The sequence below is a fragment of the Microbacterium sp. IO18 genome, from assembly GCF_049099505.1.
Classification (GTDB): domain Bacteria; phylum Actinomycetota; class Actinomycetes; order Actinomycetales; family Microbacteriaceae; genus Microbacterium; species Microbacterium aurugineum.
The window spans coordinates 1,758,716-1,874,058 of sequence record NZ_JBMJAF010000001.1 but is presented as its reverse complement, the minus strand read 5'-3'; the positions used below and the strand labels follow the sequence as shown (position 1 = coordinate 1,874,058).

General features: G+C 68.8%; 97 protein-coding genes (2 of these 97 running past the window's edge). 76 read left to right on the top strand and 21 right to left on the bottom strand.

The window, feature by feature from the left end:
• From ACLF6J_RS09025 to ACLF6J_RS09015, 3 genes are all read left to right on the top strand, one after another.
• On the top strand, nt 1–4,976 hold the 3' portion of the coding sequence (locus ACLF6J_RS09025) for an endo-alpha-N-acetylgalactosaminidase family protein (RefSeq protein WP_134352833.1). 205 nt of this gene lie to the left of the window's left edge; the window shows 4,976 of its 5,181 coding nt (coding positions 206–5,181); the start codon falls outside the window, past its left edge; the stop codon is at nt 4,974–4,976.
• Between the two features lie 204 nt (nt 4,977–5,180).
• Nucleotides 5,181–5,414, top strand: coding sequence for a FitA-like ribbon-helix-helix domain-containing protein (locus ACLF6J_RS09020; RefSeq protein ID WP_134352834.1), 234 nt, complete (start codon nt 5,181–5,183; stop codon nt 5,412–5,414).
• Entirely contained in the window at nt 5,411–5,809 is a 399-nt protein-coding gene (locus ACLF6J_RS09015) for a type II toxin-antitoxin system VapC family toxin (RefSeq protein ID WP_134352835.1), read from the top strand. Before ACLF6J_RS09020 ends, ACLF6J_RS09015 begins: the two co-directional genes overlap by 4 nt.
• 5 nt (nt 5,810–5,814) lie before the next feature.
• Here the strand turns inward: ACLF6J_RS09015 and ACLF6J_RS09010 are convergent, their stop codons facing one another.
• The 5 genes from ACLF6J_RS09010 to ACLF6J_RS08990 all read right to left on the bottom strand — a co-directional run bounded on the left by ACLF6J_RS09010 (nt 5,815) and on the right by ACLF6J_RS08990 (nt 10,444).
• Nucleotides 5,815–6,735 carry a carbohydrate ABC transporter permease gene (locus ACLF6J_RS09010; protein ID WP_047522959.1) on the bottom strand — a complete coding sequence of 307 codons (921 nt, stop codon included), beginning with the start codon at nt 6,733–6,735 and terminating at the stop codon, nt 5,815–5,817.
• Nucleotides 6,732–7,709, bottom strand: coding sequence for a carbohydrate ABC transporter permease (locus ACLF6J_RS09005; RefSeq protein WP_134352836.1), 978 nt, complete (start codon nt 7,707–7,709; stop codon nt 6,732–6,734). Before ACLF6J_RS09005 ends, ACLF6J_RS09010 begins: the two co-directional genes overlap by 4 nt.
• A 90-nt stretch (nt 7,710–7,799) precedes the next feature.
• Entirely contained in the window at nt 7,800–9,113 is a 1,314-nt protein-coding gene (locus tag ACLF6J_RS09000; RefSeq protein ID WP_134352837.1) for an ABC transporter substrate-binding protein, read from the bottom strand.
• Nucleotides 9,114–9,307: 194 nt separating this feature from the next.
• Nucleotides 9,308–10,129: an MOSC domain-containing protein gene (locus ACLF6J_RS08995; RefSeq protein WP_134352838.1), complete on the bottom strand. Its 822-nt coding sequence runs from the start codon at nt 10,127–10,129 to the stop codon at nt 9,308–9,310.
• Nucleotides 10,130–10,258: 129 nt separating this feature from the next.
• Nucleotides 10,259–10,444 (bottom strand): DUF3073 domain-containing protein, encoded by a 186-nt coding sequence (locus ACLF6J_RS08990; protein ID WP_029259537.1) that lies wholly within the window; start codon nt 10,442–10,444, stop codon nt 10,259–10,261.
• Nucleotides 10,445–10,594: 150 nt separating this feature from the next.
• Here ACLF6J_RS08990 and ACLF6J_RS08985 point away from each other — a divergent pair, with 150 nt between their 5' ends.
• On the top strand, nt 10,595–11,137 hold the full coding sequence (locus ACLF6J_RS08985; RefSeq protein WP_047522961.1) for a universal stress protein: 543 nt from the start codon (nt 10,595–10,597) through the stop codon (nt 11,135–11,137).
• A gap of 107 nt (nt 11,138–11,244) precedes the next feature.
• Here the strand turns inward: ACLF6J_RS08985 and ACLF6J_RS08980 are convergent, their stop codons facing one another.
• Together ACLF6J_RS08980 and ACLF6J_RS08975 are read right to left on the bottom strand one after the other, a co-directional pair.
• Nucleotides 11,245–11,871, bottom strand: a complete 627-nt coding sequence (locus ACLF6J_RS08980) for a PadR family transcriptional regulator (RefSeq protein WP_047522962.1) — start codon at nt 11,869–11,871, stop codon at nt 11,245–11,247.
• The gene (locus ACLF6J_RS08975) at nt 11,868–12,707 is read right to left on the bottom strand and encodes a DUF4097 family beta strand repeat-containing protein (RefSeq protein ID WP_134352839.1); all 840 of its coding nucleotides are present in this window, start codon (nt 12,705–12,707) and stop codon (nt 11,868–11,870) included. Before ACLF6J_RS08975 ends, ACLF6J_RS08980 begins: the two co-directional genes overlap by 4 nt.
• A 146-nt stretch (nt 12,708–12,853) precedes the next feature.
• On the opposite strand from ACLF6J_RS08975, the gene ACLF6J_RS08970 reads away from it, so the two are divergent.
• The 10 genes from ACLF6J_RS08970 to ACLF6J_RS08925 all read left to right on the top strand — a co-directional run bounded on the left by ACLF6J_RS08970 (nt 12,854) and on the right by ACLF6J_RS08925 (nt 21,188).
• Complete coding sequence (locus ACLF6J_RS08970; RefSeq protein ID WP_047522964.1) at nt 12,854–13,516, top strand: GntR family transcriptional regulator; 663 nt, start codon at nt 12,854–12,856, stop codon at nt 13,514–13,516.
• Nucleotides 13,517–13,582: 66 nt separating this feature from the next.
• On the top strand, nt 13,583–14,380 hold the full coding sequence (locus ACLF6J_RS08965; protein ID WP_244093578.1) for an MBL fold metallo-hydrolase: 798 nt from the start codon (nt 13,583–13,585) through the stop codon (nt 14,378–14,380).
• 27 nt (nt 14,381–14,407) lie between these two features.
• A complete protein-coding gene (locus ACLF6J_RS08960) occupies nt 14,408–15,193 on the top strand; it encodes an NAD-dependent epimerase/dehydratase family protein (RefSeq protein WP_134352840.1) in 786 nt (261 codons plus the stop codon).
• Nucleotides 15,190–16,179: a phosphoglycerate dehydrogenase gene (locus tag ACLF6J_RS08955; RefSeq protein WP_134352841.1), complete on the top strand. Its 990-nt coding sequence runs from the start codon at nt 15,190–15,192 to the stop codon at nt 16,177–16,179. The genes ACLF6J_RS08960 and ACLF6J_RS08955 overlap by 4 nt, the downstream gene beginning before the upstream one ends.
• Nucleotides 16,176–16,982: a hydroxypyruvate isomerase family protein gene (locus ACLF6J_RS08950; protein WP_134352842.1), complete on the top strand. Its 807-nt coding sequence runs from the start codon at nt 16,176–16,178 to the stop codon at nt 16,980–16,982. The genes ACLF6J_RS08955 and ACLF6J_RS08950 overlap by 4 nt, the downstream gene beginning before the upstream one ends.
• A complete protein-coding gene (locus tag ACLF6J_RS08945; protein ID WP_134352843.1) occupies nt 16,979–17,647 on the top strand; it encodes a hypothetical protein in 669 nt (222 codons plus the stop codon). The genes ACLF6J_RS08950 and ACLF6J_RS08945 overlap by 4 nt, the downstream gene beginning before the upstream one ends.
• The gene (gene otnK / locus ACLF6J_RS08940) at nt 17,644–18,870 is read left to right on the top strand and encodes a 3-oxo-tetronate kinase (protein WP_134352844.1); all 1,227 of its coding nucleotides are present in this window, start codon (nt 17,644–17,646) and stop codon (nt 18,868–18,870) included. Before ACLF6J_RS08945 ends, otnK begins: the two co-directional genes overlap by 4 nt.
• On the top strand, nt 18,867–19,505 hold the full coding sequence (locus tag ACLF6J_RS08935) for a class II aldolase/adducin family protein (protein ID WP_134352845.1): 639 nt from the start codon (nt 18,867–18,869) through the stop codon (nt 19,503–19,505). The genes otnK and ACLF6J_RS08935 overlap by 4 nt, the downstream gene beginning before the upstream one ends.
• The gene (locus ACLF6J_RS08930) at nt 19,502–20,179 is read left to right on the top strand and encodes a substrate-binding domain-containing protein (RefSeq protein WP_134352846.1); all 678 of its coding nucleotides are present in this window, start codon (nt 19,502–19,504) and stop codon (nt 20,177–20,179) included. Before ACLF6J_RS08935 ends, ACLF6J_RS08930 begins: the two co-directional genes overlap by 4 nt.
• A gap of 22 nt (nt 20,180–20,201) precedes the next feature.
• Nucleotides 20,202–21,188, top strand: a complete 987-nt coding sequence (locus ACLF6J_RS08925; protein WP_134352847.1) for a nucleoside hydrolase — start codon at nt 20,202–20,204, stop codon at nt 21,186–21,188.
• A gap of 14 nt (nt 21,189–21,202) precedes the next feature.
• On the opposite strand, the gene ACLF6J_RS08920 is transcribed toward ACLF6J_RS08925, so the two are convergent.
• Nucleotides 21,203–21,616, bottom strand: coding sequence for a hypothetical protein (locus tag ACLF6J_RS08920; protein WP_134352848.1), 414 nt, complete (start codon nt 21,614–21,616; stop codon nt 21,203–21,205).
• 171 nt (nt 21,617–21,787) lie between these two features.
• On the opposite strand from ACLF6J_RS08920, the gene ACLF6J_RS08915 reads away from it, so the two are divergent.
• The 6 genes from ACLF6J_RS08915 to ACLF6J_RS08890 all read left to right on the top strand — a co-directional run bounded on the left by ACLF6J_RS08915 (nt 21,788) and on the right by ACLF6J_RS08890 (nt 26,716).
• Nucleotides 21,788–23,104 (top strand): MFS transporter, encoded by a 1,317-nt coding sequence (locus ACLF6J_RS08915; protein WP_244093582.1) that lies wholly within the window; start codon nt 21,788–21,790, stop codon nt 23,102–23,104.
• A 7-nt stretch (nt 23,105–23,111) separates the two neighbouring features.
• Nucleotides 23,112–23,402 carry a hypothetical protein gene (locus tag ACLF6J_RS08910; protein WP_131492104.1) on the top strand — a complete coding sequence of 97 codons (291 nt, stop codon included), beginning with the start codon at nt 23,112–23,114 and terminating at the stop codon, nt 23,400–23,402.
• Between the two features lie 21 nt (nt 23,403–23,423).
• Nucleotides 23,424–24,383: a nucleoside hydrolase gene (locus ACLF6J_RS08905; protein WP_052193561.1), complete on the top strand. Its 960-nt coding sequence runs from the start codon at nt 23,424–23,426 to the stop codon at nt 24,381–24,383.
• A gap of 125 nt (nt 24,384–24,508) precedes the next feature.
• Complete coding sequence (locus ACLF6J_RS08900) at nt 24,509–25,306, top strand: MerR family transcriptional regulator (RefSeq protein ID WP_134352849.1); 798 nt, start codon at nt 24,509–24,511, stop codon at nt 25,304–25,306.
• A gap of 193 nt (nt 25,307–25,499) precedes the next feature.
• Nucleotides 25,500–25,871: a hypothetical protein gene (locus ACLF6J_RS08895; RefSeq protein WP_208526506.1), complete on the top strand. Its 372-nt coding sequence runs from the start codon at nt 25,500–25,502 to the stop codon at nt 25,869–25,871.
• 5 nt (nt 25,872–25,876) lie between these two features.
• Entirely contained in the window at nt 25,877–26,716 is an 840-nt protein-coding gene (locus ACLF6J_RS08890; RefSeq protein WP_047522975.1) for a nitroreductase family protein, read from the top strand.
• Here ACLF6J_RS08890 and ACLF6J_RS08885 read toward each other — a convergent pair.
• Entirely contained in the window at nt 26,685–28,211 is a 1,527-nt protein-coding gene (locus ACLF6J_RS08885) for an FAD-dependent oxidoreductase (RefSeq protein ID WP_134352850.1), read from the bottom strand. The genes ACLF6J_RS08890 and ACLF6J_RS08885 overlap by 32 nt on opposite strands.
• Nucleotides 28,212–28,297: 86 nt before the next feature.
• Between ACLF6J_RS08885 and ACLF6J_RS08880 the strand changes: the two genes are divergently transcribed.
• The 9 genes from ACLF6J_RS08880 to ACLF6J_RS08840 all read left to right on the top strand — a co-directional run bounded on the left by ACLF6J_RS08880 (nt 28,298) and on the right by ACLF6J_RS08840 (nt 38,820).
• Nucleotides 28,298–28,672: a fluoride efflux transporter FluC gene (locus ACLF6J_RS08880; protein WP_134352851.1), complete on the top strand. Its 375-nt coding sequence runs from the start codon at nt 28,298–28,300 to the stop codon at nt 28,670–28,672.
• Entirely contained in the window at nt 28,669–29,028 is a 360-nt protein-coding gene (locus tag ACLF6J_RS08875) for a fluoride efflux transporter FluC (RefSeq protein ID WP_134352852.1), read from the top strand. The genes ACLF6J_RS08880 and ACLF6J_RS08875 overlap by 4 nt, the downstream gene beginning before the upstream one ends.
• Nucleotides 29,029–29,459: 431 nt before the next feature.
• Nucleotides 29,460–30,728 (top strand): ABC transporter substrate-binding protein, encoded by a 1,269-nt coding sequence (locus ACLF6J_RS08870; RefSeq protein WP_134352853.1) that lies wholly within the window; start codon nt 29,460–29,462, stop codon nt 30,726–30,728.
• Nucleotides 30,729–30,732: 4 nt separating this feature from the next.
• Entirely contained in the window at nt 30,733–31,692 is a 960-nt protein-coding gene (locus ACLF6J_RS08865) for a carbohydrate ABC transporter permease (RefSeq protein WP_134352854.1), read from the top strand.
• Entirely contained in the window at nt 31,685–32,578 is an 894-nt protein-coding gene (locus ACLF6J_RS08860; RefSeq protein WP_194239336.1) for a carbohydrate ABC transporter permease, read from the top strand. Before ACLF6J_RS08865 ends, ACLF6J_RS08860 begins: the two co-directional genes overlap by 8 nt.
• Nucleotides 32,579–32,581: 3 nt before the next feature.
• Nucleotides 32,582–33,640, top strand: coding sequence for a LacI family DNA-binding transcriptional regulator (locus ACLF6J_RS08855; RefSeq protein ID WP_134352855.1), 1,059 nt, complete (start codon nt 32,582–32,584; stop codon nt 33,638–33,640).
• Between the two features lie 41 nt (nt 33,641–33,681).
• On the top strand, nt 33,682–34,863 hold the full coding sequence (locus ACLF6J_RS08850; RefSeq protein ID WP_208526508.1) for a Gfo/Idh/MocA family protein: 1,182 nt from the start codon (nt 33,682–33,684) through the stop codon (nt 34,861–34,863).
• A gap of 143 nt (nt 34,864–35,006) precedes the next feature.
• Nucleotides 35,007–35,594 carry a TetR/AcrR family transcriptional regulator gene (locus ACLF6J_RS08845; RefSeq protein ID WP_134352856.1) on the top strand — a complete coding sequence of 196 codons (588 nt, stop codon included), beginning with the start codon at nt 35,007–35,009 and terminating at the stop codon, nt 35,592–35,594.
• 16 nt (nt 35,595–35,610) lie between these two features.
• The gene (locus ACLF6J_RS08840) at nt 35,611–38,820 is read left to right on the top strand and encodes an efflux RND transporter permease subunit (RefSeq protein ID WP_134352857.1); all 3,210 of its coding nucleotides are present in this window, start codon (nt 35,611–35,613) and stop codon (nt 38,818–38,820) included.
• 162 nt (nt 38,821–38,982) lie between these two features.
• On the opposite strand, the gene ACLF6J_RS08835 is transcribed toward ACLF6J_RS08840, so the two are convergent.
• Nucleotides 38,983–39,879: an aldose 1-epimerase family protein gene (locus ACLF6J_RS08835; RefSeq protein ID WP_134352858.1), complete on the bottom strand. Its 897-nt coding sequence runs from the start codon at nt 39,877–39,879 to the stop codon at nt 38,983–38,985.
• Nucleotides 39,880–40,161: 282 nt separating this feature from the next.
• Between ACLF6J_RS08835 and ACLF6J_RS08830 the strand changes: the two genes are divergently transcribed.
• Nucleotides 40,162–42,354 carry a DEAD/DEAH box helicase gene (locus ACLF6J_RS08830; protein WP_134352859.1) on the top strand — a complete coding sequence of 731 codons (2,193 nt, stop codon included), beginning with the start codon at nt 40,162–40,164 and terminating at the stop codon, nt 42,352–42,354.
• Nucleotides 42,355–42,492: 138 nt separating this feature from the next.
• Here the strand turns inward: ACLF6J_RS08830 and ACLF6J_RS08825 are convergent, their stop codons facing one another.
• Genes ACLF6J_RS08825 through ACLF6J_RS08815 form a run of 3 tightly spaced genes read right to left on the bottom strand, consistent with a single transcriptional unit; the run spans nt 42,493 to nt 44,374 of the window.
• A complete protein-coding gene (locus tag ACLF6J_RS08825) occupies nt 42,493–43,032 on the bottom strand; it encodes a YaeQ family protein (RefSeq protein ID WP_047522390.1) in 540 nt (179 codons plus the stop codon).
• Nucleotides 43,033–43,091: 59 nt separating this feature from the next.
• Nucleotides 43,092–43,277: a hypothetical protein gene (locus tag ACLF6J_RS08820; RefSeq protein WP_244093583.1), complete on the bottom strand. Its 186-nt coding sequence runs from the start codon at nt 43,275–43,277 to the stop codon at nt 43,092–43,094.
• 50 nt (nt 43,278–43,327) lie between these two features.
• Nucleotides 43,328–44,374, bottom strand: coding sequence for an Rv2578c family radical SAM protein (locus ACLF6J_RS08815; RefSeq protein WP_134352861.1), 1,047 nt, complete (start codon nt 44,372–44,374; stop codon nt 43,328–43,330).
• Between the two features lie 74 nt (nt 44,375–44,448).
• Here ACLF6J_RS08815 and ACLF6J_RS08810 point away from each other — a divergent pair, with 74 nt between their 5' ends.
• The 11 genes from ACLF6J_RS08810 to ACLF6J_RS08760 all read left to right on the top strand — a co-directional run bounded on the left by ACLF6J_RS08810 (nt 44,449) and on the right by ACLF6J_RS08760 (nt 56,352).
• A complete protein-coding gene (locus ACLF6J_RS08810) occupies nt 44,449–45,378 on the top strand; it encodes a M15 family metallopeptidase (protein ID WP_134352862.1) in 930 nt (309 codons plus the stop codon).
• Between the two features lie 152 nt (nt 45,379–45,530).
• Nucleotides 45,531–46,694 (top strand): acyl-CoA dehydrogenase family protein, encoded by a 1,164-nt coding sequence (locus ACLF6J_RS08805; protein WP_047522398.1) that lies wholly within the window; start codon nt 45,531–45,533, stop codon nt 46,692–46,694.
• A 343-nt stretch (nt 46,695–47,037) separates the two neighbouring features.
• On the top strand, nt 47,038–47,853 hold the full coding sequence (locus tag ACLF6J_RS08800; protein WP_047522400.1) for a GntR family transcriptional regulator: 816 nt from the start codon (nt 47,038–47,040) through the stop codon (nt 47,851–47,853).
• Nucleotides 47,854–47,891: 38 nt separating this feature from the next.
• The gene (locus ACLF6J_RS08795; protein ID WP_134352864.1) at nt 47,892–48,911 is read left to right on the top strand and encodes an NAD(P)-dependent oxidoreductase; all 1,020 of its coding nucleotides are present in this window, start codon (nt 47,892–47,894) and stop codon (nt 48,909–48,911) included.
• Nucleotides 48,908–50,503 carry an FGGY family carbohydrate kinase gene (locus ACLF6J_RS08790; protein WP_166804691.1) on the top strand — a complete coding sequence of 532 codons (1,596 nt, stop codon included), beginning with the start codon at nt 48,908–48,910 and terminating at the stop codon, nt 50,501–50,503. The genes ACLF6J_RS08795 and ACLF6J_RS08790 overlap by 4 nt, the downstream gene beginning before the upstream one ends.
• Before the next feature lie 21 nt (nt 50,504–50,524).
• Nucleotides 50,525–51,415, top strand: coding sequence for a 3-hydroxy-5-phosphonooxypentane-2,4-dione thiolase (gene lsrF / locus ACLF6J_RS08785; protein WP_134352866.1), 891 nt, complete (start codon nt 50,525–50,527; stop codon nt 51,413–51,415).
• Nucleotides 51,412–51,786 carry a cupin domain-containing protein gene (locus ACLF6J_RS08780; RefSeq protein WP_131494031.1) on the top strand — a complete coding sequence of 125 codons (375 nt, stop codon included), beginning with the start codon at nt 51,412–51,414 and terminating at the stop codon, nt 51,784–51,786. Before lsrF ends, ACLF6J_RS08780 begins: the two co-directional genes overlap by 4 nt.
• A gap of 41 nt (nt 51,787–51,827) precedes the next feature.
• On the top strand, nt 51,828–53,153 hold the full coding sequence (locus ACLF6J_RS08775; RefSeq protein WP_134352867.1) for an ABC transporter substrate-binding protein: 1,326 nt from the start codon (nt 51,828–51,830) through the stop codon (nt 53,151–53,153).
• Nucleotides 53,154–53,182: 29 nt separating this feature from the next.
• Entirely contained in the window at nt 53,183–54,088 is a 906-nt protein-coding gene (locus ACLF6J_RS08770) for a carbohydrate ABC transporter permease (RefSeq protein ID WP_131494034.1), read from the top strand.
• Between the two features lie 2 nt (nt 54,089–54,090).
• The gene (locus tag ACLF6J_RS08765) at nt 54,091–55,029 is read left to right on the top strand and encodes a carbohydrate ABC transporter permease (protein WP_134352868.1); all 939 of its coding nucleotides are present in this window, start codon (nt 54,091–54,093) and stop codon (nt 55,027–55,029) included.
• 174 nt (nt 55,030–55,203) lie between these two features.
• Complete coding sequence (locus ACLF6J_RS08760; protein ID WP_134352869.1) at nt 55,204–56,352, top strand: serine hydrolase domain-containing protein; 1,149 nt, start codon at nt 55,204–55,206, stop codon at nt 56,350–56,352.
• A gap of 42 nt (nt 56,353–56,394) precedes the next feature.
• Here ACLF6J_RS08760 and ACLF6J_RS08755 read toward each other — a convergent pair whose 3' ends face one another.
• From ACLF6J_RS08755 to ACLF6J_RS08740, 4 genes are all read right to left on the bottom strand, one after another.
• Nucleotides 56,395–57,213, bottom strand: coding sequence for a siderophore-interacting protein (locus ACLF6J_RS08755; RefSeq protein ID WP_134352870.1), 819 nt, complete (start codon nt 57,211–57,213; stop codon nt 56,395–56,397).
• Nucleotides 57,214–57,222: 9 nt separating this feature from the next.
• The gene (locus ACLF6J_RS08750) at nt 57,223–58,008 is read right to left on the bottom strand and encodes an energy-coupling factor transporter transmembrane component T (protein WP_134353943.1); all 786 of its coding nucleotides are present in this window, start codon (nt 58,006–58,008) and stop codon (nt 57,223–57,225) included.
• Between the two features lie 74 nt (nt 58,009–58,082).
• Complete coding sequence (locus tag ACLF6J_RS08745) at nt 58,083–59,777, bottom strand: ABC transporter ATP-binding protein (RefSeq protein WP_134352871.1); 1,695 nt, start codon at nt 59,775–59,777, stop codon at nt 58,083–58,085.
• A 101-nt stretch (nt 59,778–59,878) separates the two neighbouring features.
• Nucleotides 59,879–60,424 (bottom strand): ECF transporter S component, encoded by a 546-nt coding sequence (locus tag ACLF6J_RS08740; RefSeq protein WP_047522418.1) that lies wholly within the window; start codon nt 60,422–60,424, stop codon nt 59,879–59,881.
• Nucleotides 60,425–60,670: 246 nt separating this feature from the next.
• On the opposite strand from ACLF6J_RS08740, the gene ACLF6J_RS08735 reads away from it, so the two are divergent.
• The 9 genes from ACLF6J_RS08735 (at nt 60,671) to ACLF6J_RS08695 (ending at nt 70,699) form a co-directional block, all read left to right on the top strand.
• Nucleotides 60,671–60,970, top strand: a complete 300-nt coding sequence (locus ACLF6J_RS08735; RefSeq protein WP_166804692.1) for a helix-turn-helix domain-containing protein — start codon at nt 60,671–60,673, stop codon at nt 60,968–60,970.
• A 42-nt stretch (nt 60,971–61,012) separates the two neighbouring features.
• Nucleotides 61,013–61,339: a hypothetical protein gene (locus ACLF6J_RS08730; protein WP_134352873.1), complete on the top strand. Its 327-nt coding sequence runs from the start codon at nt 61,013–61,015 to the stop codon at nt 61,337–61,339.
• A 68-nt stretch (nt 61,340–61,407) separates the two neighbouring features.
• Nucleotides 61,408–62,028, top strand: coding sequence for a hypothetical protein (locus tag ACLF6J_RS08725; RefSeq protein WP_134352874.1), 621 nt, complete (start codon nt 61,408–61,410; stop codon nt 62,026–62,028).
• A 70-nt stretch (nt 62,029–62,098) separates the two neighbouring features.
• Complete coding sequence (locus tag ACLF6J_RS08720) at nt 62,099–63,136, top strand: peptidoglycan-binding protein (protein ID WP_134352875.1); 1,038 nt, start codon at nt 62,099–62,101, stop codon at nt 63,134–63,136.
• Nucleotides 63,126–63,743, top strand: a complete 618-nt coding sequence (locus tag ACLF6J_RS08715; protein WP_166804693.1) for an ATP-binding cassette domain-containing protein — start codon at nt 63,126–63,128, stop codon at nt 63,741–63,743. The genes ACLF6J_RS08720 and ACLF6J_RS08715 overlap by 11 nt, the downstream gene beginning before the upstream one ends.
• Nucleotides 63,743–64,816, top strand: coding sequence for a hypothetical protein (locus tag ACLF6J_RS08710; protein ID WP_134352876.1), 1,074 nt, complete (start codon nt 63,743–63,745; stop codon nt 64,814–64,816). The genes ACLF6J_RS08715 and ACLF6J_RS08710 overlap by 1 nt, the downstream gene beginning before the upstream one ends.
• Nucleotides 64,817–65,123: 307 nt before the next feature.
• Nucleotides 65,124–68,306 carry a S8 family peptidase gene (locus tag ACLF6J_RS08705; RefSeq protein WP_166804694.1) on the top strand — a complete coding sequence of 1,061 codons (3,183 nt, stop codon included), beginning with the start codon at nt 65,124–65,126 and terminating at the stop codon, nt 68,304–68,306.
• 162 nt (nt 68,307–68,468) lie between these two features.
• Entirely contained in the window at nt 68,469–69,086 is a 618-nt protein-coding gene (locus tag ACLF6J_RS08700; protein ID WP_166804695.1) for a TetR/AcrR family transcriptional regulator, read from the top strand.
• A complete protein-coding gene (locus ACLF6J_RS08695) occupies nt 69,083–70,699 on the top strand; it encodes an acyl-CoA dehydrogenase family protein (RefSeq protein ID WP_134352879.1) in 1,617 nt (538 codons plus the stop codon). The genes ACLF6J_RS08700 and ACLF6J_RS08695 overlap by 4 nt, the downstream gene beginning before the upstream one ends.
• Before the next feature lie 16 nt (nt 70,700–70,715).
• Here the strand turns inward: ACLF6J_RS08695 and ACLF6J_RS08690 are convergent, their stop codons facing one another.
• Nucleotides 70,716–71,633: a pirin family protein gene (locus tag ACLF6J_RS08690; protein WP_134352880.1), complete on the bottom strand. Its 918-nt coding sequence runs from the start codon at nt 71,631–71,633 to the stop codon at nt 70,716–70,718.
• Complete coding sequence (locus tag ACLF6J_RS08685) at nt 71,630–71,974, bottom strand: GNAT family N-acetyltransferase (RefSeq protein WP_134352881.1); 345 nt, start codon at nt 71,972–71,974, stop codon at nt 71,630–71,632. The genes ACLF6J_RS08690 and ACLF6J_RS08685 overlap by 4 nt, the downstream gene beginning before the upstream one ends.
• 86 nt (nt 71,975–72,060) lie before the next feature.
• On the opposite strand from ACLF6J_RS08685, the gene recQ reads away from it, so the two are divergent.
• Nucleotides 72,061–74,103 (top strand): DNA helicase RecQ, encoded by a 2,043-nt coding sequence (recQ, locus tag ACLF6J_RS08680; RefSeq protein WP_134352882.1) that lies wholly within the window; start codon nt 72,061–72,063, stop codon nt 74,101–74,103.
• Between the two features lie 18 nt (nt 74,104–74,121).
• Here recQ and ACLF6J_RS08675 read toward each other — a convergent pair whose 3' ends face one another.
• Complete coding sequence (locus ACLF6J_RS08675) at nt 74,122–75,399, bottom strand: TetR/AcrR family transcriptional regulator (RefSeq protein ID WP_134352883.1); 1,278 nt, start codon at nt 75,397–75,399, stop codon at nt 74,122–74,124.
• A 135-nt stretch (nt 75,400–75,534) separates the two neighbouring features.
• Here ACLF6J_RS08675 and ACLF6J_RS08670 point away from each other — a divergent pair, with 135 nt between their 5' ends.
• The 4 genes from ACLF6J_RS08670 to ACLF6J_RS08655 all read left to right on the top strand — a co-directional run bounded on the left by ACLF6J_RS08670 (nt 75,535) and on the right by ACLF6J_RS08655 (nt 82,346).
• Nucleotides 75,535–76,833, top strand: a complete 1,299-nt coding sequence (locus ACLF6J_RS08670) for an MFS transporter (RefSeq protein ID WP_134352884.1) — start codon at nt 75,535–75,537, stop codon at nt 76,831–76,833.
• A gap of 2 nt (nt 76,834–76,835) precedes the next feature.
• The gene (locus ACLF6J_RS08665) at nt 76,836–78,593 is read left to right on the top strand and encodes a glycoside hydrolase family 3 protein (protein WP_134352885.1); all 1,758 of its coding nucleotides are present in this window, start codon (nt 76,836–76,838) and stop codon (nt 78,591–78,593) included.
• Nucleotides 78,594–78,789: 196 nt separating this feature from the next.
• Nucleotides 78,790–80,853, top strand: coding sequence for an acyl-CoA dehydrogenase (locus ACLF6J_RS08660; protein WP_134352886.1), 2,064 nt, complete (start codon nt 78,790–78,792; stop codon nt 80,851–80,853).
• A 923-nt stretch (nt 80,854–81,776) separates the two neighbouring features.
• On the top strand, nt 81,777–82,346 hold the full coding sequence (locus ACLF6J_RS08655; RefSeq protein ID WP_134352887.1) for a DNA-3-methyladenine glycosylase I: 570 nt from the start codon (nt 81,777–81,779) through the stop codon (nt 82,344–82,346).
• A gap of 18 nt (nt 82,347–82,364) precedes the next feature.
• On the opposite strand, the gene ACLF6J_RS08650 is transcribed toward ACLF6J_RS08655, so the two are convergent.
• Entirely contained in the window at nt 82,365–83,111 is a 747-nt protein-coding gene (locus ACLF6J_RS08650) for a GntR family transcriptional regulator (protein WP_244093585.1), read from the bottom strand.
• A gap of 205 nt (nt 83,112–83,316) precedes the next feature.
• On the opposite strand from ACLF6J_RS08650, the gene ACLF6J_RS08645 reads away from it, so the two are divergent.
• The 21 genes from ACLF6J_RS08645 to ACLF6J_RS08545 form a co-directional block, all read left to right on the top strand.
• Nucleotides 83,317–86,124 (top strand): metallophosphoesterase family protein, encoded by a 2,808-nt coding sequence (locus tag ACLF6J_RS08645; protein WP_134352889.1) that lies wholly within the window; start codon nt 83,317–83,319, stop codon nt 86,122–86,124.
• Between the two features lie 202 nt (nt 86,125–86,326).
• Nucleotides 86,327–92,383 (top strand): Ig-like domain-containing protein, encoded by a 6,057-nt coding sequence (locus ACLF6J_RS08640; protein WP_244093587.1) that lies wholly within the window; start codon nt 86,327–86,329, stop codon nt 92,381–92,383.
• A gap of 36 nt (nt 92,384–92,419) precedes the next feature.
• Nucleotides 92,420–93,391: an AAA family ATPase gene (locus ACLF6J_RS08635; protein WP_047522445.1), complete on the top strand. Its 972-nt coding sequence runs from the start codon at nt 92,420–92,422 to the stop codon at nt 93,389–93,391.
• Nucleotides 93,391–94,653: a DUF58 domain-containing protein gene (locus tag ACLF6J_RS08630; RefSeq protein ID WP_134352891.1), complete on the top strand. Its 1,263-nt coding sequence runs from the start codon at nt 93,391–93,393 to the stop codon at nt 94,651–94,653. Before ACLF6J_RS08635 ends, ACLF6J_RS08630 begins: the two co-directional genes overlap by 1 nt.
• On the top strand, nt 94,650–97,046 hold the full coding sequence (locus ACLF6J_RS08625; protein ID WP_134352892.1) for a transglutaminase-like domain-containing protein: 2,397 nt from the start codon (nt 94,650–94,652) through the stop codon (nt 97,044–97,046). The genes ACLF6J_RS08630 and ACLF6J_RS08625 overlap by 4 nt, the downstream gene beginning before the upstream one ends.
• Complete coding sequence (locus ACLF6J_RS08620) at nt 97,043–98,338, top strand: RDD family protein (RefSeq protein ID WP_134352893.1); 1,296 nt, start codon at nt 97,043–97,045, stop codon at nt 98,336–98,338. The genes ACLF6J_RS08625 and ACLF6J_RS08620 overlap by 4 nt, the downstream gene beginning before the upstream one ends.
• Nucleotides 98,335–99,153 (top strand): PP2C family protein-serine/threonine phosphatase, encoded by an 819-nt coding sequence (locus ACLF6J_RS08615; protein ID WP_047522454.1) that lies wholly within the window; start codon nt 98,335–98,337, stop codon nt 99,151–99,153. Before ACLF6J_RS08620 ends, ACLF6J_RS08615 begins: the two co-directional genes overlap by 4 nt.
• Nucleotides 99,153–101,093 (top strand): FHA domain-containing protein, encoded by a 1,941-nt coding sequence (locus ACLF6J_RS08610; protein ID WP_421076855.1) that lies wholly within the window; start codon nt 99,153–99,155, stop codon nt 101,091–101,093. The genes ACLF6J_RS08615 and ACLF6J_RS08610 overlap by 1 nt, the downstream gene beginning before the upstream one ends.
• Nucleotides 101,090–102,718 (top strand): serine/threonine-protein kinase, encoded by a 1,629-nt coding sequence (locus ACLF6J_RS08605; RefSeq protein ID WP_134352895.1) that lies wholly within the window; start codon nt 101,090–101,092, stop codon nt 102,716–102,718. The genes ACLF6J_RS08610 and ACLF6J_RS08605 overlap by 4 nt, the downstream gene beginning before the upstream one ends.
• Before the next feature lie 14 nt (nt 102,719–102,732).
• Nucleotides 102,733–103,443, top strand: coding sequence for a hypothetical protein (locus tag ACLF6J_RS08600; RefSeq protein ID WP_231555032.1), 711 nt, complete (start codon nt 102,733–102,735; stop codon nt 103,441–103,443).
• Nucleotides 103,440–104,774, top strand: coding sequence for an RDD family protein (locus tag ACLF6J_RS08595; protein ID WP_134352896.1), 1,335 nt, complete (start codon nt 103,440–103,442; stop codon nt 104,772–104,774). Before ACLF6J_RS08600 ends, ACLF6J_RS08595 begins: the two co-directional genes overlap by 4 nt.
• Before the next feature lie 43 nt (nt 104,775–104,817).
• A complete protein-coding gene (locus ACLF6J_RS08590; RefSeq protein WP_134352897.1) occupies nt 104,818–109,317 on the top strand; it encodes an FtsK/SpoIIIE domain-containing protein in 4,500 nt (1,499 codons plus the stop codon).
• 120 nt (nt 109,318–109,437) lie between these two features.
• A complete protein-coding gene (locus ACLF6J_RS08585; RefSeq protein ID WP_028501988.1) occupies nt 109,438–109,725 on the top strand; it encodes a WXG100 family type VII secretion target in 288 nt (95 codons plus the stop codon).
• A gap of 74 nt (nt 109,726–109,799) precedes the next feature.
• Nucleotides 109,800–110,135, top strand: a complete 336-nt coding sequence (locus ACLF6J_RS08580) for a hypothetical protein (protein WP_046746675.1) — start codon at nt 109,800–109,802, stop codon at nt 110,133–110,135.
• Complete coding sequence (locus ACLF6J_RS08575; RefSeq protein ID WP_134352898.1) at nt 110,132–111,379, top strand: hypothetical protein; 1,248 nt, start codon at nt 110,132–110,134, stop codon at nt 111,377–111,379. Before ACLF6J_RS08580 ends, ACLF6J_RS08575 begins: the two co-directional genes overlap by 4 nt.
• A 19-nt stretch (nt 111,380–111,398) precedes the next feature.
• Entirely contained in the window at nt 111,399–111,902 is a 504-nt protein-coding gene (locus tag ACLF6J_RS08570; RefSeq protein WP_047524667.1) for a hypothetical protein, read from the top strand.
• Nucleotides 111,902–112,480, top strand: a complete 579-nt coding sequence (locus ACLF6J_RS08565) for a hypothetical protein (RefSeq protein WP_047524668.1) — start codon at nt 111,902–111,904, stop codon at nt 112,478–112,480. Before ACLF6J_RS08570 ends, ACLF6J_RS08565 begins: the two co-directional genes overlap by 1 nt.
• Nucleotides 112,468–113,037, top strand: coding sequence for a hypothetical protein (locus ACLF6J_RS08560; protein ID WP_047524669.1), 570 nt, complete (start codon nt 112,468–112,470; stop codon nt 113,035–113,037). Before ACLF6J_RS08565 ends, ACLF6J_RS08560 begins: the two co-directional genes overlap by 13 nt.
• 352 nt (nt 113,038–113,389) lie before the next feature.
• Entirely contained in the window at nt 113,390–113,752 is a 363-nt protein-coding gene (locus tag ACLF6J_RS08555) for a hypothetical protein (protein WP_047524671.1), read from the top strand.
• A gap of 36 nt (nt 113,753–113,788) precedes the next feature.
• Complete coding sequence (locus tag ACLF6J_RS08550; protein WP_047524672.1) at nt 113,789–114,187, top strand: hypothetical protein; 399 nt, start codon at nt 113,789–113,791, stop codon at nt 114,185–114,187.
• A gap of 9 nt (nt 114,188–114,196) precedes the next feature.
• A protein-coding gene (locus tag ACLF6J_RS08545) for a putative T7SS-secreted protein (RefSeq protein WP_134352900.1) crosses the window boundary here: on the top strand, nt 114,197–115,343 show its 5' portion. 170 nt of this gene lie beyond the right edge of the window; the window shows 1,147 of its 1,317 coding nt (coding positions 1–1,147); the start codon lies at nt 114,197–114,199; its stop codon lies off the right edge, out of view.

The following is a 115,343-nucleotide window of genomic DNA, read 5'->3' as shown; positions in this document are numbered from 1 at the left end:
CTCTCGGCGCCTTCGACGGCGATTTCGCGACGCAGTGGACCTCGCGCTACACCGCGAACGCGCCGTTCCCGCACTGGATCGTCATCGATCTGCAGCGCTCCCTCTCGGTGAAGGCCCTCGACTACTCGGTCAAGCGGGGCCAGGCCGTGGCTGCGAAGATGGTCGAGGTCTACGTGACGGACGATCCCGATGTCGCCCGCAACTCGCCGGCCGACGGCGGATGGGGTGCGGCCGCGGGCACGGCGGTGCTGCACGCTCCGGCCGCGGACGACGAGAAGCAGCGCATCACGCTGGACGCCGCCAAGGACGGCCGCTACGTGGCCCTGCTCGTGATCGACGCGCAGGGAACCACCGGCGGCGGGGCCGGCGAGATCGAGGTGCTCTCCGACGAGGAGCTGCCCCCGATCGTCACCGAGCCGGAGGAGCCGGACACGGATGAGACCGTCGAGATCGCCGCCGGCGGCACCACGGCGGTCGTCTCGACCGAGTTCCCTCGCATCACGCAGTATCGCGTGGGGAGTGAGAGCATCGCCGGCCAGCGCACCTCGGCCAAGACCTGGTCGGTGAACGGCACGACCTACGCGTCGGAGACCACGTCGACGCCGTCGGCCACCGGGATCGACTATGTGTCGACACTGACGGGCATCGACGTCACCGTGCGCAGCAGCATCCGCGTCGCGGAGGACGGAACCGTCGGCTTCGAGGTCACCGCGGTCGAGGGGACGGCAGCCGTGACCACTCTGGGGCTTCCGGACAACGCCTTCCTCTCCGCGACAGCCGCGGATGCCGGGTCGGTGCTCGATCGCACGGTGATCAGCCCGGACAGCACCAAGAACGCCGACGAGCACATCGCGGTGAGCGCTTCGACGGCGACCGGCCAGAAGGGGGCGGCCTTCGCCTTCCTCGGCAACGGCGCGCTCATCGGCAGCGTGATCACCAACGCGACGACCCAGGCCTCCGGCGGCACGGCGTCGTGGAACACGCGCCTGACCACACGCATCACCGAGGCGGCGGGGCGCACGGCCGAGATCGGTTCCAGCGCCTGGCTGATCCACCCGACCACGGCGGTGGACAACCGGGTGACCACCTACGCCCTTCCGAAGGTCACGATCCTCCTCGCGGCGGACCGCAACGGCGACGCGAAGGTCGACTGGCAGGACGGCGCGATCCGCTACCGCGAGGTCGACACCCCTCGTCTCGGCGCCGATCGGGTCGCCGAGCGCGTGGTCAGTCGCATCCCCTTCAATTTCGCCTCCAGTGCGACGAACTACTTCGACCTGGTCCTCGACAACACCAAGCGCATCGCGAACCAGACCGACGGTCTCGGCCAGTGGGTGCTCAACAAGGGCTACGGCAGTGAAGGCCATGACTCGGCGAACACCGACTACGGCGGAAACTACAACGAGCGGGCGGGCGGCCTCTCCGACCTGAACACCCTCGTCGACGAGGGCGCGAAGCTCAACGCCGACATGAGCGTGCACGTCAACGCCACCGAGATCTATCCGCAGGCGAACGCCTTCGACTCCGCGATCCTCGACGGTGCCGCCCCGTACAAGCCGGGCTGGAACTGGCTCGACCAGTCGTACTACATCAACCAGCAGACCGACCTCGGTACCGGACGGGTGCTCGACCGCTTCCAGCAGCTGCGGGACGAGGTTCCCGGTCTCAGCGGCGTCTACATCGACGTGTACTACTCGAACGGGTGGGTCGCCGAAGAGCTCGCAGACGAGCTCAACAGCATGGACCTCGAGGTCGCCACCGAGTGGGGTGACAAGTTCGTCGACAGCACGGTCTGGTCGCACTGGCCGAACGACCTCAGCTACGGCGGGGTGACGAACAAGGGCATCAACTCCACGATGGTGCGCTTCATCCAGAACGGACAGGCCGACGTCTGGAACGACGATGCGCTCCTCGGACAGCAGCGACTCGTCGACGCCGAGGGCTGGGTCGGCAACCGCAACTGGGACGGCTTCGTCGACAACATCTGGACCCAGAGCCTGCCGACCAAGTTCCTCCAGCACTTCGACCTGCTCACGTACGAGGCAGGTGCCGAGGCGACGCTGACCGACGACGTCGCCGTCCGCATCGACGGCAGTACCCGGGTCATCACGATGGACGGCGCCACGGTGCTGCGGGGTGACTCCTACCTGCTCCCCTGGCAGTCGCTGACCTCCAACGAGGAGGCCGGTTCCCCGGTCGACGCCGACAAGATGTACTTCTATTCGGCGTCCGGAGGCGAGGAGACGTTCGGGCTCACCGAGGCGTTCCGCGGCAACACCGCCTTCGACGTGTTCGAGCTGGGAGACCAGGGGCGCGTCAAGGTCGGCACCGTGAATGCGGCAGGCGGCGAGCTCACGCTCAGCGGAGACGAAGGCACGGCCTACGTCGTGGTGCCGCAGGGTGGTGCCCTGCGCGCGGCGGTCGAGTACCACGACGCCGGTCTCGACGACCCGGGGTTCAACTCCGGTTCGCTCGACGTCTGGAATCCCCAGGGCGATGTGTCGATCGAGCGCACCGACCTCGGCAGCGCGAAGAACGAGTCCCGGGGTGACAACGTCGCCGTGCTCGGTGCGGCCGCCTCGTCGATCTCGCAGACCGTGACCGGGCTCACCCCCGGACAGCGGTACGCGTTCTCGGCGCAGGTGCAGATCGATCCGACTGCGACCCGCGACGTGAGCGTCTCGGTCGACACCGGTTCCGGTGCTGTGACCCGCACCTGGAACCTCTCTCCGACGTACAACTACATGCGCGCCGACTCCAAGGCGGGTCAGTACTACCAGCGTGGGTCGACGTCGTTCCTGGCCCCGGCGTCCGGTGAGGTCACCGTGTCCGTCGGTGCCGTCGCGGGTGACGCGAAGGTCCGGATCGACAACGCCCGCGTCTCGCGCGACACGACCGCACCGTTCGCGGCCGGCACGGTGTACTCGAACGACTTCGAGGGCAACGAGGCCGGGTGGGGCCCGTTCGTGAAGGGGAACGCCAACGGCATCGACGACCCGCGCACGAGCATCTCGCGCCGACACGATCCGTACACGAGCAGCGAGTGGCGCAACACCGCCAAGCCGTTCGACGCGGGCGCGCTCGCGGGGCTCGCGGTGGATACGACGCTGACCGGCGACCACTCGCTCATGTCGCACTCCGAGAACAGCGGGGTCGTCTATCGCACCGATCCGACACTCGTTCCGCTGCAGGCGGGGCACTCGTACCGGATCGGATTCGACTACCAGGTCGGCGCGAGCGGCGCATACCGCTGGCTCACCGGCACGGATGCGGTGGCGGGCGGCACGGTCACCTCGACCACGCTCAGTCGCACCGGGATCGCGCAGGCGTTGGAGACGGCGGAGTTCTCGCAGGATGTGATCGTCGGATGCGGCGACTACACCTGGGTCGGACTCGAACGCGTCGGGGGACCGGACGTGGACTTCGTGCTGGACGACTTCACGGTCACAGACCTCGGCCCGACGACCGGCGGCACCCCGTGTGCGACGGTGTCTGCGGAGGCGGGCGTCCTGAGCCCCGGCGCGCAGACCGCGTTCACGACCACCTTCACCAACAGCGAGTCCCTCGTCGTCGAGAACATCGGCGTGCAGCTCGAGGTGCCGGAGGGGTACGCGGTCGAGGTCGCCGACGACTCGTCGAACCTGTTCGAGAAGGTCGAGCCCGGGGACAGCGTGGACACCACGTGGCTGGTCACCGCGCCGGCGGAGGCCGCGGGCACGACGGTCGGCATCGGGATCGCGGCGACGTATCTCGCGGACTGCGATGTGCGCACGGTCGTGACGACGCAGGAGGTGTCGGTGTCCTCACGGGCTCGCATCCCCAACGCGCAGATCTCCGTGACGGCGAGCTCCGAGGAGACGTCCGGGGAGAACGGTGCGGCCGTGAACATGCTCGACGGGAACGCGGGCACGTTCTGGCACAGTCGGTGGAGTTCGGCGGCGACGTCGTACCCGCACGTGCTGACCTTCGACCTGGGCGCCGCCGAGCAGGTCGACGGCATCTCGTACCTGCGCCGCGGCGCCAACCAGAACGGTCCGATCAAGGGCTACGAGGTCGCGGTGTCGACCGACGGACAGACGTACACGCCCGTCGTCTCGGGCGAGTGGCAGAACGTCGCCGAGTGGCAGGACGTGGACTTCGCGGAGACCACGGCGCGCTACATCCGTGTGACCGCCACGTCGTCCATCTCGGGCACGCAGTTCGCGGCCGTCGCCGAGATGGCCGTGTACGGTTCGCCGACCCCGCAGAGCGGTCATGCTCCCGCGACGCGGCCGGACGACGATCTGAGCGGCTGCAACCCGGTGATCGACCCGAAGCTCGGTCTCGACGCCGACTCGGTGCGGGCGGGAGAGACGGTGGGCATCGCGCTCACGGGCTTCGCTCCGGAGTCCACCGTGTCGGTCTGGCTCGACGACGCCCGGCTGACCGGTGCCACGGTCGATGCGGAGGGCGCGCTGACGACGCGACTGCTGATCCCGACGAACGCCTCGGTGGGCACGCACCGGGTGATCGTGCAGGATGCGGCCGGCGCGGAGCTCGCCAGCGCTCCGTTGAAGGTCAAGAAGGCGAAGCCGGGGAAGAAGGCGACCATCGCCGCAGCCATCGGATCGGTCGTCGCCGGCGCCAGCCTGACCGTGCAGTTGAGCGGATTCGATCCCGACGCGCTGGTGCAGCTGTGGCTGCATTCCGAGCCGGTCCGCATCGGTGAGGTGACGATCTCGGCCGACGGTGATGCCGTCGCCACCGTCACGATCCCCGCGGCGACGCCGGCCGGCGCGCATGCGCTCGTCGCGACGGATGCGCAGGGCGTCGAGCTGGCGCGGGGTGACCTCGCGGTGACCGCGGCGGCCGGGAGCGGCGGTGACCTCGCCTCCACCGGTGCGGAGGGGGCGATCTGGGCGGGCGCGGCGTTCGCGGCCCTCGCGGCGATCGGCCTGGGTCTGGCCCTGTGGCTGCGGAGACGCCGCCACAGCTGACCGCCCCGCACACAGACGACCGGCCCGGAGGAATCCCTCCGGGCCGGTCGTCTGTGTGTACGAAGAAGCGTCCTGCACACCGGCGGACGATATCGGGTTTTGCCGATTCCCCGGCCGCCGCCCTCTGGCGCCGCGCGGCGAGCGCACCCTGGGGATCAGGCTGGTCCCCTCGCCGAACGAGAGGACCGCATGCATACTGTAAGCATGCCCAACGTGCTGATCCGTGACCTCGACCCGACCATCCACTCGGTCCTCGCTGCACGCGCGGAGTCACGCGGGCAATCACTGCAGCAGTACCTGACTTCTGAGCTGGCGCTCATCGCGTCCCGCCCCACTGTGCCGGAACTCCTGGCCGCTCTCGCGGAGCGACCCGTCTCGCAGAGAATCGCGCCGGAGGCGATCGTCGCGGCGATCCGGGAGGGGCGAGCAGATCGATGATCGTGGTCGATGCCTCCGTCGTGGTCGACCTCCTCTGCAACGTCGGTTCGAGCTCTGCGCTTCACCGACGCCTTACCGAGGAAGCGCTGCTCGCGCCCGATCTGCTGCCTGTCGAGGTCGCGTCCGCGCTGCGCGGATTGAACCGCGGAGGCGTACTCACCGATGCCGCGCTCGAGGCTGCGGCCGTCGACCTCACGCGGCTCCGCGTCGAGCTGCACCCCACGCTGCCGCTCATCCCGCACGTGCTGGCGCTGCGCCGGAACGTGACGGCCTATGACGCGGCCTATGTCGCGCTCGCGAGCGTGTTCGGGTGCACGCTGCTCACGCATGACCGGAGGCTGGCGCGCGCAGCCTCCGGTCACTGCACCGTCGAGGTGCCTGTCACGTCCGACTGACCGGATCAGCCCTTCACGGCGCCGGCGGCGAGCCCGGAACGCCAGTACTTCTGCAGGGCGAAGAACAGCAGCACGAGCGGGATGACACCGAGCAGGGCGCCGAGCATGACGGCCCCCTTGTCGGGGGCGAAGTAGCTCACCATGCCGTACAGGCCGAGCGTCACGGGCTTCAGATCCTGGCTGGAGATCATCATCAGTGGCAGCAGGAAGTTGTTCCACGTGGCCACGAAGATGAACAGGAAGATCGTCACCATCGCGGGCCCCAGCAGGCGCATCACGATCGTGAAGAAGATGCGGGCCTCTCCGGCGCCGTCGATGCGGGCGGCCTCCAGCAGTTCGGTCGGCACCGACGACTGCGCGTAGACCATGCCGAGGAAGACACCGAACGGCGACACCGCCGAGGGGATGATGATCGCCCAGACGGTGTTGGTCAGTCCGAGGGCCTGGAACTCGATGTACAGCGGCACGGTCAGCAGCGCGACCGGCAGCAGGAGCCCGGCCATGATGACCCCGACGGCGAGGCGTTTGCCGGGGAACGCGAACTTCGCGATCGCGTATCCGGCCATCACGGCGAACAGTGTGCCGATGACGCCGGCGCTCACGGAGTACAGCATCGAGTTGCCGACCCAGCGCCAGAACAGGCCCTGGGTCCAGTCCATCAGGCTGCTGTAGTTGGCGGCGAGGTTGCCGTCGGCGAACCAGAAGCCGAAGGTCGAGGTGAGGTCGGTGTTGTTCTTCGTCGACGCGACGATGAGCCAGTACACCGGGACGAGGAAGTACAGCGTCGCGACGACGAGGGCGGTGATGCCGAATGCGCGTGCGACGGGGGTGGGAGCGATCGACGGCGGTGGTGCATCCGCGTCGCGCGGCCGGCGGGGGCGTCGTCGTGATGACGTCGCGGTGGTGAGGAGGCGCGTGGTGGTCATGCGTCGCCCTTCCGGCGCTGGAGCAGCGCGTACACGATCGCGAGCACACCCGCGATCAGAGCCATGAGCAGGGAGTAGGCGGAGGCCGGACCGCTGCCGGACGGCGAGATCTCGCCCATCATCGTGTTGTAGGTGAGCATCATCGGTGTGAAGTCCTTGCCCATCCACGAGTTCGCGGCCTGCAGCACGACCGGCTCGTTGAACAGCTGGATGGTGCCGATGATCGACAGCAGCACGGCGAGGAGGGCGGCCCCGCGCACGAGCGGCACCTTGATGCGCATCGAGATCTGAAAGCCGGAGGCCCCGTCGAGACGAGCCGCTTCGTAGAGGTCGCGCGGAACGGCCTGCAGCGCCGACAGGAAGATCAGCATGTTGTAGCCCGTATAGGTCCAGGTCGTCATGTTCGCCATCGAGAACAGGATCGTGCCCGGTGCCGTGAAGTCGGTGCCCTCCGGGAGGAAGGGCAGGAAGGGCGAGACCTCGGGTGTGTAGAGGTAGAGCCACATCATGGCGGCGATGATGCCGGGAACCGCGTAGGGGAGGAAGAACGAGAGCCGGAAGAGCGTGGGGCGGCGCACGATGAAGGAGTCCAGCAGCAGGGCGAGACCGAGTGCCAGCAGGATCATCACGGGGATCTGCAGGGCGGCGTAGAGGACCACACGCCCCATCCCCGTCCAGAAGGCGCCGTTGGTCGCCGCGGTGACGAAGTTCTCGAGGCCGACGAACGTGTCGACGAGTTCGCCGCCGCCGTAGAGGCCGCCTCCTGCCGGCACCTGTGCGAAGAACGACGACCGGATCGACACGATGATCGGCACCAGGAAGACCAGCACGAAGAGCACGGCGAACGGCGTCATGAACAGCCATCCCGTGAGACCCTCGCGTCGGGTCCCGAACCGCCGTCGGCGGGTGGGGTCCGCGGGGATGCGCGGCGCCGGTGCCGAAGTCGCGCCTCGTGTTTCGGTCACTGTGACCATGGTGTCGCCTCTCGACCTCAAGACGACGGCGGAGTGCACGATTGCGCGTGCACTCCGCCGTCGATCATCCGATGATGCCTTCTCGCCGACTCACTCCGCGACCGGGAGTCCGAGATCCCTCAGCGAGGCCACGGCGGTGTCCTGCGCAGTGGTGAAGATGTCGGCGACCGTCGCCGTGCCGGCGACCGCGGCCGCGGCGGTCTCGTTCATCTTCGACAGCGTCGAGAAGCCCGGGGCGTACGGGAAGTCGGGGTTCAGGTTCTCGGTCGCCGTGCCGAGCTCGGCGAGCACATCCTGACCGCCGAACTGACGGAGCATCTTCTCGGGGGTCTCCACGTCGCCCTTGGCGGCGACGACGAGACCCTGGGAGGCGAGGTCGTCGACCTGCGTGTTGAACCAGGCGTTGAACTCCATGGCCTCGGCGGGGTGCTCGCATCCCTTCATCACGGAGACGCCGGAGCCGCCGTCGGGGCCGCTCATCGCGCCGGCGCCGAAGTCGGGGAGCTGAGCCACACGCCACTGTCCTTCGGCCGGGGTGCCGTCGAGCGAGTCGAGGAGGAACCCGGCCTCCCATGCGGCTCCGACATGGCCGATGAGGCTGCCGTCGTTGAGCGCGGCGGTGAAGCCTTCGCCCCAGCGCTCGGTCGCGAGCGTCTGCTTGCTGTCGAGCAGTCCCTGCCAGAATGCGGCCACACGCTCGGAGCCGTCGCCCTCGGCGTCGACCTTCCACTCGTCGCCGGCGGTGGTGAACCAGGTGTCCCCGGCCGCGGCCGACTGGGCGGAGAGCCAGTTCTGCGCCTCGTCGGGCGTGAAGGCGGTGACGTACTTGCCGGCGGCCGTCGCCGTGGCGGAGTCGGCGGTGAGATCGTCCAGCGTCTTCGGGGCGTCGAGGCCCAGCGCCGTGAACTCGGCCTCGTTGTAGAAGTACACGAGGGGGCCGGTGTCCTGCGGGAGGCCCACGATCGCGTCGCCGACCTTCATGCCGCTGAAGGCCCCGGCCGAGAAGTCGTCTTCGTACTTCTTGGCCTCGTCCGCGACGTCCTGCAGCAGTCCCTTGACGAACAGCTGCGGCACCTCGGAGTACCCGGTCTGCGCGAGGCAGGGACCGTTGCCGGCCTTCACGTCGGTCTCGAGCTTGAGGATCATGTCGCTCGACTTGCCGTCGAACTTCGTCGCCTTCACCTGGATGTCGGGGTGATCGGCGTTCCAGCGCTCGACGATCTTCGAGGTGGGGGTCATCCCTTCGCCATCAGGGAGGCGGTGCAGGTACTCGATGGTGACGGGGTCGCCGCCGGCGCTGCTGTCACCGGAATCGCCGGATGAGCACGCGGCGAGGCCGAAGGCCGACACCGCACCCACCGCGACGATCGCGGCGGTGCGGGTGAAGCGAGGGGTGATTGCCATGCTGTTCTCCTCTTCGAGGTCAGGTTCATGCGGACCGCCCTGGGCCGGGGCTGACGCCGGAGCGTCGTCGATCACAAGCACATCAAATCAGAAAATGTTTGCGCTCACAAGCCTGGGATAACGAGAACTCGGCGCAAGATGGCCTCGCCAAAGGGAGCGCTGACATCACGACGGCATGCGCTCGCGGATCCTGCTCACCCCGCGCGGACCTCGTCGCCGACGCGGATCACGCCGCCCGCGTGAGGCCTGCCGTGATCCGACGGTGTCCAGCCGGGGAGAAGCAGGCGTCCGAGGGTCGGCTCCGGCTGCGCGAAGGAGCCCGTGAGGGTCGTGAGCACCGTGGCATCCCGCACGCCGGTGTCCGGGTTCGCATGGGTCGCGAGGCACCGCACGATGGGCCCGGCCGCCTGGAAGACGACGCCGCCGACGCGGACCTCCCCCGTCCAGTCGAGCTCGCTCCAGGGTGCACTGTCGTCGATCACCACGTTGGAACGGAAGCGTCGGTCGTCGACGCTCATCCCGAGGGCTTCACCCAGTGCGTGCACGCTGCCCCGGCCATGCACCGAGACGTAGCCGCGCGGACGATCCTGAAAGCGCGAGGTCTCCCCATCGCCGACGAGCACGAGCGGGAGTCGACCTGGTCGCCGGAGGCGACGGCCTTCGGGGCTCGCCAGGACGAACTCGGTCAGGGCTGCGGTCAGCTCACGCCGACCATCGTCGTCGAGTCCTGCTTCGACGAGCACGGTGCCGGAGTGTTCGATCCGCACGCACCGTGTCTCGTCGTCGTATCCGGTGCGCAGGGCGGCGAGAGCGGGGAAGTCCTGGAGTGCGAGTCCCTTGGATTTGGGCCAGTAGTCCAGGCCGTCCCGGTCTTCCGGCACGGCTGCATCCGCGAACCGGAACGCCAGAACGCGGTCTCCGGCGATCCGGCCGTCGGCTTGCACGGTCAGGGCGTCGCGGCGCTCGGGGGTGAGCCCCTTGATCGGGTGACGGTAGAGGGCGACGACGCGGGCCATGAGGAGATCTTCTCAGGTGCCGACACCCGCGCATGACGGACAGCCCTCCGTCGCCGAGGATCACCTCGCAGGCGGCGGGCATGACGAAACACCCGCATGGCCTGCGGGTGTTCGAAACAGATCAGGCGGTCAGGCCTTCTCTAGTTCGTCCTCGTCTTCGTCGGCATAGTCATCCGCCCACTTGTCGACATATGCGTCTTCGTCGGTCGGGTGACCCAGCTCGCGCTCGAGAGCGGAGTAGTTCACCGACGGACTGTACGCCTTGAGTTCGCGGGCGATCTTGGTGTGTTTCGCCTTCTGACGGCCACGGCCCATGCGCGAGACCCCCTCACGAGTTAAGCGGCGGGATTCGAGGCCCGCGGCATTTTTCACGACACCGGCCTGAAGCCGGTAAGAGTAGCATTCAGAATAGCACGCGGGTAAGACGCTCTGGCCTAAGCCAGACCGGTGAAGGGAACGATCTTCATGACCGACGACACCTCCACTCCGTCCGATGAGGCCGCACAGAACGCGGCATTGCAGAAAGCCGTCATCGTCGGCATGCAACCGGGCCAGGACCGACACGTGATCGATGAGGCCGTGAGATACGCGCGTCTGCTGAGCGCGCCGCTCGTCGTCGCGCACGTCGATGTCACGCGTTTCGTGACCTACGAGGACCCGGACGGGTACGTGCACTCGGCGCCGATCGACATCAACTTCGATGCGGGTGCCGCGGAGTTCGAGGCGGTCGAGGCCGAGGCTGCGAGGTTGCTCGCGGGCGCGGACATCACCTGGACCGCCCGCCAGCTCGTCGGGGATCCGGCCCTGGCGATCAAGCAACTCGCCAACAAGCTGGATGCGCAGCTGATCGTCGTCGGTACGCGCAAGCGCGGCATCGGCGAATCGATCAGGGAGTTCTTCACCGGCTCTGTCGCAGCGCGCCTCGCCCACCGGCAGCATCGCTCGATCCTGGTCGTGCCCCTCGGCGAGACGGTGCCCGATGACCAGAAGGAGATCTGGCCGGAGTGACGCGGCGACACCCCTCCTGACCGTCGACGCCCCCTCGCATTCCCGGGAATGCGAGGGGGCGTCGACGATCAGAGGGGGTGTCGAGCATCGGTGGGGGCGATGCGGGGTCAGGATCCGCGGACGCTGAGGGCTGCCGTCACGTTGCGGGCGGCCTCGTCGAGCGCCGTCTCGAGCTCGGTGACGACGGATGACGACAGGGTGCCGCCCTTGGCGAGGTGGGTACGCAGATCGGTCCGCACCCGGGCGCGGAAAGCGTTGACCACGGCATCCGCTCGGTGCATCTCCTCTCGACTGAGGAGTCGGGAGTCGTCGCTCTCCGTGCGCGGCCGGCTCTTCGCGGCCGAGCGTTCACCCTTCTCGGCAGCGGCGAGGTCGGCGCGGAGGCTCTTCATCGCGTCCTGGACGCTCTGGCGGACTTCACTGGCGATCAGGCGCACGGAGTCCGTGATCCCGGCCTCGATCCCGGCGAGGTCGCCCTCCCGTGAGGCGAGCTCCGCGCGGCCGGCTTCGGTGATCGAGTAGATCGTGGTGCGGCCGTCGACGGTCTTCGTGACCAGGCCCTCCTCCTCGAGCTTCGCCAGTCGCGGGTAGATGGTCCCGGCGCTGGGCGTGTAGGTGCCGCCGGTGCGGTCGGTGAGCGACTGGATGATGCCGTAGCCGTGCTGCGGCGCCTCGGCGAGGAGCGACAGCAGGTACAGGCGGAGGTCGCCGTGCGAGAAGACGGCCGGGGTCATGCTTCCCACTCCTCGTCGTCGGTGATGGAGGCCGGGGTGCGGCGGAGGACGGTGACGCCACCGGAGACGGAGTTCGCGCGCAGGTCGACAAAGCGCCCGGCGAGCTCCCCGGTGGTGCCGGTGTAGTTGCTGGGGCCCGAGGTGCTGCGCTCGATCCCGTCGATGAGCAGCCGACCGCTCAGGGACCGGATGACGTAGTTCGCGGCGAGTGACTCGTCGAGGCGCACCGTGGTGCCGCCGGAGACCGAGTTGACGTTGATGGTGTTCACGTCGCCGGCCGCATCCACGAGCGTCGAGCCTGAGACGATGTCGACCGTCGCCTTGCGCATGGCCCCGGTGACGGCGACATCGCCGGAGACGCTGTTGGCGCTGATCGAACCGGTGAGTCCGCGCACCTGCACGTCGCCGGAGACGGAGTTGACCGTGAGGTCGCCGATCAGGGTGTCGACGATGATGTCGCCGGACACGGTGTTCAGGCGTGCGTCGTTGCGGATGCCCGAGACCAGGGCGCCGGCGCTGACCACGCCGAGGGTCAGGGCGATCGAGCGGGGGACCGCCACGCTCACCTCGGCGCGGGGGCCACCGGAGCCGAAGTTGCGGAACACCTCGAGGAAGTTGTCCCAGCCCAACTGCGGGTGGTCGATCTCGACCTCGCCGTCGTGGGACTCGATACGGAGGTCTTTGGTGGTGACACCGTGCACCTCGATGCGGATGCCGGGTTCGTCGTGGGCGATGACATCCACCTGTCCGCCGACCAGGCCCACCTTGAGGCGGGTGACGGACTCGATGTCGATGACGCGTTCCTCGCCCGGGGCGATGAGCCACTTCTCGGTCATGTGCTTCTCCTGTGTGAGTGTTCGAGATATATCGTGTGTTGCCACAGTAACACGATATATCTCGACATTGTCAACCCCGCGCGTCCGTCGGAGGGTCGATGGGCCGAGCGGTAGTCTTCGACGGAAGGACTTCGAGGGGAGAAGATGTGGCCGGGCGATCGACGAAGCAGCCCATCGCCGACCGAATGTACGAGGTGCTGCTGCACCAGTTCATGTCGGGGGAGCGGGCGGCGGGGCAGAGCCTGAACATCGGTGCCCTGTCACGCGAGCTGGATGTCAGTCAGACGCCCCTGCGTGAGGCCCTGGCGCGGCTGGAGCACACCGGACTCGTCCAGCGCGAGGCGCTGCGGGGCTACCGCGTGGCCCCGGTCATGACGCGGGAAGAGGTGGAGCAGCTCGGCGAGGCCCGCGTGCTGCTGGAGCCCCGTCTTGCCTACGAAGCCGCGCAGCGGACGACCCCGGAATTCCTGGAGGGTCTGCGCGAGGCGGTGGAGGACTTCCGGCGCTCGGCCGAGGTCGCCGACACCGAGACCGAAGGCTTCGACCTCTATTGGCGCAGCGATGCGCGCTTCCACATGATGATCGCCGCGCAGTCCGGCAACGCCTTCCTGGAGCTGTCCTATGCGGCACTCGGTGGGCAGATCCAGCGGTTCCGCCTGTTCTCGAAGTTCGGGCGCACGGGAGCGGTGAGTGCGGCGCCGGAGCACGATGCGGTCTACCAGGCGATCGTGGCCGGTGATGCCGAGGGCGCGGCCGACGCGATGCGCCACCACATCATCGGTGCCACCGAGCGGCTTCTGAACGCCTGAACGGCGAGCGGTTCCGCGAAGGAGGCGACCTGTCGCTCTTGGAGGGATTGCGCTATACTATTTTTTGTGAGCGCGCAGAGTGAGGGCACCATGTCGACGTCGACGACCGGATCAGCCGGACCGTCCGGATACGTCGCACGTCCGCTCGTCGAGGGCTTCCCCGGTAAGTCGAGTTCGCACGGCGCCTTCGGATGGAGCAGCCTGTGGCTGCTCGATGACGGCGTGCGTCGCGTGCTGGTCGATGCCGGACAGCCCGCGTACATCCCCCTCATCCATGCCGGCCTCGAGCGATACGGCCTGACCACGGACGACGTGACCGACGTGCTGCTGACGCACATGCACTGGGATCACGTCTCGAACTTCCCGATGTTCGCCAACGCCACGACCTGGGTGGGGGAGCGCGAGCTGCGCTGGGCGGCCGAGCAGCCGTCCGGGACCCCCTTCCTTCCCGACCTCCACGTGCAGGAGCTTCTTCGCCGCACGGATCGGGTCGGACGCATGGCGGCGGGCCAGGAAGTGCTCCCCGGCATCCATGCCGTCGACAGCGCAGGGCATACCCCGCACCACCTCGCGTTCTATCTCGAGCGTGCGGACGAGAAGCGCGTCTTCGCCGGGGATGCGGTCAAGAATCTGTACGAACTCGCCTCGGGGCGGGTCGACTCGACGCTCGACGCCGATGCCAGCGCGGCCACGATCGTGGCGATGCGCTCACTGCTGACCGACACCGGAGCCGGCCTCGTACCCGGACACGACGTCGAACTGCGATGGGAGGACGGCGAGGCACACCGCCGACGCCCCTCGGGAGCCGCGATCGGCTTCTTCGCCGACGCCTCCACGGGTGAAGAGGACCGCAGCATCGGCTGACCGCCGAGCGCGCACGAGAGGACGATGATGACGACAGTGCTGTACACCGGCGGGACCGGGCGCATGGGACGGGTGATCCGCGAGGGGCTCGCCTCCCGCTACGACCGCGTCGTGCTGTTCGCGCGGACCGACACCGATGAGTCGCTCTTCCCCGGTGAGGAGGTCGTGATCGGTGATCTCGGCGACCTCGACGCGCTCACGGCGGCGGCGGAGGGCGTGGACGTGATCGTGCATCTCGGCGGGATCGCGGACGAAGCGTCGTTCGAGGAGATCCGCCGCGTGAACATCGACGGCACCTACCACGTCTACGAAGCGGCGCGACGGGCCGGTGTGCGTCGTGTCGTCTACGCCAGCTCCAACCACGTCGTCGGTTTCCATCCCGCGGAGGAGGTGCTGGACGAGAGCGCATCGCTGCGTCCGGACACCTTCTACGGGGTCTCGAAGGCGTTCGGTGAGGCCCTCGCCAGCCTCTACCACGACAAGTGGGGGGTCGAGTCGGTGCTCGTCCGCATCGGCACCTTCCGTCCGGAGCCCGAGGACAGGCGTCAGCTCGCGCTCTGGCTCAGCTGGCGCGACGGGGTCGAGCTCTTCCGCTGTGCGATCGAGAGCGCCCCCGTGGGCTGCACGGTCGTCTACGGCTGCTCGGCCAACACCGGCCGCTGGTGGAACGGTGACGCGGGATGGACCGCGATCGGCTACGTGCCCCGTGACGATGCCGCCGACCACACCGACGGCGTGGACTTCGCCGCTCCGGCACCCACTCTGCACGGCGGTGCTTTCGCCGCCCCCGACTACGAAGGAGGGATCTGGTGACATCGCCCGATTCCCAGGATGTGCTGATCACCACCGCGTTCCTCGAACCCGGCGACGAGGTCGACCGGATGCTGCGCGGCGCAGGACTCACGACTCGGCATGAGCCGGAGCTCGAACGCCTCTCCGCCGAGGAACGGGCACGGGCGCTCTCGGGCGTCCGCGCGATCATCGCCGGCACTCGCCCGCTGGGCGAGGAGGAGTTCGCGCAGGCCCCCGCGCTGCGCATGATCGTGCGCACGGGCGTCGGCTACGACAGCGTCGACGTGGGGGCGGCGACGGCACGCCGAGTTCCTGTGTGCGTCACCCCCGGCGCCAACCGTCAGGCGGTCGCGGAGCACGTCTTTGCCCTGGCCCTCGCCTGTGCCCGGCGCATCCCCGAGAACATCAGCAACCTCGCCGCGGGCACCTGGCAGCAGCTCACCGGACGGGAGCTGCGGGGAGCGACTCTCGGAATCCTCGGGCTGGGCTCGATCGGCAAGGCGGTCGCGACGATCGCCGCGGGCTTCGGGATGAACGTCGTCGCGTACGATCCGTACTTCGACGAGGGCTTCGCCGCGGCCAATGGCATCCGTCGGCTCGAACTCGAGGATCTGCTCAAAGAAGCCGACTTCGTCACGCTGCACCTGTTCCTCGACGAGACGACCCGGAACCTCCTCGACGCCTCTCGCCTGGCCCTGATGAAGTCCGACGCGGTCCTCATCAACACCGCGCGCGGAGGCATCATCGACGAGGACGCCCTGGTCGCCGCCGTCCGCGACGGGCTCATCGGCGCCGCCGCTCTCGACGTCTTCGCGGACGAGCCGCTGCGGGCATCGAGCCCACTCCTGCACACCCCCGGCATCCTCGCCACGACGCACGTCGCGGGCGCGACCCGCGAGGCCCGTGGCGAGTCCGGCCGCATGGCCGCGCGCAACGTGATCGCGACTCTCCGCGGTCAGGCTCCCGAGTTCGTGGTGAACCCCGACTACGACGCGGTGACCGCATGATCGTCGAAACCTCTTCGGGGCCGGTGCGCCTCGCCGCCAACCTCAAGTGGATGTTCACCGAGGTCCCCTTCGCCGAGCGGTTCGACGCGGCCGCCGAAGCGGGCTTCACCGCGGTGGAGTTCGCCTCGCCCTACGAGCTCGCGCCCGCAGAAGTGCGTCGGCTGCTCGACGATGCGGGTCTCGCGCAGATCCTCATCAACACGCCCGCCGGACCCGCGGGGACGCCTACGGCCTCGGGCGCGGCCTTCGTGCCCGGTGCCGAGCAGGAGTTCCGCGAGGGGGTGCTGCGGGCGTTGGAGTACGCGACGGTTCTCGGTGCGAGGGTGGTCCACGCCATGGCCGGCATCAGGCCGTCCGGAGCCGACGCCGACACGGCCTTCGCGACCTATGTGTCGAACATCTCCTGGGCGGCCGAGCAGGCACGTGGCACGGGGGTCCGGCTGGCACTGGAAGCGATCAACAAGCGTGATCAGCCCGGCTACGGCCTCGCCTCGATGGAGACCGCGGCGGCGGTGGCGCAGGTGGTGGATCCCGACATCGTCGGCGTGCTCTTCGACGTCTACCACGCGCAGGTCGACCGCGGGAACGTCATCGAGCGTTTCGAGCAGCTCCGGCCGATGGTCGCGCATGTGCAGATCGCCGACAACCCCGGTCGCGGCGAACCCGGAACCGGCGAGATCGCCTACGAGCGCGTGCTCGCCCGGATGGCGCAGAGCGGATACCCCGGGTGGATCGGCTGCGAGTACGCTCCCGTCGCGGGCACCCGCGACGGGCTCACCTGGATCGAGAGGACCCTCCGGTGACCGACCCGAGAATCGCGCTCATCAGCGCGACACCCCTGGCGATCGCCCCGGCGGCCGCCGCCCTCACCGCCGCCCTTCCCACGGCGACGGTGTGGAACCTGCTCGATGATCGTCTCCTGGCCGATGCGCAGACCGAGGGCGGCATCACCGCACCGCTGGCTGCGCGCATGGACAGCCTCATCGAGCTCGCTCTGGCCGGGGGAGCGGATGGCGTGCTGCTCACGTGCTCCCAGTTCGGAGAGCGTGCCGACCGGCGGGAGAGCGACGCCGACGGTGTCACCGTGCTCTCGGCCGACGGTCCCCTCTTCGCCGAAGCCGTCGCCGCCGCCCCCGAACGGGTTCTGCTCGTCGCCTCGTTGGCTTCGGCCGCGAGCGACAGCGGAGCGCGTCTGGAGCAGGCGTTCGCGGCTGCCGGGTCGGCGGCGCGCGTGCACCCGCTGGTGATCCCGGACGCGGCCGCGCCCCTCTCCGCGCCGGAGCTCGTCGATACACTGGCTGCAGGGATCGCCGGCGTCGACGAGCCCTACGACCTGGTGGTTCTCGCCCAGTACTCGCTCGCGGGGGCCGCGTCGTCCCTCGCGGATCGCTTCGGTGTCACGGTCCTGGACGGGCCGGCCGCAGCCGCGCGACGGTTGACCGCGGCACTCCGGGAGGATCGAGGATGATCGGCGTCATCGCCGATGACATGACGGGGGCGACGGATGTCGCGGCGGCCCTGCGCCGGGCGGGACTGCGCACGCTCCTCGTTCTCGGCACCGAGCTCGACGAGCACGCTGGTCCCGCCGACGGCATCGTCATCGGACTGAAGACCCGGTCCCTTCCCGTCGAGGAGGCCGTCGCCCAGAGTCTCGCCGCGCTCACGGTGCTACGGCGTCAGGGAGCGGATCGCATCTACGTCAAGTACTGCTCGACGTTCGACTCCACGGACGAGGGCAACATCGGTCCGATCACGGAGGCGATCGCCGACGCCCTTCGCGCGGATCTCGTGGTGACGACGCCGGCCGCACCCCTGCACGGTCGCACCGTCTACCGCGGCCACCTCTTCGTCGGCGACGTGCTGTTGGCAGAGACGCACATGCGCGACCACCCGGTGACTCCGATGCGCGACTCCTCGGTGCCGCGGCTCCTCGCGGCGCAGTGCACGGCACCGGTCGGGCTCCTGCCCCTCGACGTGGTGCAGCGGGATGCCGACTCCGTGCGCGAGGTCATGCGACGGTCGCGTGCGGAGGGGATCCGTCACCTCGTCGCCGACGCCGTGACCGATGCCGACCTCGCCGTCCTCGCCGACGCCGTCGACGGGGAGGTCCTCGTGGCCGGATCCGCCGGGCTCGTCGGAGCGATGGCTCTGCGGGAGACGGCGGGCGGCACGACGGCGCCCACGCCCCCATCGGGTCGCACCGCGATCATCGCGGGCAGCTGCTCCCGACGCACGCTCGAGCAGATCGACCGCTTCGTCGGTTCGGGCGGCCCCGCTCATCGCGTCGTGGCCGAGCCCGGCGACACCGCCGAGGAGCTGGCTGCGCGCGCGGTGGAGTGGTGGGAGCACCTGCCCTCCGACGCGGATGCCCTCCTCTACTCCTCCACCCCGGCAGCGGAGCGCCGCCAGGATGTGCCGGGTGCCGGCGAGCTCTACGAAAGGGCGGCGGGCCTCATCGCCTCGCAGCTGTCGGATCGAGGTGTGAAGCGTCTGCTCGTCGCCGGAGGGGAGACCTCCGGCGAGGTCGTCCGGGCCCTCGGCACGACCGTCGCGGTGGTGGGGGAGGAAGTCGCACCGGGCGCCCCCTGGATCCACGACGAGGAGCGCGACGTGCATCTGGTCCTCAAGTCCGGGAACTTCGGCGAGGAGGACCTCTTCGTCGAGGTCGCGGCACAGGGGCGCACGGCATGAGCGCCGATGCCCGCCGCGCGATCGAACGCGTCGCCCACTCGATCCACCGCCGCGGCCTCACGCATGGCCGCACCGGGAACCTCGCCGTGCGCGACGGGGACCGCGTGCTGCTCACGCCGACCGGGGTCAGCCTGGCCGACGTCGACGCGGACCGGCTGTCGGTGGTCGCCCTCGACGGATCGCACCTCGACGGTCCGAAGCCGACGAAGGAAGCCTTCCTCCATGTCGCGCTGCTGCGTGTGCGGCCGGAGGCGAATGCGGTGGTGCACACGCACTCGGTCCATGCCGCCGCGGTGTCGTGCCTGTCCGACGTCGATCCCGAGAATCCGATCCCGCCCCTGACCGCGTACTACGGCATGCGCGTGGGGAAACTGCGGATGCTGCCCTACTTCGCTCCGGGAGACCCGGCAGCGACCGGCGCCGTCGAGGAGGCCGCGCGGTTGACCCATGCCCTGCTCCTGCGCAACCACGGCCCCGTCGTCGCCGGGGCCGATCTGGACACCGCGCTCGACGCGGTGGAGGAGCTCGAGCACACCGCGCAGCTGTTCCTCCTCACGCGCGGCCTCGCCACGTCGCCCCTCACCTCGGCGCAGCTGCACGCGTTCGCCACGCCCTCCGGAAGGACCTCCTCGTGATCACCCTGTACAGCGGGCTCGTCGTCAAGAGCCCCCTCGTCGAGCACGTCATCCCCGCGTTCGAGCGCGAGACCGGCACGCACATCGAGGCGACGTTCGAGCCCACCACCGTGCTCCTGGAGCGCATCTCCGCGGGGGCACGGCCGGATCTGGTGCTCGGCGTCTCGTCCTCCGTCACCGATCTCGCGGCGCAGGGTCTGGTGGACCCCGAGGTCGTCGCCGAGATCGCGGTCTCCGCCGTCGGTTTCGCCCGACCGGACGACGCGGCAGGACCGGCCGACGACTCGGCGACGACGTTCCTCGACTATCTGCTCGCCGCCCGTGCCGTCGCTTACACGCTCAGCGGGGCGAGCGGTGTGCATTTCATGAAGATGCTTCGCGAGCGCGGCCTCCTCGAACGCATCGATGAGCGCGCGGTGCGATGCGAGAGCGGACTCACGGCTGAGGCGCTGCTCGACGGACGTGCCGACGTCGCGATCCAGCAGGTGAGCGAGCTGCGCTCGGTCCCCGGTGCGCATGTCGTCGAACCGATTCCCCACGAACTGCAGTCCTACGGGCGGTTCGCCGTCGGTGCCCGTCCCGGCGCCGGCGACGACGCGTCCCGATTCGTCACCCTCTTGACCGAGAAGCCGGCACAGGACGCATTCGCCGCGTTCGGGCTGTCGCGTCCCTGAAACCCGAACGAGGAGAGCACCCATGAGAAGAGTCATCGTCGACACCGACACCGGGGTGGATGACGCCCTGGCGCTGATGCTTCTGGCCGCCGATCCGGAGGTCGAGATCCTGGCGGTGGTCAGCGTCTTCGGCAACACCACCGGAGAGCGGGCCGCCGACAACGCACGGTACGTTCTGGACACCTGCGGACGCACCGACGTTCCGGTCTACCGCGGGGCGGACGAGCCGCTGGTGCAGGAGCTGCGGATGAACCCGGGCATCCACGGCGAGGACGGCTTCGGCAACACGGGACTCCGGCCCGCCGAGTCGGTCGACCCCGAGCCGGTCGGTGTCTCCGTCGTGCTCGACCTCGTCGACCGATATGACGGCGAGATCGACTATCTCGCGCTCGGTCCGCAGACGAACCTCGCCGCTGCTGTCGAGGCCCGGCCCGACCTGCTGCAGCGACTTCGCTCGACCACCATCGTCGGGACGCTCGGCCCGGCGCTGTACCACGACACCGCGCCGTGGGAGGATCGTCGGTTCCGGGTCTCGCGTGACCCCAACGTGTCGTTCGACATCGACGCCGCGCGTGTCGTCGCAGCCCACGAGGGCGACGTCACCTGGTGCGGGCCGTACGTCACCCGTCAGGCCCTCGTCCCTGAGGACTTCTTCCTCGACATCGCCTCGTCGACCGGCTTCGCGCCCGCGCAGCTGATCACCGCGATCAGTCGTGACTATGCCGGCTTCTACTCGCGTTCCTACCCGCAGCCGGAGGGGCGCCGGGTCATGGGCATCAACGACAGCATGGCGGTGGCGAGCCTGCTGTATCCGGAACTCGTGACCGGGGCGGTCATGCGGCCGCTCGAGACCTTCCGCGACCCCGAGACCGGAGACCGCTACCTCGCCGGCGTGCATCCGGTGAAGGACGAGACGCGACCGATCCACCGCGTCGTCTTCGACATGGATTTCGACGGCGTGCTGGAGCGGATCGGCGAGGTGCTGCGGCGTCCGCTGCCCTGGCGCTGACCTCCGCGAACGGCTCAGTCGTAGGTGCGCGCGCGAACCCACGGCATCGGCAGCAGATCGGCGGCGGTCACCCACACCGGGTGGCCGCCGCCGTCCGCGAGCGTGCGGATGCCCGGTGCGATCGCGGGCACGACTTCCCGGCAGACGCCGCAGGGGTTGAGGATCACGGTCGTGCCGTCGTCGCGCAGGCCGACCGAGACGATGGCTTCGATCTCCTGCTCACCTCCGATCCGGGCGTTGGCGAGGGCGGTGCTCTCCGCGCAGACGCTCTCTCGTGGGGTGCGCAGGCTGAGGCCGAGGTAGATGGCACCGGAGGCTCCGCGCGCGGCGGCGGCGACGCGGTGGAGGTTCGCATCGTGCGCACGGATGATCAGGTCGGATGCGGCGGCGAGGAGCCGTCGGTCGTCGTCGTTGAGCGAGGAATTCACGATGAACTCTTTCCGTCACGAAGGGGGCTACTGCTATACTATAGTCGTACTCGGATCTGCTTCCCGAAGATGAGCACTCCTCGCCGTTGGGTGAGAACTGTGTCATGACCAGGGGATATCCGCATTCAAGGGTCGATCAACTCCCTCTCGGGGGCAGAGCAAAGGAGCTCCATGAGCACTGAAGAAGTAGTGGCCACCGCACCGCAGCAGCTGAGGGGCAAGGCGAGCCGCACCGAGCGCAAGAACCTCCGTGCCTTGAGCTGGGGGCACGCGCTCGAATGGTACGACTGGGCGATCTTCGGACTGCTGTCGGTCTACCTCGGCGCGGCGTTCTTCCCCTCCGACAGTCCACTCGCCTCGACCTTGAACGCACTCGCCGTCTTCGCGGTCGGGTTCGTCGCACGTCCGCTCGGCGGGGTCGTCTTCGGCTTCGTGGCCGACCGCTTCGGGCGCAGGAAGATCATGATCTTCGCCGTCGGCGCGGTCGCGCTGGGCAGCTTCATCATCGGCGTGCTCCCCGACTACCAGACCATCGGAGCCCTCGCGCCGATCGTCGTCGTGATCGCGCGCCTCCTCCAGGGACTCTCCGCCGGTGTGGAGGCGCCGCTCGGCACGGCGTACGCGCTCGAGCTGGTTCCGAACCGCCCCGGTTACGTCGCCGGCTTCTTCGCGTTCTTCAACAACCTGGGCAACCTGCTCGCACCCACGTCGATCTTCCTGATCAGCCTGCTGCTGGGCCCCGAAGCCCTCGCCGCGTACGGCTGGCGCATCCCGTTCATCGTGGGTGGTCTGTTCGGTCTGATCGTGCTGTGGCTGCGTCGGACGCTGCCCGAGACCCTCGACACCGCGGCGATCCGCACGGTGGGTGCGGTCCCCACCAAGGACAACTCGGTGTGGCGCGACGTCCGCAAGTACTGGCTGAGCGTGCTCGCGACCGTCTTCATCGTCGGTGCGATCCAGGCGTACAACTACACGTGGATCGCCGGACTCCCGAACCTCGCCAACGGCACGTTCGGGGAAGACCCCACCGCCGTGTTCGCCATCACCACGGGCATGGGTGTCTTCCTGACGGTCGGAGCCTTCGCGCTGAGCCGCATCCTCGATCGGTTCCCGATGTCCAAGTGGTTCGTCGTGGCGCGTCTCGCGGCCATCCCGACGATCTTCCTGGCGTTGCTGTACTCGCAGCCCGGGGTCGGCACGCTCGCCGGCGTGATGTTCGGTGGGGCGATCGTGCTGCTCCTGAACATGACCATCTTCGTCGTCGTGTCCAACTCCCTGCTGCCGCAGCATATCCGCGGCACCGGGCTCGGTCTCGGCTACGGCCTGGGAGTGGCCATCTTCGGTGGCACCGCCTCGTACCTGCTCCTCTGGCTGCAGAGCCAGGGCATGATGTGGATCTTCCCGATCTACATCGCGGCCCTCTGCGCGATCAGCGTGGTGCTCTACGTCCTCGCGAAGCGCCGCAACGGCCTCTTCGTGGGCAAGTGACCTCCTGATGGATCTGTGGCGCGAGATCGTCGGCTGGGCCGGCAGCGCTCTCTTGATCGTCTCGCTCTTGCAGCCGACGATCTCGCGCCTGCGCTGGTTGAACCTCGGAGCCTCTTCGCTGCTGATGGGGTACAACCTGATGCTCGGCAGTGCGCCCATGGTCGCCCTCAACATCACGCTGATCGCGATCAACTGCTGGTACCTCTTCGTCTACACGCGTTCCGCCCGCGCCGCACGGCTGAGGGCGGCGACCGTGGACGGGCTCAGTGAAGCGTCCGATCGGCAGACCAGCCGCTAGGACATGAAAGAAAGCATGGATATGGAACGACTGATCATTGACACCGACCCCGGGATCGACGACGCGGGGGCGCTGTTCTGGGCACTCTCCTCCGACGCCTTCCAGATCGAGGCGCTGACCACGGTGTTCGGCAACGTCGATGTCGACACGGCGACGGCCAACGCCCGCAAGATCGCCGCCGTCGCCGGTCGTTCCGACCTGCCGATCTGGAAGGGTGCCAGCCGGCCACTGGTCGGCGAACCCCACTTCGCGGAGCACATCCACCGTCCTGGCGGGGTGGGCTTCTGGGAGTACCCGGACCCGGACCCCCAGGCCGAGGTCGAGCCGGACGCCGTCCGCCGGATGATCGACACGGTCATGTCGGCTCCGGGCGAGGTGACGATCATGGCCCTCGCGCCCCTGACGAACGTGGCTCTGGCCATCACGCTGGAGCCGGAGTTCGCGCGCTCGGTGCGTCGCATCATCTACATGGGCGGCGCGGCACTCACGTGGGGCAACGTCACGCCCGTCGCGAGCGCGAACATCTTCAACGATCCCGAAGCCGCGGAGATCGTCATCCAGTCCGGGGCACCCCTCACGCAGGTCGGCCTGGACGTGTCCCGGAGCTTCGCCCTCACGCCGGACCACGTCCGCACGCTGTGGGAATCGCGCTCGCCGATGGGTCTGGCGCTGTGCGAGATGATCGGATACCCGGATCGTCAGGACGATCCCGACGAGATGCCCGAGTGGAAGACGGAGGGCATGCACCTCAACGACGTGCCCTGCGTCGCCTATGCCCTCAACCCCGACTGGTTCACGGTGCGCAACCTCCGTGTGGACGTCGAGCTGAACGGGACGCACACCCGCGGACAGACCGTCGTGCAGATGATCGATCGCTGGCAGGGGGTGCCGAACGTCGACGTGCTGTTCGACATCGATGCGCAGGCGGTCGCCGACGCGCTCACGGCCTCGCTCACCGCGTTCGGAACCGCCACCGACTGACGTCTTCGCCCTGAACGGCCCCACCCTCGGAATCGGGGGTGGGGCCGTTCGTGTGTTTTGGGGTCTTGACCTTGACGCGGCGTCAACTTCTAGAGTCGAGTCATCGAACGGAAGGAGGCGTAGGCATGGACACGGACGACTGGTCGATCCAGGAGATCGCGCGGCTGGCCGGCACAACGAGTCGCACGCTGCGGCACTACGACCACATCGGTCTGCTGCCGCCGACGCGCATCGCGCACAACGGCTACCGGCACTATGACGCGCAGGCGCTCGTGCGACTCCAGCGCATCCTCCTGTTGCGGGAGCTCGGACTCGGGCTGCCGCAGATCGCGGAGGTCCTCGGAGCATCCACCGACCGGATGCCCTCGCAGACCGAAGCCGCCGCACTGGAAACCCATCTCGCGCTGCTGCGCGAGGAGCAGACCCGGCTGGCGCGACAGATCGCGTCGGTCGAATCCACCATCACGGCATTGAGAGGAGGTGAACGACTCATGGCAGAGAACATGTTCGACGGTTTTGACCACACGCAGTACAAGGGCGAGGTCGAGGAGCGCTGGGGCAAGAAGGCCTACGCCGACAGCGACCGCTGGTGGCGCGGGATGACGGATGCCGAACGCGCCGACTGGCAGCAGCGCGTGTCCGACCTCGGGCGCGACTGGATCGCCGCCGCGGAGAGCGGTATCGATCCGGCATCCTCCGAGGCTCAGGAGATCGCGCGGCGCCACGTCGAGTGGCTCACGGGCATCCCCGGCACACCCGCCGCCGTCCCCGGAGGCGACGTCAAGGCGTACGTGATCGGGCTCGGCGAGATGTACGTCGCGGATCCGCGTTTCGGCGCGAACTACGCGACCTCATCCGGCGGAACGCACGGTGCGGAATTCGTCCGCGACACGCTGCGCATCTACGCGGAGGGCAACCTCTAGCCCAGATCCTCCTTCCGGTCGCGATATGTCACCCCGAATCACCGTTTCGGCTGCCATATCGCGACCGGAACGGGCGACCGGAACGGGGAGGGGCGTACCGAACGGGCGACCGGAACGGCGCGGGGGCGTACCGAACGGGCGGGCGGGATGCAAGGGGGCGCTCGCGGGGTGGTCCCGGGCGTAGGGTCGGGGCATGGCTCACGGATCCCGGCGCAGGAACCCCGCGCCGATGTTCGTCGCCGCGGCCGCGGTCTATGCCGCGAACTGCATGCTCGGCGCGTCGGTCGCGGCGCGGATCGTCGACACCCGGAACTTCCGGTGGCTGCATCACCTGCTCTACATCGCCACGTGCACGTCCTTCGGTGCCGCGGTCGTCTCGGGATCCGCAGGCCGGTCCCGCCAGGGCCGTCGTGCCGCACTCGCGGTGCTCCCGGCCGCCGTCCCCCTCGCCGCGATCCCCTACCTCGGCACGCACACCCGGCGGCATCCGCTGGTCGCGCTCACCGCCGCCCCCTTCATCGTCGCGGGGCTGGTGCTCTCGCGATCCGCCGCCGACCGGAAGTGACACGCATGGAACTGCTCGACGCCATCCGCCGCCGCAAGACCACGAACGGGGCTTTCCTGCCCGACCCCGTCTCCGAGGAGCATCAGCGCATCCTCCTGGAAGCCGCTGGGCGCGCGCCGTCGCAGCTGAACAGTCAGCCCTGGCGGTTCGTCGTGATCGAGAGCCGCGACACCATCGAGCAGATCGCACGCATCTCGGGCGAGAGCATGACCGAGGCGATGTCGAACGGCACGTTCTTCGAGCGCTACAAGCCGTACTTCCGCTTCAGCGAGGCCGAGATGGAGGAGAAGCGCAGCGGCATGCTCTTCGACAAGCTGCCCGCCGCACTGCGCCCCTTCACGAGTCAGGTCTTCACGAAGCGCGGGCAGACCCTCATGAACACCTTCGGGGTTCCGAAGACCCTCGGTGCCGAGAACCGCAAGCTGGTGGCCGGATCACCGCTCCTGCTCGGGGTCATGCTCGACCGGAGCGAGTACCGGCCGGGGCAGCTCTCGTCGTTCTACTCCGTGTTCAGCATGGGAGCCGCGATGGAGAACGTCTGGCTCACCACGGTCGAGCTCGGGATGGGGATCCAGTTCATCTCGTTCCCGATGGAGGTGCCTGGTCGCTGGGACGAGATCGTGCAGCTGCTTCGTGTGCCCGACGACCTGGAGCTCATGGCCGTCTACCGACTCGGCTACCTGCCACCGGAACAGCGTCGTCCCGCGATCGACTGGTCGAGCAGTCAGCGCAAGCTCGTCTCGCAGTACGTGTTCCGCGAGAACGGCGAGACACCGCAGGAGGGATGGGATGGCGCGCCGCCCCGGGGCGAGATCATTCCCGGTCCTCGCCCGACAGAGGCGTGAGATCGCGCAGCGCCGGTCCCTCGATCCGGGTGCCGTCGACGCGGAAGCGTGAGGCGTGCAGGGGACAGTCCCACGAGCACTCGGCGTCGTTCCACGTGAGCACTCCGCCCAGATGAGGGCACACCGCGCTCACTGCGCGGGTGACGCCGTCGACCGTCGATACCGCGACCGGCCGACCCGCGCGGTTCGCCACCGCGCCCTGGCCTTCGGCGGGCCGCGGGACGGGGGTGGGGTGGCGTTCCGCCTCCGTCCACCCGGACGCGAGGGCCGCAGCCACCTTCCCGCCTTCCTTCGCACCGCGCCCCAGATCGGCGGGGACCGTGAGCCGTGTGCCGATCGTGGTCATCCAGGCCGCGCGCTCGCGGCGAGGGGTGCCGAGGATCTCGGCTGTGAGGCGCAGCGCAGCGGCCGGACCGTTCGAGAGGCCCCATTTGCCGTAGCCGGTCGCGAAGCGGATGCGACCGAGACCGCGTGGCATCGCCCCCACGAACGGGATGAGGTCGTGCGACTCGTAGTCCTGCGCCGACCATCGATGCGTCTCCTCGGCGCCGGGGAAGTGCAATCGGGTCCAGGCGATGAGGTCGTCCACCGCTGCGGCCTCGCCACCTCCGCGACCGACCGGATGACCGTTGCCGCCGACGACGAGCTGGGCTTCTCCGCCCGGACCGTCCTCTGCCCTCACCGGACGGATCGAGCGGGTGGGGCCGTCGACCGAGAGGAAGGTGCCGTCCGGGAGGCCGCCCGGCACGCGGAAGGCGACGCAGTACGACCGCAGCCCTCTTGTCTTGGCGAAGTACAGGCCGCGGTCCGTGATCGGTGTGCCGGTCGCGAGCACGATGTGGTCGCCGAAGAGCGGTCCGTCCACGGTGTCGACCCGGCCGGCGAAGGCGCGTGTCCCCGTCGCCCGGACTCCGGTGTGCACCGTGCCGCCCGACGCGAGCAGCTCGGTGACGAGGGCCTGGGCCACCGCGACCGGATCGATCGTCACCTGATCGTCGAGCGCGACCGCCGCGGCCATCGGGAACGTCGTCTTCGGTCGGGTCGTCGCCATCAGCAGCCTCGTCGGCAGCCCGGCTTCCCGCGCGGCGGTGTGCTGGTCCCGGACGATCCCCGCCCCGGCCGGACCCTGCGCGTAGGAATGATCGGTGCGGCGGGTGTAGGTCACGCCGGCCATGTCGGCGAACGCGGTCAGCCACTCCATCCCCGCGCGATTGGCGTCGACGTAGGCCCGCACGAGAGAGGCCGGATGGTGCCGTCGGAGCGCTTCCAGGTGCGCGCCGTGGAGGATCGAGAGCTTGCCCGTGTTCGCACCCGTCGCGAGCTCCGCGATCCCGCCCGCATCGATCACCGCGACGTCGAGTCCGGCGCGGGTGAGCATCACGGCGGTAGAGAGTCCGGTGATGCCCGCCCCGACGACGACCACGTCGTGATGCGCGCCCGCCTCGAAGGGGGAGCCCACGGGCAGGTTCTTCTCGAGCTTCCACAGTGGTCTCATTCCGACAGTCAACGTTGCGAGGAGCGAGGGAGCCACGCCCTTGACATCGACTCGGCGCGCTGGCACGCGCGACTAAGGTGGCGAGCATGACCTTCCGCCGCATCCTGCTCGTCGCCGTGGGCGGTATGGTCGGCACGGCGGCGAGGCTGGGACTCGGACTGATGGTGCCCGACGCGGGTGGCTTTCCGGTGGCCGTGCTGCTCGCCAACGTCCTCGGAGCCGTGCTGATCGGAGTGCTGGCCGCGCGCCTCCCCTCCTCCACGGACCTCCGTCTGGCTCTCGGCACCGGAGCGCTCGGCGGATTCACGACGTACAGCGCGTTCATGACGGGCACGGTGGAGCTGTGGGCGGACGCACCGGTGCTCGCGGCCGCGTACGCCATCGGCAGCCTGGTGCTCGGCCTGGCCGGAGCGGCGCTCGGTCTGCGCTTCGGCAGACCCCGCCACGGAGCACCCGCGTGACCCCGCTGCTCTTCCTCGGTGCCGCGCTCGCCGGCGGAGTCGGTGCGGTGCTGCGCTATCTCGTCGACCTCGGTGTCGCGCGGCTCGCCGGCCGCCGCTTCCCGTGGGGCATCCTCCTCGTGAACGTATCCGGCTCCTTCGCTCTCGGGGTGGTCACCGCGGCTCTCCCTGACGCGGCGTTCGTGCTCGGCGCCGGACTGCTGGGCGGATACACGACGTTCAGCACCGCGATGCTCGACACGGTCGCACTGTGGCGAGACGGCGAGCGCGGGTCCGCGGTGTTCAACGCGGTCGGGATGCTCCTGCTCGGCGTCCTCGCCGCCGCCCTCGGCCTGGCACTCGGCACCGCCCTCTGACCCCCCCGGACCGCCCCGGCCCCGTCTCGCGGTCCCATCCCCCCGCTGTCCCGTCCCCCCGCGGTCCCGTCCCCGTCGTGCGGTCCCGTCCTCGTCGTGCAGTCCCGTCCTCGTCGTGCGGTCCGTCGCGAAGGTCGACACCCCCTCTGCTCGCCGAGGCCCCCTCTGGATCGCACCAATCAGCGGGGGCGTCGGCGGTGAACGGGGGTCTCGGCGGAGACGGACGGGAGAGACGGACGGACGAGAGAGACGGGGACGGGAGAGACGGACGGACGAGAGAGACGGGGACGGGGACGGGACGGGACGGGACGGGACAGGGTGAAGCGGGGGTTGCGGGGGTGGGAAGGGGCGGGGTACTCTCCTTGCTAATCGATTAACGCTAAACGATTAACACCCGTTCCTGCACTCGTGCACTGTCGAAGGAGACACCGATGCCCCGTACGACCCGCCGCGCTCTGGGCGCCCTCGCCGCGTCTGCGGCCGCCGTCCTCGCCCTCAGCGCCTGCTCCTCTGCGACCGCGGGGGAGAGCTCCGACGGTGACGTCACCCTCAGCTACGCCATCTGGGACGAGAACCAGAAGCCCGCGATGGAGGACATCGCCGCGGCGTTCACGAAGGAGCACCCGAACGTCACGATCGACATCCAGGTCACCCCCTACAAGGAGTACTTCACCAAGCTGCAGACCGCCGCGACGGGTGGCTCGGCAGCCGACGTCTTCTGGATGAACGGCCCGAACTTCCAGCTCTACGCCTCGAACGGCCAGCTCGCCCCTCTCGACGACGGCGGGATCGACGCCGCGGACTACCCCGAGGGCCTGATCGACCTGTACACCTACGACGGCAAGCTCTACGGCGCCCCGAAGGACTTCGACACCGTCGCCCTCTGGTACAACAAGGCGCTGTTCGACGCTGCCGGGGTGGAGTACCCCTCGGCGGGGTGGACGTGGGATGACTTCACCGCGGCCGCCGCGAAGCTCACCGATCCCGCGAAGGGGCAGTTCGGCGTCGCGGCGAGCCAGTACGGCCAGGAGAACTTCTACAACTCGATCGCCCAGGCCGGTGGAGAGGTCATCTCCGCCGACGGCACGAAGAGCGGATACGGATCGCCCGAAGCACTCGCCGGCATCGAGCTGTGGACCGACCTGATCGCCGCCGGCTCTTCGCCCACGGCACAGCAGATGACCGACACGAACCCCGAGGACTTCTTCCTCTCCGGCAAGGTCGCCATGTTCCAGAACGGGTCGTGGGCGGCCATCGCCTACGCGGACAACGCCGACATCGGCGGTGACGTCGACGTGGCACCGCTGCCCGCCGGCGCCGAAGGCAACCAGAGCGTGATCCACGGTGTCGGAAACGTCGCCAACGCGAAGAGCGCCCACCTCGCCGAGGCCAAGATGTTCGCCGAGTTCGCCTCCGGTGAGCAGGCCGCGAAGATCCAGGCCGAGACCGGCACCGTGATCCCGGCGTTCGACGGCACGCAGCAGGCGTGGGTCGACGCGCTTCCCCAGTACGACCTGCAGGTCTACATCGACGCGCTCGAGAACGCCGTCCCGTACCCGGTGTCCAAGAACACCTCCGCCTGGACGAGCATCGAGAGCGAGGTGCTCTCCCAGGTGTGGTCGGGTGCGGTGACCCCGAAGGACGGCCTCCAGGATCTCGCCGCCCAGATGCAGGCGGCACTGGACGCCGAGCAGGACTGATCGTATGACCGTCCTCGCGCCGCGCGCGGTCGAGACGGCGGAGCGGATGCCGGAGCCGCAGGGCTCCGGCGTCCGTCGCCGCCGTCGGAGTCCCGGAGCTTCGCCCTGGTGGGCGCTGGTCTTCCTCGGGCCGACCGCACTGGGCATCGCCGTGTTCTACCTGTGGCCGACCGTCCGGACCCTCATCATCTCGTTCACGAAGTCGGGGCCGTTCGGCGGGTCCGAGTGGGTGGGCATCGAGAACTACACGCGTCTGTTCCAGGATCCCGAGCTCATCGGGGCCCTCCGCAACACCGCGGTCTACACGGTCATCGCGCTCATCGGCATCCCTCTCGCGGTCGGGATCGCCGCCCTGCTGAACACCGCCGGGCTCAAGGGCCGCAGCGCCTACCGCACGCTGTACTTCATCCCCGTCGTCACGATGCCGGCCGCCATCGCGCTGGTCTGGCGCATGATCTACAACGGCGACTACGGGGTGCTCAACGCCGCTCTGGGGGCCGTCGGCATCGAGGGGCGCAGCTGGCTCACCGACCCGAACACCGCGTTGATCGCGATCGCCGTCGTCGGGATCTGGGCGGGGCTGGGCACCAACATCGTGATCTTCCTCGCCGGTCTCCAGGGCATCCCCGACACGATCCTGGAGGCGGCCGACCTCGACGGCGCGGGTCCTGTGCGCAAGTTCTTCTCGATCACGATCCCGCTGCTGTCGCCGTCGATCTTCTTCGTCAGCGTGATCAGCGTGATCGGGGCGCTGCAGGTGTTCGACCTGATCTACATGATGCTCGGACGCAGCAACCCCGCGATGCCGAACACCCGCACCGTCGTCTATCTCTTCTACGAAGCGGGCTTCCTCGACAACGACCGCGGCTATGCGGCCGCCGTCGCCTTCCTCCTGCTCGTGATCATCCTGATCCTCACGATCGTGCAGTTCCGTCTGCAGAAGAAGTGGGTGCACTATGAGTGACGTCTCGCTCGACACGCGCGCCGTGGTCGGCGCTCCCGCCGGCCGCTCGGGCACGCGCGCCGGGAAGCCGAGGAATCGTGGCCTCTGGATCGTGCACCTCGTGCTCCTCCTCGGCGCCGTGCTGATGGTCTTCCCGTTCGTCTGGCAGCTGCTGACCTCGTTCAAGACGCTGTCGGACTCCGTGCAGGTGCCGCCGTCGTTCCTGCCGCGTGAATGGGTGTTCACGAACTTCGCCGAGGTCTTCGACTCGATGCCGTTCGGGCAGATGTTCCTGAACTCCGTGCTCCTCACGGTCGGGCGCACGGTCGGACAGGTGGTGCTGTGCACGATGGCGGGCTACGCGTTCGCACGCATCCCGTTCCCCGGCCGCAACGCCCTGTTCGTGGTGTTCCTCTCGGTGCTGATGGTGCCGTCGCAGCTCTACCTGCTGCCGCAGTACGAGATCATCCAGTCGCTGGGGTGGCTCAACACCCTGCAGGCGCTCATCGTGCCCGGCATCTTCAGCGCGTTCGGCACCTTCCTGATGCGGCAGTTCTTCATGTCGATGCCTGCCGAGCTCGAGGAGGCCGCGCGCATCGACGGCGCGAATCCGTGGCAGACCTTCTGGCGGATCATGGTTCCGCTCGCGAAGCCTGGCATCATCGCACTTGTGGTGTTCACCGTGCTGTGGTCCTGGAACGATCTGCTCTGGCCGTTGATCGTGACGACCGACCCCGCGAAGATGCCGCTGTCGGTCGGGCTCTCGCAGCTGGTCGGCATCCACGGCACGGACTACCCAGTGCTGATGGCGGGTGCGCTGCTGGCGACGCTCCCGATGCTGGTGACCTTCATGATCCTGCAGCGGCAGTTCATCCAGGGCATCGCGTTCAGCGGATCGAAGGGCTGAGTCATGGCGAAGAGCGAGCACCAGGTGCCTCGGCGCCCGACCCTGCGCATGGTGGCCGAACGGGCCGGGGTGTCGACCGCGACCGTGTCGTATGTGTTCTCCGGACGGGCGGGGGCGGCCTCGGGGGCCGGTGTCGCCGAGGCCACGGCCGCGCGGGTGCTGGCCGCGGCCGACGAGCTCAACTACCGGCCGAACAGCGCGGCGCGGGCGATCCGCACGGGACGCAGCGGCATGGTGCAGCTCTCGTTGCACATGCTCAGCGACCCGTGGTCCCTGGCGGTGGCCGACGCGGTGAACGCCGAGGCGAACAAGCACGGACTCACCACGCTGATCCTCGCCGACGGCGACTGGCATGCCGCGCTCGACCGTGTCGAGAGCGACGTGGCCTATCTGGACGGCGTGGGACTCGACGAGTCGGCGCGGCAGAACCTCGCCGACCTCGTCCGGCGCGGGCAGCGTCTGGTGGTGTTCTCCGAGCACCTCGAACCCGAGGGATTCGACGTGATCCGCTCCGACGCGATCCCGGGATGCGAGATCGCGATGGATCATCTGCTGGAGCGGCACACCGCGATCGGATGCATCGCCGCGGAGGGAGCGGTGCGCCTCGCCGGTGAGCAGATCACGCGCTACACGCCCTACGTCGAGAAGCTGGCGGCCGCCGGCATCGAGCCGGAGCCGAACTGGACCGTGACGTACGCCGATACCCAGGCGAGCGCGTTCACGGCGGCGGTCGAGTTGCTCTCGGGCGAGAACCGGCCGCGGGCGGTGTACGCCACGACCGACTTCGCCGCGATCGCCACGATCAACGCCGCGCACATGCTCGGTCTGCGGGTGCCACACGACGTCGCGGTGGTGGGCGTCGGCAACACCCCGGACGCCCGCCTGATCGCGCCCACCCTGACGACCGTCGGCCCGACCGACTTCTACGAGAGGCAGGCGCGCATCATCGTCGACCGTGCCCTCGAGACCGAACCCACCCCCGGGCGCCTGCACGACTTCGCATGGACGCTCTTCCCCGGCGGATCCACTGACCTCGACGCCCCCGCACCGCGGGCCCGTTGACCTCGGCATCCCGCACAGACTCATCACACAGAAGGACCATCGTGGATCTCCAGATCGGCATCATCGGCTTCGGCGCGCGCTCGACCCTCCAGGAAGAGGTGCATCGCCCCGGGCACGGATCACGCATCAGCGCCGTGTGCGACCTCGCCCCGCGCGCTCGCGAGGACGCCCGCGCCCTCGTCCCGGACGCGTTCATCACCGATTCGCTCGATGAGCTGCTGGCCTCGGGCGTCGACGCCGTCATGGTGCTCACCCCCGACGACACGCACGCCGCCCTCAGCATCCGGGCACTCGAAGCCGGAGTGCCGGTGTTCTGCGAGAAGCCCCTCGCGATCGACCTCGCCGACGCCGACCGGATGCTCGAGACCGCGCGCCGCACCGGCACCGGGCTCTATATCGGCCACAACATGCGGCACATGCCCGTGATCACCCTCATGCGCGGACTCATCCAGACCGGGCGCATCGGACAGGTCAAGGCCGTGTGGGTGCGGCACTTCGTCGGCCACGGCGGCGACTTCTACTTCAAGGACTGGCACGCCGACCGCCGCCGCACCACGGGACTGCTGCTGCAGAAGGGCGCGCACGACATCGACATCATCCACTGGCTCGCCGGCGCGTACACCGAGAGGGTCTCCGCGATGGGGGCGCTGAGCGTGTACGGCGAGATCACCGACCGGCGTGACCGGACGGGGGAGCGGATGCCGGACTGGTTCAGCATGGACAACTGGCCGCCGACCGCGCTCACCGGCCTGCACCCGGTGGTCGACGTCGAGGACATCTCGATGGTGAACATGCAGCTGGAGGGCGGGATCTTCGCGTCGTACCAGCAGTGCCACTTCACGCCCGACTACTGGCGCAACTACACCGTGATCGGCACCGAGGGGCGCATCGAGAACTTCGGCGATGTCGCAGGCAGCGAGGTCAAGCTGTGGAATCGGAGGCATGCGGGCGCGGCCGACGCCGACGAGACCTTCATCGTTCCCGAGGTCCCGGACGCGGGGCACGACGGCGCCGATGCGCTGCTCGTCGCCGAGTTCCTGCGGTTCGTGCGGCACGGTGGTCTGACGGCGACGTCACCGATCGCGGCGCGCGAGGCCGTGGCGGCCGGTATCCTCGCCACCGCGTCGCTGCGGGGCGACGGCTCCGCGATCGAGATCCCCCCGCTGGATCCCGACCTCGTCGCCTACTTCGAGCGGGGTCAGGTCGAGGCCGCGCTGGTATGAGCGCAGCGTCCCTCGCTGCGGGATCAGAAAGGGGCCGGAACACGCGACGCCCGGTCCGTTTTTGATCCCGTACGGCCCGCTCCCAGCGCACTCACATCCGGAAAATGTACAAAAGTACATGTACGGATGTCCAAGGGGGCGGGATGAAGCATGGTGCGCGTCGGCGACGTGACCCTGAGGCGCGCCGTCGGGAGATCGTGACCGCCGCGGCGGAACTGATCGTCGAGGTGGGCGCAGAGGCCGTCACGCACCGTATGGTGGCCGCCCGCGCCGGCGTGCCCCTCGGTGCGACGACTCAGTACTTCGACACCCTCGACGACCTCCGTGCTGCGGCCTTCCGCGCGCTTGCCGAAGAGGTTGACGCGCGCCTCGACGGTGTCCGTCAGACGCTCACCGAGCGCGGCGTCTCGCCGCACACGATCGCCACCCTGATCGCCGACAGCATGGAGGACGCGCACGCCGTCCAGGCCGACCGCGCGGTGGTGACCGCTGCCGTGCACGATCCACGGCTGCGCGAACTCGCTCGTCACCTCTCCGACCGGCTCGTGGAACTCCTCGAACCGACCTATGGTGAAGACCGGGCCCGTGCCGCGATGATCTTCATCGACGGCGTCATGTGGAACATGCAGATCCGCGACGACCGCCTGGCACAGTCCTTCATCGAGACCGCACTGGCGCGGATCCTCGGAGATTCCGTCTCCACTCCGACCGCAACGACAGCCACACCCTGACACCGAGGAAAACGCCTTGTCGAAACTCGCCATCCTGAGCCTCAAGAACCGTGCGCTCATCGCCCTCATCACCATCGTCGCGGCGGTGTTCGGCGGGCTCGCGCTCACGAACCTCAAGCAGGAGCTCATCCCTTCGCTCGAGCTGCCGGCGCTCGTCGTCATGACGACCTACCCCGGGGCCTCGCCCGAGGTGGTCGAGAATGACGTGTCGACGCCGGTCGAGTCGGCGATCCAGGGTGTCCCCGGGCTCGAGTCGACCACCGCGACCAGCACCACGAACGCCTCGATCGTCCAGGCGATGTTCGCCTACGGCACGAACCTCGCCACAGCCGAGCAGAAGATCCAGCAGGCGATCAACCGGATCTCGTCGCAACTGCCCGAAGACGTCAGCCCGCAGGTGCTGTCGGTGTCGATCGATGACTTCCCCGTGATCCAGGTCGCCGTGACCGGGTTCGAGGATGCCGACAACGCCCAGGCCGAGCTCGAATCCGTCGCGATCCCCGACCTCGAGGACGTCGACGGGGTCAACGCCGCGGAGATCGTCGGTGGCGTCGGACAGCGCATCAGCATCACCCCCGACACGGCGAAGCTCGCCGCCGCGGGTCAGAGCACACAGGCCATCAGCTCGGCGCTGCAGCAGAACGGCACCCTGTTCCCGGGCGGGGACATCACCGCCGACGGGCAGACGCTCACGGTGCAGACCGGAGCCAAGATCACCTCGGTCGACGAGATCGCGGCGCTGCCGCTGGTGGGCACCGATCTCACCATCGGCGACGTGGCCAGCGTCGTGCAGGAGTCCGACCCCGTCACCTCGATCTCGCGGGTCGACGGCAAGGATGCGCTGTCGATCTCGATCACGAAGCTGCCCGCCGCCAACACCGTCGAGGTGTCCAACGGCGTGATCGCGGCCCTCGACGAGATCGGCAAGGCCTTCCCCGATGCCGAGTTCACCGTGATCTTCGACCAGGCGCCGTTCATCGTGCAGTCGATCGAGACGCTCGCGACGGAGGGTCTGCTCGGCCTCGTCTTCGCCGTGATCGTCATCCTGGTCTTCCTGCTCTCGATCCGCTCGACCCTCGTGACGGCGATATCGATCCCGACCAGCGTGCTCATCACGTTCATCGGGTTGCAGGCGTTCGGCTACTCGCTGAACGTGCTGACGCTCGGCGCGCTCACGATCGCGATCGGTCGAGTGGTGGACGACTCCATCGTGGTGATCGAGAACATCAAACGTCACTACGTGGGCGATGCCGACAAGGGTGATGCGATCCGTCTCGCCGTGCGCGAGGTCGCGATGGCGATCACCGCCTCGACGATCACGACCGTCGCGGTGTTCCTGCCGATCGTCTTCGTCGGCGACATGGTCGGCGAGCTGTTCCGACCGTTCGCGATGACGGTGACGATCGCGATGGTCGCCTCGCTCCTGGTCGCGCTCACCATCGTGCCCGTGCTCGCCTACTGGTTCCTGAAGCCCGGCAAGCCGCTGCTCGACGAGCATGGAACGCCGATCGACCCCGAGCACCCCGATGCTCCGCCGACGCAGCTCCAGCGCGTGTACCGGCCGATCCTCGCCTGGACGCTGAAGCACTCGGGTGTCACGGTCATCCTGGCTGTCGTGGTGCTCGGCGCCACGCTCGCCGCGGCACCGCTGATGAAGGTCAACTTCCTCGGAGACTCCGGGCAGAACACCATGACCATCACGCAGGACCTCGGTCCGTCGGCGAGCCTGCAGGCGAAGTCGGATGCGGCCGTCGCGGTCGAGGATGCCCTGCTCGACATCGACGGCATCGAGCACGTGCAGGCCTCGATCGGCACCAGCGGCTCGGCGCTCAGCGATGCCTTCTCGGGCGGAGCGGGTGTCACGTACTCGGTGCTGACCGACTCCGACGCAGACCAGGAGAAGCTCCGCGCCGATGTGCAGGACGCGATCGACGGACTCGGTGACGAGGTCGGCGATGTGGCCGTGTCCGCCTCCGCGGGATTCGGCTCGAGCGACATCGAGATCACGGTCAGCGCACCGAACTCCGATGACCTGCAGACCGCGACCACGGCACTCGTCGACGAGCTCGACGGCCGGGACGGAGTCGGTCAGGTCACCGACAACCTCGCCGCCTCGCTGCCGTACATCGCCGTCGTGGTCGATCGCGAAGCGGCCGCCCAGCGCGGGCTCTCCGAGGTCGCGGTCGGCTCGATCGTGTCGAACACCATGCGTCCGCAGCAGGCCGGTTCCGTCGAGATCGACGACACCGCGCTGACCGTCTACATCGTCACGCCCGAGCCGCCGACCACGGTCGAGGCGCTCAAGGAGCTGGCGATCCCGACGCCGCTCGGCGTGGTGCAGCTGCAGGACATCGCGACCGTCGAGCAGCGCAACGGCCCGACGTCGATCACGACCGAGCAGGGGCGTCGCACCTCGACGATCACGGTGCCGCCGGCATCCGACAACCTCGCCACCGCCACACAGTCGGTGAACGAGGCGCTCGCCGCGGTCGACCTGCCCGACGGTGCCTCCGCCGAGGTCGGTGGCGTGGCGTCGCAGCAGGCGGACTCGTTCTCGCAGCTGGGCCTCGCGATGCTCGCGGCGATCCTGATCGTCTACGTGGTGATGGTCGCGACCTTCAAGTCGCTGCGTCAGCCGCTGCTGCTGCTCGTCTCGGTGCCGTTCGCGGCGACCGGCGCGATCCTGCTGCAGATCGTCACGGGAGTGCCGCTCGGTGTCGCCTCGCTGATCGGTGTGCTGATGCTGATCGGCATCGTGGTGACGAATGCGATCGTGCTCGTCGACCTGGTGAACCAGTATCGGGAGAAGGGGCTGTCGACCGTCGAGGCGGTCAAGGCCGGCGGGGAGAAGCGTCTGCGTCCGATCCTCATGACCGCGCTCGCGACGATCCTCGCCCTCACCCCGATGGCGCTCGGCATCACCGGGCACGGCGGGTTCATCTCCCAGCCGCTGGCGATCGTCGTGATCGGCGGGCTCCTGTCCTCGACCGTGCTGACACTGATCGTGCTGCCGACGCTCTATAACCTCGTCGAGGGTGCCAAGGAGCGGCGGGCGGCGCGCAAGGCGGGCGGGTCGGATGCCGGCGGGGCGCCCGAGCCGGATGCTCCGGTCGGGCCGGATGCGTCGGGCGCTGCGGCAGCTCCGGCCGGTTCGGTGCTGATCGACACGTCTGGTCTGCCGCACGCACGGCAGCTCACCCGGCGCGAACTGCGCGACCGGGAGTAGCGGGTCCGTCCGGCGGGGGTTCCGGCGGACGGTTACAACTCACGCGCGTTCACAACTCCGCAGAAAGGCCCCGGATCCGCAGGCAGATGCGTGATCCGGGGCCTTTCGAGTCGATCCTTGAGGAGTTGTCAACGGCCCGACGCTGCGAAGGGTCGGAACAGGTCAGCTGAACGTGATGCCCCAGTGCAGGGTCCAGGTCTCTTCCGGGGCGAGGCGGCGGATGCCGAGGCCGCTGTTGAGCGCATCGGCGGGCGCGGTCATCGGCTCGATCGCGACCGCGAGGCTCTGTCCGGGATAAGCAGGTGTGGTGTACACCTGCACGTAGTCGAAGCCCTCACCCTGCCACAGGGTCACGCGACGGCCGTCCGGTGCGGTGAGCGAGTGGCGTACCCGCCCGTCCGGGGCGCGCGTGAGATCGGTGAAGCCGGTGTCGAGGCTCACGTCTCCCAGGCGGACGCCATCCCGCAGCGCGGTATCCGCCGGACGCGTCCCGGTCGGCAGCATCCGCTCATCGGTCTCGAACGCGGTCTTCGCGGGGATCCTCAGCGTGAGGTCGTGCGGGTCGACATCACCGATCGTGACGAACGGATGCGTGCCCAGCGCGACCGGCGCCGGGGTGTCCGAGCGGTTGGTGAGGGCGTGTGCGACCTGGATGCCGTCGGAAGCGAGGGTGTAGGTCACCGCGGTCTCGACCAGATACGGATAGCCGGTCTGCGGCACGATGGTCGCTCGCAGCACGGCTTCGGTGTCGGTCTGCGACACCTCGTAGGAGGTGAAGCGCAGCAGTCCGTGGCTCGCATTGTTCAACTTCGGCTCGGTGATCGCGAGCGCTCGCGCGGTGCCGTCGTCCTCCCAGCGTCCGTCGCGCACCCGGTTCGGCCACGGCACGAGCACCACACCGGAACACGCGGGAGTCGGCAGGTCGAGGGGATACGGCGGCACGAGATCGACACCGCCGATGCGCAGCGAGCGCAGGGACGCGCCGACCTGGGCGATCTGCGCATCCACCTCGCCGCGTCGGAGGGTGATCTGGGTGCCGGTGGGGGAAGCGGTACTCACCTCGACATCGTACGGCCACGCCTGCGGCAGCACTCTCTCAGGTGCGTCCGGTAGTATCGGACGGTCGGCTTCGGACACCCGCGCGTTGGCGCGGACGTTTTCTGTGTATGAAGTGTGAGTCCAGGGGCCGATGGTGAGCGTCGCTCGACGCTAATCAACCATCACATGAATGGCCCCGGCCGCTGACAGTCCGGAACCCCGCTGATCGAGCCCGATCAGGCGCAGGGTGCTCGCGCGTGCGCGCGGCGCTGTTCTCGTGCGAGAACACAGGAAGACACCGCAATGCCGAAGAACAAGAAGCCCAAGGGCGGACGCCCGTCCGCGAACTTCGAGCCGCGCTACGGCGCGAAGAAGACCTCCTTCCACGATCGCCACAACGGTGGCCCCGCCCGTGACGGCGCGCGCGCCGAGCGCGGCGGACGATCGGATGCCGGGGAGCGTCGCTCCGCGCCCGCCGCCGGTGGCTACGACCGGCGTCCCGGCAGCCGCAGCGCCGGCCACCGCGGCTACCGTCCGGCCGAGGCCGAGACGGGTGCGCCCAAGCAGCGCTGGAGCGCATCCGAGCGCGCAGGCCGCGATGAAGCCCGTGGCATCCGCAACCGCGCCGAGTCCGGGCGTCGCGAGGCCCCGCACCACCGCAACGAGCGCCCCCGCTTCGACGAGCGCTCCGACCGTCCGCGGTACAACGACCGGCCCAGCTCCGGCGGACGGTTCGACGACCGTCCGCGGCGTGACGACCGTGGCGGACAGCGCCCCACCGGTCCCGGAACCTACCGCGATGACCGCGGCGGTGACCGTCCGCGCCGTGACGACCGCGCAGGCACTCAGCGTCAGGGCTTCCGTGACAACGACCACCGCGATGGTGGGCGCCCTGGCCGCGACGACCGCCGCGGTGCCGAGCGTCCCCGGTACAACGGCGACCGTGGGGCCGAGCGTCCCCGGTACGACCGTGACGAGCGTCCGCGCCGTGACGACCGCGGTGCCGAGCGTTCCTACGACGCCGACCGCGCACGCCGCGCCTTCGACCGCGACCGCACGCAGCGTTCGTACGAGGGCGGCCGCGATGAGCGGTCGCGTCCGTCGACCGGTGGGGCCTACCGCACCGAGCGTCCGCGCCCGCTGACCTCGGACACGCGGGGGCGTCCGGCGCGCAATGAGCGTCCGAGCCGCAACGACTGGAACGCCACCGGCCGCCCGGCCTCCACCGGAGCCAAGTTCGCGCCGGGTGACGACGTGGTGCATGAGCGCCTCGAGGCGAAGTCCGTCGCGGCGGTCGAGGTCGACGGTGTGACCTTCGGCGACCTCGGTCTCGGCTCGAACATCGTCGAGACCCTCGCCGGCATGGGCGCGGCCACGCCGTTCCCGATCCAGGCGGCCAGCATCCCGGCCGTGCTCGGCGGTCGCGACGTGCTCGCTCGCGGGCGCACCGGTTCGGGCAAGACCATCGCCTTCGGCGCCCCGCTCGTCGAGCGCGTGCTGCAGTCGCAGGCCGGCAAGCGGCGTGAGTTCGGACGGTCGCCGCGCGCGATCATCCTCGCGCCGACGCGTGAGCTCGCGCTGCAGATCGACCGTACGATCCAGCCCATCGCCCGCAGCGTCGGCCTGTTCACCACGCAGATCTACGGTGGTGTGCCGCAGGGCCGCCAGGTGGGCGCGCTCAAGAAGGGCGTCGACATCGTGATCGGCACGCCCGGTCGTATTGAAGACCTCATCAACCAGGGCAAGCTCGACCTCTCGGACTGCCGCATCGCGGTGCTCGACGAGGCCGACCACATGTGCGAGCTCGGATTCGTCGAGCCCGTGCAGCGCATCCTGCGTCACACTGCGGACGGCAGCCAGAAGCTCCTGTTCTCGGCCACGCTCGACCGTGAGGTCGCGGCGCTCGTCGACGAGTTCCTCGTGGACCCCGCCGTGTACGAGGTCGCCGGGGAGGACCAGGACTCCAGCACGATCGAGCACCGGGTGCTGGTGATCGAGCACCGTGACAAGGCCGACATCCTCACGTCGCTCGTCGACCGCGCGGGCAAGACCCTCGTCTTCGCTCGCACCCGTGCCTACGCCGACATGCTGGCCGAGCAGTTCGACGACGCCGGCATCCCCGCGGTCTCGCTGCACGGTGACCTGAACCAGGCGAAGCGCACGCGCAACCTGGAGCGTCTGACCTCGGGCCGCGTGAACGTGCTCGTCGCGACGGACGTCGCCGCCCGCGGCATCCACGTCGACGACATCGACCTGGTCGTGCAGGCCGATGCCCCGGACGAGTACAAGACGTACCTGCACCGCTCCGGTCGTACGGGTCGGGCGGGTCGTTCGGGCCGCGTCGTGACGCTGATCACGCGTCAGCGCCAGCGTCGCATGACCGAGCTGCTCGACCGTGCCGAGATCGACGCGCCGTTCGAGAACGCGCGCCTCGACGACGACATCATCGAGGAGATCGCCGGCCGCGTGCCGACCGCGGCCGACCTGACTGCCTGAGTCGGGGCGGTCGCGAGCTGCGGCCGTTCACAACTCCGCAAAAACACACCGAAAGGCCCTGGGGACACGGTTTCCGGGGCCTTTCGGCGTCATTCTTCCTGAGTTGTGAACGGCCGAGCGGCGAGAGCGACGGCGGAGTCAGGCCAGCTCGTGCACGTGCACGGTCGAGGTGAGGTTCGTGCCGTTGAGGTCGAGGTAGAGGACGCCCTCGGTCACGGTCAGGGTCATCGTGTTCCGGCGCTCGATCAGGGTGGCCGCGGTGTCGATGAAGCCGGGGTCGAAGCTGTGGACGCGGAGGTCTTCTCGGCGGTGGATGCGCTTGTCCGCCCACGGTGCCATCACTTTGGCGGGGTCGCGGTGGGTGTACACGACGGTGCGCTCGGCGAGTCTGCTGCCGTAGTGAAGTCGTTCGGCGTCGGGCGCACCGATCTCGACCCACGTGGTGATGAGGCCGGTGAGGTCGCGCACGAGAACGGCGGGCTCCTCGGTCGATGAGATGCTGCCGCCGAACGCGATGCCCTCCGCGAACTCGAGCCCGTAGGCGAGCACGCGGGTGAGCATGTACGCGTCGGTCTCGGACGGATGCCGCGCCACGCGCAGGGAGTAGTCCTCGTAGACGCCGCGATCGGTGTCAGCGAGCTGCACCTCGAATGTGTGGACTGTGGAACCGATCGCCATGATCACCGAGCCTACGCGGGTGGGAGCGGGGGCCCGACCGCGACCCCCGGCGAAGGCGGTCAGTGCGAGGCGTCGACCTTCTCGGGAAGCCCGGCCCGCTGCTCGTCGCGGTCGCGGAGCAGCACCATGCCGATGAGTACCAACGATGCCCCGAACGCCGCGGCTCCCAGCAGCGACAGAGTGGTGCCTCCGCCGAGCGGGAGGAGAGTTCCGACGACCGCGGCTGCCAGACCGCCGAGGAACAACAGGGCCCGAATCCACGGAACATGCGTCCACCGTAGCGCGGGTGCCTCCCTCAGAAGAGCATCGGCTGCGGCGCGGGTGCGGCTGTCCTGGCCGGTGACGGTGTGAACGTCGGGCGGTCGCGCCGGGGATAGTCGTCTTCATGACGGCCGTCGAGCCCGTGCATCCGGATGAGGGGACGCGCGCGCTTGGCGAGCCACTGCCGGTACGGCTTCGGCGCCTCGACGGAGGCCCCCGGATAGAGGCCGCGATACGAGGAGACCAGGTCGGGCCGGTGAGTGTCGAGCCACTGGAAGAACCACGGCTTCACGCCCGGGCGCAGGTGCAGGGCGCCGTAGACGACCCTGCGAGCCCCGGCCTCCTTGATGCGCAGGAGCGCGTTGTCGATCGCCTCGAGTGAGTCGGTCATATGCGGCATGATCGGCATCAGGAAGACGGTGACGCGGAAACCGGCATCCGTCAGCGCACGCACCGTGTCGAGACGGGCCTGCGTGGTCGGGGTGCCGGGTTCGATCGCCTTCTGCAACTCATCGTCGTACATCGCGATGGACATCTGCACGTCGACGGGCACCCGCTCAGCGGCCTTCACGAGCAGGGGGATGTCGCGGCGGATCAACGTGCCTTTGGTGAGGATCGACATCGGCGTACCCGAGGCGGCGAGCGTCTCGATGATGCCCGGCATGAGCTTGTATCGCCCTTCGGCGCGCTGATACGGATCGGTGTTGGTGCCCAGGGCCACGGTCTCGTGCTCCCAGCTCCCCCTGCGCAACTCCTTCTCGAGCACCTCCACCACGTTGACCTTGACGACGATCTGCGAGTCGAAGTCGGAGCCGCCGTCCAGGTCGAGATACTCGTGCGTGCCGCGGGCGAAGCAGTAGACGCAGGCATGGCTGCATCCGCGGTAGGGGTTGATCGTCCAGGCGAAGGGCATCCGGGAGGCACCGGGCACGTGGTTCAGGGCCGACTTCGACAGAACCTCGTGAAACGTCATGCCCGCGAACTCGGGAGTCGTCACCGTGCGCAGCACGTTGCTGCGATCTTCCATCCCCGGCAGCGCTGAGGCATCCACCTCTCCGAGTCTCTGTCCCTGCCACCGCATTCCTCTATTCGAACAGATCAACGAATACGACGCAAGAGACTCTGCGACTTATCTTCGAATGAGACAATGGGGTAATGCCCGTTCTGCCGCACGCTCAGCATGCGGCGCCGCGGTCCCCGATCCGGGGTCCTGCACTGCCGATCGGGGTGGCGGTGACCGCGATCGGCGTGCTGCTGTCCCTCGGGTCCCTGCCGTCGGCGTCGTCGGACGCCGTCCCGATGCCGGAGCCGGTCGCGGTGCTGCAGGTGCCGACCGTGCAGGTGGGGGCGACGACGGCCGCGGACCCGTGTGCGGACCCGGCCGTGCAACAGGCGGTCGCCGACGGTGACGATGTGGCCACGATAGCGGGCTTCGGGGGTGGACGGGCTTTTCGCGATGCGGTCGTCGCGGGCAACGCTCCCTGCGTCTCGCTCACCGACCCGGCACGTCTCTGGGTCGTGGTGAACAAGTCGCTTCCGCTGGACCCACCCGAGTACGAGCCCTCGGATCTCGCCTCCGTGCCGCTGCAGATGACGACGCCGTCCGGTCGGGTGCGCACCGAGGTGGCCGCTGCCGTCGGCGCGATGGCGGAGGCGGCGGTCAAGGCAGGGGTCGGCCGCATCGGCGCGAACAACGGCTACCGCTCGTACGGACTGCAGGTGTCGACGTACGACTCGCACGTGCGTGCGCAGGGTCAGCAGGGTGCGGATGCAGGGTCGGCCCGCCCGGGGCACAGCGAGCATCAGACGGGTCTGGCCATCGACGTGGTGGCCTGCGGTTCCGGCTGCGGGGGCCTGGACGGGTTCGGCGGGACGGCGCAGAGCGACTGGGTCGCCGCGCACGCCTGGGAGTACGGGTTCATCGTCCGCTACGAACAGGTCGGCACGCCGGTGACCGGTTATGCGCCGGAGCCCTGGCATCTCCGCTACGTCGGCGTCGACCTCGCCGCGGCGTATCACGATGGCGGATATCACACGCTGGAGGAGTTCTTCGGGCTCCCGGCGGCCCCCGATTACGGGCACTGAATCACGGCCATCCGCGGTCGTTGCGGCATCCGACAACCGCGGTACCCAGTGTCACGATATATGGGATGCATTCTCACAACGTGCTGTCTCACCCGCCTGCGGGGACGTAGAATCTCCGGAGCAACGATGCATGAGACGTTCAGGAGGACGGCATGGAACGCGACATCTACGACGAGGATCACGAGGCATTCCGAGACCTGGTTAAGGACTTCGTCAAGCGCCACGTGACGGGCGAAGCGATCGAGCGGTGGGATGCCGCGGGGGAGATCGACCGGGCCACGATGCTGGCGGCCGGCGAGGCGGGTCTGATCGGATTGTCGGTCCCCGAGGAGTTCGGCGGCGCCGGGATGCTGCAGGACTACCGTTTCCGCACGATCGTCATGGAAGAGGTCATCGCCGCCGGCGCGGGTTCCCTGGCAGGGGCCTTCGGCATCCAGGACGACCTGGCCGTGCCCTACCTCGTGCACATGGGGACCCAGGAGCAGAAGGAGAAGTGGCTGCCGCGCATGGCCACGGGTGAAGTGCTCGGTGCGCTCGCCATGACCGATCCCGGCGCGGGTTCGGATCTGCGCGGCATCAAGACGAACGCCAAGAAGGTCGACGGCGGCTACATCCTCAACGGCGCGAAGACGTTCATCTCCTCGGGCACCACGGCCGACGTCGTCGTGACCTTCGTGAAGACCGGCGAGGGCAACCGTCCCGACGCGTTCAGTCTGCTGCTCGTGGAGAAGGGCATGGAGGGCTTCGACCAGGGGAAGAAGCTCAGCAAGATGGGCTTCCACGGCTGGGACACGGCCGAGCTCAGCTTCACCGACGTGTTCATCCCCGAAGAGAACCTCATCAGCGGCAAGGAGGGCCAGGGCTTCATCCAGCTGATGCTCAACCTGCCGCTCGAGCGTCTCTCGATCGGTGTCGCGGCCGCCGCCGCCGCGCAGGCCGCCCTCGACTGGACCGTCGCCTACACGAAGGACCGCGAGGCGTTCGGCGAGCGCATCGCCGACTTCCAGAACACCCGCTTCCGCCTCGCCGACATGTCGGCGACCACCGATGCGATGTGGGCGTACATCGACCGCGCGCTGCTCGCCTACAAGGACGGCACGCTCACCGCCGAGGACGCCGCCAAGGTCAAGTTCTGGGCGACCGAGCGCGAGTGGGAGGTGCTCGACACGGGCGTGCAGCTGCACGGTGGGTACGGCTACATCATGGAGTACCCGATCGCCCGCGCCTTCACCGATGCTCGGGTGCACCGCATCTACGGCGGCACGAACGAGATCATGCGCGATCTCGTCGGCCGTCAGATCGCCGGCAAGCGCTGACACTTCCTCGCGCGGGATCAAAAACGCACCTCCGGAATGCTCCGGGGGTGCGTTTTTGATCCCGCACGCGCGGTCGGGCCGTGCGAAGACGGGTGACTTGTATCGACGATCGGGCGGGAATGGGCGGTAGCGTGCGCCGCATCCGACGTGGGTGCGGGGAAGCAGGCGGCGCGAATCCCTGATCAGAGGGAATATCTTCGCAGCGATGAAGCGCGTGGATCATTCTCCTGACTTGTCTCTTCATGGGATACATGTCCTGCACCATGATCGATACATGTCGGATACGAGATGTCCGACTCGGGGAACGACGAAGTCCCCGTACCCGCTCATCGAAGAGGCCGGAATGTCCACGCTCACCATGCCGCTGCTCGACCGTACGTCGACCGCCCCGATCTGGTTCCAGATCATGCGCGCCATCGAGGGCGAGATCGCGCAGGGGACCTGGGCGCCGGGCGACCGGCTGCCGAGCGAGAGCGCGTTGCGCGACCACTTCTCCGCATCTCGCACGTCCGTTCGCGATGCCCTGTCCCGGCTCGAGAGCGCAGGCATCATCTCCCGTCAGCAGGGCAAGGGTGCATTCGTCGAGCGGGCGCAAGGTCCCTCGGCGTGGACCCTGCCCTCGGCGCCGAGCCTCCTCGGCGAGTACAGCGAGGACGGACGCAGCGCACTGAGCTCCGAGATCCTCCGCGCCGGCATCGAACCCCTCCCGTCCTGGGCGGCGGCGGTCGTCGGCCGTGACTCGCCCGACGGTATGGGATTCGTGCTCGAACGCGTGCGCGCCGTGGGAGCCCGGACCGCCGTGCACGTGATCAACTACCTGCCGTCGCGCTTCGCCGGAGTGCTGCCCGATCTCCGCGACCCGCGCGCGAGCCTCTACGCCGCGATCCGGAACGTGGCGGGGGTGCGCATCGCTCGCATGCACCGCACGATCGAAGCCGTCGCCGCGGACCGAGCGTTGGCGAGTCTGCTCGAGGTCGAGCCCGGGCATCCGATCGTCGTGGTCGAAGCCGTCGCCTACGACCAGGCCGGACAGCCCATCGACTTCTCCCGCGCTTCGGTGCGGACCGACCGCCTGCGCGTCAGCGTCGACACCGGGTTCGACGCCGCAGGCATCTCCACCGAGACCGCATCCGGCCGCTATCCGACCGTCCTGCGCTGACCCCGCACACCCATCGAATTCCCCCGGGAGCCCTGCACATGAGCGAACACCGCATCCTCGTCATCGGCGACAGCTACATGACCGCCGAGATCTTCACCCGCGCGTTCGCGCAGCGGGGCATCGACGTCGACGAGGCGACGATGACGATCGCGACGCCGACGTGGGACACGTCTTCGATCCGGGAGTACGAGGGCGACCCCGCGGAGGTCGCACGCCTCGGACGCGGCTACGACATCATCGCCTTCCATGCGGCACCGGTCACCGCTGAGGTGCTCGCTGCACTCCCTGACCTGCGTCTGATCGGCTGCGCTCGCGGAGGACCCGTCAACGTCGATGTCGATGCCGCGCGTGAGCGGGGGGTGCGGGTCACCACGACGCCGGGGAAGAACGCGGATGCCGTGGCCGACCTCACCATCGGCTTCCTGATCTCCCTGGTGCGCAACGTGCCGGCGTCTTTGCGTGACGTCGACGAGCGGGTGGCCGATGGACGCCCGCTCGCCGAGTCGACCTTCGAGGGTGCGCGGTGGTTCGGCCGCGAGGTCAAGGGCCTCCGGCTGGGACTGATCGGCTACGGGAACGTCGCGCGGCTCGTCGCCGCCCGCGCCCGGGCCCTCGGGGCGACCATCACCGCCTACGATCCCTTCGTCGATCCGGATTCGGTGACGGATGCCACGATCGTCTCCGATCTCGACGCGCTGCTCGCTTCCAGCGACGTCGTCAGTGTGCACGCCCGGGCCACGGCCGAGAACCGCCACATGATCGGTGCTGCGCAGCTCGCCCGGATGCCCGAAGGATCGTTCCTCATCAACACGGCCCGGGAGTCCCTCGTCGATGAGGGGGCTCTCCTCGACGCCTTGCGCAGCGGCCGACTCTCCGGTGCCGCGCTCGACGTCAACGAGCCGGACGGGCCCTGGCGCGAGCTCGTCGCCGAGCCCTCTCTCATCCTCACCCCGCACCTCGCCGGGGCCACGAACGAGACCCTCGCCCGCGGCGCCGACATGCTCGCCGCCGAGGTCGAGAGCTTCCTGACAGACGGGAGCCTCCGATGGGAACGATGACCGATGTCTTCCTCGCGATCGATGCGGGCACGGGTTCGGCGCGGGCGCTCGCCTTCGACATCGAAGGGCGCCTCGTCGCGCGCGCCGCTCGTGAATGGACGCACACGGCCGTGCCCGGCCACCCCGGCGGCACCGTCTTCGACACGGAAGGCGGATGGAACGCCATCGCGGACGCCGTCACCGAGGTGGTCGCGCGGCTCGGCGATCGACGCGTCGCCGCCGTCGCCGCGTCGAGCATGCGGGAGGGGTTCGTGCTCTACGACGCCGAGGGACGCGAGCTCTGGGCCTGCCCGAACACCGATGGTCGGGCACGGATCGAGGCCGATGAACTGGTCGCCGAAGGGGTTGCCGACGAGGTGTATCGCACCGCAGGCGACTGGGTGTCGATCACCGCGCCCGCCCGGTTGCGCTGGATCGCCCGGCACCAGCCCGACCTGTTCGCGCAGGCCCAGCACCTCGGCATGCTGAGCGACTGGGTCACGACGCGCCTGACGGGAGAGTTCGTGACGGAGCCGACCAGCGGCTCGAGCTCGGCGCTGTTCGATCTCCGCGCGCGGAACTGGTCCGACGAGTTGGCAGGCCTGGTCGGGGTGAACCGTCGCATCCTCCCTCCCGTCGTCGAGTGCGGAGACGTCGTCGGTGCGGTCACGCCCGCCGCCGCTGCCGCGACCGGACTCGCCGTCGGGACCCCGGTCGTCGCGGGAGGCGCTGACACCCAGCTCGCCCTGCACGGCATCGCCGCCAGGGAGGGGGTGCCGACCATCGTCGCCGGAACCTTCTGGCAGACGACCGCCGTCGTCTCCGAACCGCTCATCGATCCGGAGCGTCGACTGCGCACGCTCTGCCATGTCGAGCGCGGCAGCTGGATGGTCGAGGGCATCGGCTTCCTCTCCGGGCTCGCCATGCGGTGGTTCCGCGATGCGATGTGCCCCGATGCCGCAGATCTCGGTCGTGCAGCCGGTACGTCGGCGTTCGCGGTGATGGAGGGCTGGGCCGCCGAGGTACCCGCGGGCTCGAACGGGGTGGTCGCGACCATGGCGAACGTCATGCAGGCGGATGCCTGGCATCATGCGGCGCCCGCCTTCGTGGGCTTCGACATCAATGACGCCGCGCACTCGTCGCGGGGCGCGTTCATCCGGGCGATCGAGGAATCGGCCGCCATCGTCGCGAACGCCCACCTCGGCATCCTCGCTTCGCTCACCGACGGTCGAGCCCTCGCCGAGGGGACCGTGACCTTCACCGGTGGTTCGAGTGCCGGTGCGCTCTGGCCGCGTGTGATCGCGGGGGTCACCGGACTCGACACCCGGGTGACCCCGGCGCCGGAGGCCACCTCCTACGGGGCGGCACGTCTGGCGGCGCGCGGAGTGGGTGCGGACCTGCCCCCGATGGGTGACCCCGATCGTGTCGAGCACGTCGACCCGCAAGAGCACGAGCGGTATCGCGCCGTGACCGAGCGCTGGCATCGCGTCTACCGGGATGTGCTCTCGATCTCGGGGCCCGACCTGCATCCGCTCTTCACCCCTCCCGGGGCCGCCCGCGCCCCACATGACCTTCCTCCCACCCGACTCTCGCACGCCGGCCACGCCGGCTGACGACCACCAGAAGGAGACACCATGGCAGACCTCGAAGGCAACGCCGCAGCGAAGAAGTTCCACGTCGAGACGCCGGCCGCCCGGTTCACCCAGAACATCCGCGGCGCGGCGAACCTCGACTGGGGAATGCAGAACCGCCTCTCACGCATCCTCGACCCCCGGACCGGACGCACGGTCATGCTGGCGTTCGATCACGGGTACTTCCAAGGGCCGACATCCGGCCTCGAGCGCATCGACCTCAACATCGCACCACTCGCCGAACACGCCGATGCCGTCATGTGCACCCGCGGCGCCCTGCGCACCTCCGTGCCGCCCGCGACCCGGGCCGGGCTCGTGCTGCGAGCCTCGGGCGGGCCGTCGATCCTCAAGGACCTCTCCGATGAGTACACGGCGATGGCGATGGCGGATGCCGTGCGCATCAACGCCGATGCCGTGGCCGTGCAGGTCTTCGTCGGAGGCGAGCACGAGAGCCGCAGCATCCGCAATCTGACCACGCTCGTCGACGACGGGTACGCGGCCGGTGTACCCGTGCTCGGTGTGACCGCGGTCGGCAAGGAGCTGGTGCGCGACGCCCGCTACCTGGGCCTCGCCACCCGCATCATCGCCGAGCTGGGAGCGCAGCTCGTCAAGACCTACTACTGCGAGGAGGGGTTCGAGGACGTCGTCGCCGGTTGCCCGGTCCCGGTGATCATGGCGGGCGGGAAGAAGCTGCCCGAGCTCGAAGCCCTCACGATGGCCTCGAACGCGGTGCGTGCGGGGGCCGCCGGTGTCGACATGGGGCGCAACATCTTCCAGAGCGCCGACCCCGCGGCCATGATGCTCGCCGTCCGTGCCGTCGTCCATGACGACGTCGATCCCGTGGATGCCCACGAGCTGTTCCGCGAGGCGACCGAGACACGGGTGCCCGCATGAGCGCCGAGGTGCTGCGGGCCGCGGAGGCCGACCTGCGTTTCGGCGACTGGGGGCCCGGCTACCTGGCACAGGACGAGGACGCCGCCTTCGGCGTGGTCGTGCTCCGTCCGGGAGACGTGTTCGCCAACCATCTTCACGAACACCACACCGAGTCGTTCGTGGTTCTCGAAGGACGTGCGGAGATCTGGCTCGACCGCCGCACCCGTCGCGTCGTCGAAGCCGGAGACGTGCTGCGGGCCGCACCGCACGAGGAGCACCTCGTGCGGAACCCGTTCGACGAGGTCTTCCGCGCCGTGTTCGTGAAGACGCCGTGGGTCGACGGCGACAAGGTCGATCGACCCTGGACCCCTGCCGCACCACCGACCGTCTGACTTTTCCTCCCCCACCCGAAGAACATCGAAAGGACAGCACCATGAGTGTGCAAAGACGCTCCTCATCATCCGCTCGCCTCACTCGGCGCGCTCTGCCCGTCATCGCTCTGGCATCCACGCTGGGTCTCGTGCTCGCCGGATGCGCCGGCGACTCCGGCGGCTCCTCCGGCGACGGCGGCGACAAGACCCTCAAGGTCCTGATCGCCGCCCCGCAGGAAGGCGCGGGCAAGATCCTCGAGGCCGACTTCGAGGCCGAGACCGGCGTCGAGATCGAGGTCGAGGTCGTGCCCTACGACCAGATCCAGACCAAGGCGATCCTGGACGCCCAGTCCGGGACGAACAACTACGACGTCATCCAGTACTGGTACACGTCGGTCGGCGCGCTCGCCGATGCCGGTGCGCTCGCCGACATCACCGATTGGGTCGATTCCGACGAGGACATCGATTCCTCCGACTTCATCGAGGCGATCTTCGGGCCGTACACGCAGTACGAGGGCGCGACCTACGGGCTGCCGATCGACGGTGACACGCACGTGCTGTTCTACAACAAGGCGATCTTCGAACGGAACGGCGTCGAGGTCCCGACCAGGTGGGACGAGTACGTCGAGGTCTCGAAGAAGATCACGGATGCCGAGAAGGCGAACGGCGTGTACGGCAATGCGCTGCTCGGCTCCAAGAGCGCCTTCAACATCGGCTCGACGTTCTTCAACCGTCTCGCCACGATGTCGCCCGATCCGATCGACCCGCAGATGCCGCAGCTCGACACGGAGTACGCGGTCGCGGCCGCGCAGTCGATGCTCGATGCGGCGCCGTCGGCGTTGCCCAGTCCGCTGGAGATCGGCTTCGAGCAGGCCCTCCCGCAGTTCCTCTCCGGATCCGTCGGCATGATCGAGTTCTGGACCGATCTGGGCGTCTTCGCGCAGGACCCCGAGCAGTCGAAGATCGTCGACGGCTGGGGCGTCGCGCCCCTTCCCGTCGGACCGGAGGGCAAGGTCTCCGGAGCCCTGAACGCGGGGTGGGCGATGGGCATCAGCCCCAATGCCGCCGACGAGGACCTGGCCAAGCAGTTCGTGGCTTTCGCGTCGTCGAAGGAGACCAACGAGAAGCTCGTCACCACGACGGGCTCCGGCGTCGACCCGACCCGCACCTCCACTCTGGAGAGCGCGAAGTACATCGAGTTCGCCCCTGAAGTGTCGGCCGTCGCGGCGCAGGTGCTTCCCAACGCGCAGTCGTGGCCGACCTCGCCGCAGGCGCCGGAGATGATCCAGTCGTTGAGCGACAACCTGGCGCTCATGCTGCAGGGCGGCCTGACCGCCGAACAGGCGATGCAGCAGACCTGGGACTCCTGGCAGTCCTTGGCCGACTGACCTCTCGTCGAACCCGGAAAGGACCGCTCATGTCGCAGCCCGTCGCAAGCCGTCGCGTCGCCCGACGCGGGTCGTGGACGGGGCGCGCCCTGCTCGCGCCCGCCGTCATCGCGATCGTGATCATCGCGATCTACCCGCTCGCGTACATCATCGCTGCCTCCTTCTCGGAGTCGTCGCTGGGGCGGCCGTTCTCGGAATGGGTCGGGTTCGACAACTTCGCCGCGATGCTGGGGGACGGGGTCACCATCCCGTCCCTCGGCAGGTCGCTCCTGTTCGCCATCCCGTCCGCGGTCATCGCGCTCGTCGCGGGTCTCGCGGTGGCACTCTCGCTCGATGCGGCCGTCAAGGGCGGTCGAATCATCCGGGTGCTCCTGCTGCTCCCGCTGATGACACCGCCCGTCATGGCGGGCGTCATCTGGAAGCTCATGCTCGCGCCCACCGGTGGTCTGCTGAACAACATCGGGCAGTCGTTCGCACCCGGGTCGGATCCGTTCCTGTTCCTCGGGTCGAGCCCTGCCGCGATGATCTCCGTCATCTTCGTGGATGCGTGGCAGTGGACGCCGTTCTGCGTGCTCCTGGTCTTCGCGGCGCTGCAGACGCTCCCGACGGAGGTCTACGAGGCATCGCAGGTCGACGGTGCCGGTGTGTGGCAGACGTTCTGGCGCATCACCTTCCCCCTGGTGCTTCCGAGCCTGATCACGGTGCTGCTGCTGAAGCTCGTGGTCTCCTTCAAGGTGTTCGACCTCGTCTTCATCATGACCAGCGGCGGACCGGGCTTCGACACCACCGTCAGCAGCTTCGAGATCTACCGCACCGGCCTGCAGACGTTCGACGTGGGAGCGGCCGCGGCTCAGACCATCGCCTTCCTCGTGCTCGTCACCATCGTCATCCTGCCGCTCAACGCCGTGCGGCAGCGCCTGCACAAGGAGAGCTGATCATGTCCCTCACGCTCCGCGTCCCCGCCCGCACCGAGGAGAGCGCGACGCAAACCCTCGTCGTCCCCGACGCGCGTCGTCGTCGTCGCCCGAAGGTCCGCACCTCGAGCACGTCGCGCCCGGGGCGTCCGTCCGTCGTGGTCACCGCCGTCAAGTGGGTCGTGATCGTCGTCTCGATCGCTCTGGCCCTGCTGCCCGTGCTCTACATGGTCGGAATGTCCTTCAAGAGCCCGGACGACATCCTGTCGACGCGAATCCTCCCCTCTCGCCTCGCGGTCGAGAACTGGGTCGCCGCGTTCGAGAACTGGCCGATCCTGACGTACCTCCGGAACTCGTTCGGCGCCGCGATCGTGGCGGTCCTGGTGGCGCTCCTGGTCTCGATCCCCGCGAACTACGCGATGGCTCGACTCCGCGTCGGAGGGAAGCAGGCTCTCGGGCTCATCGTCTCGGCCTACGTCGCTCCGCCGGTCGTGGCGATCATCCCGCTCTTCGTGCTGGTGCGCTCTGCGGGACTGATGGACTCCGTGCTGGGCCTCGGCATCGTCGAGGGACTGTTGCTCACGCCGGTGGCCGTCTGGTTGCTCGACGGTTTCTTCCGCGCCATCCCCTTCGAGGTCGACGAGGCGGCTCAGATCGACGGTTGTGGCCCGCTCCGCGCACTCTGGTCCGTCATCCTGCCGCTCACCGCACCGGGGATCGTCGCCGTCTCGATCATCGTCTTCATCCTCGCGTACAACGACTTCCTGATTCCGCTGCTGCTGACCCAGAGCATCGACTCCCAGACGCTTCCGGTCGGCATCGCCCTGATGCAGGGCGGCCGTGAGGTGATGTTCGGGCAGATGGCCGCGGCGAGCCTGTCCGGCCTGATCCCGATCTACCTGTTGGCGCTGTTCCTGCAGAAGTGGCTCGTGGGCGGTCTCACTCAGGGCAGCGTGAAGTAACTCGCCCCATCGCCCCATCGCCGCGTCGCCGCGTCGCCGCGTCGCCGCGTCGCAGCGTCGTCGTGTGTGCGGGATCAAAAACGCACCTCCGGAATGCTCCTCGGGGGCGTTTTTGATCCCGCACGCGCGGTCGGGCCGTGGACAAGGCCGCCGTCGCCGGGTTGAATCGAGGGCATGACGACCTCGCTCCTGGAGATCCTGGATGAGCACGTCGCGCGCGGCACGGCACCGGGGATCATCGGCGTGCTCGGCGCCCCCGACGGGTCTACCGAGATCGTCACGGCCGGTGATCTCCCGGCGGATGCGATCGTGCGCATCCAGTCCATGACGAAGCCGATCCTCGCCGTTGCGGCACTGCGTCTCGTGCAGGGCGGGCGCCTCCGACTCGACGATCCCGTGGAGCGCTGGCTGCCGGAGCTCGCCGACCGCCGGGTGCTGCGCACGCCGGACGCGCCGATCGACGATGTCCGTCCGGCGACGACGCCCATCACGTTGCGCCATCTGCTCACCAACACCTCCGGGTACGGCGTGCAGGTCGTGCCGTCTCCGCTGGCGATGGCGATGATCGGGAACAGGACGGCCGCGGGGCAGGAGCCGGTGGCGATGGGCGCTCCGGAGTGGATCGACGCGCTGGCCGCACTTCCGCTCGCGTTCGAACCCGGCTCCGGATGGCGCTATCACCACTCCTTCGGCATCCTCGGGGTGCTCCTCTCCCGCGTGGTCGACGGGTCGCTGGAGGAGCACCTTCGGCGTGACCTCTTCGAGCCTTTGGACATGGTCGACACCGGGTACACGGTTCCGCTCGAGCAGGCGCACCGGCTGCCCGCTGCGAACCGGCACACGGAGGGCGGACTGGTCGAGGTCGAGCCTGCGGGTGAGGGTTTCTCGGTCGCGCCGGCACCCTTCGACCTCAGCCACTCCGAACTCGTGTCGACCGCAGCCGACTATGCGGCCTTCGCGCGGATGCTGGCGACCGGGGGACGGCATGACGGAAAGGTCGTGGTCGAGCCCGAACTGCTGGCGGAGATGCGCACGGACCAGGTGCCTGCGAGCGCGAAGACCGACGACAGCTTCTTCCCGGGGTTCTGGGACGGCACGGGGTGGGGGTTCGGCGTCGCGATGCAGACCTCCGGGGCGAACGCCGGTCGCTACGGATGGTCAGGCGGGCAGGGGACGGACTTCTGGATCGACCCCGACGGTTCGTTCGGCATCGTGCTGAGCCAGGTCGAGATGGGCCCGGAGGTCATGGGCTTGTTCCGAGACGTCCAGCGGGTCGCTGACCCCGCGTGCGGGATCGAAAACGCCCCTGCGGGAAGCACTTGAGGCGCGTTTTTGATCCCGCACGCGGGCCGCGCACACAGGGATTCAGCGCTTCCAGTAGCCGCAGAAGCTGACCGCGTTCTTGTCGACCCCGCGTTCGCCGACGAGGTGCTTGCGGACCCCGGAGGCCAGCGCCTGCTCTCCCGCCGCATACGCGTGGAACGGAGCGGCGGGTAGCGCCGTACGGCCGAGAGTCTCGAGAGCGAGAACCCCGGGAGCCGTGTCGTGCGGACGCACGAGCCAGACGATCTCGACCCCCGGCGGATGCGGGAACGGCAGGGCATCCTCGTCGGACGGCACTTCGACGATCACGGTGCCGACGGCGTCCTCCGCCAGCGATGCGCTGATCGAGGCGATCGCGGGGAGGGCGGTCTCATCGCCGACGAGGAGGACGCGTTCGGTGCCGCGCTGCGGGTTGAAGGTGAGCCCCTCGTCGATGATCAGCACGTGTTCGCCGGGCTGGCAGGTCTCGGCCCAGTGCGATGCCGGGCCGGCCGTGCCCTCTGCCGCCGATCCGTGCAGCACGAAGTCCACATCGATCTCCGCACCGGCGTCCGCCGTGGCCGCGCGGTAGGCGCGCACGCTGTAGTTCCGCATCACGGGGCGCTCGTCGTCGGGGATGCGCAGGAACTTCAGGTAGCCGAACATCTTGTTCGCCTTCGCGGGCACGCGGTCGAGTCCCGCGTCGCCACCGATCGGCAGGAACAGCCGGAACCACTGATCGAACCCCATCGGGCGGAACTTCTCGATCTCACCACCGCCGAGCGTCACGCGGGACCAGTGCGCCGAGAGCCGTTGCGTGCGCAGCACCGTGAGGTGGAGGAGCTCGGCGCTCTCGGGCTTGACCAACTTGCTGTATGCCATGCGCGCCTTTCAGGGCAGCTGCCAGGGGAAGAACACCACGAAGAGCGCGGCGGAGACCAACAGCATCGCCGCGGTGAAGACGGTGTCTCGGGCACGGAACGGCACCAGGTGTCGCTCCGTGCGGGTGGGGTGCGCGCCGAAGGCCCGCGAGTCCATCGCCAGGGCCACGCGTTCGGCATGGCGGATCGCGCCGGCGAGCAGCGGAACGATGTAACCCCAGCCGCGGGCGACCCGTGCGAAGGGTCCGCGTCCGCCGTGGTAGCCGCGCACCCGGTGGGCGGCCCGGATGACGGCGAGCTCGTGTCCGAACCGTGGCACGAAACGGAAGGCTGCGAGCGCCGTATACCCGATCCGGTACGGGACCCTCAGCTGCTGCACGCCGGCACGGACGAGGTCGGGGCCGCTGGTGGTGAGACCGCCGACGAGGGCGAGGGAGACGATGGCGCCCAGACGCAGGGCCGTGGCGAAGCCGAGCAGCAGGGCACCGCTGTAGAGCGTCCAGTCGCCGATGCGCACGACGGGGGCGGTGTCGGCGACGAGCGCGGTGTCGACCCAGACCGAGAAGCCGATGCCGATCAGCAGCATCCCGGCGGGGAGGGCGAGCAGCAGGAGGGCCAGGAGGCGTGCGGTCAGCCGCGCGCCGAGCAGGATCAGGGCATACGCGAGCAGGAGGAACGCGGCCGGGGTGGCGAGGTCGCGGACGAACATGAGCAGCAGCATCGCGGGCGCGAACCCGGCCACCTTGGCGAGCGGGTTCAGGGCGTAGAGGAACTGCCGCGGGGAGGACGCCGTCATCCGGGCGTAGGGGTCGAAACCCGGACCGGTGGCGGCCGCGGTGCCGGGGACCACGCGGTCCGTGGCTTCGGCGCTCACGGGTGCACCCCGAGCCCGGCAGACGAAAGGACACGCTGCAGAGCGGGGAGGCGGAGCCCCGCATCGGCGAGCAGCCGCTCGTCCCGGAACAATGTCGATGTCGGGCCGCTCGCTCGCACCCGCCCGCCCGCGAGCACCACGACGTGGGAGGCGTGCTCTGCCACGAGCTGCAGATCGTGCGTGACGATCACGATGGTGGTGCCCTCGGTGCGCAGCTCCTGCAGCAGGTCGAGGAGCTCGGCCGCCCTGGCGCGGTCCTGGCCGAAGGTGGGCTCGTCCAGAGCGAGGACCCGCGGCCGGGTGATCAGTGCGGTGCCCACCGAGAGGCGCCGCTTCTCGCCGCCGGAAAGCAGGAACGGATGCACGTCCGCCTTGTGCGCGAGCCCGAAGCGCGTGAGCATGTCGTCGACGCGCACGGTGATCTCGGCGTCCGGAACCTGGCGCAGTCGCAGGCCGTGAGCCAGCTCGTCGAACACCGTGTGCGCGATGAACTGGTGCTCCGGGTTCTGGAACACGAATCCGACGCGTGCGGCGAGGTCGCGTGGTGAGGCGACGCCCGGGTCGATGCCGTCGACCGTGACCTGGCTTCGGGGCGGCGGCACGACGCCGGCGAGCGCCTGGATCAGCGTGGTCTTGCCCGCTCCGTTCGCCCCGACGATCGCCGTGAGGCTCCCCGTCTCCAGAGCGAGATCGATCCCGTGCAGGATCTCGGTGCGCCGTTTCTTGACGGAGAGCCCGCGCGCGCGGATGATCTCGTGGCCGGTGTGTGCGCGTGCATCGCGGTCCTCTTCACGCGGTGCGGGGATGGCCGCGGCCATCGCGGGGGAGTGCGGTGCCTCCTGGGCGAGCGCGTCAGCGAGCTCGTGCGGTGTGAGGGGGAGCGGATCGAGTCTCCGGCCCTCGTCCCGCAGCCGGAGTGCGGCGAGCGTGGCTCCCGGAAGCCACACGCCCATCGACACGAGTTCGTCGGCGTGCTCGCGGATGATCTCCGCCGCGGGGCCGTCGAAGACGACCGTCCCTTCGCGGCCGAGCACCAGCGTGCGGGTGACGAAGTCCATCGCCGCATCGAGGTTGTGCTCGACGAGGAGGATCGCCCGGTCACCGGCGGCGACGACATCCGCCAGCGCCGTGTATACGTCGTCGATGCCCTGCGGGTCGAGGTTGGCGGTCGGTTCGTCGAGCACGATCAGCGGGGAACCCATCGCGAGGGCGCAGGCGATCGCGAGTCGCTGCCTCCCTCCACCCGAGAGGTGATCGGGGTTCTCATCGCGGCGATCCCAGAGCCCGACGCGCCGCAGAGCCGCTTCGACCCTGTCGCGGACGACGTCGACGTCGAGGAGCAGGTTCTCGGGTCCGAACGCGACCTCGTCGTAGACCGTGCCCGTGACGATCTGCGTGTCCGGATCCTGGAACACCATCGCCACCTGCGTGCTGAGTGTCGCGGTCTCTGCGCTCGCCGAGTCGATGCCACCGGCCTCGACCGTGCCGACCATGCTCGCGGGCAGCGCATGCGGGATCAGACCGTTGAGCGCGAGGGTCAGTGTCGACTTGCCGGATCCGGACGGTCCGAGCAGCAGGACCACTTCGCCGGGGTGGATGTCGAACGTGACGTCACGGGGGGAGGGGTGCGCGGCATCGGCGTGGGTGAGGGAGAGGTCACGCACGCGGAGCAGAGGCGCGGATGGGCGCACGGCGGGGTCCCGGGTCGTCGGATCGTGGACTTCTAACTTAGCTGAGCCTTACCTGATCCGCCATCGAGCGGGGGTGACGCAGTGCGCCGGATCGAGCCCCGTCAGCGTCGGGCGACTCCGGCCCGGCGCAGCGCCGAACCGATGGCGAGCCCGATCGCGGTCCAGGCGACCGGGCCGAGCACCGAGATCGCGAGGTACAGGATCTGCGCCCACAGCGGCATGACCGAGAGATGGGCGGCGAAGAACACGACGACCGCCACGAAGATCCCGATGATCGCGGCCGAGAGGAAGAAGCGCCACGGACCCCAGGAGCGGTAGCGCGTGAGCGCAGCCACTCCTTCCTGGATCAGGCCGAACAGCAGGGCCGTGCCGATGAACCGCAGAGCCCAGGCCGGGTTGAAGGCGCTCGCGATCAGCGCTGCGAACACATGCGTGATCAGGGCGACGAGGGGAAGGCGCAGCACCTCCTGGGCGATGATCCCCGGGAGCACGTGCGAGCCGAGCACGAGGCCGTAGAGAAACAGCAGCGGGCTCGCCAGCAGGACCGGCGTCACCCATCCGGCGATGCCCGCGAGGATGCCCGTCGCGACGCCGATCGCTGCGCAGACGAGCAGGACGCGAGTCGTCAGGACGGAGGTGCGGGCCACGTCTCCAGCTTACTGTCGACCTATCGGGAGCCCTGCCGTGCAAAATCCTGGCGTATTGGCGAAGCCGGATTCGACCATCGGACAGTTGTCTTTCCGGGGTGACGAGCGAAGTCATTGTCGCCATGCTGGCGGAGTAGTAGTGATCGTCTACCGAATAGATGGTGCACTTTCTGGACCGGATGATCGATCCGTGCTTACCTGAGAGTGGGAAGCGGTCCGGGGGGATCTGTTCGGAGGATGTGGGCGATGTCGTCACGGGTGATGGTGGTTGTTGCGAGAGCCCTGAAGGCCTACCGCAAGTCGGAGAACGTAACTCAGGAAGAAGCGGCGAACCGAATTGGTTGCTCGCTCCCGACGTATCGGTATTTGGAGCAAGGGGTCTCTGAAGTGGGCCAGCTTCCTGACCCGAAGTTGAGCACTTTCATGCGCGCGCTGACGACTTTGGGGCTCGACGAGCCTGTGCTGAAAGCTCTCGAACACACGCTCAGCTCCGAGGGTGAAGACTCGGCCACCCATCTGGGCGGCTTGACGAATGCGCACAATTAGGATCCACGAAAGGACGAGCGAGTGTTTATCAAAACTAGAGGAATGCCTAAGCGGGTTGGCCTCAGGCATCGGGTCGCGATGATGGCGGTCGGGAGTGTGATGGCCGTCGGGCTTGCGGTCGGTACGGCCGCGCCGGCGCAGGCTGCTGTCGGTCTATGGGACGTCTATTCCAGTTGGTTCCAGGCAGTCGCAGGGCTCACCTCGACGGGGGGAGGCGGGACTTTCCAGGCCCACGCATACCTGGGGAACACCCACTCCTGGGGTGTGAAGTCGCAGTACAACACGAAGGCTGAGGTGAACGGCTACAGCCAGACGCACAACGCAATTCTGTATCGCAACGGCAGCACCTGGGCGAAAGCCCAGGGCTGAAAGACTTCGCGGTGGGACGTGGTGTCGCTCTTGCTGGTACCTCATCCTGCCGTATAGCAGGGGGAGAGATGACCACACGCGGATTCTTCGTCGTAGCGGTAGCGATGTTGGCATCGATGCTGTCCGGGTGCTTTCCCGCATCCGATGAAGGAAACGAACGCTTGGCCCCCTCACTGACCGCGCTTATCGATCAGGCGCTGGCGCAAGACGATCTGTCGGACTGGGACAGGGCGGCGCTGGAGAAGGCGAGCGCGGAGGGCCAGATCTCTCAGGCTGACTATGTCGAGGGGATGGACCTTTTCGACGCGTGTCTGAAGTCAGCGGGGATCGAGTTCACACGAACGACGCATTTGAACGGGGTCATCGAGTTTCAGCCGCCTCCCGGACAGTACTCCGATGTCGAGATCGAGGCGCAAGGGAAGGCACAGTACGAATGCTCGGTGAACGCCGTCACTCAGGAGATCTTTCGGATGCAGCAGGCGAACCCTGACCTGTTGACGGACTTCCCGCAGGCGGTCGTGAACTGCCTGAAGAAGGCCGGGGTGGTCGACGACGAGTTCACCAAAGAGGACTTCGAGAACGTTGCCGGTTCCAAGACGGGGTCAGCTGAGTATCCGTTCGATGTGATGGATCCCGAGGCGCAGACCTGCCTCTATTCCCTGGGATACACCGTGAAAGTTGTCGAATAACGGAAGCGCGCTGAGCAGTCTTGGGTTGAGTAGGGCATTGCCCGTTGACGTTTAGGGGTTAGGGGTTCGGGTGAAGCGCGCTTTCGCTGTCATCGCAGCGTTCGTACTTGGCTCTGGTGTTGTCGTCGGGGCGGCCTTCGCGTATTACCTCCTGCCATCCCCGGACGGCGATCTGGCCCCTAGCCCGTATGAGAAGACTTACCCGGTGACGCTCGTGGACTTCGCCGATCAGCGAACGTTGCCGCTCGCACCGACCTTCGCAGAGGGCGCAGAGCTACGAGCAGCAGCGGCGGGGGTGGTGACGAGCAACGACTGTATTCCTGGACAGGCTTTCGTCTCTGGCAAGGTGGCATTCTCTGTTGATGGCTCACCCGTAGTCGCACTGTCCGCGGACGTGCCCTTCTACCGGGATCTTCGCTGGGGAGACACCGGCTCTGATGTCGATTCTCTCCGCCGTGCGCTCGCGGCTCTAGGGTACTCGGTCGCGGCATCTGGAGAGTTCAGCAGCGACGTTGCCGAGGCGCTCTCCAAGATTCAGGATTCAGAAGGCCTTGCGTTCGATGACGGTGGCTTCCATCTCACGGACTTCCTCTGGGTGCCGGCCGGAGCTGCGGTGGTCGCCTCCTGCGAGGCGAAGATCGGGCAAAGCTACATGTCGGGATCCGTCTTCGCTACGACGGCGAGCACTCTCACCGCCTTGTCGTTGGCAGGTAGTGAAACTGAGCCGTTGGTTCCTGGCGAGCGAAAGCTCCAGGTGTTCGGGGTCGACATTGTGATGCCGGAGAACGGTGTCCTCGCAGACCCGAAGGATCTCGCGCAGATCGCCGCCTCGCCAGAGGCGAAAGGCAAGCTCAGCGGGGAAGGCGAAGATAGCTTGGCGTCAATCTCCAGCACGAGCGAATTGGTCACCCCTCTCCGTGTAGCTCCCGTCCCTGCGGCGAGCGTTTTCAATGTTCAGGGGGCTCAGGGGTGCGTCGCCTCGGAGAGCACGTCATATCCGGTCACCGTGGTCGGCGTGAACTTGGGGATGTCTCAGGTCATTTTCGACGGCGTCCCACCGCCAAACGTTCTCCTCCAACCTGGCACGGAGCCGTGTCGTGAGGGATGAGGGGCCGGCCGTTGTTCTTCAGGGGGTCGGGCACGGATGGAGCGATGGGCCGCCTCTCTTCGATGGCATCAGTGCGACGCTCCAGCGCGGTGACGTCACCGCACTGACCGGGCCATCAGGATCCGGAAAATCGACGCTGCTATCGATCATCGCAGGCTGGCTCACCCCAACGCGGGGAAACGTCCAGCGGATCAAGATAGATCGAACTCATTGGGTTTTCCAGAACCCTTACGGGCAACCGCGACGCACGACGCTTGACCACGTGTCTTACCCTTTCCTCGCTCGAGGATTAGCACGAACAGCCGCGGATCGAGAGTCAATGGGACTTCTGGTCAGATTCGGCCTCGAAGATCGAGGGGATCGGCCTTTCGCCGATCTTTCTGGAGGTGAGGCCCAAAGGCTGATGCTTGCCCGTGCTGTCGCAACCCGACCCGATCTTCTCCTCGTCGACGAACCCACCGCGCAGCTCGATCGCGTCGCGGCCCGAACCGTGAATGATGTGCTTGCTGGGCTCGCTGACGCCGGCGCGATCGTGCTTGTGGCCTCCCACGATGCCGATACCGTACGCGCGTGCAAGGGCTCGATCGATCTAGGAAGCGTGCGCTGATGCGATTCCTCGATGTCTTCGGGGAGGCGATCCGCAATATCCGGTCCGGATCCAGCCGTGCCGGCATACTCGTGCTGATCCTCGTAGCCGGATCGACTGCTCTTCTCGCAGTCGATGCTGCCTCGGTGGGAGCATTGCAGGAACGAGTCCACAATGTCCGTGACCAAGCGGGAGCGGTCCGTGTCCTCGTTGCAGACGAAGCAATCGAACCAAGCGCGTGCGCGAGCCTCGAGGAGCTGAAGAGCATCACCGATGCTGGGCCAATCTGGCAGCTTGAACCGATACACCTTCTCGCGCTGCCCCGGGTCAAGGTGCCCTTCTTTGAACTCAGTCCCGGAGTCGCGCGGATGTTGAAATTCCCAAGCATCCGGACCGGTGGAATCTACCTCCCGGAATCTCTCGCCGAACGCTGGCACGCCCACGAAGGAAGCGGGCTCGACACCTCGAACGGCACCATCGTGGTTGACGGCATCTACAAGTACTCCGAAGACGACGGTCGCGACCCGCGCTTCGCCAACGCCATCGTTGTCGTCGGCGAAGCCTCTGTGCGAGCGTCTGAATGCTGGTATAGCGTCTGGCCCCCATCGAATGTGGCCGACAAGTACGTCTACGGTGCTGTCACCTCCTCCGGACAAGGCGACTCCGCCCCGCAGATCGCTCCGTTGAACCCGACGATCGGACAGCGGTTCGATTTTGCGCACGAGTACGCCACACGCGTGACAGCGCTCACATCTGGGGGAGTCGTCATCCTTTTCGGGATGCTAGCCTTCACCTTCACTGCTCGCAGGCGGATGGAACTGGCAGGCAATTTGCACGCAGGCGCACGTCGTCGCGATGTCCTCGCGGGGATCGCGACAGAAACCTTCATCTGCGCATCTGCGGCAGCCATCGCTATTTTCTTCTTCGCGCGGCTGGCCGCGAGGCTCTTCCTCCGTGAAACGATCACCGGATACGAGACATCCTTGATGATCACTATGGCCATTGCCATCGGTGCCGCCATTATCGGGTCAGCCATACCCGCGATGCTGACGCGAGAGCGGCGGCTCTTCACTTTCTTCAAGTTTCGCGCTTGACTCGGCTGATTGCACGCGAAGCGTGATGTATTCCCAGGTGTTCGTAGATAGGCAAGCCTTTCCGCGGAGGCACCCCAGGGCGGCGGGTGGTGGAACGCATCCGTAGTTCGCCGACCTCGCCGACATCCTAGTGTCGACCTATTGGGGGCGGCGCCACGCCCCGGCCCTGGCCTATCGGCGAAGCCGCCCTGACCGATCGACCACATCTCGTCTCGATCGGCGAGGGCGGGGCTATGTTGGCCGCGGTGCAGCAACGCGGCTGCATCGTGATCATCGGGAGCACCACATGGGTCGAACACCCCTCCGGATGGCAGCAGCCACCACCCTGGCGACGCTGTTCATCGCATCCACGGCAACCACCGGTTTCGCGGCGACCGAGGAGGTGACGCACCCCGTTCCGGTCGCCGGCACCCCAGGGCACTACATCGTGGTCATGAAAGCAGACCCCCTCGCCACCTACGAGGGCGACGTCAAGGGCCTGAAGGCGACGAAACCCGCCGAGGGTGAGCAGCTCGAGACCCAGTCGCAGGACTCGCAGCGGTACGTCAAGCACCTCGAATCCGAGCAGACCGACCTCGTCAGCGACATCGGCGTCACCCCGGACACGACCTACCAGGTCGTGCTCAATGGGTTCAGCGCCGACCTCAGCGGCGAACAGGTCGATGCGCTCCGTGCGTCGAAGGACGTGCTGGGCGTGTACCCCGATGAGACCCGTCACCCGGATGCGCAGACGTCGACCGACTTCCTCGGTCTCGGCGACGACCGCAAGGGCCGTGGTGGCGTGTGGCAGCAGACCGGAGGCGTAGACAAGGCCGGAGAAGGCGTCGTGGTGGGTGTGATCGACACCGGCATCGCCCCGGAGCACCCCTCGTTCGACGGCAAGAAGCTCAAGAAGCAGAAGAAGCAGCACGACCGGCACAAGGGCAAGCAGCCCTACACCGACGGGAAGTACGTCTACTTCGACAAGTCCGACGGCGGCCAGTTCCAGTCCGCGATGGTGGAAGCCCAGGACTGGGACAAGCGCGACTACTCCTCCAAGCTGATCGGCGGCCAGTACTTCTACGCCGGAGCCGAGGCCGCCGGCTTCGACTTCCAGTACGACTACCTCTCGCCGCGTGACGGCGACGGTCACGGATCCCACACCGCGAGCACCGCGGCGGGCAACTTCAAGGTCAAGGCCTCCATCGAGGATGTCGACTTCGGCACGGTGTCCGGCGTCGCGCCGGGCGCGAAGGTCGCCGCCTACAAGGCCTGCTACGTCGGTCCCGACCCTGCGGTCACCACGGATGACATCTGCGCCCTCAGCGACCTCGTCGCCGCGATCGACCAGGCCGTCGCCGACGGTGTCGACGTGATCAACTACTCGATCGGCGGCGGTGCCGCCAGCACAGTGATGGCTCCCGAGGACCTCGCGTTCTTCAACGCCGCGGCCGCGGGTGTCTTCGTCGCGACCAGCGCCGGCAACGACGGTCCGGACCCGGTCACCGCCGACCACGCCTCGCCCTGGTACACGACGGTCGCCGCCTCCACCATCCCCACCTGGGAGGGCACCGTGCAGTTCGACGGGTTCGAGCAGGCCGGAGCGTCGGTGAGCGTGCCGTTCGGCGAGAGTGTCACCGGCCCGTCCATCGCGGCGGTCGACGCCGGGGCGGCGGGAGCGGTCGACGCGCAGCTCTGCCTGCCCGGCACCCTCGACCCGGCCAAGGTCGCCGGACACCTCGTCGTGTGCGACCGCGGCAGCAACGCACGTGCCGAGAAGTCGCAGGTCGTGAAGGATGCCGGCGGCATCGGCATGGTTCTCGTGAACGTGCCCGGTGGAGCGGACTCGCTCGACAACGACTTCCACGCCGTGCCGACCGTCCACCTCAACGCCGAGTACCGCGAAGCCGTGCTCGCGTACGTGCAGGGTGGCGTCGATCGGCCGATCACGCTGGTCGGTGAGAACACGACGGGCGTGACCACCCCCACGCCGCAGATCGCGGGCTTCTCGAGCCGCGGACCGATGCTCGCCGACGGCAGTGATGTGCTGAAGCCGGACGTGGCGGCCCCCGGTGTCGCGATCCTCGCGGCGACGAACAACGCCCCCGGAGAGAAGCCGACCTTCGGCATCCTCTCCGGCACGTCGATGGCCTCACCGCACGTCGCCGGTCTCGGAGCGCTCTACCTCGGTGAGCACCCGAAGGCGACGCCGGCGGAGATCCGTTCGGCGATGATGACGACCGCCTATGACACCGTCCTGCCCGACGGATCGAAGAACACGAACCCGTTCGAACAGGGCGCGGGACAGGTCGACGCGACGCGGTACCTGAACCCGGGTCTGCTCTACCTCAACGGAGTGAAGGACTGGGCGGCGTTCCTCGACGGGAAGGGCCTGTCGGACTTCCCCGGCATCGATCCCATCGACGGCAGCGACCTGAACCAGGCATCGATCTCGATCGGCTCGCTGGCCAGCGCGCAGACCGTCACCCGGTCGGTCACGTCGACCCAGAAGGGGACGTTCACCGCGAAGGCCTCGGTCCCGGGAGTGCACGTCAAGGTCACCCCGTCGCAGTTGACCTTCGACAAGCCGGGGCAGACGAAGACCTTCACGGTCACGTTCGACAACAGCGACGCTCCGGTGGAGCAGTGGGCCACCGGCACGCTGACCTGGACGAGCAAGAAGAACACGGTGCGTTCCCCGATCGCGGTGTTCCCGGTGACGGCGGATGCTCCGGCCGAGGTCACGGGTACCGGAGCGGACGGCAGCACGGCGGTCGAGATCACCCCCGGTCTCGACGGCGACCTGGCGCTCGACCTCTCGGGCCTCACCGCCTTCGACCTGCTCAGCGACCCGGACAACCCGGTCGAGGGGCACTCGGGCGACGAGAACTCCGGTGACGCGAACAAGGACGTGGCGTGGATCGTCGATGTGCCGGAGGGGACCACCCTCTCGCGGTTCGACCTCGACTCCTCGGACGACGACAGCAGCGACCTGGACCTCACCGTGTATCGCGTGGTGAGCCCGGACGACCTGCGGTACTACGAGCGGTGGCAGTCGGCGACCGGTTCGGCGGACGAGCAGGTCACGCTCCCCGCGCCGACCGCCGGGACCTACCTCGTGGTCGCGAACATGTACTCGACGACGGGTCCGATGACGTGGGACATGACCTACGCCAACGTGCAGCCCGGCGGAGAGGGCGCGTTCGCCGCGACCCCGAACCCGATCGCCGCCGTTCGCGGCGAGAAGACGAGCTACGAGCTCAGCTGGACGGGCCTCACGGCCGGTACCCGGTACCTGGGGCTGGTCCGCTACGGCGACTCCGAGGTCCGCACCGTGGTGACGGTCACCGTCCCGGCGGGTGAAGCGCCCGACGCCGAGGTCCCGCCGACCGAAGCGCCCGAGACGGACGCTCCGGAGACGGAGGCTCCGCCGACTGAGGCCCCCGAGACGGACGTGCCGCCGACGGAGGCGCCCGAGACGGAGGCTCCGCCGACGGCCAAGCCGGAGTAGCCCCCACAGCACAGCGCCCCGCGGTCTCCCTTCCGCGGGGCGCTGTGTGCGTCCGGGCCTGTGTCCGGCGGCGCCTTGCAGCGCCGACTGAATCGTGATTCAATGCGGCTATTGAATCATGATTCAGTCGACTCGAACAGTCGCATCCGGTGGGGAGACGAGATGGCGGAGCAGAGACGCCGACGAGTGAACGTGGTGGCCGGAGATCGTCGTCGCGAACTGCGTGAGGCCGCGAGCGGCATCGTGCGTGAGGAGGGCTTCGGCGCGGCGACCGTGAAGGCCATCACCGCTCGTGCGGGAATGAGCGCGGGCCTGCTCTACACCTACGTGGACAGCGTCGACGATCTGCTCGCCGATGTCTTCCGACAGTGCGCCGGGGCCGAGCTGACGGCGGTGGACGATGCGGTGCACGCCGCGCCCGATGATGCTCGTGCGCGTCTGGTCGCTCTGATCGAGACGTTCGCGGCGCGCGCACTCCGCGGACGGCGACTGGCCTGGGCGCTCCTCGCCGAGCCCGTCGGCCGCGCCGTCGATGAGGAGCGCCTCGCCTACCGCCGCGGCTACGCCGCCCTGTTCGATGAGATCGTCCGACAGGGGATCGCTTCTGAGGTCTTCGCTCCGCAGGATCCGGCGATCACGGCGGCGGGACTCGTCGGCGCGATCGGTGAGGCGCTCACCGGACCACTGTCCCCGGTCTCCGGCGTCGAGGACGCACCCGACCCCGAGTCCGTCGTGGCGACGATCACGGCCCTGTGTCTGCGCGCTGTGGGGGAGAGATGAGCACGCACCACGTCACGAATCAGGCGCCGGAGCGCGTCGGCGTGGACGAGTACGGCACGAACACGGCGCTCGTCGAGGGGGTCGAGCGCTATGACGCCGCATGGGCGCACCCGGGACTGCACGAGATCGGCGTCCGTGTGGGCGGCGAGCAGTTCCAGGAGGATGCGCGACGGGCCAACAGGAACAAGCCGGTCCTGCGCACCCACGACCGCTGGGGGCACCGCATCGACGAGGTCGACTACGACCCGTCGTACCACCGCGTGCTCGGCGCGGCCGTCGCGGCGGGGGCGCACACCTCGGCTTTCGCCGCCCCGCGGCCCGGTGCGAACGTCGCTCGTGCCGCATCGTTCATGCTGTTCGCCCAGGTCGAGCCCGGGCACGCCTGCCCGGTGTCGATGACGCATTCCGTCGTGCCGGTCGTCGCCGCGCAGCCGGAACTGGCCGCGCAATGGATGCCGCGACTCCTGTCGATCCGATACGACTCCACCCTGTCCCCCGGAAAGCCCGGCGCGTTGTTCGGCATGGCCATGACCGAGAAGCAGGGCGGTTCGGACGTGCGCTCGAACACGACCGTCGCCGCGCCGCTCGGGGGCGGACGCTACGCGTTGACGGGGCACAAGTGGTTCTGCTCCGCGCCGATGTCGGACGCCTTCCTCGTCCTCGCTCAGGCGCCTGGTGGCCTCTCCTGCTTCCTGCTCCCGCGCCTGCGCGAAGACGGAACGCGCAACGAGATCCGGATCATGCGCCTGAAGGACAAGCTCGGCAACGTCTCCAACGCGTCGAGCGAGGTGGAGTACGAAGGCGCCGTCGCCCACCTCGTCGGGGAGGAGGGGCGTGGTGTGCGCACGATCATCGAGATGGTCACCCACACCCGGCTGGACTGCATCCTGGGCTCGCTGGCAGGCATGCGTCAGGCGACCGCCGAAGCAGCCTGGCACGTGCGGCACCGGTCCGCATTCGGTCGTACGCTGATCGACCAGCCGGCGATGACCGCCGTGCTCGCCGACCTGCAGCTCGAGACCGAGGGGGCCACCGCTGCGGCGCTCAGACTCGCGCGCGCCTACGACGCCGATGCCGACGAGCAGGAGACCGCTTTTCGTCGTCTCGGAACCGCGGTCATGAAGTACTGGGTCTGCAAGCGCGGACCCGCGCATGCGGCCGAAGCGCTCGAATGTCTCGGCGGCAACGGGATCACCGAAGACTTCCCGCTCGCCCAGCGCTACCGCGAGCAGCCGGTCATGGCGGTGTGGGAGGGGTCGGGCAACGTCATCGCCCTCGACGTCCTGCGTGCGCTGGCCCGCGAGCCGCAATCCTTCGAGGCGTTCGACGCGGAAGTGGCGCTCGCCGCCGGGCAGGATCCCCGACTCGACGCGCACATCGCCCGCACGCGGGATCGCGTTCGCCGCATCACGGAGGATCCTGCGGCCGAGGCGCGGGCACGGAGGCTGGTCGCCGACCTCGCGCTGTCGCTGGAGGCATCGCTCCTGATCCGTACCGCCCCTTCCGCCGTCGCGGAGGGGTTCCTCGCGGCGCGCCTCGGCGAGGGGATGGGGCGACTGTTCGGCGAACTCCCCGAAGACGTCGAGGCCGGCGCCATCGCCGCCCGGGCGTGACGATCTCCGTGTCGCGTCAGATCTTGCGGCTGCGCGGCATGAGCCGCACGGGTGGCAGCGGCGGAGCGGGGATGCGCACGTCGTGTCCGGCGACGACACCGAAGCGGTCGGATGCCGCTTCCCAGGCCTCTCGCGCGTCGACGATCTCGTCGTGCGAGCGGCCGGCGAAGTTCCACCACATCACGATGTCGGCCTCGAAGGGCTCGCCGCCGAGGAGGAAGAGCAGTGCCCCCTCGCCGCTCGACACCTCGACGCTCTCGCGGGAGTCGCCGAGGTAGAGCAGGCCGTTGCGGTCGAGAGCATGCTCGGCCACGACCGCATCGCCCTCGACGAGCATCAGCGCGTGCTCCCAGTCGGCCCGCAGGGGGAGACGCACGCGGGAGCCGGGGGAGAGGACGATCTCCGCGCCCACGATCGGCGTGTGGACGGTCGCGGGCGAGCGCACGCCGGCGAAGTCACCGAGCACGACGGTGGCTTCGGCTGCTTCCCCCTCGTCGGCAGGGAGTGTGAGCGCCGGCAGTTCGGTGTGCCGTTCGAAGCCGGGGGAACCGTGGCGGGCGGATTCGGGCAGCACCACCCAGAGCTGCAGTGCGTCGAGCGGCACGGGATCGTCGCCGATCGAGTACTCCGAATGCGAGATGCCGTTCCCGGCCGTCATCAGGTTCAGCTGCCCGCGCCGCAGGTCCGCATCGCTGCCGAGTGAGTCGCGGTGGCGGATCTCCCCGACGAGCGGCCAGGTCACGGTCTGCAGTCCGATGTGCGGGTGCGGCTCGACCCGCATCTTCGTGTCGGCGGGACCGAACCGGTCGAGGAAGCACCAGGCGCCGATCGTGGGCAGGTTCCGGTGCGGCAGGGCGCGCAGCACGTTCATCCCGCGCACACCGCCGAGCGGAACCTCCCGCGGCTCCAGGATCAGGCGGTGCTGCCCGATCATTCCGCCCGCCCGGTCGGGTCCTCGCCCGCGGATCCGGCGTGACCTGCGGGAGCCTTCGGCCAGCGGATCTCGGCACCGGGGATCTCATGCGTCTCGAGGTATTTCGCGATGTACGGGCACAGCGGCACGATCGCCTCGCCGCGCCCGGCCGCATCCGTCAGCGCGTCGGAGGCCAGCTTCCCGGCCAATCCCTGTCCCTGGAACGCCGGGTCGATCTCGGTGTGGAGGAAGCGGATGGATCCGGCACGGAGGTCGAAGGCCGCGAAGCCTGCGAGCACGTCGCCCGAGTGGAGTTCGTAGCGCGATTCGCCCTCGTTGCGGGTCACGGTGATGTCGGTCATCGGAGCTCCTTCGAACGGGTTGCCTCCAACCTACGCCCCTGTGGAGAGGGGGGCCCCACGTCGGCGGGGGTGGTTACGCTGGAGGAATGCCGCAGACTCCCCGTGACCCGTACGCGGACCTGCCGTACGCCGACGAGCCCTACGACGATGGCTGGGAGCCGTCCGCCCCGCCGGAGCCGATGGATTGGGAGCCACAGGGAGCAGGATACGAGCCGCCTCTCGACTGGGGGTCCGGGCCCGTCACGCCGGTCGCATCGGCCTCGACCCCCGCGTCGGTTGCACGGCGGGCGACCCCGAGCCGGTTCGCGACCGCGCTCGACGCGCTGCACACGGTCTTCGGCTACGACGAGTTCCGTGGCGACCAGGCCGAGATCGTCGAGCAGGTCATCGCGGGCGGCGACGCCGTGGTCCTCATGCCGACCGGCGGGGGCAAGAGCATCACGTACCAGGTGCCGGCACTCGTGCGCGAGGGCACGGGGCTCGTGGTCAGTCCGCTCATCGCGCTCATGCACGACCAGGTCGATGCGCTCCGGGCCAACGGCGTCAATGCCGCGTACCTCAACTCGACGCAGGCGATCGACGAGCGCCGAGAGGTCGAGCGGGCCTACGTCGCCGGTGAGCTCGACCTCCTCTACGTCGCCCCCGAGCGGCTCTCCCACGCTCAGACCACGGCGCTGCTGCAACGCGGGACGCTGAGCGTGATCGCGATCGACGAGGCCCACTGCGTGTCTCAGTGGGGTCATGACTTCCGGCCCGACTACCTCGCGCTGGGTGACCTCGGCGAGCGGTTCCCCGGCGTTCCTCGCATGGCTCTCACCGCGACGGCGACCGCGGCCACGCACAAGGAGATCACCGAGCGTCTGCGTCTCGACGGTCAGGACGGACGAGAGGCCGCCACGCACTTCGTCGCGAGCTTCGATCGCCCCAACATCCAATACCGGATCGTGCCCAAGGTCGACCCTCGTAAGCAGCTGGTCGCCTTCATCCGGTCGCAACCGGAAGGTGCGGCGGGTATCGTCTACGCCCTCAGCCGCAAGTCGGTCGAGCAGACGGCGACCTCCCTCGCCGCTCAGGGGATCGACGCGCTCCCGTATCACGCGGGCCTTCCCGCGGAGGTGCGTGCAGCCCATCAGGCCCGCTTCCTCCGGGAAGACGGCGTGGTCATGGTCGCGACCATCGCGTTCGGCATGGGGATCGACAAGCCCGACGTGCGTTTCGTCGCGCATATCGACCTGCCGAAGTCCGTGGAGGGGTACTACCAGGAGACCGGTCGTGCCGGCCGTGACGGCGAGCCGGCGGTGGCGTGGATGGCGTACGGACTCGGCGACGTGGTGCAGCAGCGCCGCCTCATCGATCAGAGCCCCGGCGACCGCACGTTCAAGATGCGGATGGGGCAGCACCTCGACGCGATGCTCGCGCTCTGCGAGACCGTGGAGTGCCGTCGGCAGAACCTGCTCGGCTACTTCGGTCAGCAGTCGCAGCCCTGCGGCAACTGCGACACGTGTCTCGACGACACCGAGACGTTCGACGGGCTCGTTCCGGCGCAGAAGCTGCTGTCGACCATCGTGCGACTCCAGCGCGAGCGCAACCAGGCGTTCGGCGCCGGACACCTGATCGACATCCTCCGCGGCGCCTCGACCGAGCGCATCCGGCAGCAGGGTCACGACAAGCTCGCGACCTACGGCATCGGTCATGATCTGTCCGATCAGGACTGGCGCAGCGTGGTCCGGCAACTCCTGGCCCGCGGCATCCTCGTGGCCCAAGGCGACTACGGCACGCTGGCCCCCGGCGACCAGGCGGCCGGGGTGCTGCGCGGAGAGACCGCCGTGCCTCTGCGCAAGGACACCATCGGCCGTCCCGTCTCGTCCGGCCGTGCCCGCAAGGCGAGTGCCGCGGATGCGCTGGACGCCGGGGATCGCGGGCTCTTCGAGTCGCTGCGCGCCTGGCGCGCCGAGACCGCACGAGAGCAGGGTGTTCCTGCGTACATCGTTTTCGGCGATGCCACCCTGCGTGCTCTCGCCGAGCATCGTCCGGCGTCGCTTGCAGACCTCGACGGCATCACCGGCATCGGCGCGAAGAAGCGCGAGGCCTACGGAGAGAGCGTGCTCGCGGTCATCGCCGCGGCCTGAGCACCGCGTCCCCGTCTGTCAGCGCGCGGGCAGCACGTCGGCGAGGTGGGCCCGCAGCTGTTCCGCGATGTCGACCGCGCTCCGGTCGTAGAGCCACTGATACTGCAGGCCGTCCCACATCGCGATGAGCCAGGTGGCCTCGTGTGCGGGGTCGCGGTGTGCCGGGAGGTCGCCATCTTTCTGAGCCATGCGGAAGAGCTCGGTGAAGTGGTCCAGGGCGTTCGTGAACCGCGATGCGAAGTAGTCGTGTGCCGGATGGGTCGCCGGGACGGCTTCGCAGGACAGGACCGCGTACACCTCGATCAGGCCGGGTTCGTTGCGTGCGTTGACCCTCGCGCCGTCCGGGATGCCCCGCAGCAGCGCGCCGGCCGAACCGACTTCGGAGAGTGCCGTGGTCGCGCTGATCGCCTTGTCGCGTTCGGCGAGGACGGCGCTGAGGAGCAGCTCTTTCGAGGGGTAGTGGTGCAGCAGCGTCGATTTGGAGACGCCGACGGCGGTGGCGATGTCCTGCAGGCTGGTGTCGCCGTAGCCGTCGCGCGAGAACAGGCGCATCGCGTCGGCGACGATCTGCGCCCGGCGGCGGCGGCCGACCGCGTATCCCGGGTCGGCGTTCGCCAGCGTGCCGGTGCGGAGTTCGGGGAGGGTGCGGGAAGTTCCGGTGCCGGACCCGGGCGCGTCGTCGGGGTCGCGCCAGCCGACCGGCGAGGCCCACAGGTTCTCCCGCTCCTCGAGCTCCTCGACCACGTCGACCCGGTCGGGCAGGTACTGCGAGAGCAGCTGCAAGCCGTCCCAGCCGGCGGTGTGCCGCACGATCTCACCGTCGACATCGCGGTCGGCGGCGACCACGCCGAGGTGCTTGGCGTCCTCCAGGACATCGACGCTGAGTTCGCGCAGCCGCGCATAGCGCTCCCGCATCCGCTCGTGCGCCGGGTGCCCGGGCGATGATGCCTCGCCGGTGAGCGCGGCGAAGAGCTCGAGGTATCCCTCGGTGTGGGCGTTCCGCTCGGCGAGTCGGGTGAAGACGAGGTCGCCGGGCTCGGAGGCGGCGGCGATCTCTGCGAAGACCGTCTCGTTGTCGGCCTCGAGTGCGCCGACGACCTCGGCGAGGAGGTCGTCCTTCGAGCCGAAGTGCCCGAGCAGCCCGGGGTGGCTGACCGAGGCGGCGGCGGCGATGTCGCGCAGGGAGGTCGACCGATAGCCGCGGGAGATGAACAGATCGTGGGCGGCAGCGAGGATGCGCTCCCGTGTGGCGGCGGCACGGGCGTGCCGCGAGCCCGTCGGTGCGGTCGTGGTCATCGCATCCTCCTCTCCGCTCTCTATCCTCGCTCATTACCACTCGGTCGGTATTCACTTACCAATCGGTCTGGATTCGTGTATCTTCTTCGGAGAGCCGCATCGCCCGAAGACGTGCGGAGATTCGAAAGGACTGTCATGACAGAGTTGTCATCCGCCGCGAACGCGGCTGCGGTCGGCACCACCGGGTTCAAGGCGCCCGGAACGACGCCGTCGAAGACGCCGCGCGGCTACGCGCCCGGCCTCGCCGCCGTGAACTTCGGCGTGTACCTCGCGCTTCTCACGCCGGTCATGGTGTCGATGGCGTTCAAGATCCAGCACATCGATCCGGTCAGCACGGAGGCGAGCCTGGGGCTGGTGATGAGCATCGGCGCAGCATTCGCGCTCGTGGCGAACCCGCTGGTGGGTCGGCTCTCCGACCGGACCACGTCGCGTTGGGGCATGCGTCGCCCGTGGATCCTCGGTGGCGCGATCGTCGGCCTCGGCGGATTCCTGATCATCGGCGTCGCCACCTCCGTGTGGATGGTCCTGCTCGCCTGGTGCCTCGTGCAGGCGTCGATGAACGCGGTGCTCGCCGCAGCCAACGCCACCTTGCCCGATCAGGTGCCCGTCTCGAGCCGCGGCAAGGTGTCCGGCATCATCGGTATCACCACCCCCATCGGCATCCTCGCCGGGAGCTTCATCGTCAACTTCCTCCCCGGTGACTTCGAGCGCTTCGTCGTGCCCGCTGTGATCGCGCTGATCCTGGTGATCGTGTTCGTCCTCGTCCTCCAGGACCGTCGACTCACAGAGAAGCCGGCGGAGCGCTTCACGGTCGGCACCTTCTTCGGTTCCTTCGTCTTCAATCCGCGCAAGCACCCGGACTTCGGCTGGACGTGGCTGACCAAGTTCTTCGTGATGTTCGGCTACGCGGGCATCGCCACCTACCTTCCGCTGTACCTGATCACCAAGTTCGGCCTCGACGAGCAGGGCGCGGTCGGTACGATCCTCTTGGCCAACCTCGCCTCGATGGCGGCGATGGCGATCTCCTCGCCGCTCGGTGGCTTCCTCTCCGACAAGATCGGCAAGCGGCGTCCGTTCGTCGCGGTCGCCGGTGTGATCATGGTGGTCGGTCTCGTCATCCTGGCCGTTGCTCCGGACGTCACCACGGTCGTCGTCGCGCAGGCGATCATCGGGCTCGGTGCGGGCTCGTTCCTCTCGGTCGACCTCGCCCTCGCCACCGAGGTGCTGCCCAACCCCGCCGACACCGCCAAGGACCTCGGGGTGCTGAACATCGCCAACGCGCTGCCGCAGTCGATCGCGCCGGCCATCGCCCCGGCCATCATCGCGCTCGGCGCCGCCACGCCACTCGGCGGCTACACGGCCTGGTATCTGTTCGGTGCGCTCGTCGCGCTGGCCGGTGCCCTCCTCGTCTACCGCATCAAGGGAGTCAAGTGACCATGACCGATACCGCCGCCACCGTCCGTCCCTGGCTCGATGCCGCTCTCCCGGTCGACGAGCGCGTACAGCTGCTGCTGGGTGCCATGTCGATCGAGGAGAAGGCCGGCCTCCTCTTCCACACGATGATCGCGATCGGCGATCTCGAGGAGTCCGACCCCACGTTCGCGACGCCCTCGGCCCGTGAGTTCCTCGAGGGCAAGCGGATGACCCACTTCAACCTGCTGGGGGCTGCACCGACCGGCCGCGAGATCGCGGCCTGGCACAACTCCCTGCAGCGTCTCGCGGCATCCACGGGTCTCGGCATCCCGGTCACCCTGTCGACCGACCCCCGCCACTCGTTCAGTGAGAACCCCGGGGCGTCGATCCTCGCAGGTCCCTTCTCCCAGTGGCCCGAGACGCTCGGGCTCGCCGCGACGCGGGATGAGGCGCTCGTGGAGCGATTCGCCGACATCGCCCGACAGGAGTACACCGCGGTCGGCCTCCGCGTGGCGCTGCACCCTCAGGTCGACCTCGCGACCGAACCGCGCTGGGCCCGGCAGACCGCGACCTTCGGAGAGGATGCGGAACTCTCCGGCAGGCTCGGGGCCGCGTACATCCGCGGCTTCCAGGGCGCCTCGTTCGGACCCGGATCCGTGTCGACCATGACGAAGCACTTCCCGGGCGGCGGTCCGCAGAAGGACGGCGAGGACCCGCACTTCTCCTACGGGCGCGAGCAGGTGTACCCCGGCGGAGAGTTCGAGCTGCACCTGAAGCCCTTCGAGGATGCGCTCGCCGCTGGCACGCGCCAGATGATGCCGTACTACGGCATGCCCGTCGGCACTGAGTATGAAGAGGTCGGCTTCGGCTTCAACAAGTCGGTCATCACCGGGTTGCTGCGGGAGCGCTACGGGTTCGACGGGGTGGTCTGCACCGACTGGGGGCTGATCAGCGACTCCGAGATCTTCGGACAGCCCTTCTCCGCCCGCGCCTGGGGAGTCGAACACCTCACGCCTCGCGAGCGCATGAAGAAGGTGCTGGATGCCGGTGCCGACCAGTTCGGCGGCGAGGCGAATCCGGAGCTGCTGCTCGAGCTCGTCGCCGACGGCGAGATCACGGAAGAGCGACTCGACGTCTCGGCGCGGCGGATCCTGCGGGAGAAGTTCGAGCTCGGTCTCTTCGAGAACCCCTTCGTGGATGAGGACGCCGCCGACGAGATCGTCGGACGCGCGGACTTCCGCGCCGCGGGGGAGGACGCGCAACGCGCCTCGATCACCGTCCTGTCCAACGACGGTGCGCTGCCGTTCGCGAGCGGAACGAAGCTCTACCTCGAGGGCATCGATGCGGACGTGGCGGCCACCTTCGGCGAGGTCGTCGACACTCCTGCCGAGGCCGACCTCGCGATCATCCGCCTGCAGGCACCGTTCGAAGAGCGCGCGACGATGTTCGAGAACTTCTTCCACGCGGGATCCCTGGAGTTCCCCGCCGAGCTCGTCGCCCACGTCCGTGAGGTTGCACACGCGGTCCCGACCATCGTCGACGTGCTGGCCGACCGTCCGCCGATCCTCACCCCCATCGCCGAGGTGGCTGCTGCGGTGACCGTCAACTGGGGCGCGTCCGGCGCCGCATTGCTCGACGTGCTGAGCGGTGCGGTCGAGGCGCACGGCAGACTGCCGTTCGATCTGCCGCGCTCGATGGCCGCTGTCGAAGCCTCCCGCCCCGATGTCCCGTTCGACACCGCGGATCCCCTCTTCCGCTTCGGCCACGGTCTCTCGCTGTAGTCGCTCTCGAGCCGTCCTCCCGCCGGCGACCCTCTCGGAGTCGTGGGCAGGAGGGCGGCTCGGCCGTTCCTGTCGCGAGGCGACAAGCGGCGGCGGGGGCGTCCCGGCAACGCGTTGGAGGATGCTCACAGAGGAGTTCCTCGACGTTTGTCGCAGACCTACCATGGTGGTCTCCCTACTTTCCTGGAGGAACCCCATGGTCGACGCTGCCGTCCGTCCTTCGACGACACCCGATGAATCACACGAGATCGCGGCCCCGCCGCAGATCGACGTCGCCCGAGTGAACGATGCCCTGATGGGCACGTGGGGTGACGTCCGCCGCCAGGCGCGCGAGATGATCAAGGATTCGGCGTTCTGGCGCAAGGACGAGCTCGGCAAGGACGAGCACCGCGAGCGCGTGCTCAGCCAGCTGCACCTGCTGGTCGAGAACAAGGCCGTCCACCGGGCGTTCCCCAAGTCGCTCGGCGGTGAGGAGAACAACGGCGCCAACATCGCCGGCTTCGAGGAGCTCGTGGTCGCCGACCCGAGTCTGCAGATCAAGTCCGGTGTGCAGTGGGGACTCTTCGGCTCCGCGATCCTCCAGCTGGGCACGAAGGAGCACCACGAGAAGTGGCTCCCCGGCGTGATGGACCTGTCGATCCCCGGTGCCTTCGCGATGACGGAGATCGGACACGGCTCCGACGTCGCCGCCGTCGGCACGACCGCGACGTACGACGCGGAGACCGAGGAGTTCGTCATCAACACCCCCTTCCGGGGCGCGACGAAGGAGTACCTGGGCAACGCCGCACTGCATGGCGTCGCGGCGACCGTGTTCGCTCAGCTCATCACGAACGGCGTCAACCACGGTGTGCACTGCTTTTACGTGCCGCTGCGCGGGGAGGACGGCAACGATCTCCCTGGTATCGGTCGCGAGGACGACGGGCTCAAGGGGGGACTCAACGGCATCGACAACGGACGACTGTCGTTCGACCACGTGCGCATCCCGCGCACCAACCTCCTGAACCGCTACGGCGACGTCGCCGCCGACGGGACGTACTCCAGCGCGATCGACAGTCCCGGCCGCCGCTTCTTCACGATGCTCGGCACGCTCGTCCAGGGGCGCGTGTCCCTCGACGGCGCGGCCTCCTGGGCATCGGCGCTCGGCCTGCACATCGCGATCACCTACGCCACGCAGCGTCGTCAGTTCGACGGGGCGGACGGTCAGGAAGTCGTGCTGATGGACTACGGCAAGCACCAGCGCCGTCTGCTCCCGCGCCTGGCGACCACCTACGCGCAGATCTTCGCGCACGACGAGTTCCTGCAGAAGTTCGACGGCGTGTTCTCCGGCCGCACCGACACCCCGGCCGACCGGGAGGACCTCGAGACGCTCGCGGCCGCCCTCAAGCCGCTCTCGACCTGGCATGCGCTCGACACCTTGCAGGAGGCCCGCGAAGCCACCGGTGGGGCCGGCTTCATGTTCGAGAACCGTCTGGTCGGCCTTCGCCAGGACCTCGACATCTACGTCACGTTCGAGGGCGACAACAACGTCCTCCTCCAGCTGGTCGGCAAGCGCCTGCTCACCGACTACGCCAAGCAGTTCCAGGGCAAGGACGCGGCGGCGCTGGCCAAGTTCGCCGTCGGAATGACCGCGGGCAAGGTGTTCCACGGCGCGGGGCTCCGTCAGCTCGGACAGGCCGTCTCCGACTTCGGTCAGGTGAGTCGCTCGGTCGAGCGGGGGCTGCGCGAGGAGCAGCAGCACGACCTGCTCGCCGGGCGCGTGCAGCAGATGGTCGCCGACATCGCGGCTCGGCTGCGTCCGGGGGCGAAGGACAAGGTGCTCGGCGCGCGTCTGTTCAACGAGAACCAGGCGGAACTCATCGAAGCCGCTCGTGCGCACGGAGAGCTGTTGCAGTGGGAGGCGTTCACTGACGCCGTGCATCAGATGGACGACCCCGACACGAAGAAGGTCCTCACGTGGCTGCGTGACCTCTTCGGGCTGCAGCTCATCGAGAAGCACCTCGCCTGGCACCTGATCAACGGACGCTTGTCGACCCAGCGCGCAGCGGCCGTGTCGAGCTACATCGACCGTCTGTGCGCGCGGCTGCGCCCGTACGCCCTCGACCTGGTCAACGCGTTCGGCTATGAGCCGGAGCATGTGCGTGCACCGATCGCGAGCGGCATCGAGAAGCAGCGTCAGGACGAGGCCCGTGCGTACTACGCCGACCTCGCGGCGACCGGTCAGGCTCCGATCCAGGAGAAGGCCCTGAAGAAGAAGCGCTGACCCCGCTCGTCTCCGCCCCCGCTCCTCTCCTCGTCGAGACCCCCTCGCCGTGTCGAGACCCCCTCGCCGTGTCGAGACCCCCTCGCCGTGTCGAGACCCCCTCTGAGACACGCGAGTGAGAGGGGGTGTCGACGGTGGGCGGGGGCGTCGGCGTTTGGTCGGGTCGACGGTGGATAGGTGTGTGTGCGGTGAACGGTCCGCTCGCCTCGTCAGGCCTCTTGCTGTCGAGGCCCCCTCTCCGTGTCGAGACCCCCTCTGAGACGCGCGAGTACGAGGGGGCGTCGACGGTGGGCGGGGGCGTCGGCGTTTGGTCGGGTCGACGGTGGGTCGGTGTGTGTGCGGTGAACGGTCCGCTCGCCTCGTAAGGCCTCGTGCTGTCGAGGCCCCCTCTCCGTGTCGAGACCCCCTCTGAGACGCGCGAATACGAGGGGGCGTCGACGGTGGGCGGGGGCGTCGGCGTTTGGTCGGGTCGACGGTGGATGGGTGTGTGTGCGGTGAACGGTCCGCTCGTCTCGTCAGGCCTCTTGCTGTCGAGGCCCCCTCTCCGTGTCGGGACCCCCTCCGAGACACGCGAGTGAGAGGGGGTGTCGACGGTGGGCGGGGGCGTCGGCGTTTGGTCGGGTCGACGGTGGATAGGTGCGTGTGCGGTGGGCGGTCCACTCGCGTCGTCAGGCCTCTTGCTGTCGAGGCCCCCTCTCCGTGTCGCGACCCCCTCCGAGACACGCGAGTGAGAGGGGGTGTCGACGGTGGGCGGGGGTGTCGACGGTGGGTGGGGGTGTCGACGGAGACGGGGACGGAGACGCGGAAGCGGGGACCGGGGCGGCACGCGGCAGGCGGCAGGCGGCGGGCGGCAGACGGCACGCGGCAGGCGGTCGGCGGCACGCGCCCGTGGCGGTGTCGGTCCTGGCGGATAGCCTGAGCGGATGATCTCCCTCCTCACCGGACCCGACGCCCGTGACCGCTGCGCCTGGGTGGGTGACGACGCCGAGTACCGCCGCTACCACGACGAGGAGTGGGGCACGCCCCTGCACGGCGACCGCGCGCTGTTCGAGAAGATGGCGCTCGAGGGCTTCCAGGCCGGACTGTCGTGGATCACGATCCTGCGCAAGCGGCCGCGGTTCCGTGAGGTCTTCGCGGGGTTCGAGCCCGAGATCGTCGCGGAGTTCGGCGAAGACGACGTCGAGCGCCTGATGGGAGACGCCGGAATCATCCGGAATCGCGCGAAGATCGAGGCGACCATCGGCAACGCCCAGCTGGTCCGCTCGATGGGAACAGGCGAGCTCGACGAGCTGATGTGGTCGTTCGCGCCCCCGGCATCCGGTACCCGACCGGCGTCGTTCAGCGATGTCCCCGCTGTCACGCCGGAGTCGACGGCGCTGAGCAAGGAGCTGCGACGACGAGGCTTCCGTTTCGTCGGTCCGACGACGATGTATGCGCTGATGCAGTCGGCGGGGATGGTCGACGACCACATCGCGGGGTGCTGGCGCGCCTGATCATCGGAACCGCGAGGTTCAGCGTTCGCCGGTCTCCCGCGTGAGTGCGGAGCGTACGTCGGAGGTGTTCTCGACCGCGAAACTGGCCATCGTCGGCAAGTAGCGGTCATCGGCGACCTCGACGAGGGAGCCGTTCTCGGCCCACGCCGTTCGCCGCACCCGCAGCAGCGGAGTCGACACCGAGACGGCGAGCGCCGCGGCATCGAGGTCATCCGCGGGGACGGCGTCGAAGACGTGGCGTGCGCGGACGGGTGCGCATCCGTGCTCCTGCATCGTCTGGTAGATGCTCCCCGTATCGAGGTCGGCCGCCAACAGCAGCTTTCCGACGGCGAACGGGAATGCCGACCTCTCGAGCATCGCCGGCTCGTCGTCCAGCAGCCGCAACCGCACGATCTCCACGATCGCCGCCCCCGGTTCCACGCCGAGATCGTCGGCGACGGTTTCCGATGCCGGACGCCGGGCGGCCTCGATGACCCGCTGTCCGGGGCGGCGTCCGATCGACCGCGCCCAGTCGGTGAACGAGACGAACGATTGGAAGGACTGCGTCGGCACGAGTCGCCGTACGCGCGGCGGTGCGCCCCGTCCGCCGTCGACGGCGCCCTCTGCGCGCAGGGTCGCCAGCGCCTGCCTGATCGGCCCCCGCGAGGTGCCGAACTCGGCGATCAGGGAGTGCTCGCTCGGCACCCGTTCGCCCTCGGGCCACTCACCGCTCCTGATGCGATCGCGCATCTGTTCGTACAGCTGCTCGTGCAGCGGTCTGCGCATTCGCGTCCTCGCTCCCGTTGTCATGACTTCTCGCTCCTCGACGCTGCCAGCCAAGCCCACTCTGCCTCATGTCGGTGAACACTTCGAGAATACTGCGGCAAAAAGTTGTCATGACTACTTTCGCTCCGCATGCTCGGAAGAGACCCGGAGATTCTCCACCCTGCCTCGGCCGAGATGTGCGGTCGACCAACTCCAAGGAAGAGACATGAGAACCAGACGCGGAATCGGTGCCCTTGCGGTGACGTGCGCCCTCACCCTGCTCGGCGGGACCGCGGCGACGCCCGCGCTCGCCGCGGCCCCGCCGCTCGACGAAGGCTTCACCGATGCCACAGCGACGCAGCCGCCGGCGGGATGGTCGGTCGACAACACCAATATCGACGGCATGCGCACCGAGTGGCAGGGCTGGTCGTTCCACACGCCGGCCGAGGTCGTGTCGGCGTGGGGGAACAGCGGAGACCGCGGTTCCTTCTCCCGCGCGGAGGGGATGACCGCGGTCGTGCACTCCGACGCGAACCGGCCGACGCAGGGGCGCTTCAGCTCGGTCCTGTGGGCTCCCGAGGTCGACCTCCAGAGCGGCGACGGGGCGGTGCGGGTGGTCTTCGACAGCCACTACAAGCAGGGACAGGCACCGCAGACCGCTCAGCTGGTGGCTCGGTTCGACGACGAAGCGCCCGTCGTGGTCGAGTCGTTCGCGCGGAACCGGCTCGACGAGCAGGTGGATGTCTCGATCCCGGTGCCGGCGGGAGTCGACGCCGTCACGGTGGGCTGGTCGTATGCCGAGAGCAGCAACAACTGGTTCTGGATGATCGACGACGTGCAGATCAGCGAGGCGCCACCGGCCGATTCGACACCGCGAATCCTCTCCGCGTCCAAGCCCGTCGCGACGGCGGGTGCGACAGTGCCGGTCACGATCGGCGGCCTCCGCCCCGGCCAGCAGCTGACCGCGACGTGGGGGGACTCCGCCACTCCGATCCCGGGTATCCCCGTGGCCGACGCCGCCGGGGAGACCTCGTTCTCCGTCACCCTGCCCGAAGACCTCGCCCCCGGATACGTGGCGCTGTCGCTCGGTGGCGCCGGCATCGTCTCGACGTCGCTCGAGATCACGGTGCTCGCGGCGGGCGATCCGGACTCGGCGACCACCGAACCGCTGCTCTGGTTCGACGGCTTCGAGAAGGACACCTGGACCACGACGGGTGCGTGGTCGCTGTCGACTCTCGACAGCGTGGTCGGGCAGTACGGAACCGACCGCCGACACGCTTTCACCCGGGCCTCGGGACGGATCGCGGTGGCGGAAGCGACGGAGGGGGCGTTCTCGGGCACCCTGACATCGGCACCGATCGCCGTCACGGCGGGGGACACGCTCGAGGTGCGCCTCGACAGCCACTACCGCAAGCGTGGCGGACCACAGCAGGGATCGGTGACGGCCCTCTTCGACGACGGGACCGAGGCCGTGCTGCGCGAGCTCTCCGATGCGGATGAGGAGTCCGCGCGACTCCGTCTGCCGGTCGCGGTGCCCGCGGGCGCGACGTCGATGAGCATCCGATTCGGGTTCGAGGCCGCGAGCGCCGCGGGGTCGTGGATGCTCGACGACGTGCAGGTGCTGCGCCCGCTCACCCCGCTCGCCGAGGGGGTCGAGGCGGACGCGGTCGTCGACATCTTCAGCGACGTGCAGGGAGCGACGACCCGGCTGAGCCAGAACGTGCTTCCCGGCTTCCGTGCGTTGCCGCAGGCGGCCGATGTGCTGGTGTCGAACGGCGATCTCGTCAGCACGGGGTCGACCGCCAACTACACCTCCTATCTGTCGGCGCTCGCCGCGGGGGGCGGGGGCGACTACGGCACGGTCGTCTCGACGATCGGCAACCACGAGTACTACGGCAGTGAAGGATCGGCGGTGTATCAGAAGCGCTTCCTCGACTCGACCGGTATGCGTGAGGTCGGCGGGCAGGGCGGTCTGTGGGGAGAGGTTCTCGTCGACGGGCAGCTTCCCCTGATCTGGATCGGGAGCGAGTTCTACGACTACGCGGCGAAGACCGGCTCGGGCCCGTTCATCGACTTCAGCCAGGAGCAGTTCACCTGGCTGCGCGACCGGCTCGCGCACTGGCGTGCCCAGGACAAGCCGGTGCTGCTGTTCTCGCACCACCTGCTGCCCTACTCGGTCTCGGGGTCGTACGCGCGGTTCTACAAGAACGACTACGGCCAGGAAGAGGCTCGCTTCGCCGCGCTCCTCGCGCAGAACCCGAACGTCATCATGTTCAACGGCCACACGCACTGGTCGCCGACGCTGAACGACTGGAGCGCCGAGCTGCGGACGGATCCGAGCCTCGCCCATGCCCCGACGGTCGTGAACACCGGAGCGGTGACCACGATGTACGGGCCGAGCGGCGACTGGGAGGAGAAGGCCGTCGGCGGTGCCGATCCGGTCGGGCTGCGCGCCGCGCTGTACGACGACCGCGTGCGGGTCACGGTGTACTCCTTCTCCTCCACCGGCGCGACGGAGATCAAGCACGTCGACGTCCCGCGGCCGACGGCGGCTCCGGTCGATCCCGTCGATCCCGTCGATCCGGTCGATCCGGTCGATCCCACCCTGGAACTGAGCACGCAGAGCGTCGCAGCGGGCGGCGGGGTCAGGATCGAGGCCACCGGATTCCCTGCCGACACCGAGGTCGAGATCGAGCTGCGCTCCACACCGGTGCGGGTGGGCGTGGCGACCGCCGACGCCGACGGGGCGTTCCGTACGACCGTCACGATCCCTTCGACGACGCCGGCCGGTGCTCACACGCTGGCGGCGATCCTTCCGGACGGGACCGAGGTCACCGCCCCGCTCACCGTCACGGGGGCGGGTGAGGGACCGGGTGGCGTCGCGCCGGGCTCCGGCGGTGGGGATGCACCGTCGACCGGCGGGGGACTCGCGGCCACCGGCGGTGAGCCGGGCTGGTTCCTCCTCGGCGGCAGCCTGCTGCTCGTGGCGCTCGGCGGGTTCCTCCTCGTCCGGAGGCGCCGCGCGGGCAGCTGAGAGCGTTCCGTTCCCCCTATCGCCGGGGCGGCGTCGAGGTCGACTCGACGCCGCTCCGGCGATGGGTACTACTCCCCATCGAGCGGTTCTCGGGCACGCGGTTAGGATGAACGGGTGCGTCGTCGGCCAGACGGGCCCGCGCACGAGTGATCACAGAGTGTCACCCTGGGGGGGGAAACCGGGAATGAAGGCGTTGTCATGGATGCGCGCGCGACCGAAGACGCTGGCGTCCGCGGCGGGTGTCACGGTCGGGGTCATCGCCCTCACCACGATGGCCTTCACGTATGAAGGGTTCCCGACCACCAAGGTCGACCTGAACGACGGCGGCGTCTGGATCACCAAGACCTCGAGCCTGCTCGTCGGGCACTTCAACAACGAGTCCACGGTCCTCGACGGCGGTCTGCGCACCACGAGCGAGAACTACGACATCCTCCAGGCCGCAGCGAACGTGCTCGTCGTCGACGAGAGTGCATCGACCGTGACGGCGATCGACCCGGCACGGGTCTCGCTCGGAGACTCGGCGATCATCCCCTCCACCGCCAAGGTCGCGATGGGTGCGAACACGGCGGCGATCCTGGATGAGAAGTCCGGAGATCTCTGGGTCGTCCCGGTGAAGGGCATCGCGTCGTTCGAGATCGAGGCGGCGGAACCCGTCGCCGAGCTGGGCGAGAACGCCGACGTCACCGTCGCCGATGACGGCACGGTGTTCGCACTCTCCGCCGAGCGCGGCGAGGTCGTGACCGTTCCCGTCGACAACGAAGGTGCGCCGCGGGACACCTCCACGGCTTCGGTCGGCGAGGTCGATGCGGCCGCGAAGCCGACGATCACCGCCGTGGGTCGCACGCCCGTGGTGTTCGACGAGGCGGCGGGCGTCGTCACGACCCCGGGCGGCTTCCGCACGGAGGTCCCGGGCGCGAAGGATGCCGTGCTGCAACAGGCGTCCGCCGCGAACGACGCGGTCGCGATCGCCACCCCGTCCGCTCTGGTGCGTGTGCCGCTCGACGGCAGCGACCCCGAAGAGACCTCGGCCGGTAGCGCGGGTACGGCCGCCGCACCGGTCTGGCTCCGCGGCTGCACCTACGGTGCCTGGGCGGGTTCGGCGACCTTCATCCGGGAATGCCCCGGCGATTCCAACGACGTGAACTCCCCGATCGAGGGAGCAGAGGATTCCGCGAACCTGACCTTCCGCGTGAACCGGGACGTGATCATCCTCAACGATGCCGTCGGCGGTGCCGCCTGGATGGCCAACGAGAGCCTGCAGCGCGTCGACAACTGGAACGACCTGACTCCGCCCGAGGGCGAGACGGAGAACGAGGAGGACTCGACCGAGGAGACCGTCGAGACCACCCTTCCCGAGCGCAGCGAGCAGAACACCCCGCCGATCGCGGAGGACGACTCCTACGGTGTGCGGCCGGGCGCCACGACGCTGCTCCCCGTGCTCGACAACGACAACGACCCCGACGGGGATGTGCTCGTCGCGGCCCTCGCCGAGGCGCAGCCCGCGATCGGCACCGTCCAGCCGATCAACAACGGCGGCTCGCTCCAGATCGCCGTCGAAGAGAAGGCCTCCGGTACCGCGAGTTTCACCTATGAGGTCGACGACGGACGCGGGGGCAAAGACACGGCCGTCGTGTCGCTCGCCGTGCACGACTGGAACGAGAACGGCGCTCCGACGCCCAAGCGCAAGACCGCGCTCGCCGTGGAGACCGGCGGCACGATCTCGTACAACATCCTCCCCGACTGGATCGATCCCGACGGCGACGACATCTATCTGAAGGAGGTGATCGCGGCTCCCGGCGACGAGGTCGACTTCAGCAAGGACGGTCAGATCACCTACAAGGCCACCGCCAGCCTGCAAGGACGCAAAGACGTGCAGGTGACCGTGGCGGACGCCTTCGGAAAGCTGGGCACGTCGACGATCGCGCTCGATGTCCGGCCGCAGGGCTCGACCAACCCGAAGACCAACGCCGACCATGTCATCACCAAGGTGGGCGAGCAGGTCACCATCGCGCCGACGGCGAACGACACGAGCACCTCCCGCGAGCCGCTGCGCCTCAGCCGGGTCCTCGACACCCCGGGCGCGACGATCATCCCGAACACCCCGAACAAGACCTTCTCCTTCATGGCGGAGAAGGCCGGGGTCTACTACGTGCAGTACCAGGTCACCACCGGGCCCAAGAACGGCGAGGGTCTCGTCCGCGTCGACGTGATGCCCGAATCGGAGACCGACCTCCCGCCGGTCGCCGTTCGTGACGTCGCGCTCCTGCCCACCGGCGGCGATGTGCTGCTCGGCGTGCTCAACAACGACACCGATCCCGGCGGGGGGATCCTCGTGGTGCAGTCGGTGTCGCTGGAGCCGAACAGCGGCATCTCGGTCTCGGTGCTCAACCATGAGACGCTGCGCATCACCGATCAGGGAGCGCTCGAGGAGCAGGTGCGGATCAAGTACCGGATCTCGAACGGCTCGAAGTCGGCCGAGGGTGAGGTCGTGGTGATCCCCATCCCCGCGCCGGACGAACTCCTCCAGCCGATCGCCAACCCGGATACGGCGACCGTGCGCGCCGGCGATGTGGTCACGATCCCGGTGCTCGACAACGACACGCATCCCAGCGACGACGTCATGCACCTCGAGCCGGAGCTCATCGAGCCCTTCGTCGACCCGGAAGACGGCGAGGCGTTCGTCTCGCAGGACGCGGTGCGCTTCAAAGCGGGCCCGGAGGCCAAGACGGTGTACCTCACCTATGAGGTCGTCGACTCGCGCCAGCAGAAGGCCGCCGGCTACGTCACCATCCAGATCCTGCCGATCGACGAGGAGAAGAACGCCGCTCCGCGTCCTCAAGACCTCGTGGCGCGCACGCTCGCCGGCACCGAGGTGAACATCGCGGTCCCGCTGGACGGCATCGACACCGATGGCGACTCCGTGGAGCTGGTCGGCCTCGATTCGAGTCCGAGCAAGGGACGGGTGCTCAACGGGCCGAACTACTTCACGTACGAGGCGTTCGACGGGGCGTCCGGCGTCGACGTGTTCAAGTACCGCGTGCGCGATCGACTCGGCAAGGAGGGCGTCGCCACGATCCGCGTCGGCATCGCCCCCGCGGAGGAGATCAACCAGCCGCCGTATGCGGTGAAGGACGCCGTGGTCGTGCGACCGGGGCGTGAGATCGCCGTGCCCGTCCTCGCGAACGACTCCGATCCCGAGGGCGACAAGGTCTCCCTCGTCAAGGACGGGCTCGAGCTTCCGGAGGGGTTGGATGCGCGGGTCTCCGGTGACCGCGTGCTCGTTCAGGCACCCGACGCGCCCACCGAGACCTCGCTGCAGTACACCGTGTCGGATTCCCGCGGGGCGACGGCGATGGCGACCCTGCAGATCACGGTCGATGAAGACGTTCCCCTGCAAGCTCCCGTCGCACGCGACGACCGATTGCAGCCCGCGGATCTGAAGGACGGCGGACTGACCGCGGACCTCGACATCCTGGCCAATGACGAAGACCCGGACGGCACGACCGACCGGCTCACGGTCGATGTCGGCGAAGGCGGCACACGGCTCGAGAACGGAAAGGTGCGCGTCACCGTCACGGACGAGCTGCAGTTGATCCGGTACACCCTCACCGACCGCGACGACCTGCAGGCGTCGGCGTTCATCTTCGTCCCCTCGCGGGCAGACCTTCGCCCGACGCTCACGTCGACGAAGCCGCTCGAAGTGGTCAGCGGCGAGACCGAGATCCTGCCGCTGTCGAAGTACGTGACGGTGGCGGGCGGCGGCGACGTCGTCATCACCGAGAAGGCGAAGATCAGCGCGAGCCATGCCGACGGCGCAGATCTCCTCCAAGACGCGAAGACACTGGTCTACACGTCCGCCGACGGCTACTTCGGGCCCGACGCGCTCACGTTCGAGGTCACGGACGGCGATGGGCCCGACGACCCGGAGGGGCGCAAGGCCACGCTCAGCATCCCCATCAACGTTCTGCCCCCGGAGAACCAGCAGCCCACGTTCGTCCAGGGACAGGTCAACGTGGCACCCGGTGAGTCGGCGGTCGCGCTGGACCTCGCCGCGCTGACCGACGACCCCGACCCCGAAGACAAGGGGAAGCACGACTACGCACTCGTCGGCGGCGAGGGCAAGGGTGTCTCCGCGCGGGTCGACGGCGACGAACTCCGCGTGGAAGCGTCGTCGAACGCCAAGAAGGGGACGACGGTCACGCTGAAGCTCCGCGTGTCCGACGGCACGACCGAGCCGGTGGAGGGCACCGTCACGGTGCTCGTCACAGCATCGACCCGTCCCATGCCCGCGGCCAACACCGACACCATCTCCGAAGCGGATGCGGGCGAGACCATCACGGTCCCCGCTCTCGCCAACGACTTCAATCCGTTCCCCGAGACCCCGCTGAAGATCGTGTCCGCGGTGACCGAGTCCGGCGGCGGCGAGGTCGGCTTCATCGACGACCAGGTGACCATCACCCCGTCGAAGTCGTTCGTGGGCACGCTCGTCGTCCGCTATCGCATCCAGGACGCGACGGAGGACCCCGATCGGGAGGTCAACGGACAGATCGTCGTCACGGTTCAGGACGTTCCGGACGCGCCCGGGGTTCCGGTCATCGCGAGCGTGCAGGACCGCACGGTCGTGGTGTCGTTCTCCGCGCCGTCGAACAACGGCGCCGAGATCACGAAGTACACCGTGAGGTCCGTGGGCGGGAACCCGTACACCAAGGAGTGCCAGTCCACGACGTGCACTCTCGACGGGCTCACCAACAACGTGGAATACACGTTCCAGGTGACCGCGACCAACCGTGTGGGCGAGTCGCAGCCCTCCGCGGCCTCCGCCCCGGCGCGGCCCGATGCGCGTCCCGACACACCGAACCCGCCCACCCTCGTGTTCGGGGACAAGTCCCTCAAGGTGGCCTGGAAGACGCCGAGCACCCCGGGCTCACCGGTCGAGCGGTACACGCTCGAGATCTCACCCGCGCCGCCGTCCGGCGTGACGCAGAAGGAGGTCACGGGCAACTCCACCACGTGGGAAGGGCTCGAGAACGGCTCGGACTACCAGGTGCGGGTGCAGGCGCACAACAGGGCGCCCGACCCCTCCAGCTGGAGCGGCTGGTCCGCCTCCGAGATCCCGGCCGGCCCGCCGAAGGCACCCGCCGCGCCCACGACGACCGAACTCTCCCCGGTCGGCGACCAGGCCCAGATGCAGGTGAACTGGGTCGCGCCCGACAACAACGGTGACGCCATCCGCGGGTACCGTCTCGAGGTCCTTCAGGGCGGCCAGGTCGTGAACACGCTGACGCCCGGTCCCGAGGCGCGGAGCCAGGCCATCCAGGTCCAGCCCTCCCAGACGCCGTACACGTACCGCATCCAGGCCTACAACAAGGCCGAGTGGGGCGAGATGAGTGCGCCGTCGGCCCCTCGCCGCGGGGTCATCCCGCCGGGAGCGCCGACGGGTCTGAAGGTCACGGACGGGGATCGCAGTCTCACCCTCGCCTTCAACGCCGGTTCCAGCGGTGGGGCGGCGAGCACCGAGATCAGCTACCAGTACCGTCTGAACGGCGGCGGCGGATGGTCGGCCCTTCCCGGAAACCAGAAGATCGGTGGACTGACCAACGGAACCTCCTACAGTGTCGAGGTGCGCGCCGTCGCGAACGTCAGCGGCTCCACGTACGCGGGAGCCGCATCGAAGTCGGCCAGCGGCAAGCCGTACGGCAAGCCGCACGCCCCGTCGGTCAGCGCGGATCCGCTCTCCACCCAGGTGCGTCTGAAGTGGAACGCCAACGGTTCCGACAACGGACGACCCATCGAGAACGTGCAGATCAGCATCGATGGCGGCGGCTGGCAGAACGTGAGCAAGACCGGCTCGACCGACGTCGGGAACGGGCACAGCCAGACGCACTCGATCCGCGCCCGCGCGCAGGACTCGACGGGCGCCTGGTCCGATCCCAGCGGGACCGCATCCGCGACCTCCTCGCCCCCGCCGCAGCCCCGTGCCTGGGTGACGAGAGGCACGGCCGGGAACTGGCCAGGGCAGTGCACCGACGGCACCTGCGCGAAGTTCGTCATCAACACGTCGAACTTCCCAGCCGGGAGGTATCAGGTCTGGTGCAACAGCAATGCGCCACTCGCAGGACCGAAGTTCGCGGGCGGCTCGAGCTGGAACATCCCCGCCAACGGTTCCATCGAGATCGGCTGCTTCCACGGCGCGGGTGGCCGCGGCTACGAGGTGTGGGTCACGATCGGCAACACCGACTACGAACGCCGTGCCTGGTAGCGGCGCCCCTTCCATCCGAGAGGAAGCAGTACTCCCATGACAATGACCCCTGAGCAGGCCGCCTGGTTCCAGGGCACCTTCCAGCGCCTCGTCGCGAACATCGACAAGGCGGTGCAGGGCAAGCAGGAGATCGTCGGCCTCGTGCTGGCGTCGATGCTCGCCGAGGGGCATGTGCTCCTCGAGGACGCACCCGGCACCGGCAAGACGAGCCTCGCGAAGGCCCTCGCGGCGACCGTGCAGGGCACCAGCGCGCGCATCCAGTTCACGCCGGACCTGCTGCCCTCCGACGTCACGGGTGTGACCATCTACGATCAGCAGTCCCACCGGTTCGAGTTCCACAAGGGACCGATCTTCGCGTCGATCGTGCTGGCGGATGAGATCAACCGCGCCTCGCCGAAGACCCAGTCGGCGCTCCTGGAGGTCATGGAGGAGTCCCGCGTCACGGTCGACGGCGTCACGCATGAGACCGGTCGCCCGTTTCTCGTGATCGCCACGCAGAACCCCATCGAGCAGGCGGGAACCTACAAGCTTCCCGAGGCGCAGCTGGACCGCTTCCTGATCAAGACCTCGATCGGCTACCCCGACCTCGCGGTCACCGAGAGCATCCTCGCCGGAGCCTCCGACCGCAACCCCTCCGCCGGACTCTCCGCGATCATCACGACCAGTGCGGTCGCCGACATGGCCGACCTCGCCTCCACCGTGCATGTGGAGCCCGCTGTGCTCCGCTACGTGGCCGAGCTCGCCGAAGCCACCCGTGAGGACGACGCGATCCGGCTCGGCGTCTCGGTGCGCGGCGCGATCGCGATGGTCCGCATCGCCAAGGTGTGGGCCGCCGCGCAGGGGCGTCACTTCGTGCTCCCCGACGACATCAAGGCGCTCGCGCGGCCCGTGTGGCAGCACCGTCTGCTGCTCGACGCCGAGGCGGAGTTCGCCGGCACGAGCAGTGACACCGTGATCGCCCGCGTGCTCGACGGCGTCGCGGCTCCCCAGGCACGAGCGGCGGCCTGATGACCGCGGAGGCCCTTCAGGCGTCGACACCGCCGACGGAACGCGACGCCGGATGGCGTGACATCGCGGCCGTCCTCGGTGCCCGTGCCCTGACGCGCCTCCGGAAGATCACCGCGGCGATCCGTCCGCTCGCGTGGGTGCTGATGTCCCTCGCCATCGTGTTCTGGGTGCTCGGTCAGATCGCCGGCTGGGCCGAGTTCACGGTCGCCGCCGTCGTGATCGCGATCGCCGTCACCCTGTGCGCGCTGTTCCTCATCGGCCGCACCGCCTACGACGTGTCGCTCGACCTCGCCCGCACCCGTGTGGTGGTGGGGGAGCGCGCGGTCGGCGCACTCACCCTCGCCAACCGTGGCAGCAGGGCGATCCTGCCCTCGCGCGTGGTGCTCCCGGTGGGTGCCGGTCGTGGGGAGTTCGGGATCCAGCGCCTGGCCCCCGGAGAGGAGGCGGAGGAGCTCTTCGCCATCCCGACCCAGAAGCGCGGCGTCGTCAAGGTCGGACCCGTGAGCGTCGTGCGCGGAGACCCCCTCGGTCTCTTCGAACGGGCGCACCGCCGGGACGACCCGGTGGACCTGTTCGTGCATCCGCGCACCGTGCTGTTCGACGGACAGTCCCTCGGCTACCTGCGCGACCTGGAGGGGCTTCCGGCCACGGACCTCTCGCGCGACGACGTCTCCTTCCACGCGCTTCTGGAGTATCAGCCGGGCGATGACCTGCGTCATGTGCACTGGCGTTCGACCGCCCGCACCGGCACGATGATGGTCCGCCAGTACGAGGAGACGCGGCGTTCCCACTTCGTGATCGGTCTGTCGCGCTCGCTGTCCGACTACGCCACCGCCGAGGACTTCGAGCTCGGTATCTCGGCCGCGGGCTCGATCGGCCTCCGCGCGCTCCGCGACTCGCAGCGCGTCGACGTGCGCGTGCAGGGGCGTGAGCTCCCGGCCGGCACCGGAAAGCAGCTGTTGGACTCCCTCTCCGCCGTCGAGGGCAGCAAGCCGCGCGAGGGCGGCATCGCCGACCTCGCCGGGATCGTGTCGGTCACGATGCCGCTCGCCAGTGTGGTGGTGCTCGTGTGCGGCTCGCGGGTGCGCTCCGACGATCTGCGCCTCGCGTGCTCGCGGCTGCCCTTCGGCGCGAAGGCGCTGGCCGTCGTCGCCGACACCAGCGTGTCCGCTCCGACGCTTCGGCGGATCGGCGACGCGGACGTGGTCACCGTCGGCGCGCTCGAACAGATTCCGCTCGCTCTGCAGAAGGTGCTCGCATGACCGTGCCCGCCGCCGGCCCCGCGGGTCTCGCCGTGCGCCGATGGATCCTCGATCTGGGAGCGACCGCACTCCTCGTGACGACCGCGCTGATCGGCTTCTGGCCGACGTTCGCCGGTCCGTCCTTCCTCCCGGCCGCCGTCGGCGGCATCCTGATCGGGCTGGCGATCGCGGCGGTCGCGACCTGGCGACGATGGGGCATCCTGATCACGACGGGGCTCACGGTCGCCGCCTACTTCGTCTTCGGCGGGGCCCTCGCGCTCCCGCAGACCTCCATCCTCGGCTTCATCCCGACGATCGAGACGCTGCAGAAGCTCGCGGTGGGGACCGTCACCGCCTGGAAGCAGATGCTCACCACCGTCGCCCCCGTGGCTGCGGTCGACGGACACCTGGTGGTCCCGTTCCTGCTGGCGCTCGTCGTCACCACGCTCACCGCGTCTCTCGCGCTCCGGCTGCCACAGGTCGCCTGGGCGCTGCTCCCGGCCGGGGTGCTGCTGATGCTCGTCATCGCCCTCGGCACACCGGAGCCCGCCTTCCCTCTGGTGCAGGGGCTCGTCTTCGCCGTGGTGAGCATGTCGTGGCTCGCTCTGCGGCAACTGTGGGCACCACAGAACATGGCCGTCTCCGTCAGCGAGGTCGACCCTTCGCGTGCGACCCAGATGCGCACCCGAAGGCTGCTGGCCGGCGTCGCCGTGCTGGCCGTCGCCGCAGGCACCGGCGTCGCCGCGAGCGCCGTCGCGAACCCGGCACAGCCGCGGCACGTGTTCCGCGACGTGATCATCCCGCCGTTCGACATCCGCGACTACCCGAGCCCGTTGCAGGCGTTCCGCAAGAACGTGCGCGACGAGGCCTCCGAGACCCTCTTCACGGTGCAGGGTCTCCCCCAGGGCGCACGCGTCCGCACCGCGGTCATGGATCAGTTCGACGGCATGGTCTACAACGTCACGGACGGCGGCCCGACGTCGTCGAGCGCGTTCGCACCGTTGCGCTCCAACATGGCACCGGATGCCGAGGGCGTCCCGGTCACGCTGAAGTTCGCGATCGACGGCTACCGCGGTGTCTGGATGCCGACCGCCGGCGAGCTGTCCGAGATCCGGTTCGAGGGAGCGCGCGCCGAAGACCTGCGTCGTGGCACGTACGTCAACACCGTGACCGGTACCGCGGTCGCGACGCCGAAGCTCACCCAGGGTGACGAGTACGTCGTGGATGCCGTCGTGCCCGCTGTCCCCGATGACGAACAGCTCGCCGAGGTGCCGTTCGGCAAGGTGGCGCTGCCGACGTCGAGCAACGTGCCGGAAGAGCTCACCTCGCTCGCGGCGGAGACCGTGTCGGGTGCGGAGACGCCGATCGAGCAGGTGCGGGCGTTGGAGAACTTCCTCTCCGAGGGCGGCTTCTTCAGCCACGGGCTCGAGGGGGAGGTGCTGTCCCGCGCGGGCCACACCGCCGAGCGCATCTCGACGTTGGTCGGTGCCGACCAGATGATCGGTGACGACGAGCAGTATGCGGTGGCGATGGCACTGCTCGCGGGGCAACTCGACATCCCGGCGCGCGTCGTCATGGGGTACTACCCCGACGAGGAGCAGGCGGGGGAAGCGGTGTTCACCGCGACCGGCGACAACGTCCACGCCTGGGTCGAGGTGAACTTCGAGGGCATCGGTTGGGTGACCTTCAACCCGACTCCGCCCGAAGACCAGGTGCCGAACGACCAGAACACCAAGCCCCGCGTCGACCCGAAGCCGCAGGTGCTGCAGCCGCCACCCCCGCCGCAGGAACCCGTCGATCTGCCGCCCACCCTTCCCGACGACCGGGAGTCCGAGGACGAGAGCCTGAACCTCGCCGGCATCATCGGTGCGATCCTCGTGATCGGTGGCATCTCGCTCGCGGTGATCGCGCTCCTCGCGTCGCCTTTCATCGTGATCGGCGCCTGGAAGGCGGCGAAGCGTCGGTCGCGCCGCGCCGCCGCGCGCACCGCCGACCGCATCAGTGGCGGGTGGGACGAGCTGACCGATCGCGCGATCGACTACGGTGCGCGGCTCACGCCGGGAGGCACCCGGACCGAGGAAGCCGAGGTCGTGGCCACCGCGCTGACGGTTCCACAGGTCACCGCGCTCGCCGAGCGGGCCGACGCCGAGGTGTTCGGTCCCACAGAGCCGAGCCCACAAGACGTCGAGTCCTTCTGGCACGAGGTCGACGGCATCGTCGGCGGTCTCGGCAAGGACGCCGGTTTCTGGAAGCGCGTGAAGGCGCGCTTGAGCGTTCGCTCGCTCGTCGGCGGCACCGCGATCTCGAACGGCCTGCAGAGCCTCAAGGACGCCGCGACCGCGCGCGTACGCCGCGAACCTGGCACCATCAAGAACAGCACGACGCCCCCGTCCTCCGAGAGTGAGACCCCATGACGCAGCCTGCGCTCGATCAGATCGCGCCCCTCTCCCGTCGCGCGGTCGCCTATGTCATCGATGCCCTGATCGCCGGGGGCCTCGCGATCGTGCTCGGCGGGGGACTCCTGGTCGCCGCGTCGCTCACCGGCAGTGTCGAGGGGATGGTGGGAGTCCTCCTCGTCGGCGGTCCGGTGGTGAGCCTGGTGCTGCTCGGCTGGTTCGTGGTCTACACCGTCATGCAGGCAGGGGCCGGCTCGATCGGCATGCGCGCCCAGGGCGTGCGGCTCGTCGCCGCTGCGGACGGCGGCCCGCTCGGCTTCGGGCGTGCACTGCTGCGCAACGTGATCTTCGGCCTCGCCGCGGCCGTCGCGGTGGGGTACTTCACTCCGCTCTTCGACGGGTCGGGGCGCTTCCAGGGGTGGCACGACAAGGTCGCAGGGTCTCTGATCCTGGATGCGCGGAAGGCGGGTCCTGTCGGATCGGCGTCCGAGGCCGCCTCCTCCTCGTCCGCCTCTGCGCCGGGCCTCGCCACACCGACGACCGGTCCCGCGATCCCTGGACTCCCGCAGTCTGCTCCCGCTGCTCCGACCCCGGCTGGTCCGGCCCCGGCTGCGCCCGCTGCTCCGGCCCCGGCTGCCCCCGTTGCTCCGGCCCCGCCCGCTCCGGCATCCTCGTCGCTCCCGCCGCGGCCGGCTGCGCCCCCTGCGCCGGTGGCCGAGAGCGGATCCCTCATCGCCTTCGTCCCGGGCATCACCCAGGATGCGCCGTCGCGGTCGGAGCCTCCCGCGCAGCCCGAGCCTGAACTCGACGCGACCGTCCAACAGCACCTCGGGGCTCCCGTGACGCCGCCCGCACCTCCGGCGCCGGTCGCTGCTCCGCCGGTCGCTGCTCCGCCGGTCCCGCCGCTCCCGGTGGCACCCGCGCCGGCAGCGCCGGAGGTCGTCGAACAGGACGACGATCTCGAAGAGACCCGGATCAGCGTCCCCGGCCATCGTCTGGTCTTCACGTGGGATGACGGCACACGGGTCTCCGTCTCGCGGCGCACCATCTTCGGCCGCAACCCCGCCCCGGAGGAGGGCGCGACGCTCGTACCCGTGCGCGACGAGACGCTGTCGCTCTCCAAGACGCATTTCGAGGCCGCCGCCGAGACCTCCGGCGGATGGGTGCGGGATCGCCACTCGACCAACGGGATGACCATCGTCCGCGACGGCCAGCGCATCGCGTGCCCGGCCGGGCAGCGGGTGCCGGTGCGTCTGGGCGACGCGATCGAGATCGGCGACCGCATCGTGACGATCGGCGGATACGCATGAGGCCGGGACTCATCGTCTCCACCGGGTCGGCGACGCATCCGGGGCTCCGGCGCGCGCTGAACGAAGACGCGCATCTGGCTTCGGCTCCGGTGTTCCTGGTCGCCGACGGGATGGGCGGGCACGAGGCCGGTGAGCGTGCGAGTGCCGCCGTCATCGCCGAGTTCGCCCGGTACATCGGGCGACCGGCGCTCGAGCTCGACGACGTCCGGCACGCCCTCTCCGTCTCGCGGACGAGCGTCGAGGATCTGTCGACCTCGGGCAACGGACGCGCCGGGACGACCCTCAGCGGTGTCGTCATCGCCTCGGTCGACGGCATGGGGTACTGGCTCGCGGTCAACATCGGAGACTCCCGGACCTATCGTCTCGCCGACGGCGAGCTGGAGCAGATCAGTGTCGATCACTCCGTGGTGCAGGAGCTGATCGAGTCCGGTGAGCTCTCCGTCGAAGATGCCGTCTCGGATCGCCGCCGGAACATCATCACCCGCGCCATCGGTGCAAGCAGCACGGGCGACGCCGATTACTGGATGTTCCCCGCCGAACTCGGCGATCGCATCCTCGTCTGCTCGGACGGTCTCACCTCCGAAGTGCCGGACACGCGTATCCGCGAGGTGCTGGCCTCGGAATCCGATCCGCAGAAGGCCGCCGACGCCTTGACAGCCGATGCGGTGAGCGCCGGGGGTCGAGACAACATCACCGTGATCGTCGTGGACGCGGTCTCGGTCGCGTCGCGGCCGGGAACGCTGACGGCCACCGACGACGACGACATCGACGCCGACACGCGTCCACGAGAAGCCACAGCAGGAGGGGTTCGCTGATGCAGACCATCTACCGACCGGGACAGTGGTACCTGATCGTCATCCCCGGCGCGCTCGTCGCGCTCCCGCCCGATGTCCCCGGCGATGTCGTCGCCCGGCTGTGGGAACGCCTGCCGGAGGCGAAGACGCTCGCAACGGTCGTCGATCTCCTGACGATGCAGGCGGGCCGGTCCTTCACATCGTTGCCGTCGTTCGTCGCCGCCGTCGCCGAGGGAGGAGACGTGCGCATCGCCCTCCGTGGTGACGTCTCGGCACACGTGACGACCGCAACGGAATCCCTCGAGCTCTCCGGGGCGGACGTCACCACCTGGAACGAGCGGTTCCTCGGTGGCGCGACGACGATCGACATCACGGTCGAGACGATGACCGAGGCTGACGGCCTCCCCGTGCAGAGCGGGATCGTGCGGGCTGCCGCGGTGAGCGCCGAGCTCGAGCCGAGCGACGCCGATCCGCTGACCAGTGCGCTCGGACCGTCCCCCGTGCTCGCCGAGCCCGCTGCAGCCGTGCAGGCCCCGGCACCGGTGGCCGTGGAGCCCGAGCCGGCGCCGGAGCCCGAGCCGACTCCTGCGCCCGAACCCGAGCCGACTCCTGCACCGGAGCCCGAGCCGACTCCTGCGCCGGAGCCCGAGCCGACTCCTGCGCCCGAACCCGAGCCGACTCCTGCACCGGAGCCCGAGCCGACTCCTGCGCCGGAGCCCGAGCCGACTCCTGCGCCCGAACCCGAGCCGACTCCTGCACCGGAGCCCGAGCCGACTCCTGCGCCGGAGCCCGAGCCGACTCCTGCGCCCGAACCCGAGCCGACTCCTGCACCGGAGCCCGAGCCGACTCCTGCGCCGGAGCCCGAGCCGACTCCTGCGCCCGAACCCGAGCCGACTCCTGCACCGGAGCCCGAGCCGACTCCTGCGCCGGAGCCCGAGCCGACTCCTGCGCCCGAACCCGAGCCGACTCCTGCACCGGAGCCCGAGCCGACTCCTGCGCCGGAGCCCGAGCCGACTCCTGCGCCCGAACCCGAGCCGACTCCTGCACCGGAGCCCGAGCCGACTCCTGCGCCGGAGCCCGAGCCGACTCCTGCGCCCGAACCCGAGCCGACTCCTGCACCGGAGCCCGAGCCGACTCCTGCGCCGGAGCCCGAGCCGACTCCTGCGCCCGAACCCGAGCCGACTCCTGCACCGGAGCCCGAGCCGACTCCTGCGCCGGAGCCCGAGCCGACTCCTGCGCCCGAACCCGAGCCGACTCCTGCACCGGAGCCCGAGCCGACTCCTGCGCCGGAGCCCGAGCCGACTCCTGCGCCCGAACCCGAGCCGACTCCTGCGCCCGAACCCGAGCCGACTCCTGCGCCGGTCATCGAGGATGCGTTCCTCCCACCGACCGAGGTGACGCTCGCACCGCCCGTCGACGACGACTTCGATCAGCTCTGGGGTGCGACCGTGCACTCGGTGGGTGCCGCAGCCGCGGCGCCCACCCCCGTCCCGGTCGAAGGCGATCATGACGGGGCGACCGTCTCCGCGGCCGATCTGCGTGCGCTCCGCCAGCAGCCCCCGGTCGCCGATGATGTCGCGACGGACGTGCTCGACGTGACGCCGGTGCCGTCCACCGCTTCGACGGGCCGCGTGCGTCTCTCCACCGGTCAGGTGGCGGCGCTCGATCGCACGGTCATCATCGGCCGACGCCCGCGATCGACCCGTGCGAGCGGTGCGAACCTCCCGCACCTGATCGCCGTCGAGAGCCCGCAGCAGGACATCTCGCGCAGCCACCTCGAAGTGCGGCCGGAAGGTGACACCGTCGTGGTCATCGACCTGCACACCACGAACGGCTCCACCCTGCTCCGTCCCGGCGCCGACCCGGTGCGGCTGCATCCCGGGGAGCAGACGCTCGTGCTGTCCGGCGATGTCGTGGATCTCGGTGACGGAGTGACCGTCGCGTTCGAGGAGCTGCCGTGACGCGTCGCCCCTCCCCGCCGCCGGATCTGCCGGGCTTCACCTATGTGGAGCCGCTGGGCACCGGCGGTTTCGCCGATGTCTTCCTGTACGAGCAGGAGATGCCGCGTCGCCGTGTCGCGGTGAAGGTGCTGGTCGCCGACCGCATCTCGAGTGGCGCGGCGCAGGAGTTCGCCGACGAGGCCAACGTGATGGCGATGCTCTCGACGCATCCGGCCATCGTCACGATCTACCAGGCGGGTGTCGCCGGCGACGGTCGCCCCTACCTGGTGATGGAGTACTGCCCGCGGCCGAACCTCCAGATCCGCTCCCGCAAGGAGCCGTTCTCGGTCGCCGAGGCTCTGCGCGTCGGCATCCAGGTCGCCGGAGCCGTCGAGACCGCGCACCGGGCGGGCGTGCTGCATCGCGACATCAAGCCGGCCAACATCCTCGTCACGGAGTACAACCGGCCGGCCCTCACCGACTTCGGCATCGCATCGACGACCGGAGCGACGGGTGAGGCCTCCGGCATGTCCATCCCCTGGTCTCCGCCGGAGTCGTTCGCGGAGCCTCCGCAGAGTGGTCCGCGCACGGACGTCTGGGCGCTCGGTGCCACGCTGTACACGCTGCTGGCGGGTCGTTCGCCCTTCGAGCGAACCGGCGAACGCAACTCGAGCGCCGATCTGATCGAGCGCATCGAGCGCGCCGCTCTCCCCTCACTGAAAAGGCCGGATTCGCCGGAGAGTCTGCAGAGGCTCCTCGAACGGTCGATGGCGAAGAACCCCGCTGACCGCTTCCCGAGCGCGGTGGCATTCGCGCGGGCACTGCAGAAGGTGCAGATCGAGCTCTCCCACTCGGTGACCCCGATCGACATCGTCGACGACCATCCGCCGGCGGAAGACCTGGAGGACGACGGCGACGGTCTGACACGGGTGCGGGAGATCGTCAGCATCGACCCCGAACTGGCATCGTTCACCCGCCCCTCGGCCCAGACGCAGCGGAAGGAACCGCCGGTTCCGCTGCCGGGCATTCCGCGATTCGACGCCCCGACGCCCGAGGAACCGCTCGTCGAGCAGACCCAGTTGCGCCCGCCGACTCCGACGGCTGCGGCTCCACTCGCCCCCTCCGCCGACGACCGCACCATCGCGCGAGCGCCGATGGTGGTCGCCCCGGAAGAGGCGACGCCGCCTCCGGCCGTGTCGGCTGCTCCTGTCGCGGGTCCGGGAGAGCCGCCGGCGCCGCGCAGTCGCAAGGGCCTGTGGATCGTGCTCGCTGCCGCCGCGGTCGTACTCGTGGTCGGCGGGATCGTCGGGATGAACCTCCTGGTGGCGGGTGTCACCCCCGAAGCGCAGGAGACCGAGCAGGCCGTGGAGCCGAAGGACGTCGGTACGGACGTCGTGCCGAAGGTCACCGAGATCTCCGGGACGCGCGAGGGCGATCGGATCGTGTTCACCTGGACCAATCCGAGTCCGCTCGAGGGCGACTCGTTCATCTGGACACCGGTCGCGGTGTCGGGAGAGGTCGATCCGCACCAGACGCCGGATGCGACCGCGACGGTCCCCGCAGCGGCGGGCACCGTCTGCATCGACGTGATGCTGCGGCGCGACGACGGTCGTGCCTCGGAAACCGTGCGGGGGTGTGTGGAGTGACGGGGGCAGGAGGGGTGACCGTCGAGTTCGCGGGGGAGTACTTCCGCGTGAGCCGTGGTGATCGATTCATCGTGGGACGAGAGGGCGACCTCGAGCTCGACGACAATCTGTTCCTGCATCGGCACTTCCTGGAGATCACCGACTCCGACGGGCTGTGGTGGCTGTCGAACGTCGGTACCCGGCTCACCGCGACGGTGACCGACTCGGCGGGTGGCGTGCAGGCGTGGCTGGCGCCGGGTGCTCGGCTCCCACTCGTCTTCGAGAAGACCACGATCGTCTTCAGCGCGGGGCCGACCACCTACGAGCTCACCTTGCATGCGGCGGAGCCGACGTTTCGCGCGACCAGGCGCGAGCACGACGACGACGGGGCGTCCACGATCGGCGACGTTCCGCTGACCCTCAGCCAGAAGCTGCTCATCCTGGCGCTCGCCGAACCCCAGTTGCGCAGGGACGGCACCGGGATGAGTGAGATCCCGACCTCGGCGAAGGCGGCGGAGCGGCTGGGCTGGACGGTCACCCGGTTCAACCGCAAGCTCGACAACGTCTGCGACAAGTTCGACCGGGTCGGTGTGCCCGGCATGCGCGGCGGGCAACGCAGCTTCGCGACCAACAGGCGCGCACGCCTGGTCGAGCATGTGATCGCCTCGCGTCTGGTCGGCAAGAGCGACCTGCCGCTGCTCGACACCGAGCATTCCATCGACGACGTCGAGGGAGAGCAGGAGTGATCTGGGAGATCGACGACCGCGCGCCCGAGGTCGAAGGACTCGACGCGCACGGACGCCCGGACTCTGCGTACGCGGAGGCTCTCGGCCTGCGCCCCGCCGGACGGGGCGCGCGTGTGCTCGCTGCCCTGATCGAGTGGACGGTGGCGGTCGTCATCGCCCTCCCGGCCCTCATCGCTCTGACGCCGGTGCTCGCGCAGGCGGCGTCAGGACGGTTCGACGCGGAGGAGTTCTTCGCGCGGGAGGATCTGGTGTGGCTCATCGTGGCCGCTGCGGTGTCCCAAGGGCTCATGATCGCCTACCTCGTCGTCCAGCTCGTCCTGCATGGCCGCAAGGGGGTGACGCTTGGCAAGGCGATCTGCGGTATCCGTTCCGTGAACGTCCGGACTCTCGAGCGTCCCGGCTTCTGGCGCGGCGCGGTCGTGCGCTACCTCGTCGCGTACGCCTCGCTCCTCGTTCCGCTCATCGGGCCGGTACTGGTGATCATGCTCTCCCCGCTCTTCGACATCGAGCGGCGGGGACGCGGATGGCTCGACCTCGCCGCCGCGACCTGGTTCGTGGACGTGCGCGGCGGCCTGAATCCCTATGACCAGAAGCGGATGCGTATCGCGCGCAAGCGTGTGAAGACACCCGAGCACGAGGAGAAGGCACCCCTCCCGTCGCTCGCCACCCCGGTGCACCGGGATGCTCCGGCCGAGTACGTCCCGAGCGCGCGCCTCTCCGGCGGCGTCATCGGCGCACACCGGTCCGCCGCGGGCCCTGCCCCTGAGCGGTCGGTGACCTCGGCCCCGGGCTCCCTCGTGTCGTCGACACCGCCCTCCCTGGCCACCGGCACCCCGCCCCCGGCTTCGTTCGCGCCGCCGGCTCCCGCGCCGGCTCCCGCGGCGTCGCCCGCGCCCGTGATGCCACCCGCGCCCGCACCCGCAGCCCAGCCGGTTCCTGCCCCCGAGCCGCCGGTCCCTGCTCCCGCCGCCGTTCCCGCCGATGTGCCGGTGGTTCCCGCCGGAGTGCGGGCGATCCTCGTGCTCGACACCGGTGAGCGCGTCGAAGTGCGCGGCACCACGCTGTTCGGGAGGTCGCCGAGCGCGGCAGCCGGCGAGGGCGAAGCGCTCCTGGTCCCGGTCGTCGACGACACGCGTTCGGTGTCCAAGACGCACATCGCGGTGATGCCGGCTCGACGGGGCGTGTTCATCGTCGATCGCGCGTCGACCAACGGCAGCGCGATCGTCCGAGACGGTGTCGAGACCGCGCTGGCCGCCGGACACCCGGCCGAGCTGCGGACCGGGGACACGGTGCGCTTCGGCGATCGGTTCCTGCAGGTGGAGTGGGTATGACCCGGAGAAGTGAGATGCGCCCCCGGCGCGGTGAGGACGAGCGATGAGAGTCAAGCTGACCCTGCGTCGACCCGCAGCACCCCTGACCGACGTCGTCGTGATGGCGGACTCGACAGCGACCATCGCCGATGTCGCGCGCCAGATCGCCACCACCGACCCGGCGCGCAGCATCGTCGCGACGCCGACCGACGTGCTCACGCTCTCCGTCGCCCCTCCGACGAGCGAGCAGCTCACGATGCTCAATCCCGACCTGCTCGTCGGCGACGCCCCGCTCGGCTCCGGCTTCCTCGCCGAGGTGGTCAACGTCGGCCCGAACCGTGCCGCCGCAGGCACCGTGGGTGCGCGCCCCGCCGCCGTCCTCCGGGTGGTCTCCGGCCCCGCGGTCGGGCAGGAGTTCCCGCTGCCGATCGGTCACTTCCTGATCGGACGCGACGCCGCGAACGACGTCACGATCGCCGATCCGCTCGTCTCGAAGCGGCACGCCAGGATCGAGGTCGCCGCGACGTTCGTCGAGCTGGTCGACCTCAACTCGGCGAACGGAATCCTCGTCGACGGCGGGCTCGTGCAGCGTCTCCGTGTGATCCCCGGGCAGAGCTTCGTGCTCGGGGACTGCGAGTTCGTCGTGCATATGGTGAGCGACTTCGACGGCTCAGCCACGGGTGACCCGGTGCTCGAGCGCGGGGGAGCGCTCATGTTCAACCGCAGCCCCCGTGTCGAGGAGCGGTACACCGGGGAGGATCTCGATGAGCCGCGCTATCCCCGCGACCAGCCGTCGCGGCTGTTCCCCTGGCCCATGCTCGTCGCGCCGATCCTCCTGGCCGTGACGATGTTCAGCATCACGCAGCGTCCGGCGTCGCTGCTCATCGCGGCTGCGTCGCCGATGATGATGTTCGGCAACTTCATCTCGCAGAAGACCAACATCGGTCAGCGGCTTCGCAAGGAGGCCGAGTCGTTCGAGGAGCAGTTCGAGCGGCTGGAGGAGACGCTGTACCACTCGCGTCCGAAGGAGCGCGAGGTACGGCAGAACGAGGTCCCCGCCGTCGCCGTGGTGTTCGATGAGGCCATGCGTCTCGGTCCCCTGCTGTGGACGCGGCGACCGGAGCACTGGAACTTCCTCGCGATGCGTCTCGGGGTCTGCGAGACCGAGGCGCGCACGCGCATCAAGCGCACCGAGACCCCGGAGGCGCTCGTCGAATACGTCGAACGCGTCGATCGCCTGGAGGAGCGGTACCGGATGATCGACGACGTCCCCATCCTGGAATCGCTCCAGAGCGTGGGGTCTGTTGGTGTCGCCGGTCCCACGTCGCTGGCCAGCGATGCGCTGCGGGGGATCGCCGTCCAACTGTTCGGCACGCACTCCCCGAACGAGCTCGTCACCGTGGCGCTGACCGAACCGGGGTGGGCGAACGAGCTCGACTGGCTCAAGTGGCTCCCCCACACCTCCAGCGAGCGGAACCCGTTCAAGGAGATGCCGCTCGCGGATTCCGCCTCGACCGGGACGGCCCTGCTCAGCGGTCTCGAGGAGATCGTCCTGCGCCGCTCGCGGGAGTCGAAGTCTGCGCGGCCCCCGTACGGAGCCGACTGGGATCCGATGCGGTACGGCACCGACGTCAAGCGCGCGGCCGAGGAGGCGACGTTCCCCGGCCAGACGGCCATCCTGGTGATCATCACGAACGACGCCCCCGTCGATCGGGCCAGACTGACCCAGATCCTGGAGCGCGGCGCCGACGTCGGCGTCTACGCCCTGTTCGTCGCTCCGGTCGTCGAGGCACTGCCCGCGGCGTGCCGCACGTTCGTCGACGTCAGCGCCGGGCTCTCCGATGCCGTGGTCGGCACCGTCCGCAGCGGCGTGGACTACCGCGGGGTGCAGGTCGAGGGTGTCTCGCACGCCTACATGACGATGTTCGCCAAGCGCCTGGCGCCGGTCGTCGATTCCAGCACGGTGATCGAGGACTCCTCCGACATCCCGAACTCGGTCAGCTTCCTTTCGCTCGTGGGCACTGAGGTCGCCGAGGATGCCAGCGCGGTGATCGATCGCTGGCGGCAGAACAACACCATCATCGACCGTTCCGGCGCTCCGCAGTCGCGGCTCAAGAAGGCCGGCAACCTGCGCGCCATCATCGGACAGTCGCAGACGGACGCGATGACCCTCGACCTGCGCACCCAGGGGCCGCACGCCCTGGTCGGCGGGACGACCGGTGCCGGCAAGAGCGAGTTCCTGCAGGCATGGGTGCTCGGCATGGCGGCCGCCCACAGCCCCGACCGGGTCACGTTCCTGTTCGTCGACTACAAGGGCGGCTCTGCCTTCGCGGACTGCGTCGACCTGCCCCACACCGTCGGCCTCGTCACTGACCTGAGCCCGCACCTCGTGCGCCGCGCGCTCACGAGCCTGCGGGCCGAGCTTCACCATCGTGAGCACCTCTTCAACCGCAAGAAGGCCAAGGACCTCCTCGAACTCGAGAAGCGACGCGACCCCGAGACGCCGCCCGCGCTGGTGCTGGTGATCGACGAGTTCGCGGCGCTCGCCGGAGAGGTGCCGGAGTTCGTCGACGGGGTGGTCGACATCGCCCAGCGCGGCCGCTCCCTCGGCATCCACCTGATCATGGCGACGCAGCGTCCCGCCGGCGTCATCAAGGACAACCTCCGCGCGAACACGAACCTGCGCGTCGCGTTGCGGATGGCCGACGAGTCCGACTCGAAGGACGTCGTCGACGACCCGGTGGCGGCGACCTTCCCGCCCTCGCTGCCGGGACGCGGTATCGCGAAGACCGGTCCGGGGCGACTCGTGCCGTTCCAGTCCGCGTACGCCGGCGGATGGACCACGGACGAGGCCCAGGTCGCCGAGGTCAAGGTCGCCGAACTCCGCTTCGGCTCGATCCAGACCTGGGAGGCCGAGCAGGCGCCGGAGTCCGATTCGCACGACGAGGATCTCGGACCCAACGACCAGAAGCGCATCGTGGCGACGCTCGTGAATGCGGCGCGCGAGGCCCGCATCCCCGCGCCCCGAAGGCCGTGGCTCGACGACCTCGAGGGCGCGGTCGACCTGCGCGACCTCCCGGTGCTCGGCGACGGGCAGGTGCTGCTCGGCAAGATGGATGTCCCGGAACGGCAGCTTCAGGAGCCGGCCTACTTCCACCCCGACAAGGACGGTTCACTGCTCGTCTACGGGACGAGCGGTTCGGGCAAGTCGACGGTGCTGCGCACGATCGCGATCGCCGCGGGTTTCGATCCCGCTCGTTCGAACGTCGAGGTGTACGGGCTCGACTTCGGGTCCGGTTCGCTCAAGAGCCTGGAGATGCTGCCGCACGTCGGCTCGATCATCTCGGGCGACGACTCCGAACGCGTGCAGCGGGTGCTGCGTTCGCTGGCCGCGGTGCTCGACGACCGTGGCAAGCGTTTCAGTGCCGCCAACGCTTCCAGCCTCACGGAGTACCGGGAGCTCACCGGGCAGGACGAGGCACGCATCGTCCTGCTCATCGACGGCTTCCCGCAGTTCCGTGGAGAGTGGGAGTCGACGACGGCGCGGATGCCGTTCTATCAGATCTTCATGCGCGTCCTCGGTGAGGGCCGCCCGCTCGGCGTGCACGTCGTCGCGAGCGCCGACCGCTCGGGCTCGGTTCCGACGGCGGTGAGCGCCAACGTGTCGCGGCGCGTGGTGCTGCGTCTCTCGGATGAGTCCGGATACGCGATGCTGAACGCGCCGAAAGACGTGCTGGACGAGCGGTCGGCCCCGGGGCGCGCCATCATCGACGGCAGGGAGACGCAGATCGCCACCCTCGGCGGGACCCCGAACGTGGCCGAGCAGACCAAGCTCCTCGAAGGCCTTGCCGAGCGACTGCGTACGGCCGGGGCGCGCGATGTGCCGGAGATCGGCGCGCTGCCCACCCGTCTGTCTGTGCGCGATCTGCCCGATCGCCTCGGCGAGTTCCCGGCACTCGGGGTCGCGGAGGACACCCTGGCGGCGCGCGACTTCGACCCGGTGGGCACGTTCGTCGTGGCCGGCCCGCCGTCGTCGGGCAAGACCAACGCCCTCAAGTCGCTCATCACCTCGATGCGGCGACTCGACCCGGCGACCGTGCTGTTCCACTTCGGAGGCCGACGTGCCCAGCTCAAGGACTACGCGAGCTGGACACGCAGCGCCGTGACGCCGGACGATGCGAAGGAGCTCGCCAAGGAGATCACCGAGCTGATCTCCGACGACTCGCTCCCGACGAGGGTGCTCATCGTCGTCGAAGACGTGCCGCAGTTCGCGGACAGTCCCGCCGAGCGCGAGATGAAGGCGCTCTTCCAGGCGATCAACCGCAGCGACCACCTGCTCATCGGCGATGCCGACGTCACCCAGGTCACCAGCGGCTTCGGGTTCATCGGAGACTTCAAGGCCGGGCGCAAGGGCATCATCCTCAAGCCCGACTCCTTCGACGGCGATGCGGTGTTCAAGGTGCCGTTCCCGAAGGTGAAGCGCACCGACTTCCCCGAGGGGCGAGGCATCTTCGTGCAGGCCGGACGCCAGGTCACGGTGCAGCTGCCGCTCGTCGAGGGGTAGGCGACGGCCGCGGTCGTCGATGGGGAGTTGTCCCCATCGACGGGGGCGCGGATATTTCCATAGGGTGGTGTTATTCGGGCCGGAGGGGTCCGGTTCTTTCGATTTGCGGAGGTGTGGACGATGGCCGATTTCGGTGCGTCTTATGCAGAGATGGAGCAGGTGGCGTCGTCGCTGTCGCAGGCTCGTGATGACATTCAGGGTCAGTTGGACACGTTGAAGGGTCAGGTGGACACTCTTCTGGGTGAGGACTTCAAGACGCAGCATGCGTCGGGGAAGTTCGGTGAGGGGTACACGGAGCTGACGACGGGTCTGAAGACCGCGGTCGACGGGATCAACGACATGTCGGAGTCGCTGCTGGGCATGATGCGGGCGATCCAGGATCTGGATCAGCAGCTCGCCGGTAGCTGACACACGGTCTCGGGAAGGAGTCGACGGGATCCGTCGGCTCCTTCTCACCACCCCCGCTGGAGAGGACGTTCGCGATGGACATCATGCTCGATCTGGACCGGCTCCGACTGACGAAGACCGGCCTGACATCCTCGGTCGATGCCTTCGAATCGGCGGCTCAGACCAACGATGCGCTGGAGAGCGCCGTCGGAAAGCCGGACGGACGTTCCGAGCTGCGGCAGAAGGTCTCCGACTTCGAGGACGACTGGAAGTCGAACCGCGGCAAGCTGCAGAAAAACCTCGACGAGATCCTCAAGCAGCTGACCGGGATCATCGATGGTTGGGAGCAATGGGACTCCGAGACCGCGAACGGATTCGAGAACCCGACGAGCACCGCAGACGTCTCGGTAGGAAAGGCCACTCCACGATGAGGTCTCCGTTCACGCAGCACGAACTGCGACCGCTCGAGGGGAACCCGACCGTGATCTGGGATGACGGCGACGGATTCGTGAAGCTCGCCGCCACGATGTCCGAGACCGCGGTGCTGCTCACCGAGATCGGTGACTCCAGCGTGCACAAGAGCAAAGGCACGGACAAACTCGGCGACATGGCGCGGGAGTCGTCGAGTGACCTGTCGGATGCTGCGGTGCGCTACGAGGGGACGGGCACGGCGCTGCGTACCTACGCGGATGCGTTGAGGACCGCGCAGAACTGGCTCGACCTTCACCTCGACGAGGTCGAACGCGCGGAGAGGGACTATCAGAGCGCGCTCGATGAGAAGGAAACCGCCGACCGGAACCAGGCCTCGATCGATCATCAGTGGCCGTGGGAGGACGAGCCGACCCAGGCCGACAAGGAAGCAGCGTCCGGTGCTGTCGACGCGGCGAACACCTCGCTCACCGGAGCGAAGGCGGATCGCGACGCCCAGTGGCGCAGTTTCGACCATGTCTTCGGGGCGTGGTCCGATGCGTATGACGATGCCGTGGAGGGCGTGCAGAAGGCCATGGACACGGCCGACAACGGCGACGGATTCTGGGGATTCGTCGACGACCTCCTCACCGTCATCTCCGTCGTCCTGATCGTTCTCACGATCGTCGCGCTGATCATCGGCGCCCCGTTCACTGGCCTGCTGGCGGGGGTACTCCTCGGACTCACCCTCCTCAGCCTCGGTCTCACGGCGCTCAAGTACCTCGACGGTCGTGCGACGCTGGGCGATGTCGGGCTCGCCGCGCTCGGCCTGCTGCCGTTCGGGATCGGGAGGGTGCTCTCGAAGGGCGTTCCTGCGCTCGGTGCCGTCCTCAGCGGCGGACGGGGTGTCGTCACCTCGGTGATCCGCGCGGGCCTGCCGCGCGTGCGCCTCTTTCATCCGTCCACCTGGGCGACGCCGTTCCAGTGGCTCGCAGCCCCTATCCGTTCGATGTCGAACCTGCCCAGACCGGGTCTCTTCGTCAACCCGTTGCGGACGATCGTCAACGGCGGCCCCGAGGTGCAGCAGATGCAGCGATTCCTCACGACGATGCACAACTCGCAGTGGGGGACGAATCCGGCCGTGCAGCAGTTCATCGCGGCGACCGCGTCGCACTTCCCCTCCAGCCTGGTATCGCGGCTGAACGCGGTGAACTGGCTCGGATCCACGAGTCTGAACGTCTACGGGTCGATCACGGCGCCCTGGTGACGGCCTACGCTTGATTCTCATGACCTCCCCTCGGGCCTCCGTGCACAAGCGGATCACGACGATGTATCTCCTGCTGCGGATGATGCAGGCGGCGGCGCTGATCGTCTATCTGGTTGGGTCTTTGCTTCTCACCGGAGGACAGATCGCCGCCGGTCGTGCGCCGATGTGGGGCGTTGCCATCGACTACCCCCTGTTCTCTTTTCCAGGGCTGCTATCTCTCGTCGTGTCCGTCATCGGTCTCATCCTGGCCGCCGCTGTTCTCGCTACGGCGCGTGTGAACGATTCCGGTCGAGTGGGCGGAGCGTTCGCGGCGACGGGTGCGGCCACCGCGTCCTCGGCGATGTTCGCGTGGATGCTCCCTTCGGAAGGGGCGACCGAGGCTACGCTGCGGTGGGTAGCGGCCGGTCTCGACGGGACCGCCACTGTGGTTCTGATGGTCGCAGCGCTGATCCTCGCCGTCCGAGATGACCGTGCTCGTCAGCGTGAAGGACGCCCGATATGGACCCCGGGTCAGGAAAGCTGATGGCCGAAGACGAGCCGGGCGGATTCAGCATCCTGTTCCCGCCGGGATGGACACGGTACTTCATCGATGATGAGGGGCGAAAAGCCCTGATCATGCGGATGTCGTCGCAGATTCGAGCGCTCGGTCGCCCCGATCTCGATGTCGAGGCGCGGATGCTGATCAGCCAGCAATGGAAGCAGATGCAGGCGCGGAGTGTCGGTGCGGTCTACCTTCCGGACGCGATGGGGGACGACTCGACACCTCTGCCGATGTCGTTCGCGCTGATCCAATACGTCGCTCGTCCCGGAGCCGATTTCGAGTCGGCGTTCCGCGACATGGCGAAGGGGGCCGTCGAAGCTTTCGACACGTCGATCGGTCGGATTCTGCGGACCGAGAGCGAGCGCCGCGGCACAGACGAGCTCGCGGAGGTGATCGGGCGGCAGATCGACTACGGCATCGCGCTTCCGAACCCGCGTGACCGTCGCGGCATGATCGTCTCGACCTCCATCACCACGCTCGACGACACGGCACCTGATCTGGTGCAGGGTCTGATCGAGCTCAGCGACACGGTCGTCGAGACGTTCCGGTGGCGTGCGTGACCGGCTACCGGGTGCTGCCAGACCAAGCCGCCTGGCTGACACTTCCGCTCGAGTTCCCGTGGGGAGACTTCGTCGATGACGTCTCCTGGGCCGCCGAGGTCGCAGATGACAGAGCAGTTGCCGACGCGCCTGCGGCCGTCCGCACGGCGATCGCCGAGAGCGCGCTCACTCTCGTGCGCGCCGAGCCGCCGCTTCCCGGCGTGCGGGAGCGTTTCTGGTGGCTCCCCTCGATCGGCGGATCGGTCGTGGTCGCGCATCTGACGGCCGTCGAACTCGACGAGTCGCTCCACGAGCAGCCCCTCGATTCCTTCGTCTTCCTCGGCGCGGGAGGAATGGTCCAGAACATCACCGAGGTCGAGGGAACCGCGTTCGACACGGCCCTGGACTGTGTGCTGCTCGTCCCGGTCGACGACACGACCATCGCGCTGAGGCGCCTTCTCGGACGGACGGCGCGGATGCTGCTCATGCTCGATGTGTTCGTCGATGACGGCGGTGCGCTCCACGAGGCGCAGCACGATATCTCGGCGCTCTTCACCTCGATCGAAGTGGTGCACTGATCGTGCGCCTGGATGGGGAGTCGCTGCTGGGCATGATGCGTGCGATCCAGGATCTGGATCAGCAGCTCGCGGGCAGCTGACGAACGGCACGGTTTCACGGAGAGGGTCGACCAGGTGGTCGGCCCTCTTCGTCGTCACCCGCCCGACGGCGGCCCGTGTGAGACGTCGGCCCGCCAAGTGGCAGTGAGACCCTCCGATCCCATAAGGTGGCCGAGTGAATCAGACGGACAGGTCCCGCATCTCGGGCCGCCGTTGCGACTGCGGCTACCTCGCCACCGGCACGCCGCCTGCGAGGCTCTGCTTCGACTGTGGAGATCGAGCGCTGGCCGATTGGGTCGCGGAGGAGAAGAGCGTGCTCGGGCCCCTGCCGGGCTACGCGGTCGAGGTGGCGGAGATCATCCGCGACGCGGCGAAGAACCAGGCGGCGGCGATCAAGAAGCGCTCGAATGAACCCTTCGCCGAAGCCGCACGCGAGCGGAGCCAGGCGGCCCGGCGTCTTTCGCGGGTCCGCCGTGCCCACCGCCGCGAGCTGGACGGGGTCTCTCTGGACCGCTGGCAGGCGGCTGCCGCCCTGCTCGGCAGTGACCCCCGGGAGTTGTTCCGCAAGGAGTCCAAGCGCTTCGTGAAGCGTGGTCTCGGAGCGGCGCAGCTGACGGCCTTGGGTGTCGATGCGATGCAGATCGTCGTCAAGACCGTGCAGGAGAAAAGACGCTGATCGAGTGTGGGGACTTCTCCCCATCGCCTGAGCGGCATGGTGACCGCTATCGTCGAATCCGGCGAGGGAGGACCACTGATGGCGGGCAACGACGGGATGCTGCTTCCGATGAGCGAGCTGCAGGAGATGTCACAGCAGATCACTTCGATCATCACCGAGTTCGAGTCGGCCAGCGCGCGACAGGGAGATGTCCAAGAAGCGGTCGGTCGGCCCGCCGGTGATGGGCGACTGCGCGACCGCTGCCACTCGTTCGAGGGCAGCTGGAACGACAGCCGGGACAAACTCCTCAGCAAGCTCCGCACGGTGAGCGAGCGCGTGCAGGGAACGATCGACGAGACGCAGCAGGCCGACGTCGACCTCGCGAGCCAGATGGAGCCGTCTTCCCCGTCGAGTCAGCCGGCGGGGCGGGGCCCCGGCGCTGCCCAGGCAGTCTAGGAGAACAACATGCAGACGACCAGAGGGCGCGCGGTCGAGGTCATCGCCGGGAACCCCGGCGACATCGACGCCAGAGCCACGCAGATCTCCGATCTCGCTGACGACATGTTGTCCGCTGCCGCAACCCTGCGCGGGATCGGCGACGGCAGCATCCGCGGCAAGGGCTATGCCATGGACAAGATCCGCGAGGTCGTGGACGACTCGCACAAGGACCTCAAGGAGGCGGGCGAGCGCTATCGCCCGGCGGGGACCGTTCTCAGTCGCTACGCGACCGCGCTGTCGACGGCGCAGCAGCAGATGGCCACGATCGTCTCGGACTGCGAGACCTCCTTGAGCGCGGTTCAGTCGGCCCAAGGCGATGCTTCGGATGCACAGGGTGCGTTCAGCAGCTTCCGCACCGAGGTCGCCGCTGCCCCTCCCGCTCCCGAGGAGCAGGATGCGAGCGCGCAGCAGAGCGACCGACTCGAGCAGGCGGCTGCGAGTGCGGCGCTCGCGCTCTCGCAGGCGAGGGAGACGCACGCCGAGAACCTCCGTGCCTACGACGGCGTCTTCGAGACGTGGGAGGGCGCCTACGAGACGGCCGTGAGCGACCTCGAGGATGCCAACAAGATCGGCGAGGACTCCACCTGGGAGAACATCGCCGGCGTCCTCGCCGTCGTCGCTGAAGTGCTCAGCTGGGTCGGACTCGGTCTCGCCGTCCTCGGCCTGATCATCGGCGGCCCTTTCATTGCCGCGCTTGCCGTGATCGTCGCCGTCGCGTCGCTGCTCGTCACGGTCGCTCTCATGTTCGACGGGCGCAAAGGCATCGGCGACCTGTTGTGGTCGGTGGTGGGTATCCTCCCCATCGGCAAGCTCGGCCTGCTGTTCAAGAAGGGCGGACAGTTGAAATTCCTCGGGGAGATCGGCAAAGGCATCGCGAAGCCGTTCCAACAGGTCAAGGGCCTCCGGGGGCTCCAGTTCGCCCCGCGCAGCGGATGGCGCGCCGACTGGCTGCCGAAGTTCGATGCTTTCGCCGGTCGGGTGTCCGGCGTCAAGATGACCGGCCCTTTCTCGTTGAAGGGGATGCTCGACCGATTCGTCGGCGGTACCGGGCGCTCCTTCACGATCGCGTTCACGGACGCTGTCGGGTCGGCGCCGAAGCAGGCCATGGGAACCC

Excerpts from the sequence above, each read along its gene's own strand:
- ACLF6J_RS08800 (WP_047522400.1), top strand. The coding sequence starts at position 47,038 with ATGTCCACGCTCACCATGCCGCTGCTCGACCGTACGTCGACCGCCCCG.
- ACLF6J_RS08980 (WP_047522962.1), bottom strand. The coding sequence starts at position 11,871 with ATGACCCCGGCCGTCTTCTCGCACGGCGACCTCCGCCTGTACCTGCTG.
- ACLF6J_RS08645 (WP_134352889.1), top strand. The coding sequence starts at position 83,317 with ATGAGAACCAGACGCGGAATCGGTGCCCTTGCGGTGACGTGCGCCCTC.
- ACLF6J_RS08900 (WP_134352849.1), top strand. The coding sequence starts at position 24,509 with ATGGACACGGACGACTGGTCGATCCAGGAGATCGCGCGGCTGGCCGGC.
- ACLF6J_RS08760 (WP_134352869.1), top strand. The coding sequence starts at position 55,204 with ATGACGACCTCGCTCCTGGAGATCCTGGATGAGCACGTCGCGCGCGGC.
- ACLF6J_RS08755 (WP_134352870.1), bottom strand. The coding sequence starts at position 57,213 with ATGGCATACAGCAAGTTGGTCAAGCCCGAGAGCGCCGAGCTCCTCCAC.
- ACLF6J_RS08675 (WP_134352883.1), bottom strand. The coding sequence starts at position 75,399 with ATGACCACGACCGCACCGACGGGCTCGCGGCACGCCCGTGCCGCCGCC.
- ACLF6J_RS08735 (WP_166804692.1), top strand. The coding sequence starts at position 60,671 with ATGTCGTCACGGGTGATGGTGGTTGTTGCGAGAGCCCTGAAGGCCTAC.
- ACLF6J_RS08825 (WP_047522390.1), bottom strand. The coding sequence starts at position 43,032 with ATGGCGATCGGTTCCACAGTCCACACATTCGAGGTGCAGCTCGCTGAC.
- ACLF6J_RS08695 (WP_134352879.1), top strand. The coding sequence starts at position 69,083 with ATGAGCACGCACCACGTCACGAATCAGGCGCCGGAGCGCGTCGGCGTG.
- ACLF6J_RS09010 (WP_047522959.1), bottom strand. The coding sequence starts at position 6,735 with ATGACCACCACGCGCCTCCTCACCACCGCGACGTCATCACGACGACGC.
- ACLF6J_RS08860 (WP_194239336.1), top strand. The coding sequence starts at position 31,685 with ATGAGTGACGTCTCGCTCGACACGCGCGCCGTGGTCGGCGCTCCCGCC.
- ACLF6J_RS09005 (WP_134352836.1), bottom strand. The coding sequence starts at position 7,709 with ATGGTCACAGTGACCGAAACACGAGGCGCGACTTCGGCACCGGCGCCG.
- ACLF6J_RS08830 (WP_134352859.1), top strand. The coding sequence starts at position 40,162 with ATGCCGAAGAACAAGAAGCCCAAGGGCGGACGCCCGTCCGCGAACTTC.
- ACLF6J_RS08895 (WP_208526506.1), top strand. The coding sequence starts at position 25,500 with ATGGCTCACGGATCCCGGCGCAGGAACCCCGCGCCGATGTTCGTCGCC.
- ACLF6J_RS08985 (WP_047522961.1), top strand. The coding sequence starts at position 10,595 with ATGACCGACGACACCTCCACTCCGTCCGATGAGGCCGCACAGAACGCG.
- ACLF6J_RS09015 (WP_134352835.1), top strand. The coding sequence starts at position 5,411 with ATGATCGTGGTCGATGCCTCCGTCGTGGTCGACCTCCTCTGCAACGTC.
- ACLF6J_RS08795 (WP_134352864.1), top strand. The coding sequence starts at position 47,892 with ATGAGCGAACACCGCATCCTCGTCATCGGCGACAGCTACATGACCGCC.
- ACLF6J_RS08885 (WP_134352850.1), bottom strand. The coding sequence starts at position 28,211 with ATGAGACCACTGTGGAAGCTCGAGAAGAACCTGCCCGTGGGCTCCCCC.
- ACLF6J_RS08550 (WP_047524672.1), top strand. The coding sequence starts at position 113,789 with ATGGTGACCGCTATCGTCGAATCCGGCGAGGGAGGACCACTGATGGCG.
- ACLF6J_RS08625 (WP_134352892.1), top strand. The coding sequence starts at position 94,650 with ATGACCGTGCCCGCCGCCGGCCCCGCGGGTCTCGCCGTGCGCCGATGG.
- ACLF6J_RS08750 (WP_134353943.1), bottom strand. The coding sequence starts at position 58,008 with ATGACGGCGTCCTCCCCGCGGCAGTTCCTCTACGCCCTGAACCCGCTC.
- ACLF6J_RS08905 (WP_052193561.1), top strand. The coding sequence starts at position 23,424 with ATGGAACGACTGATCATTGACACCGACCCCGGGATCGACGACGCGGGG.
- ACLF6J_RS08575 (WP_134352898.1), top strand. The coding sequence starts at position 110,132 with ATGAGGTCTCCGTTCACGCAGCACGAACTGCGACCGCTCGAGGGGAAC.
- ACLF6J_RS08925 (WP_134352847.1), top strand. The coding sequence starts at position 20,202 with ATGAGAAGAGTCATCGTCGACACCGACACCGGGGTGGATGACGCCCTG.
- ACLF6J_RS08640 (WP_244093587.1), top strand. The coding sequence starts at position 86,327 with ATGCGCGCGCGACCGAAGACGCTGGCGTCCGCGGCGGGTGTCACGGTC.
- ACLF6J_RS08975 (WP_134352839.1), bottom strand. The coding sequence starts at position 12,707 with ATGACCGAGAAGTGGCTCATCGCCCCGGGCGAGGAACGCGTCATCGAC.
- ACLF6J_RS08725 (WP_134352874.1), top strand. The coding sequence starts at position 61,408 with ATGACCACACGCGGATTCTTCGTCGTAGCGGTAGCGATGTTGGCATCG.
- ACLF6J_RS08590 (WP_134352897.1), top strand. The coding sequence starts at position 104,818 with ATGAGAGTCAAGCTGACCCTGCGTCGACCCGCAGCACCCCTGACCGAC.
- ACLF6J_RS08650 (WP_244093585.1), bottom strand. The coding sequence starts at position 83,111 with ATGCGCAGACCGCTGCACGAGCAGCTGTACGAACAGATGCGCGATCGC.
- ACLF6J_RS08990 (WP_029259537.1), bottom strand. The coding sequence starts at position 10,444 with ATGGGCCGTGGCCGTCAGAAGGCGAAACACACCAAGATCGCCCGCGAA.
- ACLF6J_RS08880 (WP_134352851.1), top strand. The coding sequence starts at position 28,298 with ATGACCTTCCGCCGCATCCTGCTCGTCGCCGTGGGCGGTATGGTCGGC.
- ACLF6J_RS08810 (WP_134352862.1), top strand. The coding sequence starts at position 44,449 with ATGCCCGTTCTGCCGCACGCTCAGCATGCGGCGCCGCGGTCCCCGATC.
- ACLF6J_RS08950 (WP_134352842.1), top strand. The coding sequence starts at position 16,176 with ATGATCGTCGAAACCTCTTCGGGGCCGGTGCGCCTCGCCGCCAACCTC.
- ACLF6J_RS08765 (WP_134352868.1), top strand. The coding sequence starts at position 54,091 with ATGTCCCTCACGCTCCGCGTCCCCGCCCGCACCGAGGAGAGCGCGACG.
- ACLF6J_RS08705 (WP_166804694.1), top strand. The coding sequence starts at position 65,124 with ATGGCAGCAGCCACCACCCTGGCGACGCTGTTCATCGCATCCACGGCA.
- ACLF6J_RS08870 (WP_134352853.1), top strand. The coding sequence starts at position 29,460 with ATGCCCCGTACGACCCGCCGCGCTCTGGGCGCCCTCGCCGCGTCTGCG.
- recQ (WP_134352882.1), top strand. The coding sequence starts at position 72,061 with ATGCCGCAGACTCCCCGTGACCCGTACGCGGACCTGCCGTACGCCGAC.
- ACLF6J_RS08730 (WP_134352873.1), top strand. The coding sequence starts at position 61,013 with ATGCCTAAGCGGGTTGGCCTCAGGCATCGGGTCGCGATGATGGCGGTC.
- ACLF6J_RS08770 (WP_131494034.1), top strand. The coding sequence starts at position 53,183 with ATGTCGCAGCCCGTCGCAAGCCGTCGCGTCGCCCGACGCGGGTCGTGG.
- ACLF6J_RS09000 (WP_134352837.1), bottom strand. The coding sequence starts at position 9,113 with ATGGCAATCACCCCTCGCTTCACCCGCACCGCCGCGATCGTCGCGGTG.
- ACLF6J_RS08960 (WP_134352840.1), top strand. The coding sequence starts at position 14,408 with ATGACGACAGTGCTGTACACCGGCGGGACCGGGCGCATGGGACGGGTG.
- ACLF6J_RS08915 (WP_244093582.1), top strand. The coding sequence starts at position 21,788 with ATGAGCACTGAAGAAGTAGTGGCCACCGCACCGCAGCAGCTGAGGGGC.
- ACLF6J_RS09020 (WP_134352834.1), top strand. The coding sequence starts at position 5,181 with ATGCCCAACGTGCTGATCCGTGACCTCGACCCGACCATCCACTCGGTC.
- ACLF6J_RS08580 (WP_046746675.1), top strand. The coding sequence starts at position 109,800 with ATGGACATCATGCTCGATCTGGACCGGCTCCGACTGACGAAGACCGGC.
- ACLF6J_RS08655 (WP_134352887.1), top strand. The coding sequence starts at position 81,777 with ATGATCTCCCTCCTCACCGGACCCGACGCCCGTGACCGCTGCGCCTGG.
- ACLF6J_RS08790 (WP_166804691.1), top strand. The coding sequence starts at position 48,908 with ATGACCGATGTCTTCCTCGCGATCGATGCGGGCACGGGTTCGGCGCGG.
- ACLF6J_RS08910 (WP_131492104.1), top strand. The coding sequence starts at position 23,112 with ATGGATCTGTGGCGCGAGATCGTCGGCTGGGCCGGCAGCGCTCTCTTG.
- ACLF6J_RS08775 (WP_134352867.1), top strand. The coding sequence starts at position 51,828 with ATGAGTGTGCAAAGACGCTCCTCATCATCCGCTCGCCTCACTCGGCGC.
- ACLF6J_RS08630 (WP_134352891.1), top strand. The coding sequence starts at position 93,391 with ATGACCGCGGAGGCCCTTCAGGCGTCGACACCGCCGACGGAACGCGAC.
- ACLF6J_RS08620 (WP_134352893.1), top strand. The coding sequence starts at position 97,043 with ATGACGCAGCCTGCGCTCGATCAGATCGCGCCCCTCTCCCGTCGCGCG.
- otnK (WP_134352844.1), top strand. The coding sequence starts at position 17,644 with ATGATCGGCGTCATCGCCGATGACATGACGGGGGCGACGGATGTCGCG.
- ACLF6J_RS08660 (WP_134352886.1), top strand. The coding sequence starts at position 78,790 with ATGGTCGACGCTGCCGTCCGTCCTTCGACGACACCCGATGAATCACAC.
- ACLF6J_RS08805 (WP_047522398.1), top strand. The coding sequence starts at position 45,531 with ATGGAACGCGACATCTACGACGAGGATCACGAGGCATTCCGAGACCTG.
- ACLF6J_RS08585 (WP_028501988.1), top strand. The coding sequence starts at position 109,438 with ATGGCCGATTTCGGTGCGTCTTATGCAGAGATGGAGCAGGTGGCGTCG.
- ACLF6J_RS08670 (WP_134352884.1), top strand. The coding sequence starts at position 75,535 with ATGACAGAGTTGTCATCCGCCGCGAACGCGGCTGCGGTCGGCACCACC.
- ACLF6J_RS08570 (WP_047524667.1), top strand. The coding sequence starts at position 111,399 with ATGACCTCCCCTCGGGCCTCCGTGCACAAGCGGATCACGACGATGTAT.
- ACLF6J_RS08855 (WP_134352855.1), top strand. The coding sequence starts at position 32,582 with ATGGCGAAGAGCGAGCACCAGGTGCCTCGGCGCCCGACCCTGCGCATG.
- ACLF6J_RS08690 (WP_134352880.1), bottom strand. The coding sequence starts at position 71,633 with ATGATCGGGCAGCACCGCCTGATCCTGGAGCCGCGGGAGGTTCCGCTC.
- ACLF6J_RS08845 (WP_134352856.1), top strand. The coding sequence starts at position 35,007 with ATGAAGCATGGTGCGCGTCGGCGACGTGACCCTGAGGCGCGCCGTCGG.
- ACLF6J_RS08610 (WP_421076855.1), top strand. The coding sequence starts at position 99,153 with ATGCAGACCATCTACCGACCGGGACAGTGGTACCTGATCGTCATCCCC.
- ACLF6J_RS08700 (WP_166804695.1), top strand. The coding sequence starts at position 68,469 with ATGGCGGAGCAGAGACGCCGACGAGTGAACGTGGTGGCCGGAGATCGT.
- ACLF6J_RS08995 (WP_134352838.1), bottom strand. The coding sequence starts at position 10,129 with ATGGCCCGCGTCGTCGCCCTCTACCGTCACCCGATCAAGGGGCTCACC.
- ACLF6J_RS08665 (WP_134352885.1), top strand. The coding sequence starts at position 76,836 with ATGACCGATACCGCCGCCACCGTCCGTCCCTGGCTCGATGCCGCTCTC.
- ACLF6J_RS08565 (WP_047524668.1), top strand. The coding sequence starts at position 111,902 with ATGGCCGAAGACGAGCCGGGCGGATTCAGCATCCTGTTCCCGCCGGGA.
- ACLF6J_RS08635 (WP_047522445.1), top strand. The coding sequence starts at position 92,420 with ATGACAATGACCCCTGAGCAGGCCGCCTGGTTCCAGGGCACCTTCCAG.
- lsrF (WP_134352866.1), top strand. The coding sequence starts at position 50,525 with ATGGCAGACCTCGAAGGCAACGCCGCAGCGAAGAAGTTCCACGTCGAG.
- ACLF6J_RS08780 (WP_131494031.1), top strand. The coding sequence starts at position 51,412 with ATGAGCGCCGAGGTGCTGCGGGCCGCGGAGGCCGACCTGCGTTTCGGC.
- ACLF6J_RS08865 (WP_134352854.1), top strand. The coding sequence starts at position 30,733 with ATGACCGTCCTCGCGCCGCGCGCGGTCGAGACGGCGGAGCGGATGCCG.
- ACLF6J_RS08685 (WP_134352881.1), bottom strand. The coding sequence starts at position 71,974 with ATGACCGACATCACCGTGACCCGCAACGAGGGCGAATCGCGCTACGAA.
- ACLF6J_RS08615 (WP_047522454.1), top strand. The coding sequence starts at position 98,335 with ATGAGGCCGGGACTCATCGTCTCCACCGGGTCGGCGACGCATCCGGGG.
- ACLF6J_RS08815 (WP_134352861.1), bottom strand. The coding sequence starts at position 44,374 with ATGCGGTGGCAGGGACAGAGACTCGGAGAGGTGGATGCCTCAGCGCTG.
- ACLF6J_RS08890 (WP_047522975.1), top strand. The coding sequence starts at position 25,877 with ATGGAACTGCTCGACGCCATCCGCCGCCGCAAGACCACGAACGGGGCT.
- ACLF6J_RS08710 (WP_134352876.1), top strand. The coding sequence starts at position 63,743 with ATGCGATTCCTCGATGTCTTCGGGGAGGCGATCCGCAATATCCGGTCC.
- ACLF6J_RS08935 (WP_134352845.1), top strand. The coding sequence starts at position 18,867 with ATGAGCGCCGATGCCCGCCGCGCGATCGAACGCGTCGCCCACTCGATC.